Genomic DNA, 106,700 nt, shown 5'->3' with positions numbered 1-106,700 from the left:
GGGGTTACACTCCGGTCTTGGCGGGTTCGTCGGGGCTGGGTTGGGTATCGTTGCGCTGCGACTGGCGTTCCAGCGCCACCTTGAGCATGGCGACCAGCGGATCGGCCAGCAGCAGGCCAAGGATGCCGAACAGCGCACCCATGATGAGCTGCGCGCCCAGCACCAGCGCGGGGGCCAGGTCGGCGGTCTTCCTGGCGATCATCGGCACGATGATATTGCCGTCGACCGTTTGCACCACGACGTAGACGAAGATGCAGTACAGCCCCATTTCCCAGCCGCCCGAAAAGCCGACCATGATCATCAGCAGCCCGGAAATCGGGGCGCCGATATTGGGCAGGAAAGCCAGCAGGCCGGTCAGCAGGCCAAGCAGCCCGGCCATCGGCACGCCATAAAGCGCCAGCATGATCCAGGTCCCGATGCCTTCCACCGTCATGCCGACCAGACGGCCGAACATCAGCATGCGCAAGGTCTTGCCCATCTGCGCGGCGGTAACGTCGAAATTGTCGCGCTCGCCGCGCGGCAGCATCCAGGCGAAACCGCGCCGGTAAAGTTGCGGCTCGACCGCGAAATAGATTCCCAGCACCACGATCAGGAAAGCGGTGGTCAGTCCGCCGATCACCCCGCCGACCGCCGAGGTCAGCTGGGCCACGCCGCCCAGCGCCTGCTGGATCAGCCCCTGAACGTTGTCCATGTTGATCCGGAAGCCCTGGCCTTCAAGCCAGGCGGCGGACTTGAGCGCCTGGGTCTGGATGATCGCCGGCAGTTCGGATGCCTGGGCCGCGATCTGGCTGCCCGCGAACATGGCCACCCACCACAGGAAGGCGACCGTGCCCAGCAGCACCAGTGTGACCCGGATGCCGCGCCCAACCGGCAGGACCCGGCCCAGCAGCCGGGCGCCGCCATCGATCATCGCGGCAAAGACCATGCCGCCAAAGATCACCAGCAGTGGCTGGGCCAGCACGACGGCCAGGGCGACCAGCCCCGCCATGCCCAGCCAGACGAACGCGCGCTTGGCTTCGTGCCGCAGCAGCGGATCGGTAATATCGGTCGGGCCGATCGCCCGGCCCGACGGCTGCGCCGCGGCGGCGGTCTTGCGGCTGCGCCTGGGCTTTGCGCCGCTTGTACCGGTCGGTTCGTTCATATCAGCGCTGCTCCTGCGGCACATGGACCGGGCGCAGGCTGCGCCCGGCACGGTCGCCGCGCAAGGCCCCCCACCAGGTCAGCGGGTTCCAGCTCTCGCTGCCGTTGAGGCTGAAGGTGGTGAATTCGGCCCGGCCGCCGACATCGCTGAGCGGCACCGGGCCGCCCAGGCCGTTTTCCCAGAGCTCCGCGCGGCTGTCGGCCGAATGGTCGCGGTTGTCGCCCATCAAGAAGACATGATCGGCGGGCACGGTGATCTCGTCCATGTTGTCCAGCGACTGGCGGACATGATCGATGATCACATAGCTCGCTCCGTTGGGCATGGTTTCGCGATAGGCCGGCAGTTCATAGACCACCCGGCCGGAAGGCAGGCGGACGCGGTAATTGGCGAAGGCGGACAGGCAGTTCTCACCATCGCAGAGCAGGTCCTGTTCTTCGGGCAGTTGCACCGAAGGCTCGATGCTGCGGGGCACGGGCTTGCCGTTGAGGATGATCTCGCCGTCGCGCACCGCGATCCGGTCCCCGGGCCGGGCGACCACGCGCTTGATCAGGTCTTCCTCGCGGTTGCGCGGCACAGCGATCACGATATCGCCATAGTCGGGCGTGCCGCCGAATAGCCGCCAGGTGCCGCGCGGCAGCAGGTGGAAGCTGACCGAGGACCAGTTCCAGCCATAGGGGAACTTAGACACCACCAGCCGGTCGCCCACCAGCAGGTTGGGCATCATCGAGATCGACGGGATGTAGAACGGCTTGGCGATGGCGCTGTGGAACGCCAGGACGGCCAGCAGCATCAATGCCAGGCTGCGCACTTCGGCCAGCCAGTTGATCTTTTCGGGCGCGTCGACCGGAGTTTCCGGGGCTGGAGCAGGGGCGGGGTTCTGGGTCATTGCATCCGTCATTGCGTGTCCGTCAGGGGGCTTCAGGCAGCTTGCGCGCCTCGATCACGATGAAGGCCTGGGCCCATGGGTGATCGTCGGTGAGTGTCAGGTGAACCACGGCCTCGTGGCCAGGCGGGGTAATCGCGGCCAGGCGCTCGGCAGCACCCCCGGTCAGCGCCAGGGTCGGCGCGCCGGACCGGGCATTGACCACGCCGATGTCCTTCATGAAGACCCCGCGCTTGAACCCGGTGCCGACTGCCTTTGAGAAAGCCTCCTTGGCGGCGAAGCGTTTGGCCAGGGTGCCGGCCTTGGTGAAGGGTCGGCTATTGCCCTTGGCCTGCTCGATCTCGGTAAAGACGCGGCGCTCGAACTTCTCGCCGAAGCGATTGAGCGAATTCTGGATCCGCTCGATGTTGCACAGGTCGGAACCGATGGCGATGATCATGGCCCTGGCTTTACCGCGCCGCGTCCATCAGGTCGCGCATCCGCCGCACGCTGGCTTCGAGGCCGACGAAGACCGCCTCGCCGATCAGGTAGTGGCCGATGTTGAGTTCGGCGATCTGGGGGATCGCGGCGACCGGCTGGACATTGTCATAGGTCAGGCCGTGGCCGGCATGCGGCTCGATCCCGTTCTTGGCGGCCAGGGCGGCCATGTCGGCCAGCTTCTTCAGTTCCACCGCGCGCGCCTCGCACTCGGCATGGGCATAGTCGCCGGTGTGCAGTTCCACGACCGGCGCGCCGAGGTGCATGGCGGCCTCGATCTGGCGCTCGTCGGGGCCGATGAACAGGCTGACGCGGATGCCCGCATCGCGCAGGCGGCTGACGATCGGAACCAGGCGGTTGTGCTGCCCGGCAGCGTCAAGGCCGCCCTCGGTCGTGCGTTCCTCGCGCCGCTCGGGCACGATGCAGGCGGCATGGGGCTTGTGGCGCAGCGCGATCGCCAGCATCTCGTCGGTAGCGGCCATTTCGAGGTTGAGCGGCAGGCCAGTGGCCGCCTGGATCCGGGCGAGGTCCTCGTCGCGGATGTGGCGGCGATCTTCGCGCAGGTGCACGGTGATCCCATCCCCGCCACAGGCCGCCACGATTTCAGCTGCGCGCACCGGATCGGGATGATCCCCGCCGCGCGCGTTCCGGATGGTGGCGACGTGATCGATGTTCACGCCCAGTCGGAGGCGGGTTGGTATCACGGTTTTGCGCGGCTCCCGGGCTTTGTGGCTGGAGTCGCTGCCAGTTCGGGCGGCAGTTCGTCCGGCGCATAGGTTGGGAAATTGATGGCGATCAGCGGGAAGAACGGCACCCCCAGATCGACGGACCCCGCCGACCGGTCGACCAGCGCTGCGGCCGCGATCACTTCGCCGCCGGCTTCGCGCACGCAGTCCATCGCCTCGCGGCTGGACAGGCCGGTGGTCACCACATCCTCGACCAGCAGCACCTTTTCGCCCGGCTCGATGGTAAAGCCGCGCCGCAGCTCGAAAGTGCCGGTGGGGCGCTCGACGAAGATCGCATCGATCCCCAGCGCGCGGCCCATTTCGTGCCCGATTATCACGCCGCCCATCGCCGGGGAAACCACCTTGGCAATGTCCTTGCGCAGCTCGCGCGGGATTCGCTGGGCAATCGCCGCAGCGAGCCGCGAGGCCCGCATCGGGTCCATCAACACGCGCGCACATTGCAGGTAATGTGCACTGTGGCGGCCCGACGAGAGCAGGAAATGCCCCTCGAGCAGCGCCTTGCTGGCGCGGAATTCGGCCAGAACCTCTTCTTCCTGCATGGGAAACGCTTTCCTTCGATACTGCTTACAGCCCAAGGTCCGGGTTCCCGGCGGGCCGTGTCAAAAATATCCCCTAGAGGCGCTTGAGGTGCCCCGCAAGCGCGCGTATAGGCCCCAGCAAATCTGACTCCCAAGGGGGCGGGAGAAGGGCTTGGCCCTGCTCTTGCCGGCAAAGGAAAGCGAAAGCAGCGCAACAATGACACTGGCAGGAACCGCCCGCACTGCGGGACAAGCGATCAAGGCATTCGGTCTCTCCCTGGCCCTTCTGGCCCTGCCGCAGGCGGCGTTCGCTGCCCCGGCGGCAACCCCGGTCGCTGCCGCTCCGGCTGCTGCTGCACCCGCGCCCGCCGCGGAAGCTGCCGCGCCGGTGGCTGCGGCTCCGGCTGTCGCCGCTTCGGCTGAAGCGCCGGCCCCGGCCGCCCCGGCGGTCGATCCCAACGATCCCCGCTTCCAGGTGGCGCCGGGTGGCTACACCCCGATGGCTCCCACCCCGGGCAAGGGCATGCCGGTCGACAAGGGCATCGGCCTGCAGGACCAGTATTCGCCGGTCGGTGACTATGGCAGCTGGATGCACGATGCCTTCCTGATGCCGATCATCACGGTGATCTCGCTGTTCGTGCTGTTCCTGCTGCTGTGGGTGGTGGCTCGCTACAACAAGCGCGCCAACCCGGTGGCTTCGAAGACCAGCCACAATACCCTGCTCGAAGTGATCTGGACCGGCGTGCCGATCCTGATCCTCGTTGCCATCGCGGTGCCCTCGGTGACGCTGATCGCCAAGCAGTACAAGCCCGCTCCGGCCACGGCCGTGACGATCAAGGCCACCGGCAACCAGTGGTTCTGGACCTACAGCTACCCTGACAACGGCGGGTTCGAGGTCATTTCGAACATGCTGCCCGAGGAAGAAGCCAAGAAGCGCGGCGAACCCTACCAGCTGGCGGCTGACTATCGTATGGTCGTGCCGGCTGGCGAACCGATCCGCCTGCAGGTGACTGCGGCTGACGTGATCCACGCCTTCGCCGTGCCCTCGCTGTGGTCGAAGCTCGACGCCGTCCCTGGCCGCATCAACGAGAAGGTGCTCTTCATCAAGGAGCCCGGCGTTTATTACGGTCAGTGCTCGGAACTCTGCGGCGCCCGTCACGGCTATATGCCGATCGTGGTCGAAGCCCTGCCGCGGCCCCAGTACAACGCGTGGGTGATGACCCAGGCTGGTGGCAAGATCGATGGTCTGCCCGAAGCCCCGGCTGCTGCTCCCGCCGCCGCTCCGGCTGCTGCCGCCACCCCGGCTGCTGCTGTCGCTCCGGCCGCCGCCCCTGCCGCGCCGGCCACTGGCGCCTGAGCCCGTTTTAAAAGGATAAGGTTCGCATCATGGCTACCACCGCCGAACACTTCCAGGCCCACGACGACGCGGCCCACCACGATCATGACCACAAGCCGGCATTCTTTGCCCGCTGGTTCATGTCGACCAACCACAAGGACATCGGGACGCTTTACCTGATCTTCGCGATCTTCGCGGGGCTCATCGGCGGCGCCTTCTCGGGCATCATGCGCCTCGAACTGGCGGCTCCGGGCATCCAGTACCTGGGCTGGGCGGCCGAGCACCTGTTCATGATGAAGGACCCCAGCTTCGACCAGACGCTTCACGTCTGGAACGTGCTGATCACCGCGCACGGCCTGATCATGGTGTTCTTCATGGTCATGCCCGCGATCATCGGCGGCTTCGGCAACTGGTTCGTGCCGATCATGATCGGCGCGCCCGACATGGCCTTCCCGCGGATGAACAACATCTCGTTCTGGCTGACCGTGGCAGGCTTCATTTCGCTGATGCTGTCGGCCTTCGTGCCCGGCGGCACGGGTAACGGCGCCGGCATCGGCTGGACCGCCTATGCCCCGCTGTCGACCTATGGCGCGACCGGCCCAGCGGTCGACTTCGCGATCTTCTCGCTGCACCTTGCCGGTGCCGCCTCGATCATGGGCGCGATCAACTTCATCACCACCATCTTCAACATGCGCGCGCCGGGCATGACCCTGCACAAGATGCCGCTGTTCGTCTGGTCGGTGCTGGTTACCGCCTTCCTGCTGCTGCTGGCCCTGCCGGTGCTGGCCGCCGCGATCACCATGCTGATCACCGACCGCAACTTCGGCACGACCTTCTTCGATCCGGCCGGCGGTGGCGATCCGGTGCTCTACCAGCACCTGTTCTGGTTCTTCGGCCACCCCGAAGTGTACATCATGATCCTGCCGGGCTTCGGCATCATCAGCCAGATCGTCTCGACCTTCTCGAAGAAGCCGGTGTTCGGCTACCTCGGCATGGCCTATGCCATGGTCGCGATCGGCGTGGTCGGGTTCGTCGTCTGGGCGCACCACATGTACACCACCGGCATGAGCGTGAACACGAAGCTCTACTTTACCCTGGCCACCATGGTGATCGCGGTGCCGACCGGCATCAAGATCTTCAGCTGGATCGCCACGATGTGGGGCGGCAGCATCGAGTTCAAGTCGCCGCTGGTCTGGGCGATGGGCTTCATCTTCCTGTTCACCGTGGGCGGCGTGACCGGCGTGGTTCTGGCCAACGGCGGCGTGGACGATGTGCTGCACGACACCTACTACGTGGTGGCGCACTTCCACTATGTGCTGTCGCTGGGTGCGGTGACCGCGCTCTTCGCCGGGTTCTACTACTGGTTCCCGAAGATGAGCGGGAAGATGCACTCCGAATTCCTCGCCCATCTGCACTTCTGGGTGTTCTTCATCGGCGTGAACCTGATCTTCTTCCCGCAGCACTTCCTGGGTCTGCAGGGCATGCCGCGCCGCTATCCGGACTACACGGAGGCCTATGCCTACTGGAACGAGATCTCGTCGATCGGTTACCTGGTAATGGCCAGCTCGCTGGTGATCTGGTTCGTGAACATCATCTATGCCTACACCATGGGCAAGAAGGCCGAAGCGAACTACTGGGGCGAAGGTGCGACGACGCTGGAATGGACCCTGTCCAGCCCGCCGCCGTTCCACCAGTTCGAAACCCTGCCGGTGATCGACGACAAGGCCAAGCACTGAGGCCCGATCGTCCGAACCGACTGGACAGAATCCGCCCCGGCCCGCAAGGTCCGGGGCGTTTTCTTTGGAGTATGCCGATGCCCGAATTCCGGATGGTCGATTGCGGCGAAGTAACCCTGCGCTGCGCCATCGAAGGCCCTGAACCTGGCACCGCGCCGCTGGCGATCATGGTCCACGGCTTTCCGGAAAGCTGGTATTCGTGGCGGCACCAGATCGGCCCCGTGGCAGCCGCTGGCTTCACCGCCTGCGCCATCGACGTGCGCGGCTATGGCGGTTCGGACAAGCCGCAGCCGGTTGAAGCCTATACTTTGCAGGCGATCGCCGCCGACCTGATCGGCCTGGCCGATGCCCTTGCGCCGGACAGCCGCGTGGTGCTGATCGGGCATGACTGGGGCGCGCCGATCGTCTGGAACACGGCTTTCACCAATCCCGACCGGATCAGTGCGGTGGCGGGCTTGTCGGTGCCCTTTGCTGGTGCGCCGCTGCGCCCCTTTACCGAGGTGTTCCGCGAAGCCTTCACGGCCCAGGGCCGGTTCTTCTACCAGGAATTCTTTCAGGAACCGGGGGTGGCCGAGGCTGAGGCCGAAGCCGACCCGCGCGATTTCGTGGCGCGCATGATGTATTCGATTTCGGGCGACGTGCCGCCGGGCGATTACTGGTCCAAGCCGCTGGGCGCGACCTTCCTTGAAGGCCTGCCCGATCCGCAGCCGGTCCCCTGGCTGACCGAAGCGGACCTCGATTACTACGAGGGCGAGTTCAGGGCTTCGGGTTTTCGCGGCCCGCTCAACCGCTATCGCAACCACGAGCGGGACTATGAATGGCTCAAGCCCTGGCAGGGCAAGCAGCTGGAACAGCCCTGCCTGTTCATCGGCGGATCGCGCGATCCAGCCACCACTCTGTTCGGCGCGGTCGCAGACCCGGTCGCGATGATGCGGATGTTCGCGCCCAAGGTCGAAGGGTATGTGCTCGATGGCGTTGGGCACTGGACCCAGCAGGAGCGGCCACAAGAAGTGAACGCCTTGCTCATCGATTGGTTGAAGCGAATCTGAGCCGGGACTATAGGGCCCCCAACCATGACCTCCGTCAGCACCCCCGGAACCGCCCAATCGGCGCCTTTGCCCGCCGACTGGCGTGATTTCTTCGCGCTGACCAAGCCGCGCGTGATGAGCCTGGTGATCTTCACCGGCCTGTGCGGATTGCTGGCTGCGCCGGTATCGGTCAACCCGGTGCTGGGCTTTACCGCGATCCTGTGCATCGCGCTGGGGGCAGGTGGATCGGCCGCGCTCAACATGTGGTGGGAAGCCGATATCGACGCGCAGATGAAGCGCACTGCCGCCCGGCCCCTGCCGGCCGGCCGGATGCCGCGCGAATCTGCCCGCGATTTCGGGCTGATCCTGTCGTTGATCTCGGTGCTGATCATGGCGGTGGGCGTGGGCTATCTCGCCGCCGCGGTCCTCGCCTTCTCGATCTTCTACTACGCGGTGATCTACACCATGTGGCTCAAGCCGCGCACGCCGCAGAATATCGTGATCGGGGGCGGGGCCGGGGCCTTTCCGCCAATGATCGGCTGGATTGCCGCGACGGGCGAGATCACGCTGATGCCGATACTGCTTTTCGCGATCATCTTTTTCTGGACCCCGCCGCATTTCTGGGCGCTCGCGCTGTTCGTCGAGACCGACTATGCCAAGGCAGGGATTCCGATGATGCCGGTGGTGGCCGGCCAGCATTCGACCCGGCGCCAGATCCTGGTCTATGCTGTCCTGCTGCTGCCGCTTGCCATGCTGCCCTTCTGGATCGCCGGGGCGGGCGTGGTCTACGGGGCTTCGGCCCTGCTGCTTTCGGCGATCTTCCTGGTGCTGGCACTGCGTGTTGCGGTGTTCCGGCAAGGGGTGGGGGAAACCGACATGGGACCCGAAAAGCGGCTGTTCGCTTTTTCGGTGTTCTACCTCTTTGCCCTGTTCGCCGCGCTGGTGGCGGACCGCTGGATCATGGGATGAACCGAATGCCAAGCTTTCCCGACCCTGAAGCTGAACGCAAGCGCATCATCAAGCAACGCAACTGGATGCTGGGCGGCCTGCTCGTCGGCATGGTCGTGCTGTTCTATTACATCACCATCGCGCGGCTGGGAGGGTAAGGTCATGACCGTTCTGGCCCTGCCCAAGGATCCCAATGCCCGCACCGGTGTGCTGGCCCTGCTCGGCGCCGCGGCGATGCTCGCGCTCGGGTTCGCCTCGGTCCCGCTTTACCGCATCTTCTGCCAGGTCACCGGCTTTGGCGGCACCACCATGAAGGCGACCGAAGCCGAGGCGGCGGCAATCCGGGTGACTGACAAGCTGATCTCGGTGCGGTTCGATGCCAATGTCGACCGGCAATTGCCCTGGAAGTTCCAGATGGAACAGACCACGCAGGACCTGCGGATCGGCGCGCGCAAGATGGCTTACTATTCGGCCGAGAACCTTTCGGACCAGCCGATCACCGGAATCGCCTCGTACAACGTCGAACCGGAACTGGCTGGCAAGTACTTCCACAAGATCCAGTGCTTCTGCTTCAACGAGCAGACGCTGCAGCCGGGCCAGTCGATCAACATGCCGGTGATCTACTATGTCGATCCGAAGATCCTCGACGATCCGGAAACCAAGGACATCCAGCAGATCACGCTGAGCTACACCTTCCACAAGTCCGCGCAGCAGCCTGTCCAAAAATTGGCTGCAAACACTCTGGACCAGTCGCGGCCCGCACGATAAGGGCATCGTCAATTCTGCGCCGCAAGCCCGGCTTGCGGCGCCTCAACGGGATCAACGGGGACCACTCACATGGCCGGCACCACGAACCACGATTACCATATCCTTGAACCGGATATCCTGCCCTTCATCGGCTCGGTTTCGGCGCTGACCGCGACCACCGGCGGTGTGCTGACCATGCATGACATGGCGGCTGGCAAGTATGTGCTGCTGGTCGGCATGTTCGGGATCCTGTTCACCATGTGGCAGTGGTGGGCCAAGGTTATCCGCGAAGCCCATGAAGGCCATCACACCCCGGTCGTGCAGCTGCACCTGCGCTATGGCATGATTACCTTCATCGCCTCGGAAGTGATGTTCTTCGTCGGCTGGTTCTGGGCCTTCTTCAACTTTTCGCTGTTCCCCAGCGAGATTGCCGAAGTGGTTGGTGGCCAGTGGCCGCCCAAGGCCGTGGAAGAAGTGCTGAACGCCTTCGACCTGCCGCTGCTCAACACGCTGATCCTGCTCTGCTCGGGCACCACGATCACCTGGGCGCACCACGCGCTGATCCACGGGGACCGCGAAGGGCTGAAGAAGGGGCTGTGGGCCACCATCGCGCTGGGCGCGCTGTTCACCAGCATCCAGGCCTTCGAATACGCGGTCGCGCCGTTCCCGTTCGGCCAGAACACCTATGGCTCGGCCTTCTACATGGCCACGGGCTTCCACGGCTTCCACGTGCTGATCGGCACGATCTTCCTGATCGTCTGCCTGCGCCGCGCCTACAACGGCGATTTCACGCCCAAGCAGCACTTCGGCTTCGAAGCGGCTGCCTGGTACTGGCACTTCGTCGACGTGGTCTGGCTGTTCCTGTTCGTCGCGATCTATGTCTGGGGCGGTTGGGGCCACCCGGTCCACTGATGCCCGGCGGCGCAAGCCACAACGAAAAGGGGCAGCCCGGCCTGGCCGCGGCTGCCCTTTTCGCACTCTGCCCGAATTGCGGCGCCAAGGGCCTGTTCGATGGCGCCGCGCGCTTTGCGCCGCGTTGCCGGTCCTGCGGGCTCGATTACCAGCAGTTCAACGTGGGCGATGGCCCGGCCGCTTTCCTGACCATGATCATCGGCGCGCTGGTGGTGGGCCTGGCACTGTGGCTGGAGTTTGCCTGGCAGCCGCCGTTCTGGGTTCACATCGTCCTGTGGGTGCCGCTGGTCGCGGGGCTGACCCTGTGGGGCCTGCGCGTCAGCAAGGCCGCGCTGCTCGCGGCTGAGTACCAGCGCCACGCCCGCGAGGCGACCAGCGCCGACCTGCGGAAAGACTGATGCTCAAGCGACTGCCCCTGATCCCGACCGTAATCGTGCTCGCCGCCGTGGCGACGATGCTCGCGCTGGGCGTGTGGCAGCTTGGCCGGAGCGGGGAGAAGGCCGCGCTGCTGTCCAGCTATGCCGAGGCCGAGGGGCAGGGCGCGGAAGTGGCCTGGCCGGTCGATCCCGCCAGTCGGCAAGCCGCCCTGTTCCGCCGCAGCACGCTCGATTGCCGGATCGCCGGCAAGGACGCGCCGATCGCGGGCTATAACCGCCAGGGCACGCTTGGCTGGGCGCACAGCGTAACCTGCACCTTGCCAGAGGGAGCGCAGGCCGAAGTGGTCCTGGGCTGGTCGCGCGATCCGGCTGCGGTTGACTGGAATGGTGGCCGGGTGACCGGAATCGTTGCGCCGGGCGCGGGCGACGGCGTGCGTCTGATCACCGATCCGCCGCTGGCCGGGCTGCAGGCCAGCGCCCGTCCCGATCCGCGCGACATCCCCAACAACCATCTGTCCTACGCGATCCAGTGGTTCCTGTTCGCCGCCGTTGCCCTGCTGATCTATGGCCTGGCGCTCCGCAAGCGCCTTGCCGCGCGGGACGCTGAGGGCTAACGGCCCAGGTCGATGGACTACATTTCGACCCGCGGCAGCGCTCCGGCGCTCGATTTCGCCGGAGCCACCCTGGCCGGGCTGGCCAGCGATGGTGGCCTCTATGTGCCCCGCCACTGGCCCCGCTTTTCGGCTGACGAGATCGCGGCCATGGCCGGTCTGCCCTATGCCGAGCTGGCCGCGCGGATCATGCAGCCCTTCCTGGGCGATTGCCTGACGCCGGAACGTCTGCGCGAACTGACCGCCCAGGCCTATGGCCGCTTCGCGCACAAGGCCGTTACCCCGCTCAAGCAGCTGGACGAGCAGCAGTGGCTGCTCGAGCTGTTCCATGGACCGACCCTGGCCTTCAAGGATGTGGCGCTGCAATTGCTGGGCCTGCTGTTCGAGGAGTTCCTGGGCCGTGGTGGTGATCCACTGACCATTGTCGGGGCAACTTCGGGCGATACCGGTTCGGCCGCGATTGATGCCGTGGCGGGGCGCGCCCGGATCGAGATCTTCATGCTCCACCCCAAGGGGCGGGTCAGCGAAGTGCAGCGCCGGCAGATGACCACCGTGCTGGCCCCCAACGTCCACAACATCGCGATCGAGGGCACCTTCGACGATGCCCAGGCGATGGTGAAGCGGATGTTCAACGATACGGCGATGACCAGCCGCTTCGCGATCGGCGCGGTCAATTCGATCAACTGGGCGCGGCTGATGGCCCAGGTGGTCTATTACTTCGCCGCCGCGCTGCAACTGGGCGCACCGCACCGCAAGGTGGCCTTTGCCGTGCCGACCGGGAATTTCGGCGATGTCTTTGCCGGTTATGTCGCCGCGCAGATGGGCCTGCCGATCGAGCGGCTGATCGTGGCGACCAACGTCAACGACATCCTCCACCGCGCGCTGACCACCGGGGACTATTCGGCCGGCACGGTCACGCCCACTGCCGCGCCGTCGATGGATATCCAGGTCTCGTCCAACTTCGAACGGCTGCTGTTCGATCTCAATGGCCGTGACGGGGCCGCGCTGGCGGCGCAGATGGCCGGGTTCGAGGCCAGCAAGTCGATGCAGCTGACCAACGCCCAGCGCGAAGGGGCGGCGGCCCTGTTCACCAGCGCCCGCGCCGACGCCAATGATATGGCCCGCGCCCTGCGCTGGGGCTGGGACAATGCCGGCGAACTGCTTGACCCGCATACCGCCATCGGGCTGCATGCCGCCCGCACCGCGGGGGTCGATCCGGCCGTGCCGGTGGTGACCCTGGCCACGGCCCATCCGGCCAAGTTCGGTGATGCGGTGGAACGCGCCACTGGCCATCGCCCGGCGCTGCCCGCCCGGGTGGGGGACCTGTTCGAGCGCGAAGAGCGGCTGGCCGAACTGCCCGGTGACTATGCGGCCGTGGCTGACTACGTCGCCGCGCGCGCAGTGCCTCGTGGTTGAATTGCCAAATGGCTGAGCTGATCGAGGCGCCGGTCGTGATGGCCGGCGAAGGCTGGGCCGACTATGGCCTGGTCGACAGCGGGCATGGCCGCAAGCTGGAGCGTTATGGCCCGCGCCGGTTCATCCGCCCGGAACCTCAGGCAATGTGGCGCCCCCGGCTGGAACGCTGGGCTTCGGATGGCGAATTCGTGCCCGGATCGGACGAGGATGGCGGCGGGCGTTGGAACTATGCCAGTCCGGTGCCGCGCGAAGGCTGGCCGCTGGCACGCGGGGACGTGAAGTTCACCGCCCAGTGCACTCCTTTTCGTCATCTCGGCTTTTTCCCGGACATGGCCCCGGTGTGGGACTGGATGGGGGAGCAGCTGTCCGGGCGCAGCGACGCGCAGACGATGAACCTGTTCGGCTATACCGGGGTCGGCACGCTGTCGCTCTCCGAATACGGTCCGGTCACGCACGTTGATGCCAGCAAGAAGTCGGTTGCCCAGGCGCGCGAGAATGCGGCGCTGTCGGGCATGGCCGAGCGGCCGATCCGCTGGATTGTGGACGATGCCGCCAAGTTCACCGCGCGCGAGGTGCGCCGGGGCAAGCGCTATGACGGGATCATCCTCGATCCCCCCAAGTTCGGGCGCGGCCCGGAGGGTGAGGTCTGGCGGATCGAGGAGCACCTGGCTCCGCTGATCGGGGATTGCCGCCGCCTGCTCGATGCCGACAGTCGCTTCCTGTTCCTGACGGTCTATGCCGTGCGGATGAGCAGCTTGGCCTTGGCTGGCCTGCTGGATGAGGTCTTTGCCGATCTGCCCGGCCGGATCGAGCATGGCGACCTTGCCGTGCGCGAGGAAGCCCTTCGACAGGCTCAGGATGAGCGGAATGTTTGCCGCCTCCTGCCCACCGCGATCTTCGCGCGCTGGTCCAATAACGGCTAAAGCGCGCGCATGGCCGATTCGCTGATCCTCGAAGTTGCCGATTTCGAAAACGATGTCCTGACCGGCATCTATTCGGAGGAAACCGGCCGTCCCCAGCCGCTGCGCTTTACCATCCAGGTGAAGCTGAAGGTGGCCGAGCGTTATTCGCCCGACACTCCGCTGGCGGCCAGCAAGAACTACATGGACTTGAAGTTCGCCGCTTCGGAAGCCCTGCCCAGGGGTGTGCATTTCACCCTGATCGAGGCCGTGGCCGATCACATCTGCGACACGCTGTTCGTGCAGGACGAGCGGGTCGAGGCGGTGACGGTCAAGATCGTCAAGCTGGCGATCAGCGAGGCGGGCGAGAAGATCGGCATCACCCTCACGCGCGAGCGGCGCTGATGGAACTGGTGCGGATCACGGGCCTGCCGGACGATCCGCTGGATGCGGCGGCGGCGTTTCATGCAGACTGGACCAGCCGCCTGCGCGCGGCCGAGGCCGATCTGCTGCTGGCCTTTCCTGCTGCCAATCACACCCATCGTGGCTGGCGGCTGGCCGCCATGCAGATGCTGGCCCGCGCGCTGGCTCCGCGCCGGATCAATGCCGTGGTCGGTGATGACGCGGCCGCCCTGGCGGCAGCGCGGGATTACCTCGCCCATGCGCCGGGGCTGACCGGCCAGCTGATTTCGCTGGATGACGAAGGCGCGGGTGCGGTGCTACCACCGCCATCATGACGCTTGTCGACCAGTTCCAGCGCCGGATTTCCTATCTGCGCCTGTCGGTGACCGACCGCTGCGACCTGCGCTGCGCCTATTGCATGCCCGAACGCCAGACCTTCCTGCCGCGCAGCGAAGTGCTGAGCCTTGAGGAATTGCACCAGCTGGCACTGGGCTTCATCGCCCGCGGCGTTACCAAACTGCGACTGACCGGCGGCGAACCGCTGGTCCGGCGCGACATGATCGAACTGGTCCGGGCGCTGGGGCGCAAGCTGGGGGACGGCTTGGACGAGCTGACGCTGACCACCAACGGTACGCGCCTCGCCGAATTTGCCGATGACCTGTTTGCCGCCGGGGTGCGGCGGGTCAACGTCTCGCTCGATACGCTCGACCGGGCAACCTTTGCCCGGCTCGCCCGGCGCGACAGCCTGCCGCAGGTGCTGGAAGGGATCGCGGCGGCCCGGGCGGCGGGGCTGAAGGTCAAGCTCAATACCGTGGCGCTGAAGGATACCAATGCGGCCGAGATCCCGGCGCTGATCGAATGGGCCCACGGCCAGGGCCTGGAACTGACCCTGATCGAGGTCATGCCGCTGGGCGAGGTCGAGGAAGACCGGTTTGACCAGCACCTGCCGCTGAGCGAAGTGCGCGCCGCGCTGGAGGCGCGCTGGAACCTGACGCCTAGCGATCACCGCACTGGCGGTCCGGCCCGCTACTTCGATATTGCGGAGACAGGTGGCCGGATTGGCCTGATCACACCGCTGACCAACAATTTCTGCGAAGGCTGCAACCGGGTGCGGGTGACCGCCACCGGGCAGCTCTATCCCTGCCTCGGCGGGGGGGAGCGGGTCGACCTGCGCGCCGCGCTGCGCTCCGCCGATCCCGCTGCGGCCCTCGCCGAGGCGCTCGACGTGGCGATGAAGATCAAGCCGCTGCGCCACCACTTCCGGATCGACGCCCCCGGCGCGGCTCCGGCCCTGCCGCGCCACATGTCGATGACGGGAGGGTGAGCATGGCCCGGCTGGTCTTCCTGGGGCGGCTGGCGGACCTCGCTGGCGGAGCTGAGCTTACGGTGGCACCCGGCCCGCTTGAAACGACCCTTGCCACACTGCCGGTCGAACTGGCCGTGGCTCTGCTCGATGAGCGCGTGCGGATTGCGCTCAATGGCGAACTCCTGGCCGAGCCGGGCGGGATCGTGCTGGCCGAGGGGGACGAACTGGCCTTCCTGCCACCGGTCAGCGGGGGCTGACATGGCGCTCGACGTTCGCCTGCTGACCGAGCCGTTCGTTCCCGGCACCTTCATTGGCCCCTTTACCCAGGCCCATCCGGGGCTGGGCGGGGTCTGCACTTTCGTGGGCGAAGTGCGCGGGCAGGCGAAAGACGGCGGGCGGGTCGAGGCGCTGGAGCTGTCGCATTACGAACCGCTGACCCAGCCGGGGATGCGGGCGCTGGCCGAAGCGGCGGCGGCGCGATTCGGCCTGATGGGCCTGCTGATGCTCCACCGGGTGGGGAAGCTCTATCCCGGCGAGCCGATCGTCTGCGTTTCCGCCGCCGCCGAGCATCGCCGCGCCGCGATCGACGCGGTCGATTTCGCGATGGATCACCTCAAGAGCGATTCGTGGTTCTGGAAGCGCGAGCTGCGCGATGGGGCCTGGCACTGGATCGAACCGCGCGAGCAGGACCACGCGGACCTGGCGCGCTGGCGCTAGTTGGCGAGGCGGTCCCGCAGGTCGGCGATGACCCGATCCTGTTCCAGCACGATGGCCATGGCCGCCTCGCGGGTGGCCTTGGCTTCGGCCGCGGGTTCGCCTTCGATCCGGCCGGCGGCATAGATCGAATCGATCTCGGCCAGGGCGACCAGCGCCTCGCTGCGGACCGTCTGGAGGCCTGACAGCGTGACCGTGGCGACCGACCAGGCCTCGCTGGCCATGGTGGCGCCACTGGCGGCCTGTACCTGGCGGCGCACGCCGGGTTCGGCTGCGCGGAAGCGGCTATCGGCCTCGCGCACCCGCTCCAGCAGCGAATCAAGGCTGCGCAGCACGGCCGGATCGACCGGCACGGGCGGCGGCGGGGGTGGGGGCGGCTCCAGCGTTCCGCTCACCCGTTCGATCGGGCGCTTGGCCAGCGAGGGGTATTCCCCCGGAGTGGTCGAGCAGGCCCCCAGCAAAAGCGCGGGGATCAGGCAGGTGAGCGAGCGATTCATCGCCGCAGCCATAGCACGCCCGATTTCCTGCGCCAGCGCGCAAGATTCCTAAGGCCACTTGGTTGACAGCCCCGCCCCCTTGGACTAGGGGCGCTCCTTCTTGCGGCACCCCGCACACGCGGGGCGGCTGCTATGCTTTAAACACGGAATAGGTCACATGTTCGCTGTAGTGCGCACTGGCGGCAAGCAGTACCGGGTTGCCGCCGGAGACAAGATCGCGGTTGAGAAGCTGGCTGGTGAAGCTGGCGAAACCATCACGCTCGCAGATGTTCTGCTGGCTGGTGACGGTGGCGAAGTGAAGGATGCCAAGGGCGTCGTCGTTTCGGCCGAGATCATCGCCCAGGCGAAGAGCGAGAAGGTGGTGGTGTTCAAGAAGCGCCGCCGTCACAACTATCGTCGCAAGAACGGCCACCGCCAGCAGATGACCCTGCTGCGCATCGTCGCCGTCGGCGCGGGCGAAGCCCCGGCGAAGAAGGCTGCCAAGAAGGCCGCCCCCAAGGCCGAAGCGGCCGCTGAATAAGCATTCGGAGTAGATCGAGATGGCACACAAGAAAGCAGGCGGTTCGTCGCGTAACGGTCGTGATTCGGCCGGCCGTCGCCTTGGCGTGAAGAAGTTCGGCGGCCAGGAAGTGGTCGGCGGCAACATCATCATCCGTCAGCGCGGTACCCGCGTGTACCCGGGTGCCAACGTCGGCATGGGCAAGGATCACACCCTGTTCGCGCTGACCGAAGGCCGAGTCCGCTTCCATGATGGCAAGCTGGGCCGCAAGTACGTGTCGGTCGACATGGCAATTGCCGCCGAATAACCGGACAGTCGATAACGGGCTGTCCTTGATGGGCAGCCCCCGCCGGATCACCGATCCGGCCGAATGAGGGAGAGGGGCCCGCCCGTCTCCCTCTTTTCATTTCTCCCTCTGCCGCCCTGGACCAGCGCCGGGGTCGATGTAACCGAGGCGTCACGCAGCCGCTCTAGGGCGGGCCGCGCGGGGCCGCGAGGAGAGTGGAGAGTGACGATGTTCATGCGCAGCGAACGGCTGTTCCTGCGGCCTGCCTGGCCGGAGGACTGGCAGGAACTGTTGACCCGCGTGGCGGACGAGGCGGTGGTCAGGAACCTGGCCAAGGCGCCCTGGCCCTATACGGCGGAGGATGCTCGCTGGTTTGCCAGCCAGCCGCAGGATCAGCGCCTGCCCCATTTCTTCATCACCCTGCCGACCAGTGCCGAACCGGCGCGACTGATCGGCTGCATCGGCTTTGCCGCCGCTGGTGACGAGATCGAACTGGGGTACTGGCTGGCCCGTGAATACTGGGGCCAGGGCTATGCCAGCGAGGCGGCGCGGGCGGTGATCGGGCTGGCGCGGACGCTGGGTTACCGGCGCCTGGTTGCCGGGCACTTCATTGACAATCCGGCCTCGGGCCGGGTGCTGCGAAAGGTCGGCTTCCGGCCGACCGGGCAGATCCGCCAGCGCTTCAGCCTGGCCCGAGGGACGGAAGTGGCCTCGATCGAGCATGAGCTCGAGCTGGGTGAGACCTGCCGCGGCAATGATGACCCACCGCTGATGCGCGCGGCCTGACCAGCCAGCGGACAAGAAAAAACCTCCCCGGGCCAGGCCTGGGGAGGTTTCTTCGCTTGAGACTTTCAATCGGCTGGTCAGGCCAGCACCGCGTCCTTGAACTCGCTGTCGTGCTTGCTGATCAGGGCGCGGTCGTCATGGTTCCAGGGGTGGAAGCCCGGCAGGAAGTAGGAACACCAGGCCGGGAAGATCCGGCGCAGCACGCCCGGCGTGCCGACCAGGTACCAGGCCAGCTTGGCCTTCACCTTCCAGCCGGTCAGCCCGTCCTGCTTGAGCAGTTCAATGGTGTCCTGCCAGCGGTTGCGGATGAAGTTCGTGGTGACGATCAGCATCATCAGGCTCTTCACCTTCCAGCGCCGATAGCGGGTCCAATCCTTGGTGGCGTGGAGCCAGGTGTCATAGGCGACGCCCTTGTGCTCGATTTCCTCGACCGCGTGCCAGCGCCACATCGCGGCGGTTTCCGGCTCGGCCCCGGCAAAGTGCTGCGGGTTGGCGAGGAACTCCTGCGCCATCATCGCGGTGTAATGCTCCAGCGCCATCGTAACGGCGAGGTTGAGGATCGCCGGGCGGTCCTTGGTCAGTTCCAGGTTCGCGGCAACGCGCTGGTCGATCGCGTCCAGATCATAGCCGGCATCCACCGCCGCACGGTTGAAAGCGATGTGTTCGCGGGTGTGGTTGATTTCCTGCTTGATGAAGGCGCGAATCTCGGCCTCCAGCTTTGGCCCGGCGCCTTCACGGTGGGCCTTCACCGCTTCGATGAAGAAGGCTTCACCACGTGGGAAGGTGGCCGACAGGGCATTGTGCCAGGCCGTTGCCACCGGATCGTTGTTCAGCCACCAGCGGCCGGGCTTCTGGTCGCGCCCGAAGCGCTCATCACGCACGGTGATGGTCAGGTCAGCAGGGGTAGGACCGGCCTTGCCCAAGGCGGCGGCGGGTTCTACGTCAAGCGGGAACTTGGTGGGTGCGTTCATGCTGCCCGAATAGGATTAACTGACACTCATGTCAATAAGGAAAAGACTCAGCCAGGAAGAAAGCCGCACCGTCGCGCTGGAAGCCGCGCGGGCGCTGCTGATCGAACTCGGCCCGCAGGCGGTGACGCTGAAGGCCGTGGCTGCGCGAATCGGGCGGACCCATGCCAACCTGCTGCACCACTTCGGCTCGGCTGCCGGACTGCAGAAGGCGCTGGCGGAACACCTGGCCATCACCATTTGCGCCACGGTGGAAGAAGCCGTGCTGGCCAGCCGCAAGGGCGAGGGCAGCGCGCGCGAAGTGGTGGACCTGGCCTTCGATGCCTTTGACAAGGAGGGCGGCGGGGCGCTGGCGAGCTGGATGCTGATGAACGGCAACGAGGATGCGCTCGATCCGCTGGTCAGCGCGATCAACGACCTGGTCCAGGATCTCGACGAATTCGGCTCGGGCCAGATGCGCGGGGTGGCCCATGCGCTGTGCCTGATGGCGATGGGCGATGCCCTGCTGGGCGGGGCGCTGGCCCATTCGCTGAAGCTGCCGCGCACCACCGCGCGCGACATTGCCGAGGCCATGCTGGTTGATCAGGCGGTGAAGGCCGGGCTGGCGCCGGCCAGGTCGGAAGATGGTCAGCCCAGCTGAAGCCAGCCGGGCAGGGTGGCAGGGTCGAGATCCTCGACCCGCCGGTGATCGACTGCCAGGTCCAGGTCCGGATAGGCGGTGCGCTGCCTCGCCGGATCGCTTTCGCTCAGCGGCACGACTACCAGCCGCCGGTTGACCTTCTGCCGCCAGTTCATCCGTGCGGTGTTTTCCTGCCCGACATAGCAGCCCTTGGTGAAGGACACGCCGCTCAGTTCGGCGGCATTGCATTCCAGCCAGAGCAGGTCAGCCAGTTCCGCCGCCCCTTCGGTCACGCCCCGTGACAAGCGATGTTGCCGCCAGGCGGCTGCAGCATCGCCGCCAGCCGCCTCACCCAGCCAGCGCTGGCCCAGCGCGGGCAGGCGCGGATCGGGCGCGGGCCCATCGCCCGGCTGCCAGTGCACGCCCACGGCGGAATCGAGCGCAATCGCGATCTTGCGGCGCAACCGGTACATCGACAGGCGCTTGACCAGGGCCTCGGCCGCCGCCGCCTCGCAATCGAGCAGCAGGTCATCTCCATCGGCCCAGACCAGGAAATCGGCAATCACCTTGCCCTGCGGGGTCAGCAATGCCGCCCAGACCGGCAGCGCGCCCGAAACGTCATTGGTGACCAGCCCATTGAGGAACCCGCGCAGGTCTTCGCCCGGCTCGGTGGCGGACAGGCGGATCACGGCGCGGTCGGTCAGATTGGTTGCAGTCATGGATGACAGATAGGGTGGGTCATGCCTAAGGGAAAGGCATGACCGACGCACCGAATCGCCTGACCATCCGCCGCCCCGACGATTGGCACGTTCACCTGCGCGACGGGGCCGTACTGGAAGGTGTGGCCAGGCATACCGCGCGCCAGTTTGCCCGCGCGATCGTGATGCCCAACCTGTCGCCCCCGATCACCACGGTGGCGGCAGCAGCAGCCTATCGCGAGCGGATCGTGGCTGCGGCCGGGCCGGGCTTTACCCCGCTGATGACCGCGTACCTGACTGACACGATCGACGCGGACGAGATTGCGCGCGGCTTTGCCGAAGGCGTGTTTACCGCGGCCAAGCTCTATCCCGCCCATGCCACCACCGGTTCAGCCCATGGCGTGACCGATGTCGCCAATATCCGCCCCGTGCTGGAACGGATGGAAGCGATCGGCATGCCGCTGCTGATCCACGGCGAAGTGACCGACAGCCATGTCGACATCTTCGATCGCGAGGCCGTGTTCATCGAGCGCACGCTCTCGGGCCTGGTCCGTGACCTGCCCGGCCTGCGGATCGTGTTCGAGCACATCACCACCCGGGATGCGGTGGAATTTGTCGAGGGCGCCGGGCCGAACGTGGCTGCCACGATCACCCCGCAGCATCTCCACATCAACCGCAACGCGATGTTCGCCGGCGGCATCCGCCCGCACATGTACTGCCTGCCGGTGGCCAAGCGCGAAGTGCACCGTCTGGCGCTGCGCAAGGCGGCAACTTCGGGCAATGCCAAGTTCTTCCTGGGAACGGACAGCGCGCCGCACGCGGTGGGGGCGAAGGAATCGTCCTGCGGCTGCGCGGGCATCTATAACGCGCCCTATGCGCTGGAAAGCTACCTCGCCGTGTTCGAGGAAGAAGGCGCGATCGACAAGTTTGAGGGCTTTGCCAGCCTCAATGGCCCGGCCTTCTATCGCCTGCCGGTGAACGAGGACACGGTCGTGCTGGAGCGCAGCGGTGCCCAGGTACCCGAACTGATCGACGCCAATGGCACCCCGATCGTGCCATTCCATGCCGGCGAGACGCTGGCCTGGCGCTTCCTCGGCTGAACTGGCCGGTCAGGCCTGGCGGGATCGCGCCAGCAGGTCCCAGACGAACAGCGCAATCGCCGTCCAGATCAGGGCGAAGCTGACCAGCTGCGCCCCGTCGAGCGGCTTGTGGAAGAACACCAGTCCCAGCACGAAGACCATCGAGGGCGACATGAACTGGATCATCCCCATGGTCGAATAGGCTAGCCGCTGTGCCGCCATGGCGAACAGGACCAGCGGGACGGCTGTGACCACGTCCGAGAACAGCACCAGCGTGGCATCCTGCCAGCCGCCCAGCAGGGCGCTCCCGGCCGGGCCTTGCGCATAAAAACCGGCCACGGCCATGGCCGGCAGGGTCAGCACCATGACCTCGATCGACAGCCCGGTCAGCGCCGAAACCGGGGCGAGCTTGCGCACGAAGCCATAGGCGGTCCACGACAGGGCCAGCACCAGGCTGATCCACAGCGTCGCCAGGGCTTCCCAGGCCAGTATCAGCACACCAAGGGTGGAGATCGCCACGGCCAGCCATTGCCGCCGGGTCAGCCTCTCGCCGAGGAACAGGGTTCCGGCCAGCACGCTGAGCAACGGAGTGACATAATAGCCGACGCTCGCGGCATAGACCTGCTCGGTCTGGATCGCGGCGACATAGACCACCCAGTTGATCGCGATCAGCAGCGACGAGGCCAGCAGCATCAGCCGCGTGCGCGGATTGGCCAGGGCCGCGCCCAGCTCGCCCAGCTGGCCGCGCCAGGCCAGGATCAGCAGGCACAGCGGCAGCGACGAAATCACCCGCCAGCCGACGAATTCGAAGGCCGGCACGTGCGATACCAGCCACAGGTAAAGCGGCAGCAGGCCCCAGATCAGGTGGGCCCCCAAGGCCAGCGGCAGTCCGCCGGTGCGGGGCGAGGGGGTGGGCGCAGGCATGGGTAGGGCGGTAGTCTGCCGGGGCATGCGGGGCAAGCGGCGAGCCGGGACGAAAAAATTTCTTACCTGACAGTTCGGTTGCGCATCGTTCAGGTTCGAAGGCCTATAGCTGAACGCATCAGCTCACTCGGAGACCGAACATGCCCCAGACCTTCAAGACCGCCGCTCTCGCGCTGCTGGCTCCCGTCATGGTGTTGACCGCCAGCCCGGCGCTGGCCCAGCATGGTGATTGGGACCGTCGTGGGGACGATTACTACAGCCAGGACTATCGCGGCGATTATCGTGATGGCTATCGCGGCGAGTATCGCGGCGACTATCGCCAGCGCGGCTACTATGGCGAGCCGGTCTATGCCAACACCCGCACCTGGCGCGGCGACGATGGTCGCCACTACTGCCGCCGCAGCGATGGCACCACCGGCCTGATCGTGGGCGGCGTGGCCGGGGCGCTGATCGGGCGCGAAGTGGCCGGGCGGCGCGGCGATCGCACCCTCGGCGCGATCCTGGGTGCTGCTGGGGGCGCCCTGCTGGGTCGGGCGATCGACCGTTCGTCCAGCAACAACGGCTACCGTTGCCGCTAAACCGCCCTTAACCATCGCGCGGCTATGCCTGCCGCGCGATGGACCGGGCCTTCCTCCTACTTGCGCTGCCGCCGCTGCTGGCGGCTTGCGGTGAAACCGCGCCGCCACCGCCACCAGCCGAGCGCGATCCGGCGGTGGCTGCTGCCCTCGCCCTGCCGCTGCTCAGCGATCCTGACCTCGCCGGGTCCAACCCTGCCGGGGCCGCGCTGACCGGGGGCGGACCGCCGGTTGGCGCCATTCCGCTGATTGCCCCCGATCCCGCCAGTGCCGAAGCCGCAAGGTCGGCTGCCCGGCAATTGCTCGGCGGGTCGATCCCCGCCCTGCCGCGCCCAGTGGCCGAAGACCGCGTCTCGCCGATCGCGGTCGCACCAACGGCCGCAGCGATTGCGGCGGCGCTGCCGTTCAGCCGGACCTGCGCGGCCGAACTCGACTATTCCTTCAGCTGGGCCGCGCGCCTGCCGGCTGCCCTGCCGGTCTATCCGCTGGGCGAGGCGCAGGAGGCCGGGGGGAACGATCGTCCCGGTTGCCAGTTGCGTGTGGTGAACTTCAGGGTGCCGGTAAGTGCCGATGAAGTGATCGCCTTCTACCACGCCAGTGCCGTTCGGGCGGGTCTTGGCGCCACCTATCGTCGGGCTGGCGGTGATGCCGTGGTGACGGGGGGCAAAGGCGCGCTGGGCTATGCCGTTTTCGCCCGCCCGCTGCCCGATGGGCAGGCCGAGGTCGACCTGATCGTCAACGGCTGAGGCGGCGCTACTTCGCTTCGCGCAGGCCCACGCCGATCATCGCGCGCGGCTGTTCCATCTCGTTCGAGGCAACCGGATAGGCGCAGTAATCCGCGGCATAATAGGCACTCGGCCGATGGTTGCCCGACAGGCCCACACCGCCGAACGGCGCAGCCGAGCTGGCGCCGTTGGTCGGCCGATTCCAGTTGATTACCCCGGCGCGGACATTGGCCCAGAACCGGTTGTATTCCTGCGGCGTCCCCCCGATCAGCGAGGCAGACAGGCCGAAGCGGGTGTTGTTCGCCTCGGCAATCGCCTCGTCCAGGTCGCTGACCTGGCAGACCTGCAGCAGCGGGCCGAACAGCTCGACATCGGGCTTTTCGCGCACCCCGGTGACGTCGATGATCGCGGGCGAGAGGAACGGCAGGTCGTCACGCGGGCGGACCAGGTGCTTGATCGCCCGGCCGCCATTGCTCAGCAGATAGAGGAAGCTTTCGGTCAGCCCGTCGGCGGAGCGGTTGTCGATCACCGGGCCCATGAAGGGCTGCGGATCGTCAAACGGGGCGCCGACGATGATCCGGTCAGCCAGCCGCTTCACCTCGGCGATCAGCTGCTCGTACATCGTGCTCTTGACGATCAGCCGCCGCGCCGCGGTGCAGCGCTGGCCGGCGCTGGTGAAAGCCGACTGGACTACCAGGGCGGCGGCATCGGTCAGCTTGGGCGTGTCCCAGACCACGATCGGGTTGTTGCCGCCCATTTCCAGCGCCACGATCTTGTCTGGACGGGTCGCCAGCTTGCGGTTGATGGCAATGCCGGTGTGGGCCGATCCGGTGAACAGCACCCCGTCGATGCCTTCATGCGCGACCAGCGCCTGGCCTTCCTGCGGGCCGCCGATCAGCAGCTGGACGACTGCAGCCGAGATTCCGGCGCGGTGAAAGCATTGCACCAGCAGTTCGGCCGTGGCCGGGGTCTTTTCGCTGGGCTTGAAGACGATCACATTGCCCGCGATCAGCGCCGGGACGATATGGCCATTGGGCAGGTGCGCGGGGAAATTGTAGGGGCCCAGCACCGCCATTACCCCATGCGGCTTGTGGCGCAGCGCGGCCGTGCCCTGCAGCGCGTTGTCCAGCTTGCGCTGGCTGGTCCGTTCGGCATAGGCGCGGATCGAGATCTCGACCTTGTTGACGACGCTTTCGACCTCAGTCCGGGCTTCCCACATCGGCTTGCCGGTTTCACGCGCGATCATCGTCGCCAGCTTCTCGGCGTCCTTGCGCACTTCGTTGGCAAAGCGGCGGACCAGTTCCATCCGGGTCGACAGCGGCTGGGCGGCCCAGGCCGGCCAGGCTCGACGGGCGCGGCCCACGATCTCGTCGACGTCGCCATGCCGCCCGCGCCACAGTTCGGCTCCGGTGGCTGGCTCGTAGGAAATCAGTTCAGCTGTGCTCACAGTCCCGTCCCACCCCGGCTCTGGACTTGCCGGTGCAAAGCGGCCTTACCCGAGCCACCGCTATCTGAAAAGCTTTGCGTTTCGGGCTAAGGAACATCCCTAATGTCGCCTTCACAAGGCGGGCCCAGCGCCTCTCCCAGGCGGCGGATTGCAGTTACCGCCTCGGCCAGCGGCGACCAGTCATCGCGCTGGTCGATCGCGGCCCAGATCGCCTCGACCCGGTCGATCACCAGGCTGGGCGGCTCGGCCTCGTCCCACAGCGGATGGGCCTCGCCCGCCTGCGCATAACCGGCCAGCGCAGCGGCGAAATCGCCCTCGGCATGACGGCCGAAGCGATGGCGGTGGAAGAAGGCGTCGGGGCTCATCCCGCTCTCGCGCATGGCTTTTTCGGCTGCCGCGATCGCGGCATAGTCGGCGTCGAAGCCGCGCGAGGCAACACCCAGCCGCCACAGGAACTGCTGCGCCAGCGCCGCCTGATAGAGCGGCCCGAACCGCTCCAGCGCGGCGATCAGCGGCGGGGCCTCGGCCACCAGCCGCAGCGCCACGGCCAGCTGCCCGCAGTTCCAGTGCAGCGCCTCGGGCTGGCGGCCAAAGGCATAGAGCTCGCCGTGGTCGAAATAGGCGGCGGTGAAGCTGGGGTCCCACTTCGGCAGCCAGCGCCAGGGGCCATAGTCAAAGCTTTCGCCCGAAATGTTCATGTTGTCGGTGTTGAGCACGCCGTGGACAAAGCCCGCCGCCATCCATTCGGCCGCGAGGCGCGCCAGCCGCTCCACCACCTGGTGCAGCAGGATCGCCGCCGGCTCATCGCGGCCCGGCGCATCTGCGGGCGGGGGCGGGCCGGGGAACTGCTCAAGGCAATAGGCGATCAGTGCCTCCATTTCCTCGCGCCGTTCCAGATAGGCGAGCCGCTGGAAGGTGCCGATCCGGATATGGCCGTGGCTTAGGCGGACCAGCACGGCCGAGCGGGTCGGCGATGGCTCGTCCGACCGGTAAAGCTCTTCGCCCGTCTCGATCACCGAGAAGGTCTTGCTGGTGTTCACCCCCAGCGCCTCCAGCATTTCGGTGGCCAGAATCTCGCGCACCGCGCCTTTCAGCGTCAGTCGCCCGTCGCCATCGCGGCTCCACGGAGTTTGGCCGGAACCCTTGGTGCCAAGATCGAGCAGGCGGCCGGCTCCGTCGCGCAACTGGGCGAACAGGAAACCGCGCCCGTCGCCCAGGTCCGGGTTGTACACGCGGAACTGGTGGCCGTGGTACCGCAACGCGAGCGGCCGGGGCAGGTTGCCGGGCAGGGGTTCGAACCAGCCCATGTGGCGCACCCAGTCGGCATCGCTCAGTCCGTCCAGCCCGACCGCGCTGTCCCAGCGCCGGTTGCGCCAGCGCAAGGTGGTCTGCGGGAAGGGGGCCGGGGCCACCGGATCGCCCAGCCAGGGGGCCAGGGCGGCAATCGGAGTGTCGGCCTGATAGGGCGAAGCTTGCGGTTCGGCGCGCATCGGGCAATAGTGGGGGCAAGCGCGGCGCGGCACAAGCCGCAGTTCCAAAAGGGTCCGGTTCGAACATGGCAGACTATACCGACGGCTACTGGACCAGCCGCGACGGCCTGAAACTGCATTATCGCGACTATGCCGGGCCGGCCGATCGCCCGCCGGTGCTCTGCCTGCCGGGGCTGACCCGCAATGCCCGTGATTTCGAGGATGTGGCGGTGCGGCTGGCGGGCGAATGGCGCGTCATCTGCGTGGAACTGCGCGGGCGCGGGGACAGCGCCTATGCGAAGGATTCGGCCACCTACAACCCGCTGCAATATCTGGAGGACCTGGGCGAACTGTTCGAACAGGCCGGGCTTGAGCGTGTCGTTGCCCTGGGCACCTCGCTGGGCGGGCTGCTGACCATGATGATTGCCGCCACCGCGCCGCAGCGGCTGGCCGGGGCGCTGCTCAACGATATCGGCCCGGAAGTGAACCCGGAAGGGATCGAGCGGATTCGCGGATATGTGGGCCAGGCGCGCAATTTCCCGACCTGGATGCACGCTGCGCGCGCCCTGGCGGAATCGCAAGGGCCGGCCTTTCCCGATTTCGCAGTGGCGGACTGGCTGGCCATGGCCAAGCGCTGCATGGTCGTGGGCAGCAACGGGCGGATCCATTTCGATTACGACATGAAGATCGCCGAACCCTTTGCCACGGCTGACGGGGCCAGCAATGCCGACCTCTGGCCTGCCTTCGGCGCGCTGGCGGGGCGGCCGGTCACGCTGCTGCGTGGCGCCTTGTCCGATGTGCTGTTGCCGGAAACCTTTGCCCGCATGGGCCAGGAACTGGCCGGGGCCGACAGCGTGCTGGTTGGCGGCGTGGGCCATGCCCCGCTGCTGACCGAGCCGGAGGCCACCGCCGCGATCGATCGCCTGCTGGCGCGGGTGGCCGCCGGGGCTGCCTGATGGGTCAGCGTCGTCCGGCTCCCCAACTGCGGGTGCTGCACCTTCATTCCGGGTTCGATCCGGGCGGCAAGGAAATGCGTGCCGTCCAGCTGATGAACGCCTTTGGCCCGCGCCTGGCCCATTCGATCGTTTCGGCCGTGCCCGGCGCGCTCGGCGCGGCAGCGATGATCGATCCGGCGTTGACCGTCGACTTCCCGGACGATTTTCCCGCGCTGACCGGGCGGCCCTGGCCGCGCCGGTTGCAGGCGCTGGCCCGCGCGATGCAGGGCCATGACCTGGTCCTGACTTACAACTGGGGGGCGATGGACGCGGTGCTGGCCCATTCGGCCTTCCGCCAGGTGCTGAACCTGCCGCCGCTGGTCCATCACGAGGATGGCTTCAACCAGGACGAGGCGGACCGTCTGAAGCGGCGCCGGAACCTTTATCGCCGCCTCGCGCTGCACCGCGCCGATGCGCTGGTGGTTCCCTCGCAGCGGCTGGAAGAGATCGCGCGGACCGTCTGGCACCAGCCGGCGGCGCGGGTGAAGCGGATCCCCAACGGCATCCCGGTCTTCGCCTATGGCCGCAAGCCGCGCCGCGATGCCCTGCCGCGGGTGATCAAGCATCCGGGCGAACTGTGGCTGGGCACGCTCGCCGGGTTGCGGGCGGTCAAGAACCTGCCCCGGCTGGTCCGCGCCTTTGCCCCGCTGCCGGAACAGTGGCAGCTGGTGATCCTGGGCGAAGGGCCGGAACGCGACGCGATCCGGGCCGAGGCGATCCGGCTGAAAGTGGGGCACCGGGTTCACCTGCCGGGCCATGTCGCCCGTCCCGCTGACGTCATGGGGCTGTTCGACCTCTTCGCGCTCTCGTCCGATAGCGAGCAGTTCCCGATCTCGGTGGTGGAAGCCATGGCCACGCGCCTCGCGATTGCCGCGCCGCAGGTGGGCGATGTGGCGGCGATGGTCGCGGCCGAGAACCGCCCGCTGCTCTGCGCCCCCGGGGACGAGGCCGGACTGGCCGCGGCCCTGGCCCGGCTGGCGGGCGATCCGGCCCTGCGCCAGGCAATCGGCGCGGCCAACCGCGCCCGGGCCGAGGCCGAATATGACGAGGCGGCGATGGTTTCGGCCTATGCCCGGCTCTATGCCGGAGTGCTGGGGCGCACCAGCCTGCCCTGACTTGCCCGGCCTGGTCGGCCCCGATCGCCGTTCACCCGTGCTTCACCGGGGACAGCGCAGGAATGGGACGTTGAAAAGGTACGCCCTTCCGCTAAACAGCCCGCAACGATTGATCCTTTTGCAAGCGAGAGCCGAACCAAGTGGCCCTGCCTCCCACTGACAAGCCCAACCCTGCCGATGAACGCAACGCCGCCCAGCAGGACGTGTTCCTGCGCGAGGTGGACGATGCCCTGCGGGAAGACCAGCTCAAGACCATCCTGCAACGCTATGGCAAGCCGCTGGGTGCAGCGCTTGTCCTGGGCCTGGCCGGGCTGGCCGGGTACCTGTGGTGGGACTCAGCAACCAAGCAGGCCGCTGAGGAACGCAGTGAACAGGCGATCATCGCGCTCGACAAGCTGGAAGCCGGCAATGTCCCCGCCGCCCAGGCCGAGCTTGCCGCCCTGGCCAAGGACGGCAGCGATGGCAGCAAGACGGCTGCGGCGATGACGCTGGCCGCGATCCTCGTCCAGCAGGGCAAGACCGAGGAAGGGGCCAAGGCCTTTGCCGCGATCGCCGCCGATGAGGCTGCGCCCCAGGCCTATCGCGACCTCGCGACCATCCGCGAAGTGTCGCTCCGGTTTGAAACGCTGCCCCCGCAGCAGGTGATCGACCGGCTCAAGCCGCTGGCCGTGCCGGGCAATGCCTGGTTCGGATCGGCCGGCGAACTGGTCGGCATGGCTTACCTCAAGCAGGGCAAGCCGGACCAGGCCGGGCCGCTGTTTGCCGCCATCGGCAAGGACGAGGCCATGCCCGCTTCGCTGCGTTCGCGCATGCGCCAGCTGGCTGGCCAGCTGGGCTATGATGCCGGCACCGACATTCCCGATAGTCCCGCCCCGGCGGCGCGCTGAGCCTGACAGCCAAGGATAGAACCATGAAGACCAAGTCCATTTCCCGCCGCCTTACTGCACCGCTGGCGGTCGTGCTGGCGCTGGCTGTCGCCGGGTGCGGCGTATTCGGCGGCAGGGACAAGCCCAAGACCCCAACGCTGGGCAACCGCATCCCGATCCTGTCGCGCGTGGATACCGGCGCGCGGGTCGATCCGCTGCTGGCCAGCGTTTCGGTGATCGTGCCGCCCGCTGCCGCCAACCCCGATTGGCCGCAGGCCGGCGGCACGGCCAGCAAGTCCTATGGCAACCTGGTACTGGCTGCCAATCCGGGCAATGCCTGGCGCGCCCAGATCGCGGGGTCGAGCAAGAAGCAGCGCCTCGCCGCCTCGCCGGTGGTGGGCGGCGGCCAGCTGTTCGTCATGGATACCGAGGGCACGGTCCACGCCTTTGATGCCCAGACCGGCGCTTCGCGCTGGCGCACCACTTTCGCGGTCAAGGGCGATGGGCAGAACTCGGTCTATGGTGGCGGCGCCGCCTTTGCCGATGGCCGGGTCTATATCACCACCGGCATGGGCGAAGTCGCGGCGCTCGATGCGAAGGATGGCAGCATTGTCTGGAAGGTGAAGCCGGCCGGGCCGCTGCGCGGTTCGCCGACCATCGCCTTCAACCAGATCTTCGTCATGACGATGGACAACCAGGTCCACGCGCTCAATGCGGCCGATGGGGCGACGCTGTGGAACGAAACCGCGTCAAGCGGGCAGACCGGGGTGTTCGGCGTGGCTGCACCTGCGGCCGGGCAGGGCACGATCGTGGCGGGCTTCAGCACTGGCGAACTGGTCGCCTATCGCTATGAGAACGGTCGCCAGCTGTGGTCAGACGCGCTGGCGCGCACTTCGTTGTCGACCACGGTGGGCGTGCTGACCGATATCGACGCCGATCCGATCATCGATCGCGGCCGGATCTTCGCGCTGGGCCAGGGTGGGCGCATGGCCGCCTATGAACTGGTGACCGGCCAGCGCATCTGGGAACTCAACCTCGCGGGCATTTCCACCCCGGCGATCGCGGGTGACTGGATCTTCACCCTGACCGACGATGGCAAGCTGCTGTGCATCCAGCGCGCCACCGGCAAGGTCCGCTGGCTGACCCAGCTCGCCCGGTTCGAGAACGAGGAAAAGAAGAAGAACCCGATCTTCTGGACCGGCCCGGTGCTGGCCGGGGACCGGCTGTGGTTCGCCAATTCCAACGGTCAGGTCTATTCCGCCGGGGTGAACGATGGCGCGCCGGTGCTTTACACCGATCTCAAGCAGCCGATCACCCTCGCGCCGATCGTGGCGGGCGAGACGCTCTATATCCTCGACGACAGCGGCCGGATCAGCGCCTTCCGCTGATTGCCGCCGTTACCGCTGCCTTAACCCTTTGTGGCTAAGGCGGCGGGATGAGCGCAAGCCCGACCCTGGCCGAGCGGCCACCTGAAAGCGACGTTTCCGCGGCCGTTGGCCTGTGGGGCGTGGCGGGGCTGGGGCTGTGGATCTGTATCTGTCATTTCTGGCCTGAAATCACAGCTGCGCTCGGCTTTGCCGAGCCGCAGGGGCGCCTCTCTGGCCCCTATGCGGCGCTGACCGGGCTGGTTGCGGCCGCACTGCCGATGGTGGTGGTCTCGCTGGTGCGCGACAAGGTGCACCTGCGGGCCTCGACCGGGATTGACTGGACCAAGCCGCGGCCGGTTTCGGCAATCATCGACATCTCGATCACCAAGCTGGCCGGGCTGTGGGCGACCTGGGCAGTGATCGCCTTCCTCTTTTGCGTGGCGCGCTGGTACTGGGACGGGCCCTATCTCCTCTCGATGGAAGTGCTGGGCACGCTGGCCGTGCCGCTGTTCGTCGCCTCGATCCCCTATGTGATCTGGCTGGACCGGGTTCTGGTCGAGCCGCGCGACGGGGCCTGGCATTTCGGCGCCATGCTGATCGGGCGCGAACCGTTCGATCCCGCGCAGGTCTGGCACCATGCCCGCGCCTGGGCGGTGAAGGGCTTCTTCACCGCTTTCATGATCTCGATCGTGCCGGGCGGGTTCGGCCTGATCGTGGGCAATGACTGGGCCCCGGTGTTCGGCGATCCGGTGCTGCTGGCAGGCTTCCTGATCACCGCCATGTTCGTGCTCGACGCGCAGATCGGCACGGTCGGCTATATCATGACGCTCAAGCCGCTCGACGCCCAGATCCGCAGCGCCAATCCGTTCCTCGCTGGCTGGCTGGCGGCGCTGATCTGCTATCCGCCGTTCCAGTTGATGCAGGGCAACGGGCCGCTGTTCTACCAGGGCAATACCCGCGACTGGACCTATTGGTTTGCCGGGTACGAAGCCCTGCTGTGGGTCTGGGCGGCGATCCTGGTCTTCCTCGCCGCGGCCTATGCCTGGGCAACGGTGGCCTTTGGCCTGCGCTTCTCGAACCTGACTTATCGCGGTGTGCTCACCAATGGGCCATACCGCTTCACCAAGCACCCGGCCTATCTGGCCAAGAACACTTTCTGGTGGCTGGAAACGCTGCCCTTCCTGGTGGTCAGCCATTCGCTGACCGACATGGTCCGCAACACCTTCTTCCTCGCCTGTGTCAGCGCGATCTACTTCTGGCGCGCGAAGACCGAGGAAGCGCACCTCATGGCCGAGGATCCCAAGTACCGCGCCTATGCCGACTGGATGGCGCGCCACGGGCTGATCACCAGCCTGTTCCACCGCGCCGGACAGGCTCTGCGCGGGCGCCGCCAGGTGCTGCAACCGGCGGAATGATCAGAGCGGTTCGCCGCGCTCTGCCGTAAAGCCCGTCACCTGTCGGCCCGAGAGGCCAAGGCCCGCCCGCTCCTCGATCCAGCGTTGCATGTGGGCCGACTTGAAATGGGCGGCCAGATGCTCGCGGCTTTCCCAGACCTCGCTGACCCGGATCAGGCCGGGTTCGAGCAGGTCTTCGGCATAGTTGTATTCGATGCAGCCAGCCTCGGCCCGGCTGGCCTCCATCACCGCGATCATCAACGGGCGCGCCGCCGCCAGGTTTTCCGGCGGGATCCTGAACTGGCCGACGATCGCGATCGGCATCAGAAGCTCAGCTCGTAAACCCGGCTGATATCGCCGCCCCATTCGCCGTGGTAAAGGTCGAGCAGGCGCTGGGCCGGCACCTTGCCGCTCGCCACGATCTCGTCGAGCGGATTGAGGAAGCCGCTTTCGTTATCGCCCATCGAGTTGAGGCGATTGCGCGAATTGAGCCCGGCGCGGCTGATCGCCAGCACTTCGGCGGCAATGTCCTTGAGCTTGCCGCCACCCGGTAGGGGCGCGTCGAGGCCCAGCTTGGGCACTTCGGCCCGCAGCCGTTCGCGCCCTTCCGTGTCCCAGTCCTTGACCAGGTCCCAGGCGGCATCGAGCGCGCCCTGATCGTAGAGCAGGCCAACCCAGAAGGCGGGCAGGGCGCAGATCTTGTTCCACGGCCCGCCATCGGCCCCGCGCATTTCGAGGAACGACTTCAGCCGCACTTCGGGGAAGGCGGTGGAAAGGTGATCGGTCCAGTCGCTGGCACGCGGCCGCTCACCGGGCAGGACCGATAGCTTGCCTTCCAGGAAATCGCGGAACGAAAGCCCCGCCGCATCGATGTATTTCCCGTCACGGAAGACGAAGTACATCGGCACGTCGAGCATGTATTCGACATAGCGATCGTAACCGAAGCCGTCCTCGAACACGAAGCTGGCCATGCCGGTGCGGGCCGGATCGGTATCGGTCCAGATGTGGCTGCGGTACGAAAGGAAGCCGTTGGGCTTGCCTTCGGTGAAGGGCGAATTGGCGAACAGCGCGGTCGCCAGTGGTTGCAGGGCGAGCGAGGTGCGGAACTTCTGCACCATGTCCGCCTCGCTCGAATAGTCGAGGTTGACCTGGATCGTGCAGGTCCGCAGCATCATGTCGAGGCCGAGGTTGCCCACGCGCGGCATGTGCCGCAGCATGATCGCATAACGCCCCTTGGGCATGATCGGCAGTTCGGCGCGGGTCTTGTCCGGCCACATGCCCAGCCCCAGGAAGCCCTTGCCGGTCTTGCTGCCGATCGCCTTGACCTGATCGAGGTGGCGGCCGGTTTCGGCGCAGGTCTGGTGGATCGTTTCCAGCGGCGCTCCCGACAGTTCCAGCTGCCCCGCCGGTTCCAGGCTGACCGCGCCATCGCTGCCCGACAGCGCAATGATATTGCCTCCCTCGATCACCGGTTCCCAGCCATAGTCTTGCAGGGCGACCAGCAGATCGCGGATCCCGCCTGGTTCGTCATAGGACGGGGCGTGGTGATCCTTGGCGCAATAGACCAGCTTTTCGTGCTCGGTGCCGATCCGCCAGCGCTCGCGGGGCTTTTCGCCCTTGATCATCGGGGCGAGCAATTGCTCGCGGCTTTCGATCACAGGATCGTTGCGATCTGAAACCTGTCTGGTGCTCATTGCCGGGGAGTTAGTGCGAAGATTCGCCCCGCGCCAGCAAATTCATGTACTGGCCCGCCAATCGCCCATTGTGCCCATCCACAGCGCGGTGGCGGCAATTGCCGCCGTTTCCCCGCGCAGGATGCGGGGACCAAGGGTGATCGCGCGGCTCTGCGGCAGGGCGCGGATCGCCGTGCGTTCGGCCTCGTCGAACCCGCCTTCGGGGCCGGTCAGGAGCGCGGCCGGACCAGTTGTGGCACCAAACACGGCGGCGGCAGGCTCACCGCCGTTCTCATCGGCAAAGAACAGCGCGCGGTCCGCCTGCCAGTCCTTCAGCAGGGCATCGAGCTTCACCACCGGCAACAGTTCGGGCAGGGCGGTGCGGGCGCATTGCTCGGCCGCTTCGGTCAGGATCGCCAGCGCGCGCTCGGGGTTCAGCTTGTCAGCCACGCAGCGCCGGGTCAGCACCGGCTGGATCCGGGCAACCCCCAGTTCGGTGGCCTTTTCCAGCACCAGGTCGAACCGGTCCTTCTTTAGCAGCGCCGCGCAGAGCGTGAAATCGGGCACTGCCTCGCGCGGGCGGAGCAGGGTCTCGGCAGCCAGCACCACTTCGCGCTTGCCCGCTTCGATCACCCGCGCGGCCCATTCGCCGGTCACATTGTCGCACAGGATCACCGCGTCACCCGGCGCGACCCGCATGACCCGGCCGAGGTAATGCGCCTGCGGCCCGTCGAGCGAAACCTGCGCGCCTGCGCCCAGCACTTCGCTGACAAACAGGCGCGGCGCGCTCTTCGGGGGCCAGGCGGGGGTGGCGGGCATGGCCCTCACTTAACGCGATCCATTCGGTTTGGCTTTGCAAAAATGGTCGGGATCGCGGGCGGCCTTGCTTGGTCGCACTGTCCTACCGCGCGGCCGTGTGGCACAGATGGTGGCCATGACCATGCCCTCGCAGCCCCGTTCGATGCGTTTCCAGTCGGCCGCCGGACCACGGATCTTTTTTCGTCCTGAACAGTGGTCCATGTGGTCCATGGTCCGGACAATTGACGCGGGAACTGCCGCATGACCGCTGAAATCGTCCCCGATACCGAGCATCGCGGGCTGGTTGCCGCCCTGCCGCAGCCGTGGCGCGATTATGCGCAACTGGCCCGGTTCGACCGGCCGATCGGCTGGTGGCTGCTGTTCTGGCCCTGCGCCTGGGGGCTGCTGCTGGCGGGCGGGGAGGCGCGGTGGGACTTGCTGCTGTGGTTCCTGCTCGGCTCGATCGCGATGCGCGGGGCGGGCTGCGTCTACAACGACATCGTCGATGCCGACATCGATCGCCAGGTGACGCGCACCGCCAGCCGCCCGATCGCCGCGGGCCGGGTCAGCAAGCGTGCCGCCTGGGCCTGGCTGATTGGCTTGTGCCTCATTGGCCTGGTGGTGCTGCTGCAACTCCGGTGGGAAGCGCAGTTGGTGGCGCTCGGCAGTCTGGCGCTGGTCGCGGTCTATCCCTTCATGAAGCGGATCACCGGCTTCCCTCAGGCCTGGCTGGGGCTGGTCTTCACCTGGGGCGTGCCGGTCGGCTGGATCGCGGTAAGCGACTGGAACCTCGGCGCCATGGCCGCGCTCTATGCCGGGGCGGTGCTGTGGTGCGTGGGCTATGACACGATCTACGCCTGCCAGGACCGCGAGGACGATGCGCTGGTCGGCATCGGTTCCAGCGCGCTGACGCTGGGCCGCCATGTCCAGGCCGGGGTGGCGGCCTTCTATGCCGGGGCGCTGGCGCTCTGGGCGCTGGCGTTCTGGTTGTTGCGGCCGGACTGGCTGGCACTGCTTGCGCTGCTGCCCGCCGCGCTGCACCTTGGCTGGCAGATCTTGACGCTGGAGGATGGCAATGCCGACAATGCCCTCGCCCGGTTCCGCGCCAACCGAACCACCGGGCTCCTCGTCGCGCTCGCCTGCTGGGTGGTGGGCAATGCGTAGCGCGGTGCTGGCCGGGCTGGCGCTGCTGGCGGGGTGTGAGGGCGGCGCGGAAAAGGCGGCCCAATCTGACGAGAATCGGCGCGGTGCGGCAGCTCTTGTCGAGGCGATCAACGCCGCGCCCTCTACACCGGCGGCGACCGCCGAAGCCGCGTCCGCTTCCGGCCGGTCGCTGAGTACGATCGCCGCGCCAACCAAGCAGGCGCAGACATCGGCAAAGCGCTTTCAGGCTTTGGGCACAGAGCCGTTCTGGTCGCTCGAAGTGTTGGATGGAAAGCTGCTCTACACCAGTCCGGAACACCCAACCGCCGTTGCGATCGAGGCGCATATGACCGCCATCGGCAAGCACGGTGACGGCGGCCTGATGTGGGAAGGCCGGATGGACGGGACGGCCGTCACTCTAACGATCCGCGAAGGCCAGTGCAGCGACGGAATGAGCGACACGGTCTATCCCTACAAGTCCACGTTCGCCTGGGGCGATCGGACTGAACAGGGCTGCGCGCGGCTGAAGTAGGATGTGCAATCTCTACCGCATGACCAAGGGCACGCAGGAAGTGGCCAAGCTGTTCGAGGTGGAAGGCGATCTTGCCGCCAATTACGCGCACGAGGTCTATCCCGGCCTGCCCGGACTGGTGGTGGCGCAGGGGCGGGCGCGGGTGATGCACTGGGGCTTTCCGCTGGTCCTGACCGGCAGGCAGGGCCAGAAGCTGAAGCCCAAGCCCGTCACCAACGCGCGCGAAGACAAGCTGCTGACGGGCTTCTGGCGCGACAGCTTCGTCCATCGCCGCTGCCTTGTCCCCGTCAGCCAGTGGGCCGAGGCCGAGGGCGAGAAGGGGCGGATGACCCGCACCTGGTATGGCCTGCCCGATCAGGAGATCTTCGCCGTCGCCGGGCTGTGGCGGCCCAGCGCCGAATGGGGCGATGTCTACACGCTGGTCATGGTCGACGGGCACCCGCAGATGGCCGAAGTGCATGACCGGATGCCGCTGATCCTCAGCCATGCCGCCCAGCGCTACTGGCTGGAAGGCAGCCCGGACGAGGCGCTGGCGCTGTGCCGGACCTGGGAAGACGCGATCAGTGTCGAGCGGACCGATCAGCCCTGGGCGGCTGGCAAAGCGTCGCCACGCCAGGCGGGACTGCTCTAGGCCGGCGGTTTGACGGCGGGTCGGCCAACCTCAGGGGCAAAGGTTGCCGCCTCTCGCCACCTGCCCCCTGACAGCGCTTCGCCGAGTCTTTGCAGGAAGCTGGGCGCGGGTGCGGGGCTTGGGTAGCTGACGATCTCGAACTCGATCCCGTCCCAGTCGAAGAAGTAGAACCGGCGGCCGGGTTCGTAATCCATGTGGTTGAAGGGTACGAGCCCGGCCTCAGCCACCACCGCCTCGGCGGCGTCGAGATCGTCCACCACCAGCCCGATGTGGTTGAGCGGCGCACCCTTAGCGAAACGCTGTCCTACAGGTTCGTCCCTGGTGTAAACGGCGATGTAGTCACGCTCGTTACCCACATGAATGGTCCACCCACCCAGCTGCGATGCACCGCGCCAGCGCTCGTGCCAGCCGCACAGGCTTTGCAACAAGGCGGCGGAGCGATCAGGATCGCTGACGGTGATGTTGGCATGCTCAAGAAATCCGGCCGGCATGATTCGTAATACTCTCAGAGTGTTGTTGCCCGATCTGAAAATCGCGCTTTACCCTGATGCAACCTCAAGCTAACTTGAGGTCAAGCAAAATCGACCGATCGGAGCTGCAAATGGATAAGAATGACTTGCTGCCGATCGGCGAACTGGCCCGGCGCACTGGCCTCGCGGTTTCGGCTATCCGCTTCTACGAGGACAAGGGCCTGATCCAGGCCTTCCGCACCATGGGCAACCAGCGCCGCTTCCTGCGCAGCGACGTTCGTCGCCTGTCATTCATCCTGATCGCGCAGAAGCTGGGGCTGGGCCTCACCGAGATCGAGGCGGAACTGTCCAAGCTGCCGCAGGGGCGCACGCCATCGCTATCGGACTGGCAGCGGATCAGCCGCTCGATGCGCAGTGCCATCGACGAGAAGATCCGCCTGCTGACCCTGACCCGCACCAAGCTCGACGAATGCATCGGCTGCGGCTGCCTCAGCCTGCAGCGCTGTGCGCTCTACAACCGCGATGACCGGGCGGGAACCGCGGGAACGGGCCCGCGGTTCGTGCTGGATTAGACGGGCTTGTGTCCGCTTGCGATGGTGGCGCAGCCAAAAAACGCCTTGCCGAACCGTGCGTCGAGTCCTTCGCTGCGCAGCATCCCTACGAATTGCGACGCATCCCCGAAGGTAGTTGAATAGGTGCCGATCATCGAGAAGTCTTGGGCGCCACGCAGGAATATCCGCTCGATCATCGGCAGAACGAACTTCAGGTGGAAGAGGTAGAGCCAGCGCAGGATCCAGCCCTTGGGGTCCGACGCTTCGATGCAGGCAAAGCGGCCGCCGGGTTTCAGCACGCGCGCGGTGAGTGCCGCCAGCTGGGCATGTTGCGCGGCGTTGAAAGTCTTGAGGCCGAACGTCGAGATGACGAAGTCGGCGCTCGAGTCTGGCAGATTGCTGGCTAACACATCGTCTTCGATAAACTCGATGCGGTGGGCGCGCATAGTATGGAGACGTTCCATCGCCCGGCTATGCATTCCGCTTGAAATGTCGACCGCGACGATGCGTTCGATCGATGGATGACTCGCCATTAGGTGCGGCCAGGCCTCGCCTGTTCCGGCCATCAGATCATAGCCGACGCGCAGGTCTGCATCAGCTCCGAGTGCGGCCACGCATTGCTCTCGCCAGCGCTCAGTGAAGCCCATCGAGCAGATGTAGCTGAAGGCAATATACTTGTCCGAGCACTTGTCGAAGACCTGCTTCACGAACGCCGGATCGTAAATGTCTCGGCTGTCCGCCATCACTCCGCCGCCAGCAGCTCTTCCGCGCCCTCAAGGTCAACGCTGACCAGGCGCGAGACGCCGCGTTCGACCATGGTGACGCCGAACAGGCGGTGCATGCGGCTCATCGTCACGGCGTTGTGGGTGACGATCAGGTAGCGGGTGTTCGTTTCGGCGACCATCGCATCGAGCAGGTCGCAGAAGCGTTCGATGTTGGCATCGTCCAGCGGCGCGTCGACTTCGTCGAGCACGCAGATCGGCGCCGGGTTGGTGAGGAACAGGGCGAAGATCAGGGCGACGGCGGTCAGCGCCTGTTCGCCGCCGGAGAGCAGGGTTAGCGAGGTGAGGCGCTTGCCCGGCGGCTGGGCGTAGATCTCGAGGCCGGCTTCCAGCGGATCATCGCTGTCGACCAGCGCAAGGTGGGCCTGGCCGCCCTCGAACAGCTTGGTGAACAGTCGCTGGAAGTGCTCGTTGACTGCCTCGAAGGCCGCGCGCAGCCGTTCGCGGCCCTCGCGGTTGAGATTGCCGATCGATCCGCGCAGGCGATTGACCGCTTCGGTCAGCTCGGCCTGTTCGGCGAGGCTCGTGGCATGGCGGCCCTCGACCTCGGCCAGCTCCTCGGCCGCGACCAGGTTGACCGGACCCAGCCGCTCGCGGTCAGCCACCAGCTTGTCATGCTCGGCGCTCTCCTGGCCCGAGGGACCGACTTCGGCGGAAGCGAAGGCGAAGCGTTCGGGCAGCAGCGGCGGCGGGCACTGGAACCGTTCGCCCGAGATCCCGGCCATCTCGGCCCGGCGGGCTTCCTCGTTCTCCGCCCGGGCAGCAGCCCCGGCGCGGGCTTCGCGGGCCGAGGCGAGCGCTTCGTTGGCTTCGGCAAAACGGGCCTCGATCGCGCGCGCGGCATCGCCGAGTTCGCTGACCTTGGCCTCGGCGGCGGCAAGTTCGGCGGTCAGGCGGGCGCGCACCGCGTCCCCGGCCTCGATCTCGCGCATCAGGCTGGCGGGCTTGGCGGCGATGACGGCGCGTTCCTCGGCGATCTCGTCGGCGCGGCGGCTCATCTCGGCGAGGCGGCTGGCGGCGTCCCCGGCGCGGGCCTGCCAGCCCTTGATGTCGGCGCGCTGGGCATTGCAGCGCTCGCGCGCGACGGCGAGGCCCTGGTCATGGGCGGCAAGGCCAGCCGTGGCCGATTGCAGGCCCTGCCGCGCGGCATCGTGGCGGGCCTGGGCCGCGGCCAGCTGGGCCCGGCCGGTGGCGGGATCGGGCAGGGCGTTGCGCCGTGCTTCGGCGGCAGCGCGCTCAGCCTCGGCTGCCCCGCGCTGGTCGGCGAGGTCAGTCGCGGCTGCGGCCAGTTCGGCACGGCGCGCTTCGAGCCGGGCCTTGGCGGCTTCGGCCTGGTCGACTGCGCGCAGGGCGCTGCGCTCTGCGTCGGCGGCCTCGGCGACGCCGCGCTCGGAAGCGATCACGGCCAGTTGCAGTTCGGACAACTCGGCCTGGACCGCAGCGGCCGCCGCCTCGGCCTGCTCGACCAGGGCGCGCTTGCCGGGCAGTTCCGCTTCCAGTGCGGACAGACGGTTCTCCGCCTCCAGCCGCGCGGCTTCGGCCGCACCTTCGCCCTGGGCCACAAAGCCATCCCAGCGGCGGATCCGGCCAGCGCGGGTGACCAGCCATTCACCGGGGCCCAGCGCGCGGCCATCGTCATCCTCGGCCACGTGGACCAGAGCAAGGCGGGCCTTGAGCTCGTCCGGGCATTGGGTGACGTGAGCGGCCAGGCTTTCCGCCACCGGAGCGGGCGCGGCGGCACCGGTCCAGAACCGGCCATCCTCGCCCGCCGGGGCCGAACCCAACGGGGCCTTGGCATCGCGGCCGAGCACGGCGGCGAGTGCCCGTTCGTAACCCGGCGCGGCCCGCACCCGGTCGAGCGCGACGGGCAGGCCATGCTTGCCGCTGGCCTGCTTCGCCCGTGCATCGCGATCGCGGACCAGCGCCTGCCATTCACGCTCCACCCCGGCGAGTTCGGCCCTGGCCGAGGCGAGTGTGGAGCCAGCCGCATCGCGCGCGCCCTGCAGCTCGGCCTTGCGCGCCTGTTGCCCGGTCAGCGCCTCGCGCACGGCAGCCAGCCGCTCAGCCGCTGCCTCGCGCGCCGCTTCGGCCTCCGCCAGTGCGGCCAGTGGATCGCCTTCGCGGGCCAGCGCGGCCTTGAGGTCCTCCTGCCGCCGGGCTTCGGCATCGAGCCGGTCGAGCCGCTGGCGGGCGGCGGCGAGTTCCGCTTCGGCGACGCGCCATTCGGCCTCGACCCCGGCCTGGTCGGCGGTCGCCTTGGCCAGCGCCAGTTCCGCTGCGCGCAGGTTGCGGTCGGCATCGTCGAGCGCGGCAGCGATGACCGGGCGGCGCTTTTCATCCGCCGCCAGCCGTTCCTCGCCTTCGGCCAGCTCGCGTTCCAGCTTGGCCAGCGCTTCGGCGGCATCGCGGGTCAGCCGGTCGGCATCGCCCTTGTCCGCGTCGAGTCGGGCGGCCTGCCGGTCCAGGTCCTTGAGCCGGTCCTCGGCAGCTTCCAGCTGGCTGGTGAGCGAGGCCATGCGGTGGCCGTGGGCGGTGGCATCATCGCGCCGGTCGGCCAATTCATCGCGAGCTTCGGCCAGCGCCGAGGCGGCCTGGTGCTGCGCCTTCTGTGCCTCGGCCATGGCAAGCTGGGCGGCGCTGACCCGCGCTTCCGCGCCCTGGGCTTCGGCCCGGGCCGCATCGGCGGCCGCGGCGGCATCGCGCCAGCGGGCAAAGACCAGCCGCGCCTCGGCCAGCCGGATCTTGTCGGACAGGGCCTTGTAGCGTTCGGCGGCGCGGGCCTGGCGGCGCAGCGAGCCGATCTGGCTGTCGAGCTGGCCCATCAGGTCTTCCAGCCGCGCGAGGTTCGCCTCGGTCGCGCGCAGCTTTTGCTCGGCATCCTTGCGGCGCACGTGCAGCCCGGCGATCCCGGCCGCTTCTTCCAGCATCATCCGGCGTTCGGCCGGCTTGGCGGCGATGACCGCCGCGATCTTGCCCTGGCTGACAAGCGCGGGGGAATGCGCGCCGGTCGCCGCATCGGCAAAGACCAGCGCCACGTCCTTGGCTCGCACATCGCGACCGTTGACGCGATAGGCGCTGCCGGCCCCGCGCTCGATCCGGCGGACCACTTCAAGTTCTGAATCGTTGTCCCCGCCATTGATGCTGGGAGCATCGGCGAGCAGCACCACTTCGGCGAAATCGCGCGGCGGGCGCTGCGCGGTGCCGGCGAAGATCACGTCTTCCATGCCGCCGCCGCGCATCGACTTGGGCGAGCTTTCGCCCATGACCCAGCGGATCGCTTCGAGCAGGTTGGACTTGCCACAGCCGTTGGGGCCGACCACGCCGGTCAGCCCCGGCTCGATGTGCAACTCGGCCGGCTCAACGAAGCTCTTGAAGCCCGACAGTTTGAGCCGCTTGATCCGCATCGTGCTGGCCGGTCCCCCTTCCTGCCCAGGCGGGGCCTAGCGGGCCCCGGCCTTCTCGAGCGCGACCTTCACCGCCTCCCAGGTGTTCGCATCAAGCTTCGCACCGTTGAGCAGGAAGGTGGGGGTGCCGGTGATGTTGTACTGCTCACCGGCCTTGGTGGTGGCTTCGACCAACTGGGTGGCCTTGGCCGTATTGGCGAGGCACGCATTGCCCTGATCCGCCGCGACCCCGCGCGAGGCGAAGAAGGCGTCCATCCCGCCAGCCTTGGCGATCGCGCCAAAGCGCTGCTCGGGCGGCAGCTGGCTGGCCGACTGCAGCGCGGCTTCATTGGCTTGGAGGTTGGTGAACATCTCCCTCTGCCAGGCCCAGAACTGCTTGGCGAGCGGCAGGGTCGCCTCAGGCGCGCTGCAGGTGGCCAGCAGGGTGGCCGGCACATCCAGCGCATTCAGCATGAAGAAGCGCACTTCGAGGCTGACGCGGCCGGAGGAAACGAACTTCTCGCGCAGTTCGGTGGCGCTCTGTTCGGAGAAATCGGCACAGTGCGAGCACGACAACGCGGCGAATTCCACCAGCTTGATCGGCGCGTTGGGATTACCCATCAGGTAGCCGCCCTCAGCGGTGACCGAATAGGTATCGGCCCAGTTCTGGCCGGCCGGAGCCGGGATCGCAGCAATCGGTTCGCCGCTGGGTGCAGTTGCAGCCGTACCTTCTTCCTTGCCGCCGCAGGCGGCCAGGGCCAGGGCACAAGCCGTGGCAAGGGCGAAACGATAAGCGGAGCGGGTGGGGGCAGCAGTCATGATTCGCACAAATCCTCTGGAATCGAGCCGCCAAGGCTAGCCGAGCGGCAGTTGAGCGGGAAGGAGCGCCTGTACCACGCACAGGCTTCTCCACAGGAGTCTCAGACGAAACCTTTCATGGTTCCAGCCAGGCGCTGGCGCAAGGCCGGCCAGGTGTTTTCGGGTACCAGCTGGCCGTTCAGCTGGAAGGCCGGGGTGCCTTTCACACCTTCCTTGTAGAAGGCGTCCTCGGTCCCTTTCTGCAATTGCGCGGCCAGCGCCTCGTCGGCCAGGCACTTGTCGAGCTCGGCCCGTTTGTAGCCGCGCGCTTCCATCATGGCGTAGAGCCCCAGGTCCTCGGTCATGGCCTGGGCGCGCCGGTTCCAGTCCGGATCGGACCAGCGTTGGGCCTGGGCGCGGGTCGGGTTGCGCAGCCAGTCGTGCTGAAACTTCAGCAACTGGGTGGTGTTGCCGAAGAACTTCGCTGGAGGGCCGCAATAGGCCAGGAGCGAGACGGTCTTGTCGATCTCGTTGAGGAAGAACGGGCGCAGCTCATAGGCCACCGTGCCAGGCTTGATGAACCGTTCGCGCAGTTCATCGCCGCCTTCCATCTCGAAGATGCCGCAGTGCGGGCAGGAATAGCTGACATATTCGATCAGCCGGATCGCCGCCTGGGGATTGCCCTGGACATGATAGCCTTGCGGACTGATCGTGACGGTGCCCGTCCAGTCCTTCTCGCGCGGCTTGCCCTTGGGCGCGGCGGCGCCGGTCAGGATCAGGGCCGCCGCGAGGGCGATGGCGCTGGCTGCAAACCCGCGCCACAGCATTAGGCCGTAAACCCATGGTCGGCGCCATCGAGGCGCTGGAATGGCGAACAGATCGGGCGGAGCCGCCCGCCGGGAAGGCTGGTTGCCTTGCCAAGGGCGGGTTTGTCTGAGCTGGAAGCCATTCCGGCGTCCCGCAGGGATTCGGCCAAAATGGCCCATTGCTGCGTCGGGAAGCCTCGAAATATCGACATATTCCTTCGCCTTCCCTTCTTGCACCGAGCCATTTTGACTCGAACCTCGATGGCGCCGATCATGGGTTTACGGCCTACATCCGCGCCTGCAATTGCGGCTCGAGCAGGCTCCAGCCACTGGTGCCGAGCAACAGCTGGCCGTTGATCGCGAAGGACGGGGTGTGGTCGATCCCCAGCTTCTGGCCAGCCTCGGTCCCGTCGGCGAGGCGCTTGGCCATGCCAGCATCGGCGAGGCAGCGGTCAACCGTGGTCCGGTCGTAGCCGCGGGTGGCCATGATCTCGTAGAACTTCAGGTCGCTGGCGATCGCACGGCTGCGCGCCAGCAGGTCGCCGGTTGACCAGCGCTGCTGCTGCGCCGGGGTCGTCCGGGCCATGTTGCCCAGCCACACCGTCTGGCTGCGGATGAAGGCCGAATGATTGAGCGAGAACTTCTCCTTCGGCCCGCAATTGGTCAGCATCGCCACGGTCAGGTCGATCGGATCGCGCACGAAATGCCGCACTTCTAGCGAGAGCTGGCCGCTGCGGATATATTGCAGCTTCAGCGCCGCATCGGATTCCAGTTCGAACCGGGCGCAGGACGGGCAGGTATAGCTGATCCACTTGGTCAGCTTCACCTTGGCCGCCGGATTGCCGATCACGTGGCTGGGCAGGGCAGTGCGGTTGACCACGGCGTTCCAGTTAACGGGCGGGACGGCACCGATGGTCAGCGCAGCGACCGAAACGGCCAGGAGCGGGCGGAGCAGATGCTTCAAGACTTGGGTTCCTCTTCCTTCGTGCCCAGGCTGCGGGCGAGCGATTCGAGCACGGCGCGCAATTCCGGATCGCCGATATCGCGCAGGGAATCGCCCAGTTCCACCGGAATCGGCTTGAGCGAGGGCGGGGCGGTCGGCCGTCTTTCATCAGCCGGCGGCTGAACCGCGCCTTGCCGGATCTTGACCTTTGCCACTGCACTGTAACCGAAAAAGCGATTCACCCGCTCGATGATTTCGGGGATCACGTGGCTGATCATCGGTGCGTGGGCAGGCACCACGACCAGCTGCAGGATTCCGTCGCGCTTCTCGCCGGGGGGGAAGCGGATCGCTTCGGGCATGCAGATCCGGGCGTGGGTGGGGCCGACGATGTCGGGCCAGCGGGTCACCACGCTCGACTGGATGAAGCCGAACCGGCGGAACGCGGTGCGGCCCACTTCGGGCATCAGCTCCGCGATCGCGCGCGGCGCGCCGCCGCGCGGCCGTTCATAACGGCGCGGCTGCTTGCCGGGGTTCGCGGTCTTGCCCTTTTGGTCCCGTTCCATTGTCTGGCTGGCAATGCCATAGCGCGGCCATGGATGCCAGCGCCGACACGATCCAGACCGCCTTGCTGGGCTGGTACGATACCAATGCCCGGGTGCTGCCGTGGCGCAGCCCGCCGGGCAACCCCGCGCCGGATCCCTATCGCGTCTGGCTGTCCGAAGTGATGCTGCAGCAGACCACGGTCGCAGCGGTCGTTCCGTACTATGCAAAGTTCCTGGCGCGCTGGCCCACGGTTGAGGCGCTGGCGGCGGCCGACGATGCCGAGGTGATGGCCGCCTGGGCGGGGCTGGGCTACTATGCCCGGGCGCGCAACCTGCTGGCCTGCGCCCGCGCCGTGGCGGCGCGCGGCGGGGTCTTTCCCGGCACCGAGGCCGAACTGCGCGCCCTGCCGGGGCTGGGGGCCTATACGGCTGCCGCCGTGGCCGCGATCGCCTTTGGTGAAGCTGCAACCGTGGTCGATGCCAATGTCGAGCGAGTGATCGCCCGGCTTCACGCGATCGATGAACCGCTGCCCGCTGCGCGCAAGGCGATCCGCACGGCGGCCGAGGCGCTGACTCCCATGCAGCGACCCGGCGATTTCGCCCAGGCGATGATGGACCTGGGGGCAACGATCTGCACCGCTCGCTCCCCACGCTGCTTGCTCTGCCCTTTGGCCGAGCTTTGCGCTGGGCGGTGGGTCGGGGCGGAGCGGTTTCCGGTCAAGCCCCCCAAGGCTGCCAAGCCGCAGCGGCGCGGGCGGGCGTTCTGGATCGAGCGCGACGGCGCGGTCTGGCTGGTGCAGCGTCCTGACGCGGGCATGCTGGGCGGGATGCGGGCCCTGCCCGACGATGGCTGGAGCGCGAAGGGCGATGGCGCCGCCGAACTGGCGCTGACGGGGCCATGGCAGTCGGGCGGGGTGGTGCGGCATGGCTTCACCCATTTCGATCTCGATTTGCAATTGATGCTTTATTCGGGCCGCGATTGGGATAGGCTGGCGAGCGAAGACGGCGAATGGTGGCCGCTTGACCAGCTTGACCAGGCGGGCCTGCCGACACTGTTTGCCAAGGCCGCGCGGCTCGCGCTGGCGGTAAGAGAACACAAGGGAGAATGAACTTGCACCATCACGATGCGATTGCGCTGTCGCGCCGCAACCTGCTGCGCTCCACCGTGCTGCTGGGCGCCGGTGCGGCGCTGGGCGGCCTGCCCTGGGGCAGCGGCCGGGCCCATGCCGCTGCTGCGCTGGAAGCGCAATGGCCGCGCGTGACCGCCATGCTCGACAAGTTCGTGGGTGAGCGCAAGGTGGCCGGGATGGTCGCTGCGCTGGGCTGGGGAACGGCGGCTCCGGACTACATCGTGCGCGGGCGCGAGGCGTTTGACGATCCCGATGCGGTCGGCGCCAACAGCCTGTTCCGGGCCTATTCGCAGACCAAGCCCGTCACCGGCATGGCGGCGATGATGCTGATCGACGAGGGCAAGCTGAAGCTCGATCAGCCGATTGCCGATTTCGTGCCCGAATTTGCCAACATGAAGGTGGCGATCGATCCCAAGGTCAGCCTTGATGCGCGGCCCGCGAAAACGCAGATCACCGTGCGCCATCTCCTCACCCACACGGCTGGCCTGGGCTATGCCGGGGTGGGGCGCAACAAGGTCAACGACGAACTCCTCCGGCTGGGTGTGACCCCGGCGGTGCTTTCGCGCACGTCGATTCCCGGCATCAGCCCGCCGGTCAAGACCCTCCCGCCCAACGAGTTCCTGAAAGTGGCGGCCACCGTGCCGCTGGTGGCAGAACCGGGGACGGCCTGGCGCTATTCGATGTCGCTCGACGTGCTGGGACTGGTGATCGAACGGGCTTCAGGCGCGAAGAGCTTTGCCGAGTTCATGCAAGAGCGGATGTTCGATCCGATCGGCATGACCAGTTCCTATTTCCAGGTGCCGCAAAGCGAACAACACCGGCTGACTGGCAATTACGGCCTGCTCGCCGGACTGCCGCTGCCGATCGATCCTGCGGGGAATTCGGCCTATTTCGATCCGCCCGCCTTTGCCTTTGGCGGGGCCGGGCTGGTCTGCACCCCGGCGGACTATGACAAGTTCCTGATGATGATCGCCAATGGCGGCATGGCCGGGAACAAGCGGGTGATGAGCGCCGCCGCCGTCGCGCTGGGCTGCACCGACCTGATCCCGGCGGGGATCGACCTCAAGGGCACCTTCGTCGAAGGGGCGGGCCACGGGGCCGGTGGCCGGGTCGGCAAGGGCGCCGATGCCGGCACTTTCGGCTGGGCCGGGGCAGCCGGCACGGTTGGCTTCGTCAACACCCGGATCGGCCTGCGCGCCGGGGTCTATGTCCAGTACATGCCGTCCGAGGCGCTCTCGATCCAGAAGGACTTCCCGGGCGCCGTGCTGGGTGACCTGGCCTCGCGGCGGGGGGCGATGTGAGCCGTCCGCTCGCCTTCGCCGGTTCGCCGATCGACCGGGCCGACCACATCCGCGCCGATCCCGATCGCCTCGCCGCACTGATGGACTGGCGGGCCCGGCTCTTGAAGCTCGACGGGCTCGATCCGGTGCTCTCGCCCGAAGGCACGCTGGAATGGGGCACCCTGGCCGATGCCGCGCCGGACAGTGACCTGGTGTTCTTGGGCCTGGCTGCGGGCAAGGCCTGCTTTGCCGAGGTTCCGGCCCGGCAGGGCGGATCGACCGGCCCGGCCAATCCCCGGCTGTGGGCGGCGATGGCCGCGCTCGATCCGGGTGAGCTGGCGACCTATGGCGGGGCGCGCAGCCTGGTCGATTGGCACGCCCGCCACCGCTTCTGCGCCCAGTGCGGATCGCCGACCCGGCTGGCCAAGGGCGGCTGGCAGCGCACCTGCACGAATGACGATTGCAAGGCCGATCACTTCCCGCGGGTCGATCCGGTCACGATCATGCTGGTGGAGCATCAGGGCAACCTGCTGCTGGGCCGCCAGCCGCGCTTTCCCCCGCGCCGCTTTTCCGCGCTGGCCGGGTTCGTCGAGCCGGGCGAAAGCATCGAGGATGCCGTCGCGCGCGAGATAATGGAGGAAGCCGGGGTCGTCGTCCGCGATGTGACCTATGTCGCCAGCCAGCCCTGGCCGTTCCCGTCCAGCCTGATGATCGGCTGCCACAGTCATGCCGACAGCGCCGAACTGACCATCGACACGACCGAACTGGACGAGGCCCGCTGGTTCACCCGCGCCGAAGTGGAACTGGCCATGACCGGCAGCGAGGACGCCGCCTTCATCGCCCCGCCGCCCCACGCGGTGGCCCATCACCTCTTGAAATGGTGGCTTGAACAATGACCGCACCCGCCAAGATCTCGATCGACGTCTGGTCCGATGTGATGTGCCCCTGGTGCATCATCGGCTATTCCCAGCTGCAGAAGGGGCTGGACAGCCTGAGCGGCGAGATCGAGGCGGAGCTGCGCTGGCACGCCTTCCAGCTCAATCCCGACATGCCGGAGGAAGGCGAGGAGCAGCAGGCGCACCTTGCCCGCAAATATGGCCGCACGCCCGAGCAGGCGGCGGCCGCGCGCGGGCAGATGAAGGAAATTGCCGCGCGGGCGGGCTATTCGTTCGACTATACCGGGGCTGGCGAAGCGCCACAGGCGCGCCTGTGGAACACCCGCCGCGCGCACCAGCTGCTGCTCTGGACCCTGGCCCAGTATGGAGCCGAAAAGCAGACCGAGCTGAAACTGGCGCTGTTCGATGCCCATTTCCAGCAGCGCCGCAACATGTCCGATCCGCGCGTGCTGATCGAGATCGCCAGCGGCCTGGGGATCGATCCAGCGGCCGCCGAGGCCGCGCTCGATAATCCGGTGCTGGGCCAGCAGGTGCTGGAAGAACAGCGCATGGCCTATGACATGAACGTGACCGGCGTTCCGGCCATGCTGGTCAACGGCAAGTTCCTGATCCCCGGCGCGCAGGAGCCGGAAACCTATGCCAATGCCTTGCGCCGCGTCGTCGCCCGCGAGGCGGAACTGGCGGCGCGGCAGGCATGAGCGCGGATTTTTCCTGCCAGGTGGCAGTCATCACCGGCGGGGCCGGGGGGATCGGCGGGGCCCTGGGCGCGGCGCTGAAGGCGGCCGGGGCCCAGGTCCTGCTGGCCGACCTGCACGGTTCGGACGATGTGGTGGCCTGCGATGTCGCCGATCCCGCCGCAGTCGAGGCGCTGGCGGACCTCGCCTGGCAGCGGTTCGGGCGGGTCGATCTGCTGGTCAACAATGCCGGGATCTCCGGCGGGGGCGGCCGCTTGTGGAAGGCCGATCTCGCCGCCGCGCGCCAGGTGTTCGAGGTCAATTTCTGGGGCGTGTGGCACGGCTGCGCGGCCTTTGCGCCGCGCATGGCCGCGCAGGAACATCCTTCGGCGATCTTCAATGTCGCTTCGGAAAACGCGCTGTTCTGCGCCGTTCCGCGCGCGGCGGCCTATATCGCCTCGAAGCACGCGGTGCTGGGCCTGACCGAAAGCCTGCGTGAAGACCTGCCGCCGCATGTCCATGCCGGCACGATCATCCCCGGCTGGGTCCTGTCCGGGCTGACCAGCGAGGGCGGGCGCGACGTGGCCATGCCCGCCGAACGCTATGCCGAGATCATCCTGCCCCAGATCGCCGCGCGCGAGCGGTTCGTGGTCAGCCATGCTTATAACGTGGTGCCGATGGGCGAACGGACCGAAGCCCTGGAAGCGGCCTTTGCCCGCTCCGCGCCCCGTTATGACGGGGATATCGAATATGACGTGCGCGCCTATATCGCGCGGCTGCGGAGCGAGGGCTAGACCAGCCCCAGCCGGGCCAGATCGGCTGCGATGTGGCCGGGCAGGACTTCGCCGGCATCCTCGCCGCTGCCCAGATCGCGCGGGGCATCGGCGTCTTCCAGATAGCGCCAGCCCTGATGCGCACGCTTCGGCCGGGGCACCACGTCGATCAGCTTGGCCGCGATGACGATGTTGGTCCGCCCGCCGTCCGCCTCCTCGAAGCGCAGGATCGGGCTGCGCATCACCAGCTGGTGCTTGAAGATCCAGAACAGCGATCCGCCTGCCGAACCGTCCGTGGGCGCAATCTCCTCGTGCCGCTTGGGCAGATAGCGCGTGGTCAGCCGGGCTTCGGCGCCGCGCGTCGCGAACCAGCTGCGCAGTTCCTCGAGCGACTGGGCCCCATAGGCTACCTTGGTGAGGTGCAGCGGCATGATGTCAGCCCACCAGTCCCGAAGCCACGGCAAGGCCGAGGAAAGCGAAGAAGCCCATCGAATCGGTGATCATCGTCACGAATACCGAACTGGCCACGGCCGGGTCCTGGCCGAGCCGGTCGAGCGTGACCGGCACGAGTACCCCGGCGAGGCCCGCGGTGATGATATTCACCACCACCGCCGTGCCGATCACCGCGCCCAGCAAGGGGTTGGCAAAGACCAGCCCGGTTGCCGCGCCGATCAGCGTGGCGACAGTCACGCCGTTGAGCAGCGCTACCCGCAATTCGCGCCACAGGATGCGGCGGGTGTTGCTGCGGGTCAGCTGGTTGGTGGCGAGCGCGCGCACCGCGACGGCCATGGTCTGCGTGCCGGCATTGCCGCCGATCGAGGCGACCATCGGCGAGAGTGCCGCCAGCGCCACCAGTTTCTCGATCGCGCCGCCGAAATTGCTGATGATCGTGGCCCCCAGCAGCGCGGTCGCCAGGTTGGCTATCAGCCAGCGCACCCGGGCGACGTAGGAATCGCGGATCGGTTCGTTGATGTCGCCTTCGCCCGCGCCGGATAGCAGCAGGACGTCCTCGCCTGCTTCTTCCTGGATGATGTGGACCACGTCGTCGACGGTGATCTGGCCGACCAGCCGCCCGTCGGCATCGACCACCGCGGCCGAGATCAGCGCGTATTTCTGGAACCGCAGCGCCACCTCTTCCTGGTCCATCGTCACCGGGATCAGGGTCTGGTCGCGTTGCATCACGTCGGTCAGCGCGATGTGGCGTGGGGTGCGCAGGATCCAGCTGAGCGCGCAGGTGCCCAGCGGGTGGAACCGGGCATCGACGATGAACACTTCCCAGAACTCGTTGGCCAGATCGTGGCCTTCGCGCAGGAAATCGATCAGGTCGCCCACGGTCATGTGTTCGGGTACGGCCACGAAATCGCGGCTCATCAGGCGCCCGGCGGACTCCTCGGGATAGGACAGCGCCGCTTCGATGACCGCGCGGTCTTCCGGCTCCATCTCGGCCAGGACCGCCTGCTGGTCTTCCTCGTCGAGGTCTTCCAGCATGGCGACGGCATCGTCGGTATCGAGCTGTTCGGCGATGTCGGCGACGGTCTCGGCCGGCAGCTGCTCGACGATATCCTCGCGGACATAGTCGTTCAGTTCGGCATAGACCTCGCTGCCCATCAGGTCGCTGATCGCGGCGGCGAGGGCCGGGCGCTCATCGGCATCGAGCAGTTCGAACAGGTCGGCGATGTCGGCCGGGTGCAGGCCTTCGACCAGGCCGTAAACCGCGTCGTTTTCGCCCGCTTCCAGGCTGTCGCGGACCCGGCGGACGAATTCCGGCTTGAGCGTGTTCTCCGCGTCGAGGCTTTCGCTCTCAACCGCCGGCTCGGCCGCAAGCGCGGCGCTCTCCAGCAGGTCGGGATCGAGCTTGTCGACGGTCATTCCGGTCGGTCTAGGCTGGTCGACAACATTTGCAACCCGCCGCGTTTCCGGGGCGTGACTTTGTCTCGCCGCAGCCTATATCGGGCCCGAACTACAGGAGATTCCCATGGCTGATACCCTTACCCTGTCGCTCGATAGCGGCGATGTCGTGATCAAGCTGCGCCCGGACCTGGCCCCCGGCCACGTGGCCCGGATCGTCGAGCTGGCCAGCGAAGGCTTTTACGACGGGGTGAAGTTTCACCGCGTGATCCCCGGCTTCATGGCCCAGGGCGGCTGCCCCCAGGGCACCGGCATGGGCGGTTCGGACAAGCCCGACCTGCAGGCCGAATTCAACGACGAACCGCACGTGCGCGGCGTCTGCTCGATGGCCCGAACCTCTTATCCGCACTCGGCCAACAGCCAGTTCTTCATCTGCTTCGACGATGCGACCTTCCTCGATCGCCAGTACACCGTCTGGGGCCAGGTGATCGAAGGTATGGAACACATCGATGCCCTGCCCAAGGGCGAGCCGCCGCGCGAGCCCGGCGTGATCCGCAAGGCGACCGTGGCCTAAGGCACCGGTTTTGGCGCCGGCGGATCGGCGATCCGCCGCGCGCTGATAATCTTTACCGGCGGGTCCAGCATCTGGCCCTTGAGCGGCCCTTCGCCCAGCGTTGGCGATAGCGGCGCGTCCCAGATCTTGCGAACCACGTCCATCCCGGCCGAAACCCGGCCGAAAGCGGCAAAGCCGGCCTGCTGGTCGGGATCGGCGGCCTTCGGATCCGCATCAAGGCTCGGCTGGTCGGAGAGCATGATCGACCAGTCGGCCGTGGCTGTGCCGGGGGCATGGCGCGCCATCGAAATGGTCCCGGCCTTGTGCAGGATGCCGGTCTGGCTGGTCGGCTCATGTGCGATCGGCTTCAGCACTTTCAGCGGATGGCCCTGCAATCCCGCCTGGATCAGCCCGCTGGGCGGATCGCCCCAGGGCAGCCGCAGCGCCCGGTAAAAGGCGATCCCGTCAAACTTCTTCAGATCGACATAGCGCACGAAGTTTTGCGTGGTGATCGGTGCGCGCTTGTTGTCCAGCTCCAGCTCGATCGTGCCAAGAGCAGTGACCAGCGCCACGCGGACCGTATCGCCCAGCGGGGCGGGCGCAGGGGGTAGGGCCTGGCGGGAGGAGCCGGGCTTTGCTCCCTTGGGATAAGAGCTGAACTTGTCGCGCTCTGCGGCCTGGGCCGGCAGGGCAAGCGCAACTAGGGCGAGCAGGACGAATCGGCGGTTCATTCCGCGATTGTGCCGCTACAGCCCGGCCTGCACCACCCAATCGTGGAAGATCCGCACCGACCGCACATCCAGCGCGTGGGGTTTGCACACGAACCAGTAGGAATAGGGGCTCTTGACCTCGATGTCGTAAAGCCGCGCGATCCGGCCATCGTGGGCGCGGTCGAAGTGGGCATCGTGCATGATCGCGATGCCCAGCCCCTGTGCCGCCGCTTCGAGCAGCAGCTGGCCCGAATCGTAATGGTCGATCGCCATCGGATCGAGGTCCGGCATGCCCAGCGCCTGCTTCCAGGCAACGAAACTGTCCGGCAGTTCGTTGTGGATCAGGAAGGTCTGGCGCGACAGCACCTCGCGGTCGGGCTGGGGGCCGATCTCGTCCGCGAGCACGCGTGAAGTGATCGCGTAGACCTTGTTCTCATCCAGCCGCACCGCATGGAACGATGGATCGGGCTGGGGGGAGAGGATGAAGGCGGCATCCAGCGTATCGCCGACCCGGGTTTCGAGGTGCGGGCTGGTGTCGAAATCGATGTGCAGGCGCGGCTGGGCCTTGCGCAGTTCGGGCAGGCGCGGGAACAGCCGTTGGCTGCCGAACAGCGGCAGGACCCCCAGGTGCAGGCGCAGCACCCGGCTGTCCTCCACTTGGCCTTCGACGGCGGCGGCCAGTTCATCGAATTTTGGCGCGACCGCATTGTAAAAGGCGCTGCCATCGTCGGTCAGCTTCATCGCCTGGTGCTGGCGGGTGAACAGCCGCTTGCCGATGAACTCCTCCAGTGCGGAGACCCGGCGCGACAGGGCCGAGGGGCTGAGCCCCAGCTCGTCCGCTGCCGCCCGGGCGGAACCCAGACGGACGATGCGCACGAAGGCTTCGATCGCACGAAGCGGGGGAAGGCGGCGAATGGCCATTGCAGGTCAGTCTTCGGATTCGTCCTGGGGAGCGGGCGGATGCAGTCGCAGACGGGTAACATGCTTTTCGTTGCCCGCAATCACTTCCAGCTTCCAGCCGCTGGCATGGTCCAGCATGGCCCCGACCGGCGGCACGGCCTCGGCCAGCAGGAACGCGAGGCCGCCCAGCGTGTCGACGTCTTCTTCCACCTCGGCGAGGCGCGGATCGATCGCTTCGGCGACATCGTCCAGCTCGGCGCGGGCATCGGCTTCCCACATGCCGCCGTCCAGCGGCACCAGCAGTTCGGTCGGCGCGTCGTCGTGCTCGTCCTCGATCTCGCCGATGATTTCCTCGACCAGGTCCTCGATGGTGATGATCCCGTCGGTGCCGGAATACTCGTCGATCACCACGGCCAGGTGGACGCGTGATGCGCGCATGTCGTTGAGCACATCCAGCGCGCCGCGCGCCTGCGGGACGTAGAGCGGCTGGCGCAGCAGGCTGGTCCAGTCCTTCGGCGGCTTGCCGCTGGCCAGGTGCTTGAACACGTCCTTGATCAGCACCATGCCGACGATCTCGTCGAGGCTGTCGCGGTAGACCGGCATGCGCGAATGACCGTGCTCGGCAAAGGCGCTGACGACTTCGTCCCAGCTGGCGGTTTCGGGCACAGCGATGATCTCGCCGCGCGGGATGGCCACGTCGTCGGCGTCGTTCTCTGAAAAGTGCAGCAGGTTGCGCAGCATGTCGCGCTCAAGCGCGGACAGATCGCCCGCCTCGCTGCGGCCGTCATCGTCCTCATGCTCGTCGATTGCTTCTTCCAGCTGGGCGCGCAGCGATTGATCGCCGCCGTCGACCCGTTCGAAAAAGCGCTTGATGGCGCGCCAGGCGGAGCGCCTACTCTCCCCGTCTCCGGAATTGCCCTCGGGCATGGTCTTGGTCAGTTCCCTGTTGGCGATCCGGTCAGTGGATCGCGGTCCCCATATGGGTCGGCAATGCCCATCTGCGCAAGAGCCTTGATTTCCAGCGCTTCCATCGCGGCGGCTTCGGCGTCGGAATGTACGTGGTCGTGCCCGGCCAGGTGAAGCAGGCCATGGATGATGAGGTGCGCGGCGTGATGCTCCAGCGGCACGCCCTTGTCGGCCGCCTCAAGCGCGCAGGTTTCCAGAGCCAGGGCGATATCGCCGAGCAGTTCCGGCGGGCCATCCGGGGCAAGGGCAAGCAGATCCTCACGCTCCAGCATGGGGAATGACAGCACGTTGGTCGGCTTGTCCTTGCCGCGCCATTCGCGGTTCAGCTCGTGAACCTCGGCATCGTCGGAAAACAGCAGGCTGGCGGACAGGCGCGGGTTGGCGAGTTCTGGGGCGACCCCAGCCAGCGCGGCAGCGGCGCGTTCGGCCAGTGCCTCCCAATCGGCGGTGTCAGGCCACGGGGCCTCAATGGCGATTTCCAGTTCCACCGCGTCCCAATGCCTTCGGGCTGATAGCGAGTCGAGCGGTTTAGCCGTGCTTGCCCTCGTAAGCCTCGACGATCCGGCCAACGATCGGGTGGCGGACCACGTCGGCGCTGGTGAAGCGGGTGACGGCGATGCCGTCGATCCCCTCCAGCCGCCCCACCGCGTCGTTAAGCCCGCTCATCTGCGGGCCGCCGGGGATATCGACCTGGTTGGGGTCGCCGCAGATCACCATCCGGCTGTTCTGGCCGAAGCGGGTGAGGAACATCTTCATTTGGGCGGGCGTGGTATTCTGGGCCTCGTCGAGGATAATGAAGCTTTCCGCCAGGGTGCGGCCGCGCATGAAGGCGATCGGCGCGATCTCGATCTCGCCCGAGGCCAGCCGCCGCTCGACCTGTTCGGGCGGCATGCAGTCATACAGCGCATCGTAGAGCGGACGCAGATAGGGATCGACCTTGTCCTTCATGTCGCCGGGCAGGAAGCCCAGCCGCTCGCCGGCCTCGACCGCCGGGCGCGACAGGATCAGGCGTTGGACCGATCCGGTGATCAGCTGCGACACGGCCTGGGCCACGGCGACATAGGTCTTGCCGGTGCCGGCCGGGCCCAGCGCGAAGATCACGTCGCGGCTGGCCAACGCGCGCATGTATTCGATCTGCGTGGCGCTGCGCGGCACGATGGTTTTCTTGCGGGTACGGATCATGATCGGCGGGGTTTCGCCATCGCCCGATATGATCCCTTCCAGCGTCGGTTCGGCCGACATCGAGATCAGCGATTCGATCGCGCCGGCATCCAGTTCCTGCCCCTGCAGCAGCCGCTGGTGCATGCCTTTCAGCACGTCGCGGGCGCGGGCTACGGCATCTTCCGGCCCTTCGATCTGGGCCCGGTTGCCGCGCGCCGAAATGTACACCCCCAGCCGGTTCTCGATCTGCACCAGGTTGGCATCGAACTGCCCGAACAGTGCGCCAAGGATCGTGGCTTCCTCAAACTCCAGCTCGGTCCGCGCGCGGCGGGGCGTGTGGAGGCGGGTGGGCGCCAGATGATCGCGGCTATCGTCATGGGCGCGGGCGGGTTTGCGAGCCATAAAGGGGGCGGTGTGCTCCTTTCGTTGCGGGCCACTGGTTGGCCGAGTCGAAACGATAGGCCCAGCCTTGCCGCGCGCAAGCGACAAGGCGATGACAGGCGGTGGAAAACCGCTGCGGCAAGCGGGCCAGGGTGCCCCAGGGCGGCGATTGTACCGGTGTCTGGACGTGCCGATCCGCTGTGGTAGGTCTCTTCCGGCCTTCTCGGAGCAACCCAATGCTTTTTCGGTCTTTCCGCCTCGCCATGCGCCCGCTGCTGGTGGCTGCCTGTGCTGGCCTCACCAGCCCGGCATTGAGCCTGGAAAACGGCGGGACGGATAACAGCGGCGAAATCGTCGTCAGCGCCGAACGTGAGGTCCAGGCCAAGGCCGCCGCTGCCCAGGCCCACGCGATTACCCAGCCGGCCCCGCCCGGCAAGCCGCTCGCCCGCCATTACCTGCCGGTCTGCGTCAAGGTGTTCGGCCTGCCTGCCGCCTATGGTCAGGCGCTGGCCGAACGGGTGATGGACAACGTGCGCAGCCTGAACCTGCGGGTCGCCCCGGCGGGCTGCTCGCCGAATGTCTGGATCGGTTTCACCAATGACAGTCGCAAGCAGGTGGAGGCCCTGCGCAAGCGGGATCCGGCCATGTTCGTCTCGCTCAAGCAGCACGAGATCGACCGGATCTTCAAGGGCTCCAACGCCGTCCAGGTCTGGCATGCGACCGAGACAAAGGGCGTTGACGGGCGGGCGATACCGGTGGCCCGGATGCCGGACGGGAGCGAGTATGAGGTTAACCAGCAGTGGAAGGCCAGTCGCCTGGGATCGACCATCCGCGTGGACATGACCGGTTCGCTGGTGGTGTTCGACCGCAAACTGGTCGGCCGCCGCACCCTGGCGCAACTGGCTGACTATGCAACGATGCGCGTCCTCGCCTCGACATATGATCAGGCCGAATTCGATCCGGCGATGCCGACCATCCTGTCGCTGTTCGCCGCCGAGTCAGGAGCGCCAGAGGAACTGACAGACTTTGACCGGGCCTATCTTGGCGGGCTGTACCGGCTGGGCGAGGGCGCCGATCACACCAAGATGCCCGACGCCGTCCGCTCCGCCTATCTGCACCAGACTGCGGAGAAAAAGGATTAGCGGCTGGCCGGAAATCAGGCTGGTGCCGTGGCCACCAGCCGCGCGCCCAGCGAATTGGGACCGGCCTCGGTCAGTTCCACTTCCACCAGATCGCCGATTTCCGCCTCGCCGGTGAAGTGGACCGATTGCAGCCAGGGCGACTTGCCCAGCCACTGCCCGGGGTGCTTGCCCTTGCGTTCGACCAGTACGGTGCAGCGCTGGCCGACCGAGGCCTGGTTGAAGGCCAGCTGGCTGGCGTTAAGCACGGCCTGGAGCCGCTGCAGCCGCTCGTCCATCACTTCGACCGGGACCTGGCCGTCCATTGTCGCGGCCGGGGTGCCGGGGCGGGCCGAATACTTGAAGCTGAAGCACTGGGCATAGCCGACCTGCTCGGCGAGCCGCAGGGTATCCTCGAACTCGACGTCGGTCTCGCCCGGGAAGCCGACGATGAAATCGCCCGACAGGGCGATGTCGGGGCGCATGGCGCGCACCTCGTCGAGGATGCGCAGGTAGTTTTCCGCCGTGTGGCTGCGGTTCATCGCCTTGAGCACCCGGTCGTTCCCCGCTTGCACCGGCAAGTGCAGGAATGGCATCAGCTTGGGTACATCGCGGTGTGCCTCGAGTAACCCTGGTGTCATGTCGTTCGGGTGGCTGGTGGTATAGCGGATGCGCGCCAGCTGGGGGATCGCGGCCAGCGCCTCGATCAGCTTTTCCAGGCCCCGGTTGCTGTCGTCTCTCCATGCATTCACGTTCTGGCCCAGCAGGGTGATCTCGCGCGCGCCGGCCTCGACCAGCTTGTGCGCTTCGGTCACCAGATCACTGAACGGCCGCGATACTTCGGCACCGCGGGTATAAGGGACCACGCAATAGGTGCAGAACTTGTCGCAGCCTTCCTGCACGGTCAGGAAGGCGCTCGGCCCCACCTTGCGCCGGGCGGGGAGGACATCGAACTTGGTTTCGGCCGGCATGTCGGTATCGACTGCGCGGCGGCCTTCGACGGCCTCGGCAATCATCGCCGGAAGCCGGTGATAGGCCTGCGGGCCAACCACCATGCTGACGGCGGGCGCGCGCTTCATGATCTCGTCGCCCTCGGCCTGGGCCACGCAGCCAGCCACCGCGATCAAGGGCGATGTGCCATCCTCGCGCCGCAAGCGACCGATATCGGAATAGACCTTCTCAGCGGCCTTTTCCCGGATGTGGCAGGTGTTGAGCACCACGAGGTCGGCCTCCTCGCCTTCCGGCGCGGGCATGATGCCCTGTTCGCCCAGCAGCTCGGCCATGCGTTCGCCGTCATAGACGTTCATCTGGCAGCCGAAGCTCTTGACGCGATAGGTCCGGGGGGGCGGGGTGGGGCGCATGGTAACTCCGTCATCCCGGGCTTGTCCCGGGATCGCTGGCGGCGCTGGCTCTAGGGGGCCAGCGATCCCGGATCAAGTCCGGGACGACGCCACCAGGCGCCCCAGGATCGCCTCGCGCGATGCCTGGGCCATGGTCTTGCGGTTGGTCAGCTCGGCCCCGTGCAGGACCGGCAGGAAATGAACGGTCAGCGTGATCGGCCGTCGCCGGGCAAGCAGGCGCAGGAAATTGTCGAGGCCGTGCTCCTCGCCCACCCAGGCTATGTCGGCAGCTTCCGAGCCGAAATCGAGCAGCACTGGCTGTACGGCAACGCCCGGCGGGAGCGGTTCCAGCGCCGACAGCAACGAGGACTTGAACGGCAGCAGCCCGGTGCCATCGCTAGTGGTGCCTTCGGGAAAGATCGTCAGCGCTCCGGTATCGCGGATCGCGGTGCGCACATCCTCGACCTGGCGGGCGACGCTCTTGCGGTCATGCCGGGCGACGAAGACCGTGTCGTTCATCTGGCACAGCCATTTGAGCAGCGGCATCGAGGCGAGGCCATCATGCGCGATGAAGGCGCTGCCGGTGGTGGCGGCCAGGGCCGGGATATCGAGCCAGCTGACATGATTGGCCAGCAGGAAGGCGCCGCGATGGGCCTTTTCCCCCTGGCTGCGCAGCCGCATGCCCGCGATCCAGCCGATCCCCGCCAGGAACAGGCGCGGCACCGGGTTGTGGCGGGTCAGCAGGCCAACGGCGTAATAGGCTGGCAGGCAGGCCAGCAGGAGCAGCAGCATGGCGGAAAGGCGCAAGGTAACCCGCAGCCAGCCGAACACCGAAAGACGGCGTGGCTGGGTGAGCGCAAGCGCCATCGGCCTGGCCTAGACCTCGCGGCCGAGCCGCACCCCGTAAAGCTCCATCCGGTGATCGACCAGGCGATAGCCCAGCTTCTCGGCGATCTGGCGCTGGAGCGCTTCGAGTTCGGGATCGACGAATTCGATCACCTTGCCGGTTTCCACATCGATCAGGTGATCGTGGTGGGCCTCGGGCGCCGCCTCATAGCGGGCGCGGCCATCGCCGAAATCGTGCCGGTCAAGGATCCCGGCCTCTTCGAACAGGCGAACCGTGCGATAGACGGTCGCGATCGAAATGCGTGGATCGATCGCGACGGCGCGCTCGTGCAGCTTTTCCACGTCGGGATGGTCGTCGCTTTCGGACAGCACCTTGGCGATCACGCGGCGCTGGTCGGTGATGCGAAGCCCGCGTTCAGCGCAAAGCGCTTCGATGTCGATGATCTGGTGCACGCTCAATCCGCAATGGCCAACAAATGAAATGTCCCGCCGGGTATGGACCGGGCGGGACGATTCTTCAACCGCAAGCGGCCGATGACAGTAATCAGGCTGCCAATCAGGCCTTGGGCTTGCGGCCGCGCTTCTGGCCGGGCTTGCGGCCGAGGCCGATCTTCTTGGCCAGTTCGCGACGCTTTTCGGCATAGGCCGGGGCCACCATCGGATAGTCCGCGGGCAGGTTCCAGCGCGCGCGGTACTGGTCCGGGGTCATATTGTAATGCGTCATCAGGTGGCGCTTCAGCATCTTCAGCTTCATGCCGTCTTCAAGGCAGATGATGTATTCCGGCTTGACCGAGGCGCGGACCGAAACCGCCGGCTTGGGCGCTTCTTCCGCCACCGGGGCAGCCGCCTGGCCAAGACCCGCCAGCGCGCCATAGACCTTGCTGATCAGGGCGGTAACTTCATCGACCGAGACGTTGTTGTTGCTGACATGCGCGGCAACGATGTCCGAAGTCAGCGTGATAAGGGTTTCATTCATGTCGGACTGGGGCATCTCCATGTCCGCTTCCTTTCGAATAATTGCTGCGACCAGTTTATTGTTATTGACGTCTTTTGCAGGGACGCGAATCGGCGGTTACTTGCTCTGTGTCATAAAAACAAGTGCGGTACTGTACTGGTCTACAACTGCTTGGATAAGCGACCTATTTACAGGTCGCGCGCAAAGGTAATTGCATCAAGTCGATCACCCGATGGGGTGCGATAGTAGTTAAGTCGCTCGCCAATAGGGCCGAATCCGTTGCGGCGATAAAGTGCTTCGGCAGGGTTGTTGCGGCGCATTTCCAGCAACAGGCGCCGCGCTCCACGCAAGGCGGCCTGCTGGGCCAGATCGTCGAGCAATTGCTGACCAAAGCCGCGCCCACGAAAGCGCGGGTGCACCGCGATCAGCAGCAGTTCCTCTTCCTCGTAGCCATGGCGCGAGAGATAGAACCCGGCCGCCTCGCCCCCGCTCTGCGCCAGGCAATAGTGGCAATTGCCCACCACCAGCGCGTCTTCCACCTGGCGGCGGGTCCAGGCTTCGCCATAGGCGGGATCGAAGGCCGCCTGCATCACCCCCATGATCCGGTCGAGATCGTCCCGCATCGGCATTCGGGCGGCGATCAGGCAGCAGGCAGGCGCGCGTCCGGCGCACGACCGTAGAGCGGCTGGTCGGCGGCGCCGATCAGCGCCGGGGGGAGCAGGGCGAAGCGCCGGGCATCAGGCCACAGCGGCAGAGCGGTGCCGCTGCCCCGCGCGGCGACCAGCGCTTCGGCCTGACTGCCTGCAACAAGCGGGGCCGTGCTGGCGGCAACGGTTGCGGTGGGGGTAAGCGAGGCCAGGCTGGCCAGTGGCAGGCCATCGCTGCCGAAGTCCTGCGCGAACCATTCGCCATGCCCGCCGGTCATCGCGACCGTGCAGGCCTGCACGCCCGCTTCGGCCCGGGCCATGGCGGCAACCAGCGCCAGGGTGGGATAACCGACCAGTTCCGCCCGCCAGGCCAGCGCCAGCGCCCGCGCGGCGGCCAGGCCCACCCGCACCCCGGTGAAGCTGCCTGGGCCCAGCGCCACGGCGATCCGCCCGGCGCGGCCCTTGTCCGGCAGGGCGGCGATCATCGGCACCAGCGCCTCGGCATGGCCGCGGCCCAGCATCCGGCTTTCGCCCGCAATGAGGTCGCTGCCGTCCAGCAGGGCGACCGAGCAGGCCTCGGTCGCGCTATCGATTACGAGAGTACGCATCACGCGCCTGTTAGCGCGTCAGGCGATCCGATTGAAAGTGTCGAAATCGGGGCGCGGGCTGCGATCGAAGATCGTGGCCGGATCGCCATAGCCCAGGGTGGAGATGAAATTCGACTTCACCCGCGGCGTATCGGCGAAGAAGGCGGCGTCCACCGCATCGTTGGCGAAGCCCGACATCGGTCCCGTATCCAGCCCCAGCGCCCGCGCGGCGAGGATGAAATAGGCACCCTGCAGGCTTGAATTGCGCATCGCCGACACTTCGCGCAGCGGCTCGTTGCCATCGAACCAGGCCTTGGCATCGGTATGCGGGAACAGCCAGGGCAGCTGCTCGTGATAATCGATGTCCATGCCGATGATCACCGTCACCGGGGCCTTGAGCACCTTTTCGGCATTGGCGGGCATGCAGCAGGCGGCGAGCTTGGCCTTGGCCTCGTCCGTGGTGCACCAGACCATCCGGGCGGGCAGCATGTTGGCGCTGGTCGGCCCGAACTTCATCAGGTCCCAGATAGCGTGGAGTTGCTCGGTGCTGACCGGCTTGTCGAGATAGCCGTTATAGCTGCGCGCGGTGCGGAACAGCTGGTCAAGCGCGGCATCGGCAAGCGGCTGGGTCATCGGGAACTTCCTTGGCGGGATTGGTGCGTCGGGGCGGGCGGGATCAGGCCGCGCGGACTTCGGTCACTTCGGGGACATAGTGCTTGAGCAAGCCCTCGATCCCCTGCTTGAGCGTGGCGGTGGACGAAGGGCAGCCCGAACAGGCCCCCTGCATCGAAAGATAGACCACCCCTTCGCGGAACCCGCGATAGGCAATGTCGCCGCCGTCATTGGCCACGGCCGGGCGAATCCGCGTTTCGAGCAGTTCCTTGATCTGCGCGACGATGTCGGCATCGGCCGGATCGTCACCATGGTCGGCGTCCTCGGCCGGAACCGCGATGCCGTTGCCGGGCAGGGCATGGAACAGCGGGGCCTGGCTGACAAAGTGATCGAGCAGGATCGCCACGACCTGCGGCTTAAGGGCCGACCAGTCCGACCCTTCGCCCGCGGTGACCGAGACGAAATCGCGGCCGAAGAACACGCCGGTCACGTCGCCCAGGCTGAACAGCGCCTCGGCCAGGGGGGAAGCAGCGGCATCCTCCTCGTCGCGGAAATCGCGGGTGCCACCAGCCATCACTTCCTGCCCGGGCAGGAACTTCAGCGTGGCGGGGTTCGGAGTCGTTTCGGTTTCGATGAACATGGTGGCGATGTAGGCCTTAAAGAGGCGGGTTCAAGCAAAGAAATCTATAGCTCCCGCAGCGCCTGGGCTGGCTTGGCTCGCAGCAGCGGCAGCGATCCGGCGAGCGCAAAGGCCACCGTCATCGCCAGCCCCGCGCCAAGCACGGCCAGCACCTGGGGCCAGTTGGGCAGCCAGTCGAATTCGAACAGCTGGACGATCACTAGCCAGCCGATCGCGCTGCCCAGCACCAGCGCCACGCCCGCCAGCAGCAGCGCCAGCAGGCCATATTCGGCCACCTGCAGCAGCAGCAGTTGTCGGCGGCTGGCCCCCAGCACGCGCAGCACCACGTTGTCGTAAAGGCGGCTCGCCCGGGCGGCGGCAATCGCCCCCAGCAGGACGGCGATCCCGGCCAGCACCGCGACCGAGGCGGCGGCCAGGATCGCGGTCGAAACCTGGTTCAGCAGCGTGCGTGCCTGTTGCAGCACGCCGCCCACCTCGATCACCGAGCTGGAGGGGAAGGCGCGCAGCAATTGCGGCAGCAGGGCATTGCGGTCCGCGCCCGGCGGCAGGTCGATCGTCGCGGCCAGGTTGTGCGGCGCATCGGCCAGTGTGTTGGGGGAGAAGACCAGCACATAGTTGAAGCCCATGTTGTCCCAGTCGATCCGGCGGAACGAGGCGACCCGCGCGCTGCGTTCAACGCCCAGCACGCCTATCGTGATCATGTCCCCGATCTTGAGGTCGATCGCCTGGGCCAGTTCCTCATCCACTGAAACCAGCGGCTCGCCCTGGTAATCCTTGGGCCACCATTCCCCCGCCGTCAGTGAGTTCCCTTCGGGCAGGGTGGGCGAATAGGTCAGCCCGCGCTCGCCGCGCAGCGGCCAGGCGCCTTCGGGGATTTCCTTGAGATCGGCCACGCGAGTCATCGCGCCTTCCGGACCATAGGCCAGGATCGCCCCGCGCAGCGCGGGCACCTGGCGGACCTTGGCCCCCGGCGCGGCAGTCTGGACGATCTGCTCCATCTTGGCCGCGCCCTCGCGCGGCAGGTCGAGCATGAAATAGTCCGGCGCGCGCTGCGGTACCCGGCTGGCGATATTGGCTTCCAGGCTGGTCTGGATCACGGCGAGCAGGACGAAGGCCGACAGGCCAAAGCCCAGCGCGGTCACCAGCGCACCGGTCTGGGCGCCGGGGCGGTGCAGGTTGGACAGCGCCAGGCGCAGCAACGGCCGCTGCGGGCGCGGCAGCCGCGCGGCCAGGTTGCGCAAGGCCCAGCCCAGCAGGCCGAGCAGCCCCAGCACGACCAGCGCCCCGGCCAGGAACCCTGCAGTCACCGGCAATTGCGCCGCGCTGGCCAGTGTCAGCACGATGATCGCGGCAAAGCCCAGGCCGACCGGCCAGGCGGCTTCGCGCCATTGCCCGGTCAGCGGATTGACCTTGGCGCGCATCAGGGCGAGGGCGGGGAACCGCCGCGCGGCCAGCAGCGGCGGCGCGGCAAAGACCAGTCCGACCAGCAGGCCATAGGCGCTGGCACGAGCAAGAGCGGCCCAGTCGAACACCAGCCCCGGCGCGACCGGCAGCAGCGCGCCCAGCGCCTGGCCCAGCAGCGGCATGACCATGATCCCGGCGGCAAGGCCCGCAAGGCTGCCGGCGAGGGCGGCGGCCAGCAGTTGCAACAGGTAGATCCGGGTAATGTCGGTGCTGGTCGCGCCCAGTACCTTCAGCGTGGCAATGCCGTTGCGGCGCGCCTCAAGATAGGACGAAACCCCACCGCCGATCCCGATCCCGGCAATCGCCATGGCGGTCAGGCCCACAAGGACGAGGAATTCGCCCATCCGCGAGACGAACCGGTCCGCCCCCGGCGCGGCGCGATCGCGCTGGCGATAGGAAAAGCCCGAGGTCGGGAAGCGTTCCTTCAGCGTATCGATCGTGGCCACCGGATCGGTGCCGGGGGGCAGCAGCAAGCGGTACTTGCTGCGGAACATCGCCCCGGGCGTGGTCAGGCCCGCCTTGGCCGGAAAATCGGCGCTGACAATCACCGTCGGGCCCAGCGCAAAGCCTTCGCTGAGCCGGTCGGGCTCATCCGCGATCACCCCGGCGATCTGCAAGGTCTGTCCGGAAATGACGAAACTGCCGCCCGCCGCCAGTTCCAGCCGGGCCAGGGCATCGGGCGAAACCCAGGCCGTGCCGGGGGCGGGTGCCCCCACCTTGCGGCCATCGCTCAGCGTAAGGCGCCCAACCAGCGGCCAGGCGGCGTCGACCGCCTTCAGTTCCACCGGTACGGCCAGCTCGCCGTTGGCGGCCATGGCCTGCAGCCGGGTGCCGCCTGAAAGCTGGCCGAACTTCTCAAGCTCGGTGCGCTCGGCCGGGGTGGCGGCGCGCTGCCACACTTCCACCTGCACGTCGCCGCCCAGGATGGTCTGCCCGCGATCCTTCAGTTCGCGCTCGATCGCCCCGGTCAGGGTACCGATCGCGGCCAGCGCGCCAACGCCCAGGAACAGGCAGGCCAGCAGCAGCCGCAGGCCGCGAAAGCGGGCCGACAGATCGCGCCGGGCAATCGTCCAGGCAGTGGACCAGGGCAGAACCGAGCTCACGCGGCGGTATCGCTCGCAATGCGGCCATCGGCCAGGGTGACGACCCGCTCGCACTTGGCGGCAAGGCCCGCGTCATGGGTGATGATCACCAGCGTGGCCCCGGCTTCGGCCCGGCGGGCGAACAGCAGGTCGATGATCGCCGCCCCGGTCGCGGCATCGAGATTGCCGGTCGGCTCGTCGGCAAAGACCAGCGCGGGGCGGCCAGCCAGCGCGCGGGCAATCGCCACGCGCTGCTGTTCGCCGCCGGACAGCTGAGTGGGATAGTGGTGCAGGCGGTGGCCCAGGCCCACGGCGATCAGTTCCGCCTCGGCGCGCGGCCGGGCATCGGTCACACCGGCCAGTTCCAGCGGGGTCATCACGTTTTCGAGCGCGGTCATGGTCGGCAACAGGTGGAAGGCCTGGAGCACGATGCCGATCCGTCCGCGCCGCGCGGCGGCCAGGGCATCCTCGTCGAGCGCGGCAAAGTTCTCCCCCGCCACGTCAAGCGTGCCGCCGCTGGCCCGCTCAAGCCCGGACAGCACCGCCATCAGCGAGCTCTTGCCCGAACCCGACGGGCCGAGCAGGGCGAGGGTCTGCCCCAGCGGCACGGCCAGGTCGATCCCGCGCAGGATTTCGACCGCCGCCTCGCCATTGCCGAGCGTCAGGGTGAGGCTCCTGGCGGTAATCGCCGCCAGGGTTTCCGAATTGGGGCTTGTCACGTCAGCGAATGACCATAGCTAGGGGGGAGGGACAGACGAAGGAAAGTTGCAGCATGAAATGGAAATCCGCAGGGCGACTTGCAACCCCCCCCAAGCTGGTCCTGGCGCTGGTCTTTGTGCTGGGGGCTTGCGGATCGGAGCAGGCAGCCCCGCCGCCCGCCAAGACGGTTGAGGCTGCGCCGTCCGATCTGCCCCCCGATCTGCCCGTAGTGGGCGAGGAGCTGCGGATCGTCGCCCTGGGGGACAGTCTATTCACCGGCTATGGGCTGGAGCCCGGGCAAAGCTATCCCGCGCGGCTGGAAGCGGCACTGCGCGCCCGCGGGATCAACGCGCGGATTACCAATGCGGGGGTATCGGGCGATACCACGGGCGGCGGGGCCGGGCGGCTCGATTTCACCCTGAACAGCCTCCAGAAGCCGCCCGCGCTGGTAATCATCAGCCTGGGCGGGAACGACATGCTGCGTGGGCTTTCGCCCGACCAGACCCGCAAGAACCTGGACGAGATGCTGGGCAAGCTGAAGGCCCGCGGCATTCCCGTGGTGCTGCTGGGCATGCTGGCCGCACCCAACCTGGGGGCGGATTATCGCGGGGCTTTCGATCCGATCTATCCGGCGCTTGCCAAAAAGCATGGCGCCACGCTGGTGCCGTTCTTCCTGCAGCCGCTGATCGGCAAGCCCAAACTGATCCAGGCCGACCGGATCCATCCGACGCTGGACGGGATCGACCTGATGGTCGGCTCGACGGTGGACGCGGTGGCCGGGGCGCTGCCCAAGACGGCTAAGTCAGCCGCTCCACCGACCCGTCCCTGACGCGCCAGACCGCCGCTTCGGCCGCGATCGCCTCGAACGGCGGTAGCTCGGTGCCGGTGAGCCAGACCTGGGCGCGGCCCGCGCGCAACCGATCGAACAGCGCGGAGCGGCGCAGCGGATCGAGGTGAGCGGCCACTTCGTCGAGCAGCAGCAGGGCGGGGCGGCTGTCCTCCAGCAGGTCGGCATGGGCCAGGGTGATCGCGATCAGCAACGCCTTCTGCTCACCGGTGGAGCAGGCAGCGGCGGGCTGGCCCTTGCCGGCCATCACCACGCCCAGCTCGTCACGGTGGGGGCCGGTCAGGGTGCGTCCGGCACCGCGATCGCGGCGGCGGGTGGCGCGCAGTTCGGCGGCCAGGGCCTCGGCCTCCAGCGGTCCGCCGGGCTGATAGGCCAGCTCTGGCCGGGCAAAGGGCGCTTCGGGCAGCAGGGCCAGCCGCTCTGCCAGCGCGGTCACCAGCCGGGCGCGGGCCTGGGCGACCAGCGCCCCGGCTTCGGCCAGCTGGCTTTCCAGCGCATCGAGCCAGGCGGGATCGGGTTCAGCGGGTTCGGCCAGCAGCCGGTTGCGTTCGCGTAGCGCGCTTTCCATCCGCGCGGCGTGGCGGGCGTGGCCCGGCTCCAGCGCCAGCACCAGCCGATCGAGGAACCGCCGCCGCGCGCCCGCGCCTTCGCTGAACAGGCGGTCCATCGCCGGGGTCAGCCAGCCGATGCTGAGCCATTCGGACAGGCCCAGCGCGGCGATCTCGGCCCCATTGGCCCGTGCCACCCGGCGGCCGGGGCGGTCCGGGCGAATGCCGGTGCCCAGCGAGCCGCCGCCCGCCAGATCCGCGCTGACCGCGCAGCCACCATCGCCGGAATGGCCCGGCAGCTCGGTCAGGGCAGCCCGGCGCAGGCCGCGGCCGGGGGCGAGCAGCGAGAGCGCCTCCAGCACGTTGGTTTTTCCTGCGCCATTTTCGCCAACCAGCAGGTTGAACTGTGCGGTTTCCTCCAGCCGGGTGGCCGGATGATTGCGGAAATGGGTCAGGGTGATGCGGTCCAGCGCCATGCCCGACCGCGATAAGGCCGTCACCTGCCGCTGTCATCCCAAAGCGCGATCCCCAAATGTGGTGAAAAATCCCAACACTTCGTATTCAGGAATCGCGGAAATCGCCCCGCGCGAGGCGAAGGCACGGATTTCCGACATTTTTCGAAATTGGCACGGCCCCTGCAATCACTCTGGCATCCGCAGGAATGGTCCTGACGGATGGTTCAAATGGAAAGGGAAATTTCAAAATGTCCGTTCTCTCGCAGCTGCCCGCCCGCTTCACCGCCGCCGTTTCGGCCCTCGCGCTTTCGCTGGTTCTGATCAGCGGCACTGTCAGCATGCCGACCCAGGCCCAGGCCCAGACCACTGGCACCTATGTCGGGGTTGTCGCCTGATGGGCACGATCGACCGCTCGCGCAGCGATAGCGCACCCGTCAGCGGCGGCTTCCGCCTCAACAAGACCCAGGGCAAGTTCATGGGTGTGAGCGCCGGGATCGCCGACTACTTCGGCTGGGATGTCACCCTGGTCCGCCTGGGTTGGGTCGTTGGTACCCTGCTGGGCTTCGGATCGCTGATCCTGGTCTACCTAGCAATCGGCCTCATCGCCGATTGACGATCGCCGGTGAGGCCCCGTCTGCCATCAGGCGGGGCCGAACACCGGAGCAATTCAGACCGCCCCTCGGTTAAACAGAGGGCGCCTTGGCAAAGGGCGAGAAGTCGGTCCCCTTGTCGAACACTTCCACCCCCTCGCGGCGCTTGAGCCAGCCGACCACCGCATAGGTCACCGGGGTGAGCAGCACTTCCCACAGCACTTTCAGCAGCCAGTTGGTGACCATCACGGTCGCGATCTGGGCATTGGTCCAGATGCCGTAGAAGGCGATCGGGTAGAAGATCAGGCTGTCGACCGCCTGGCCGAAGAAGGTCGAGCCGATCGTGCGGCTCCACAGCGCCTTGCCCTGGGTCCAGATCTTCATCCGCGCCAGGACATAGCTGTTGACGAATTCCCCCGCCCAGAAGGCCAGGATCGAGGCGGCGACGATCCGCCAGGTGCTGCCGAACACGCTTTCATAGGCGGCCTGGCCCTCCCACCCGGCGGCCGGCGGCATGGCCACCACGACATAGCTCATGAAGGCCATGAACAGCATGGCGGCAAAGCCCATCCACACACAGCGGCGGGCATTGGCATAGCCATAGACCTCGGTCAGCACGTCGCCGATCACGTAGGAGACGGGGAAGAACAGGATCCCCGCGCCAAAGGTGAAGCCGCCCACCGTCGCCAGCTTGCTGGCCCCGATCAGGTTGGACAGCAACAGGATCGCGACAAAGGCCGCCATCACATAGTCGAAATAGCGGAAGTGGCGGCGCGCGCCGGCAGTTCCGTCGAGCTGGGCAAGGTCCTGGGTCATGGGTTGCAGCCTAACCCGGTTTGCATGGGCCGCAAAGCCCGCCTATGGACTGCCCCGGCGCGCGCCCGTAGCTCAGCTGGATAGAGCACGTGACTTCTAATCTCGAGGCCGGTGGTTCGAATCCACCCGGGCGCGCCAGTCCTGCCGGCGGCGGCGATGCACCAGTACAGTTGCTAAATGCAACTTAACAGTGTAAACATTGCACCATGCTGATGCCCCTGATCATTGTCGCGATCGTTGCGCTGCCCTGGTTGCTGGCCCACCTGCTGCGGCTGGCCGGGTTTGCGCTGATCCAGCCGCAAGCCGCCGGGCGCGCCGGACTGGTCCTCGCATTCCTGTTCTTCGCCCTGGGCCATTTCATCCAGACCGAGGAAATGGTTCGGCTGCTGCCCGAATTCGTGCCGCTGCGGCGCGAGCTGGTCTGGCTGACCGGAATTGTCGAGATCGCGATCGCGCTGGGGCTGGCCGTGCCGGCCACGCGCCGCCTTGCTGCCGGGGCGGCGCTGGCGGTGCTGGTGCTGTTCTTTCCGGCCAATGTCCATGGCGCGCTGACCGCCGCCGATTATGGCGGCCACGCCCTGGGGCCGATCTATCTGCTGGTGCGCGTACCGCTGCAGCTGTTCCTGCTGGGCTGGGCCTGGCGCTTTGGCTGGCGCGCGGCGTGACGGGGATCACGGTGGGGATCCGCGCGCGGGGTTAACCCGGGGCGCGACCCACCGGCGGCGATCCTTTCTCCGCCGGCAACTTACCCCCTGCGTCAGCCCACCAGGGCTCCGGCGCAGGGGTGCTTTTCGGGCCTGAGATCGGGGCCCGTCAGCCCCGGGCGGCGCTGTCCAGCACTTCGCCGGTAACCGGATAGCCTGCATCCTCGGGAATCCGCAGCCACTTGGCCCCGCCCTCGTCGGAGATGAAAGGGGTGATCATCCGGCTGGGATATTCCTGCACGTGGGCCACGGCATCGTCGAAGCTGCCGAACTGGGCCAGTCGTTCCAGGTTGCGGCGGGTCGGGAAGATCACGCTGATCCGCCCGGCATCGGCATGGTCCAGGGCTTCGGCCGCGCTGGTCCAGAACAGGCGGGTGTTTTCGGTGGCATCGACCAGCAGGTCGACCGCCCCGGTCCCCAGGTCGGCCAGGTAGAACCGGGTATCGTAGATCCGCATGTGCCGGTGCTTGGGCCGCCAGCGGGCAAAAGGCACCAGCGCATCGAGGTCGAGTTGCCAGTTCATCGCCGCCAGAGTCGGCCCCAGTGTGCCTTCGCCCAGCAGGATGTCGCGCGCGCGGCGGGCCTCGTCCAGCGTCGGGCGCTGGCGAATGCCCACGACCAGACCGGTTTCCTCCAGCGTTTCACGAACAGCGGCGATCCGGGCTGCCAGTTCGTGCACGGCCTCCTCGTCGCTGGCGCCAAGGGCTTCGGCCAGCGCGCGGTCGGCATCGTCAACCCGCCCACCCGGAAAGACGGCGGCGCCGCCCGCAAACTTCATCGCGGCCGAGCGTTCGACCATCAGGATCTGCGGCGGGCCACCGGTGGGATCGCGGCGGAAGATCACCAGCGTGGCGGCGTGGGTGGCGGGCGGATCTTCGCCGCTCTCGTCATATTCCTGTTCGATATCCATCCCGGCCATGCTGCCCGCCCGCGGCGGCTTTGCCAAGCCGCATTTCTGGCTTGGGCGGTCCAACTGTCGGCTGCACTGACCTGCCTGTCGAAACATTTTACACAAACGAACAGGGTTAACACCGCGCTAGCCATCGTCTTGCCCGGAAATCGGCCCCTGCGCAGAATTGGCACGGCCCCTGCAAAGATGTTTGCACCCAAGCAGTCTCGACAGAGGCGGGGCCGCACCCTGGTCTCCGCGGTCCCGCCTCCCCGAGAACGCTCTTCCCGAACACCACGCCGCACCGGTCCAAACGAAAACGGCCCGCCCGGATGGGCAGGCCGCTTGCTATTCCGGTGCCGGTCAGGCTCAGGCGGCGGGGGCGACCCCGCTGTCAGCCATCAGCTGGTGCAGTTCACCGGCTTCGTACATTTCCATCATGATGTCGCTGCCGCCCACGAATTCGCCCTTCACATAGAGCTGCGGGATCGTCGGCCAGTCCGAATAGGCCTTGATGCCCTGGCGCACTTCCATGTCCTGCAGCACGTCCACCCCTTCAAAGGCAACGCCCAGCCGCTCCAGGATCGCCACAGCGCGGCTGGAAAAGCCGCACTGCGGGAACAGCGGGGTTCCCTTCATGAACAGCACGACGTCGTTCGAATTGACGATCTCGGCGATGCGGGCATTGGTATCGGACATTACAGTATGGCTCCTCGCCGTCTTAGTTGGGGACAGCGGTGGTCAGTTGCAAGGCATGGAGTTCGCCGCCCAGCCGATCGCCAAAGGCGGCATAGACCAGCTTGTGCTGCTGGACGCGCGGCTTGCCGATGAACGCGGCGGACACGACATGCGCTGCCCAATGGTCGTCATCCCCGGCGAGATCCGTCAGGGTGATCTGCGCATCGGGCAGGGCGGCACGGATCAGCGCCTCGATCGTGGCGGCGGGCATCGGCATGGGTTTGCTTTCGCTTTGCCGGTCAGCCGAGCAGCGCCTGGCGCGCCTCGGCCGACTTGGCGTCCAGCGCGGCGCGGATATCGCCCTCGCTGATATCGACCCCGGCGCTGGTCAGATCGCCCAGCAGCTTGCGGATCACGTCCTCGTCGCCCGCTTCCTCGAAATCGGCCTGGACCACCGCCTTGGCATAGGCTTCGGCTTCGACGGCCGAGAGGCCCATCTTGTCGGCCGCCCACAGGCCCAGCAGGCGGTTGCGGCGGGCGGTGACCCGGAAGCGGGTGTCCTCGTCCATCGCATACTTGGCCTCTTCGGCGCGTTCGCGATCGTTGAAATTGGTCATTTCGGCTCCTGTCGGTTCGCGGGTCTGGCCGCGTCACCCGGCCTTGGTGGCGGGCGGCGGGGCCTGGAAATTGTCGTGGCAGCCCTTGCACGCGGCCCGGGCGTTTTCAAGCGCCGAGGTCAGCGCGGCGCTGTCATCGGCGCGGGCGGCAGCCAGCATCATGTCGGCGGCCAGGGCCATGTCGGTTGCCTTGTTGAGGAACTCTTGCCGGTTGCTCCACACTTCGGGCTTGGCCCGGGTGCCGGGGACAGCGCTGGTGCTGGGGGCAAACTGGCTCGGGATATGTTCGGCCCACTTGACCAGACCCGACAGCGGAAAGGCCACCGACTTTGCCGGGGCATTGGCTTTCAGCGCCCGGTCAACCGTGTTCAGCACATTGGCGGCCATGATCATGCTGCCCTGGCGCGCGCCGACGATCGCGCCGGGGGCGGGGCCCATCGGCGGCATCGGCGGCGCAGGCTTGGCGGCTTCGACACTGGCGGCGGCCAGCGCAGTGACGAGTGCCACAGCGGCAATCGTGCGGGTAATCAGCATCGGCAATCCCTTCCCCAAAGGTCCGGCCTTGGCCGGATCACGCCATCGTTACCACGACCTTGCCGATGGCTGCACGTGATTCCAGCAGGGCAATCGCCTCGCCCCCGCGTTCCAGCGGGAAGGTGGCGGAAACGCGCGGGTTGATCTTGCCAGCCTTGAGCAGCTCGAACAGTTCGGCCACGTGGGCGGCATTTTCCTTGGGGCTGCGCGCCACGAAGGCCCCCCAGAACACGCCGCAGATGTCGCAGCTCTTCAGCAGGGTCAGGTTGAGCGGCATCTTGGCGATCCCGGCCGGGAAGCCCACCACCAGGAAGCGGCCTTCCCAGGCAATCGCGCGCAGCGCCGGTTCGGAATAGTCCCCGCCGACGATATCGTAGACGATGTCCGCGCCGTTCGGGCCGCAGGCGGCCTTGAACTGTTCGGCCAGCGCCTTCGACTGGTCCTTGTCGAACGGGGCGCGGCCATAGATCACCACGTCGTCAGCGCCCATCTCGCGCGCGACCTGGGCCTTTTCCTCGCTCGAAACGGCGGCGATCACGCGCGCGCCATAGGCCTTGCCCAGTTCCACCGCCGACAGGCCGACGCCGCCCGCCGCGCCCAGCACCAGCATGGTGTCGCCCGGCTTGATGTGGCCGCGGTCCTTCAGGCCGTGGATCGTGGTGCCATAAGTCATCAGCAGCGAGGCGGCCTGCTGGAAGCTGACGCCATCGGGCACCGGGAACAGGCGCGCGGCATCGACCACCACCTTTTCCGCCATGCCGCCATTGCCGATGCCGGACAGTACCTTGTCACCCACCTTGTAGGCAGTCACGCCTTCGCCCACGGCCTCGATCACCCCGGCGATCTCGCCGCCCGGCGCATAGGGGCGCTGCGGCTTGAACTGGTAGAGATCGCGGATCATCAGCGTATCGGGGAAATTCACCGCGCAGGCTTTCACCGCCACCAGCACCTGGCCGGGGCCGGGGGTGGGCACGTCAACTTCATCAAGCGTCAGGGTGTCGGGGCCACCGACTGCGTGCGTCCTCAAGGCCTTCATGCTGCTACTCCCGTTCCCGTCGCCAGCCAGGGCAGCTCGGCGCGGTGTTTCTGTTCATAGGTACTGATCGCCGCATCGCGCGCCAGGGTCAGGCCTACCTCGTCGAGGCCGTTCAAGAGGCAGTGCTTGCGGAAAGGATCGATTTCGAAGTTGAAACGGTCCTGGAAAGGGGTGGTGACGGTCTGCGTTTCCAGATCGATCGCGATGGGATCGGTCTTTGCCACTTCCAGCAGCCGGTCGACCTGGTCCTGCGGCAAGACCACAGTCAGGATGCCGTTCTTGAAGGCATTGCCAGAAAAGATGTCCGAAAAGCTGGGGGCAATCACGCAGGTGATCCCCAGGTCCAGCAGGGCCCAGGCGGCGTGTTCGCGGCTGGAACCGCAACCGAAATTGTCCCCCGCAATCAGGATCGGAGAGCCCTTGAACTCGGCCGAATCGAACAGGTTGTCCGGGTCTGCGCGCAGCGCCTCGAACGCGCCCCGGCCCAGCCCGTCGCGGGTGATGGTCTTCAGCCATTTGGCTGGAACGATCACGTCGGTATCGACATTCTTGCGTCCGAACGGGATCGCGCGTCCTTCAACCTGCTTGATCGGTTCCATCAGTCGGTCTCCGGTGCGTCAATGGGGCTGGGCCTGGCCTTTTCGGCCCGCTCCTTGCGCCGCGAGGCATAGAGCAGGGCGGCGGCGATCGCGGCCGAGCCGATTGCGGCACCGGCCAGGGCGGCTTTCCCGGTCCAGCTGGAACCGGCCTTCTCGGACTTGTCGTTCTTGTCGCTCATGGCTTAACCCTATGTCCATCGCGGGCGGCGGGTTCAAGTCCGCGATGCAAAATTTGGCACGTTGCGCCAGTCCGCGCAGCGAATGGCAAAAGGTGGGAACGATGCGGATCACCAGGCGGCAGGCGGCAATCGGCATGGTGGCATCTGGGCTGGCGGCGGGGCCAGCGCGGGCGGAGCAGGCCTTTGCCGAGGGGGACTGGGTGGTCAGCAAGGAAACCACGGTTGACCTCGTCGTGGTCGGCGCGGGGGTATTCGGGGCCTGGACCGCCTGGCACGCCCGCCGCGCTGGCCTAAACGTGCGGCTGCTCGATGCGCACGGTGCGGGGCACGCCCGCGCCTCGTCCGGCGGGGAAAGCCGGGTGATCCGCGTCTCTTATGGCGGTGACCCGCTCTATTCGCGGATGGCGGCAGATTCGCTGGCCCAGTGGGATGTGCTGTCGCAGCGGCAATCACAGCCGATCCTCAACCGCTGCGGGGTGCTCTGGTTCTCGCCCGCTGGCGATCCCTACATGGCCAAGAGCCTGGCCTGGCTGCGCGCGCAGCGCATTGCCCATAGCGAGGGCGATTCCGCATGGCTGCGCCAGTCCCTGCCGCAGATTGCCTTCAATGACGGTGAAAGCGGCTTTATCGAACGGGACAGCGGCGCGCTGATCGCCAGCCGTGCGGTCCAGGCCGTGGTGGCGGATGCGCGGCTGGTGGCCGCGCGTTATGAAGCAAAGCCGCCGGTGCGCTTGTCGAACGGGGCCTTTGGCGTGGGCCCCTTCGTGGCGCGCAACGTGGTCTATGCCTGCGGGCCCTGGTTGCCGAAGCTGTTTCCGGACCTGCTGAAGGGCCGAATCGTCGCTACCCGTCAGGAAGTCTACCACTTCGCCCCGCCCGCCGGGGCCGATGGTCAGCGTTATGCTCCATTGGCTCTGCCGGTCTGGGCCGATTTCAACGGCGGGGACATCGTCTATGGCTTTCCCGAGCTGGAGGGGCAGGGTTTCAAACTGGCCTTCGATCGCCATGGCCCCGAAGTCGATCCCGATACCCAGGACCGGCGTGTCTCAGCAGAAGGGATCGCCGCGGCCCGGGCCTATCTCGCCCAGCGCTTTCCGGGGCTGGCCGATGCCCCGTTCATCCATGGCCGGGTCTGCCAGTACGAGAACAGCTCGAACGGCGATTTCCTGATCGACAGACTGCCCGGGCACGACCGGGTCTGGCTGGTCGGCGGCGGGTCGGGCCATGGCTTCAAGCACGGCCCGGCCGTCGGCGCGCGGGTGGCGCGGCACGTGGCGGATAGCGCCTTGCCGGTCGAACCGCGCTTCAGCCTGGCCAGCAAGGCGGCCGTGCAGAAGCGGACGGTCTACTAGCCGACCAGCTTGCGCACGTCGGTCAGCCGACCGGTCACGGCGGCAGCAGCGGCCATGGCGGGCGAAACCAGATGCGTGCGCGCACCCGGACCCTGGCGGCCGACGAAGTTGCGGTTGGAAGTAGAAGCGCAGCGTTCGCCCGGCGGAACCTTGTCGGGATTCATGCCAAGGCAGGCCGAACAGCCCGGTTCGCGCCATTCCAGACCGGCGGCGATGAAGATCTGGTCCAGCCCCTCTTCCTCGGCCTGGCGCTTGACCAGGCCGGAGCCGGGGACGACGATTGCCCAGTGCACATTGGGTGCCTTGGTGTGCCCCTTGAGTACCGCTGCAGCGGCCCGCAAGTCCTCGATGCGGCTGTTCGTGCAGCTGCCGATGAACACGTTCTGGACCTCGACCTCGTCCATCCGCTGGCCGGGGGTCAGGCCCATGTATTCCAGGCTCGCCCGCGCCGCCTCCTGCTTGGAAGGATCGGCAAAACTGGCCGGATCGGGCACTACCCCGCCGATCGCCACGGTATCTTCCGGGCTGGTCCCCCAGGTCACGGTCGGCTGAACATCGGCGGCGTTGATCACGACCGACTTGTCGAACGGGGCCCCCGGGTCGGTCGTCAGGCTCTTCCACCAGGCCACCGCCGCATCCCATTGTTCGCCCTTCGGCGCATAGGGGCGGCCCTTGAGGAAGGCGAAAGTCTTGTCATCCGGCGCGATCAGCCCGGCCCGGGCCCCCGCCTCGATGCTCATGTTGCAGACGGTCAGGCGGCCCTCGATGCTCATCTCCTCGAACACCTTGCCGCGGTATTCGATCACGTGCCCCGTGCCACCAGCGGTGCCGACCACCCCGATGATGTGCAGGATCAGGTCCTTCGGGCTGACCCCGGCAGGCAGATCGCCTTCGACCCGCACTTCCATGGTCTTCGACTGCTTGAGCAGCAGGGTTTGCGTGGCCAGCACATGCTCGACCTCGCTGGTGCCAATGCCAAAGGCCAGCGCGCCAAGGCCACCGTGGCAGGCGGTGTGGCTATCGCCGCAGACAATGGTCGCGCCGGGCAGCGAAAAGCCTTGTTCCGGACCGACCACGTGGACGATCCCCTGTTCGGCGTCGGCATCGCCGATATAGCGGATGCCGAAGGCCGGGGCGTTGCGCTCCAGCGCGTCAAGCTGCGCGGCGCTTTCCGGATCGGCAATCGGCACGCGCGCCCCGCTCGCGGTGCGCCGCGCGGTGGTGGGCAGGTTGTGATCGGGCACGGCCAGGGTCAGGTCGGGCCGACGAACGTTGCGGCCCGATACCCGCAGCGCCTCGAACGCCTGCGGGCTGGTCACTTCGTGAACCAGGTGGCGGTCGATGAAGATCAGCGCAGTGCCATCGTCGCGGGTTTCGACAACGTGGGCGTCCCAGATCTTCTGGTAAAGCGTGCGAGGCTCAGTCTGGCGGTCGGTCATACCGCTGCCGATAGGCAAATGAGCCCGCGCTTGGCAAGCAAGCTTATTTCTGGCGGCGTATGGCAATCGTAACATTCGATCGCTATGTTCGCCCTATGAACACTCTCGCGTTGCGCTTTCCGATCCAGATCCTGCCTGCCGACATCGATTTCATGGGGCATGTCAACAATGCCCGCTATCTCAATTGGGTGCAGGATGCGGTGCTGGCGCACTGGCGCGGACTGGCCCCGCCGCAGGCCGTGGCCGAGCGGGCCTGGGTGGCCCTGAAGCACGAGATTTCCTATCGCCGTCCGGCTTTCCTCGATGATGATGTAGTCGCTAATGTCCTGCTCGAAAGCATCCAGGGCGCCCGCGCCTTCTACCACACCGTGATCCAGCGCGGCGAGGAAGTGCTGGCCGAGGTCAAGTCCAGCTGGTGCTGCATTGATGCCGCCACCCTGCGCCCCGCCCGGATCGGCGCGGACATCGCCGCCTATTTCTTCCCCAAGGCGGAATAGGGCGCTATAGGGCGGGCCATGTCGCTGCCCGCCATCATCCTGACCGTCATTGCCACCTTCCTCGCGATGGAATGGATCGCCTGGGCGAGCCACAAGTACATCATGCATGGCTGGGGCTGGGGCTGGCATCGCGATCATCACGAGCCGCATGACAAGGTGTTCGAGAAGAACGACCTTTACGGCCTGGTCGGCGCCGCGATGAGCATTTCGATGTTCGCCGTGGGCTCGCCGCTGATCATGGGCGCGGCGGCGTGGGAGCCGGGGACCTGGATCGGCCTCGGCATCCTGTTCTACGGCATCGTCTATACCCTGGTGCACGATGGCCTCGTCCATCAGCGCTATTTCCGCTGGGTGCCCAAGCGCGGCTATGCCAAGCGGCTGGTCCAGGCGCACAAGCTGCATCACGCGACAATCGGCAAGGAAGGCGGGGTCAGCTTCGGCTTCGTGATTGCCCGCGATCCGGCCGTGCTGAAGCAGGAACTGAAGGCCCAGCGCGCGGCGGGCATCGCCGTGGTGCGCGAGGCGATCCAGGACTGAGCCTTACTCCGCCCGCGTCCAGATCCAGCTGCCAGCAACGGCAAGTACCGCGATGGAAATCCACACCCACGGGAAACCGACCGACAGCCAGGTAAAGCCGACCCCGGCGCTCATCGCCAGCAGCGCCGAAACCTTCGCCCGGCGGCTGATCGCGCGGCGATCGCGCCAGTCCCGCAGGCCCGGACCATATGTGGGGTGATCGTACAGCCGCTGTGCCCATTCCGGATGGCTGCGGGCAAAGCAGAAGGCGGCCAGCAGCAGGAACGGCACGGTGGGCACGATTGGCAGGAAGGCGCCGACCAGCCCCAGGCCAAGTGCGGCAAGACCACCAGTCAGATAGAGCGGACGGGCCAGCAAATCAGCCCTCCACGTAGCGTTTGGCGGTATCCTGGATCAGCGCGATCATGTTCGGAACCCCTTGGGTGCGGTTCGAACTGAGCTGGTTCCTGAGGTCGAAGGGTTCAAGGGCCTGGGCCACGTCCATCGCTGCCACTGCGGCGGGTGGTTGGTCCTGTACGGCGGACAGCACCAGGGCGATGATTCCCTTGGTAATCGCGGCGTTACTGTCAGCCAGGAAATGCAGCCGGCCATCGTCCAGCCGGGTGGGATAGACCCAGACCGAGGCCGAGCAGCCGCGCACCAGCGTGGCATCGGTCTTCAGCGGATCGGGCATCGGCTCAAGCTCGCGGCCAAGCTCGATCAGCAGGCGATAGCGCTCATCGCCTTCGAGGAATTCGTACTCTTCGAGGATGTCGGACAGGGATCGCATGGTGGCGGCCCCTAGCGCAGGGCAGGCGCAGCGTCCACCGCACCCAAAGCCCTAACCGCTTAGCCCGCCGGGCCGGGTGAAGGCGTGGTAGATCACATAGAACCAGCCGAAGAAACCGTGCAGGATCGCCCACAGGATCGACTTGTTGACACTCCACGAAATGGCGACGGCAATCGCGCTGCCAAGGCCGATCCCGGCGTTGGTGGCCTTTTCGACATGGCTTGAACTCACAGGTCAACTCCCGCGGCAATGGCTTCCAGCTTGCGGATCCGCTCCTTCAGGTCGGCGATCTCGATCCGGGCCATGCCCGACGGGTTGCCGATCTCGCCGTCGGGCTTGCGGCTTTCCAGCTCGCGGGCCTTGAGCGCCAGCCACCCCTGCCAGGCCTTGAGCGTGGCGGCGGTGATCATGGCGATTGCCACCATGGCGCAGGCGGCAATCAGGAGGCTTTCGCTGTACATGGCGGTTCTCCCTTCGGTTCCTTAGGCGGTCTAGCGGTCCCGCAGGCTTTCGATCTCGTCGGCCAGCGCGGCGGTCTTGCGGCCATCGGTGGCGATGCGTTCCAGCACCTTGATCCGCTCGCGCAGGTCACTGACTTCGCGCTGCAGTTCTTCCTCGCGCGGGCTGGGCAGTGCCGGGTTCGGCAAGGGCGAACCATCGGGCATCATGCCGTACTTGCGCATCTTGCGGGCATCGCGCCACGTATTGCGATCCAGCCCGTGCTTGGAGCGATAGATGCCCGCAAGCGTGACAATCAGCACGATCAGCACGATCATGATTTGGCTGCCACTCATCGAATTTCCCCTTCCTGTTTGACGGACGCTCCGTCAGTTCTTCGTGCCTTCGGGCAGTTGTCGCAGCGCCTCGATTTGGTGGGTCAGGCTGTAACCGCTGTCGGTCACGATCCGCTCCACATTGGCGAGGCGGTCCTTTATCGAGCCGAGTTCGGCGCGCAGCTGGGCATTTTCCTGGCTCAGCAGCTTCACGCGCTCCATCGCCTCGTCATTCCGCTTGGGATAGACCGCCTGGCCCCAGGCGCCATCCAGCGGATAGCCGTGCTTCACCCGCATCCAGGTATTAACCACCCAGCCGATCGTGCCCGCCACGCCGACGACGGCAATCATCGGCGCAAAGGCGGCGATTGCCTGAAACTTGTCCGGATCCATCACACGATCTCCTTGGCGAGAGCGGCCTGCACCGGCGCGGCGCGTTCGTCGCGCAGGGCTTCGATCTGGGCGGCAACCGCCTCGCTCTTGTCGGTGGCGATCCGCTCCAGCACCCGGACGCGGTCTTCCAGCCGGGCAATGGTGTCAGCACTCGCGCTGCCCTCGCTGCCGCTGCGGTGCTGCAACTGCAGCTCGATCTCGCGTTCGCGCAATGCAAGCTTGCGCTTGTAGACCTCGGCCATGGTGCGGACGATGGCGATCGTTCCGCCGACGACGACCGCAAAGGCCATGAATTCGCCGAATTCCATTACTTCGCTTCCTTCTCGCGGGCGGTTGAACCCAGCGTCTTGATTTCGTTCTCGTCGCGCAGCGCCTCGATCTAGGTGGCGACATTGATGCTCTTGTCGGTGACGATCCGCTCCAGCACCTTCACCCGGTCGGCAAAGTGGGCGAGCTGTTCGCGCAGTTCGGCATTCTCGGCCTTGAGCGCGTCATTGGCCTTGCTGTCGGCCACCGGCCTGGCGGTCTTGCCGCCCCACTCGTCTTCGAGCGGATAGCCGTGCCGCGCGCGGATCCAGTTGTTCACCAGCCAGCCGCCAATCGACAGGGCGATGATGGCGATGACGAAAGTCGGTCCACCAAAGTCCATCACGAAAGATCCTTTTCGCGCTTGTCGAGCAGCGCCTCCACCTTGCGGGCATCGCGCAGCGCTTCGATCTGGCTGGCCACGTCATAGCCCTTGTCGGTGACGATCCGTTCCAACACGCGGACGCGCTCTTCCAGCTCGGAGTTGTCAGTGGCGTATTGCGCGGCCTTTTCGGCAGCTGCGGTAGCGTTGATTTCGGCCACTTTTTGCTGGTGCTTGGTCCAGATCGCGATCAGCGGGATGCACAACGCCAAGATCGGGATCAACAGCGCCATTTGTGCAGGATCCATGGTAATTCCCCCTTTTGGTATGCTTTAGCGCAGGCGCTCGATCTCGTCGGACAGGCGCGCGTTCGATGAAACGTAGTGCAGTTCGATGTCAGCCAGGCGACGGTCCAGCTCGCGGAACTGGGCACGCACTTCGCGGGCGGTTCGGGCCGGGCTCTGCCGAACGCCCTGCCAGAAGCGCTGCTCCTGCCGGTCGTTGTAATAGAGGTGGGCGGGCTTGCGCGAGGTGAACATGCCAAGGCCGAGATAGAGCAGCGGGATGATGCCGATGCCCATCAGCGTCAGCGCTACGGCACCCAAGCGGACCCACAGCACGTCGACCCCGGTATAGTCGGCGATCCCGGCGCAGACCCCCATAATCTTGCCATTGATCTTGTCGCGATAGAACTTCGTACGCGGCGTGTTCATTGGCCGATCCTTCCCTTGTTCGAGACCATCTGGTCAAAATCGCGGGTCGAGCGGTTCTCGATCTGGCGATCATGGCTAAGTTCATGGGCCAGGCGGTTCGGGCGGAAGTCCGGATGGTCGGACGCGACCAGCCGCTCGACCGTTTCGACGCGGTCTTCCAGCCGCCGGGCCAGGTTGTAGAGTTCCTCCAGCATGGCCTCGTCATCGGTGGTCAGCGTGGCGGCGGTCTTCCACTTGGTGACATAGTGAAGGATCAGCCAGGGCAAGCCGACGAAGATCGAAACGATCGCGATCAGCGGAATGAGATCGTCCATCGGTTCAGCCCTCCTGCTTCGCGCCATCCGGGCCGCCCAGCGCCCGCTTCATGGCTTCCAGTTCTTCATCGATCTTGTCCTGCCCGGCGAGCGCGGCAATCTCGTCCGCCAGGCTCGGCTTGGCGGTGCCATCGGCCAGGCTCAGCGCATCGGCGCGGCCTTCGGCGTAATCGACCCGGCGTTCCAGCTGGTCGAAGCGGGCCATCGCCTCGTCCACCCGCTCGCTAGCCAAGAGCGTGCGCAGCTTGACGCGGTTCTCGGCGCTTTCGAGGCGGGCGGCGATCGCGGTCTGGCGGCTGCGGGCTTCACGCAGGCGGTTCTGCAGCTTTTCGATGTCCAGTTCATAGGCGCGCAGGGCATCGTCCAGCACGGCGATTTCCGCCTTCAGCTGGTCGGCCATGTCCGCGGCCTTTTTCTTTTCGACCAGGGCGGCGCGGGCCAGGTCCTCGCGGTCCTTTGACAGGGCCAGCTGGGCCTTTTCCGCCCAGTCGGCCTGCAGCCGGTCAAGCTTCACGGTGTGGCGGTGCATTTCCTTCTGGTCGGCAATCGTGCGCGCCGCACTGGCCCGCACTTCGACCAGGGTTTCCTCCATCTCGAAGATGATCATGCGGATCATCTTTTCGGGATCGTCCGCCTTGTCGAGCAGGTCGGTGAAATTCGCGGCAATGATGTCACGGGTGCGGCTGAAAATGCCCATCCAGGGAACTCCGGTAGCAGGAGAAGAGGAATTGGTGGCGTTGGGGGTGCGGCGCATGCGCTCGACTTCGCTGTCGAAGCGGCTGGCGCGGTGCGCTGCGCCGAACAGGGTTTGGGCCGGACCTTCCTGGCGGCGGGGGGACTGGGAACCGCCGGCGGGGGGTTCGGAAGTGTCCGGCCCAAGGGGGGAAAGAGGATCCTTCACGGCGCTGGCGCCGATCAGGCCAGCTGCGCCGAAGCCGACTGGTCGGCCTGGGCGAAAGCGGGGGTGGTGTGCAGCTGCTGGGCGAGCACGAAGACGTTCATCGCCAGCATGGCCGCGACCGAGGCGAAGATCGCCTTGTCGAGAAGCGAACGCTGCGAGAGGGGCTTGCCAAACATTGTATCGATCCTTCGATTGGTGTTGGCCACCACTCCGCAAAGCCCGTGCCAATTGGACCAAGTGGCTGATTTCCGCCAAACCACTTTGCAATCGACGAGCGACATGTAGTGCCCATTGCGCCGTATTGGGAAATTTCGCTATAAGTTGGGAATGGAGCGGGATGTCCAGTTCATTGGCCAGTCGGGGGCCTTTCTCGACGCGGTGGAACGCACCAGTCGCGCTGCCCCGCTGCGCCGCCCCGTGCTGGTGATCGGCGAACGCGGAACCGGCAAGGAACTGATCGCGGAGCGCCTGCATCAGCTCAGCAAACGCTGGGCCGAGCCGCTGGTCACGCTGAACTGCGCGGCCTTGCCGGAGACGTTGATCGAGGCGGAGCTGTTTGGTCATGAAGCAGGGGCCTTCACCGGCGCTACCAGAGCGCGGGCCGGACGGTTCGAGGAAGCCGACCAAGGCACGCTGTTTCTCGACGAACTGGCAACACTGAGCATGGGCGCCCAGGAACGCCTGCTGCGCGCGGTCGAATATGGCGAGGTGACACGGATCGGGGCTTCCAAACCGATCCGGGTCGATGTCCGCATTGTCGCCGCGACCAACGAGGACCTGCCGCGCCTGGCCGACGAGGGCAAGTTCCGTTCCGACCTGCTCGATCGGCTGAGCTTCGAGGTGATCACCCTGCCGCCGCTCCGCGTTCGCGAGGGGGATATCCGTGTGCTGGCGGAATACTTCGGCCGCCGCATGGCCAGCGAGCTGCGCTGGGAGGAGTGGCCCGGCTTTTCCGAAAGCGCGATGCGCCAGCTGGAGGATTATCAGTGGCCCGGCAACGTGCGCGAACTGCGCAACGTGATCGAGCGCGCGGTCTACCGCTGGGACGATTGGGGCAGGCCGGTGGCGCATATCGTCTTCGACCCGTTCGACAGTCCGTGGAAGCCATCGCCAATGTTCGCGGCGGACAGCGGGCGGGCGCCGGGTTCGCCTGCACCGGTCCCTTCAACGCCAGGGCCTTCGGGCCAGCTTGATGCAGTGACCGACCTTCGGGCGGCGGTCGACGCCCATGAAAAGGCCATTTTGGAACAGGCGCTCGCGCGCCATCGCTACAACCAGCGCCAGACCGCCAAGGCGCTGAACCTGAGCTATGACCAGCTGCGCCATGCGATGAAGAAGCATGGCTTGATGGAGCGCGGATAGCGCTTGCATTTCCGGCGGCGCGAGCCTATTTGGCCGCCATCCCGACATTGTGAAGCAACGGAGGGGCTGGCGCCGCAAGGGGCCGGCACCAAACGGCTTTGCGGCATGGTCGGCCACACGGAGAAGCATTTTTGGCGGATATTGCGCGCCTGATCGAGATCATCGAGCCCGAGGCCCAGGCCCTGGGCTTCGATCTCGTGCGCGTGATCGTGTTCGGCAAGAGCGAGGTGGGCGACGAGGAAGTGACTTTGCAGGTCATGGCCGAGCGTCCCGACACCGGTCAGCTGGTGATCGAGGATTGCGCCGCCCTGTCGCACCGCATCTCCGACCAGCTTGACGCGCTGGAAGAAGCCGGGGAAGTGCTGATCGAAGAGGCCTATCGCCTCGAAGTCAGTTCGCCGGGGATCGACCGCCCGCTGACCCGCGCGAAGGACTTCGCCAACTGGGCCGGGCACGAAGCCCGCGTTGCGTTGACCAACCCCGTGGAAGGCAACCGCAAGAGCCTCCAGGGCGAATTGATCGGCATCGAAAACGATGTCGTCACGCTCGATGACAAGAAATCGGGCCGGGTGTCCTTCCCGCGCGCCGACATTCATTCCGCCAAGCTGGTCCTGACGGACAAGCTGATTGCCGCCACTCGCCCGCTGGACACCAGCGGCGCCGATGAAATCGTTGAAGAACAGGAAGACTGATTATGGCCAGTCCGATTTCCGCCAACCGCGCCGAACTGCTGGCGATCGCCACCTCGGTCGCTAACGAGAAGCTGATCGACAAGGCGATCGTCATCGAGGCGATGGAAGAGGCGATCCAGAAGAGCGCCCGCAACCGCTATGGCGCTGAAAACGACATTCGCGCCAAGCTCGATCCGCGCACCGGTGACCTGCGCCTGTGGCGCGTGGTCGAAGTGGTCGAAGTGGTCGAAGACTATTTCAAGCAGGTCGACCTGAAGCAGGCCCAGAAGCTCGATCCCAATGCCAAGATCGGCGATTTCATCGTCGATCCGCTGCCGCCGGTGGACCTGGGCCGCATCGATGCCCAGTCGGCCAAGCAGGTGATCTTCCAGAAGGTTCGTGATGCCGAGCGCGAGCGCCAATACGAGGAATTCAAGGACCGCGCCGGCGAACTGGTGACGGGCGTGATCAAGTCGGTCGAATTCGGCCACGTGATCGTCAACCTGGGCCGCGCCGAAGGCGTGATCCGCCGCGATCAGCAGATCCCGCGCGAAGTGGCCCGTGTGGGTGAGCGCGTCCGCGCCTGGATCATGAAGGTGGAACGCCAGAACCGCGGTCCGCAGATCTTCCTCAGCCGCGCGCACCCCGAATTCATGAAGAAGCTGTTTGCGCAGGAAGTGCCCGAAATCTACGACGGCATCATCAGCATCCAGGCTGCCGCCCGCGATCCGGGCAGCCGCGCCAAGATCGGCGTGATCAGCCGCGATTCCAGCATTGACCCGGTCGGCGCCTGCGTCGGCATGAAGGGCAGCCGCGTCCAGGCGGTGGTCCAGGAAATGCAGGGCGAAAAGATCGACATCATCCCCTGGAGCGAAGACACCGCGACCTTCGTGGTCAACGCGCTGCAGCCGGCCACCGTCAGCCGCGTGGTTATCGACGAGGAAGAAGGCCGCATCGAAGTGGTCGTGCCTGATGACCAGCTGTCGCTTGCCATTGGCCGCCGCGGCCAGAACGTGCGCCTCGCCAGCCAACTGACCGGTCGCCAGATCGACATCATGACTGAGGCCGAGGCTTCGGAAAAGCGCCAGAAGGAATTCGCCGAGCGCTCGAAGATGTTCGAGGAAGAGCTCGACGTCGATGAAACCCTTTCGCAGCTGCTGGTCGCCGAAGGCTTCAGCGAGCTTGAGGAAGTGGCCTATATCGACATGACCGAACTGGCTGCGATCGAAGGCTTCGATGAGGAGCTGGCCGAAGAGCTGCAGAGCCGCGCCAACGAAGCGCTGGAGCGCCGCGAGGAAGCTGCCCGCGAAGCCCGCCGCGCGCTAGGCGTCGAGGACGATCTGGCCGAACTGCCGCATCTGACCGAAGCCATGCTCGTCACCCTGGGCAAGGCCGGGATCAAGACGCTGGACGACCTGGCCGATCTCGCCACCGACGAGTTGATCGCCAAGAAGCGTGCCGAACAGCGCCGCCGCGATGGATCGGCCCCGCGCCGCTCCGCGCGCGACGAGGACAAGGGCGGCGTGCTGGGCGAATATGGCCTGACCGAAGAGCAGGGCAACGAGATCATCATGGCTGCCCGCGCCCACTGGTTCACTGATGAGGAGGCCGCCGATGCGGATTCCTCACAATGAGCCGCTAGGTTCCGACATCTCTGGCGATGGCCCGGAAAGGAAGTGCATCCTTTCCGGGGTCGTGGCTCCGCGTGAGGAGCTGATCCGGCTGGCGATCTCGCCGGACGGCCTGGTCCTGCCCGATGCCCTGGCCCGCGCGCCCGGGCGGGGGGCCTGGATCGGCGTGAGCCGCGCCGAGCTGACCGCCGCTTTGCACAAGGGCAAGCTAAAGGGCGCGCTGGCGCGGGCTTTCAAGGGGGCGGAACTGACCATCCCCGAAGGCCTTCCGGAACGGATCGAGGCGGCCCTGACGCGTGCCTTTGCAGACCGTCTGGGGCTGGAAAAGAAGTCCGGCCGGCTGCTGACGGGGTCCGACCGGATCGCCGAGAACGCCCGGATGGGCAATGTGGCTTGGCTGGCCCATGCCGCCGATGCCAGCGAGGATGGTTCGCGCAAGCTGGACCAGGCCTGGCGAGTCGGCATGGAAGCCGAAGGGTCCGGCATGGCAGGGATAACCTTGCCACTGGACCGGGCGGCGCTGTCTGTGGCATTGGGCCGCGACAATGTCGTCCACCTGGCGCTGACCGACTCCGGTTCGGCGGCAAGGATCGAAGTCCCGCTGCGGCGCCTGCTGCGCTTTCTGGGGCAGGGTGATGCGAATGAACCGGGTAACGCTTCAGGTACGGCCGCCGCGGCTGGGCCTGACGCGTTGACGACAGATTGAGTTTTGAAGGGCTGGTATCAGAATGAGCGATAGCGACAACAAACCGACTCTCGGCCGCAAGCCGCTGGGGCTGAAGAAGTCGGTGGAAGCGGGCGAGGTCAAGCAGACCTTCAGCCACGGCCGCACCAACAAGGTGGTGGTCGAGGTGAAGAGCCGCAAGCTCATCCGCAAGCCGGGTGAAGCGCCGGTCGCCGCGCCCCCGCCGCCCCCGCCGCCGGCTCCGGTCGCTGCCCCGGCACCCGCACCTGCGCCGAAGAAGCCGGCCGCTCCGGCGGGCGAGACCCCGCAGGAGCGCGTCGCCCGCCTGCAGCGCGAGGCCGAGGAAGCCCGTCTGGCCATGCTCGAAGAGCAGACCCGCCGTGAGCAGGAAGAGCGCCAGCGCGCGCTCGACGAAGAACGCCGTCGTGCCGAGCAGAACCGCAAGGCCGAGGCCGAGGCTGAGGCTGCCGCCACTCTGCAGCCCGAACCCGAAGCGGCCACCGAAGCCCCGCCTGCCGACGAGGCCGGTGACGATGAAGAAGCCCAGCGCCCGGCTGGCACTGCCGCACCTGCGCCGCGCCGCTTCACTCCGGTCGCTGCGCCCAAGCGCCCCGAACCCGCCGCCAAGAAGCCGGCCCATCCGACCCGCGACCGCAAGGGCGGGGACGAGCGCCGCAGTGGCAAGCTGACCGTCACCCGCGCGCTCAACGAGGACGAGGGTGCCCGCGCCCGTTCGCTGGCCGCGCTCAAGCGCGCCCGTGAAAAGGAAAAGCGCGCCCACTTCGCCGGGCAGTCGGCCCCGCGAGAAAAGCAGGTCCGCGATGTCGTTGTGCCCGAAGCGATCACGGTCCAGGAACTGGCCAACCGCATGGCGGAAAAGGGCGCAGACCTGGTCAAGGCGCTATTCAAGATGGGCATGATGGTCACCGTCAACCAGACGATCGACCAGGATACGGCCGAACTGCTGGTTGAGGAATTCGGCCACAACATCCAGCGTGTGTCGGAAAGCGATGTCGATATCGACACGACTGGCGATGTCGATGCGCCCGAAACGCTCAAGCCCCGGCCGCCGGTGGTTACCATCATGGGCCACGTCGACCACGGCAAGACCAGCCTGCTCGATGCGCTGCGCGGGACTGATGTGGTGCGCGGCGAAGCAGGCGGGATCACCCAGCATATCGGCGCTTACCAGATCAAGACCAAGGGCGGCGACCTCGTCACCTTCCTCGATACGCCGGGCCACGAAGCCTTCACCGAAATGCGCATGCGCGGGGCCAACGTGACCGATATCGTCGTGCTGGTCGTGGCTGGTGATGACGGGATCATGCCGCAGACGATCGAGGCGATCAATCACACCAAGGCGGCCGGCGTGCCGATGATCGTGGCGATCACCAAGGCTGACCGCAGCGAGTACAGCGCCCAGAAGATCCGCGAACGCCTGCTTGAGCACGAGATCGTGGTCGAAGCGATGTCGGGCGACGTTCAGGACGTGGAAGTCTCGGCCAAGACCGGGGCCGGGCTGGATACCCTGATCGAGAAGATCCTGCTCCAGGCCGAATTGCTCGAACTGAAGGCCAACCCCGAACGGTCGGCCGAAGCCACCGTGGTCGAAGCCAAGCTCGACAAGGGCAAGGGTCCGCTCGCCACCGTGCTGATCACCCGCGGCACGCTGAAGGTGGGCGACATCTTCGTGGTCGGCACCCATTCGGGCCGCGTCCGCGCCATGCTGGATGACAAGGGGCGCCAGATCAAGGAAGCCCCGCCGGCCCTGCCGGTCGAGGTGCTGGGCCTGGGCGGTGTGCCGATGGCCGGTGACGTGCTGACCGTGGTCGAAAGCGAGGCCCGCGCCCGCGAAGTGGCCGCCTTCCGCCAGGAAAAGGCCACGGCCAAGCGCACCACGACTGCGCCTTCGAGCCTCGAGAACATGTTCTCGGCGCTGTCGGCCAAGCAGACCGTGATCGAATACCCGGTCGTGGTGAAGGCCGACGTCCAGGGTTCGGTCGAAGCGATCGTCAATGCGCTGAACAAGATCTCGAACGACGAGATCAAGGTGAAGATCCTGCAGTCCGGGGTCGGCGCGATTACCGAAAGCGATGTGAACCTGGCCGCAGCCTCCAACGCGCCGGTGATCGGCTTCAACGTGCGCCCCAATGCCAAGGCGCGCGAACTGGTCGATCGCAACAAGACGCGGATGAAGTACTTCGACGTGATCTATCACCTGACCGACGATATCGCCAAGGAAATGGCGGGAATCTGGGGTCCGGAGCGGATCGAGCACGTGGTTGGCCGCGCCGAGGTCAAGGAAGTGTTCCCGGCTGGCAAGCGCGACAAGGCGGCAGGTCTGCTGGTGCTGGAAGGCGGGATCAAGAAGGGGCTGTTCGCCCGCCTTACCCGTCAGGACGTCATCGTTTCGAAGACCGTCATCGCTTCGCTGCGCCGCTTCAAGGACGACGTGCCGGAAGTCCGCGCGGGTCTGGAATGCGGCGTGGTCCTGCAGGACACCAACGACATCAAGCCGGGCGACATGCTCGAAGTGTTTGAGGTCGAGGAGCGCGAACGGACGCTGTGATGGGTTTCCTGGGAACCAGCGGTGCCCATGTCGAGCTGATGGGGGCGGAGTTCATCGACTTCGACCCCGCCAGCGAGACGATCACGATGCGCTTCGTGGCGCCGCCCAGCTTCATCACACCGCGCGGCGGGGTGCAGGGCGGGCTGGTGGCCGGTTTCCTGGACGAAGCGATGGGCTGGGCCCATGTCCAGGCGACCGGCGGCACCGAAGCGCCGCTCAACCTTGAAATCGCGATGAGCCTGCTGAAGCTGATCCCGCCCGGCCCGCTGATGGGCAAGGGGCGGGTGATCCGCCGCGGGCGCAAGGCGATCTTCCTGGAAGGCGAGCTGTGGGATGAAAGCTGGACCACGCTTTATGCCCGCGCCACCTCAACCGCCATTCCCACCCCGGTCCCGGGGCGCGCAGGCTGATGGCTCGCCAGCCCGCCACGCCTGAAACCCGCTCGGTCCGCCTGCTCAAGGTGGGCGAACAGGTGCGCCACGTGATCAGCGAACTGCTGACCCGGCAGATGGTGCATGACGAGGTGCTGACCGCTCATTCGGTCTCGGTCACCGAAGTCCGCATGTCGCCCGACCTGCGCCATGCCACGGTCTTCGTGAAGCCGCTGCTCGGCGCGGACGAGGAACCGGTGCTGAAGGCGCTGCGCACCCACACGGCCTTTTTCCAGAAGGAAGTGGCCGGCAAGCTGCGGCTGAAATACGCCGCCAAGATCCGCTTCCTGGCCGACGAGAGTTTTGATGTCGCCAGCAAGATCGACGCCCTGCTGGCCGATCCGAAGGTCAAGCGCGACCTCGAGGACTAGTTCGGCACCAGCCTGGACCTGCATGGCCGACCGCATTGGGTGGTTTTCTGCCATGCCTCATGCTATCCAACAGTATGCTTTGGCTACGGTCTTTCGCTATCGCCGTCGCATCCTTGGCGGCTTTCGGGTGGTCAACATCTGCTACCTCGTCATCTCAGCAACAGACACGAGAGTGCTTCGATGCCTTGGTTGTGGCCAAGGTCGTTGGCCAAGTCCCGAGCGATTTTGTGAATTCAGACGATGACTATTTCATCATCTCTTGGCCCTACTTCATTGACCTCGACATAGTGCGGGTTGTTAAGGGACAAGTAGAGGGGAAGAAGATCACAGCACTTTCTGTTCAGCACACCTATTGGCGCAGAGATCTTGGCGCACGAAAATGGTGGCTGCGACGCAACACCGCGAGTGGCTACAACATCTTGCGGATCGAAAACGGTGCCAGACCGCCTAAGTGCCCTCAGGGGGTAGCACCCGACCGCGCATACTTAGAGCCAGCACCCGGTCAAACACTAGACGAGATGCGGAAGGCGGGAGAGCGGCGGTATGGAAGCCGACCGTAATCCGATCGGATGATCTCACCGCATTTGCTCACGGTAACTACAGGATCGTATCCGAACAGGCAGCCCCTGTCGCCCCTAGCACGAAATCGGAAGAGCTTCAGGCCGTTCCGACGTGCCCGCGTCGCCTAGTTCGGCACCATCCGCGCCCGGATCGTGATCGTCACTTTCTTGCCCACGATCGCGCTATAGGCGGTCATCCCGAATTCGCGCCGGTCGATCACGGTCCGGGCGGTCAGCTCGACCGGATCGCGGCCGGTCGCGCGGGCGGGCGGATCGCGAAAGGTTACTGCCAGGGTGGCCGGCCGGGTTATCCCGCGCGCGGTCACTTCGCCCGCGACTGTCGCCGTGACCGGGCCGGTCATCTGCATCCGGCGGCCGGAAAAGCGCACTGTCGGATGGCGCTCGACATCGAAGAAGTCCTTGCCCTTGAGCCGGCCCAGCGTGACCTTGTCCCCGGCGGTGAGCTGCCGCGCGTCCAGTTCCACGTCGAGATCGATCGTGTCGAGCCGATCGGGCGACAGGGCGATGCGGCCGTTCATTTGCGGAAAGTGCGCGGTCTTGCTGGCAATGCCCAGGAAACCGACCTTGGCGCTGACCGCGCTGCGCGGAGCATCGATGTGATAGCGCAGCGGCGGCGTGGTGGCCGCCAGCAGCAGGGGTGCCAGCAGGCACAGGGTGATTTTCACGCGCGACATCGTTGCTGTTCTCTGGGTGGGACGCTGGGCCTTGTGGGCCATCCTGTCAATCGCACTGGCCTTTGCGGGGAAACGCCTTATCTCAAGCGCGATGGCCAAGCTCTATTTCTACTATGCCAGCATGAATGCAGGGAAATCGACCACCCTGCTGCAGGCGGACTTCAATTACCGCGAGCGCGGGATGACCACCATGCTTTGGACCGCCGCGCTGGATGACCGCGGCGGGGAAAAGGCGATCGAAAGCCGGATCGGCCTGCACGCCCATGCCCATCGCTATGCTGCGGATACCGACCTGTGGGACCGGGTCATGGCCGCGCACCGGGTTGAGCCGCTGGCCTGCGTGCTGGTGGACGAGGCGCAGTTCCTGACGAAGGACCAGGTCTGGCAATTGGCGCGGCTGGCGGACGAGGGCGGGATCCCGGTGGTCTGTTATGGTCTGCGCACGGATTTCCAGGGTGAACTGTTTCCCGGATCGGCCGCCCTGCTGGGCATTGCCGACGCGCTGATCGAGCTGAAGGGCGTGTGCCATTGCGGGCGCAAGGCCACCATGAACCTGCGGGTCGATGCCAGCGGTGCCGCCGTCAGGCAGGGCGCGCAGACCGAGATTGGCGGGAACGATCGCTATGTGGCGCTGTGCCGCAGGCATTTTACCGAGGCGCTGCGGGCATGAAGCCGGATCCACTGGGGCTCTGGGCACCGCTGGGCGAGGGCGATCTGCGCCTGGTACCCTTGGCCGAGCTGCACCGCGAGGATTTGCGGGCCGCCTGTGCCGAGGATCCTGATATCTGGTCGATCTACGCGGTGTCCTATGCACCCGCGCAGTTCGACGCCAGTTTTGACCAGCTGCTGGGTAATCCGGCCCGGCTGCCCTTCGCGATCTTCGCCGGGGAAACCCTGGCCGGGATGACGGCCTGGATCGATCCCGATCCGAAGCGGCTGTCAGCGGAAATCGGTAATACCTATCTGCGCCCCGGCTTTAGCGGTGGGGACATCAACGGGCGGATGAAGCGGCTGCTGTTTGCCCACGGCTTTGCTTGTGGGCTCAAGCGAATTCAGCTGACGGTCGATGTGCGCAACGGCCGGTCGCAGGCCGCTTGCCGCAAGGTGGGCGCCACTTTCGAGGGCGTGCTGCGCAACCACATGATCACCTGGACCGGGTTCGAGCGCGACAGCGCAGTCTTCTCGGTGGTTGAGCGTGACAGGGAAAGGCTGGGATTGTGAACGAAACCCTGTTCCAGATTGCCGCGCTGGTCATTCCGCTGGTGCTGGCGATCGTCTTTCACGAAGTGGCCCACGGTTGGACCGCGCGCGCGCTGGGCGATCCCACCGCTGCCCAACTGAAGCGGCTGAGCCTCAACCCCTTTCGCCATGTCGATCCGGTCGGGACGATCCTGGTGCCGGGCGCGCTTGCCCTGGCCAAGGGGCCGGTGTTCGGCTGGGCCAAGCCGGTCCCGGTGGTCAAGTCGCGGCTGCGCAACCCGCGCTTCGGGATGATGGCGGTGGCGGCCGCCGGGCCGGGGAGCAACCTGGTCCTCGCCGCGATCGGCGCCATGCTGCTGGGCCTGCTGCTGGGCGGTTACCAGGCGGTGGAGGAGCCATCGGGCATGGCGCGCTTCGCGGCGCTGAACCTGATGAACTTCATCACCATCAACGTCTTCCTGGCGCTGTTCAACCTGCTCCCGATCCCGCCGTTCGATGGCTCGCATATCGTCGAAGGGCTGCTGCCGGAACGGGCCGCGCGCGAATACGAGCGACTGCGGCCGCTCGGCTTTCCGCTGGTCCTGCTGCTGATTGTGGTGCTGCCCTGGGCGATCGAGGGCTTCGATCCGGTGGGCGAACTGGTGGTGCCGCCAGTCCGCTGGCTGACCGGCCAATACCTGCAACTGGCGACCTGGTTCGCCGGGGGCTGACATGTCGCCCAATGGCTGGATCATCCTCGACAAGCCGCTGGGGCTTGGCTCGACCCAGGCGGTTGGCGCGGTCAAACGCGTCTGCCGCGAGGCCGGGCTGGGCAAGGTCAAGGTCGGCCACGGCGGCACGCTCGATCCGCTGGCGACCGGTGTGCTGCCGATCGCGCTGGGCGAGGCCACCAAGCTGTGCGGGCGGATGCTTGGTTCAGTCAAGACCTATGCCTTCACGATCCGCTTCGGGGCCGAGACCGATACGCTCGATCTGGAAGGCCGGGTCATTGCGGAAAGCCCGGTGCGACCGATGCTGCCCGAGGTCGAGGCAGTGCTGCCGCGTTTCACCGGGTCGATCGAACAGGTACCGCCGGCCTATTCGGCGCTCAAGGTCGATGGCGAACGTGCCTATGATCTGGCCCGCAAGGGCGTGGCGGTGGACCTTGCCACCCGCCTTGTGACCATTCATGCTCTGTCTGTGTGCAGCCTGAGTGACAGCGAAGTCACCCTGGTCGCCACTGTTTCGAAGGGTACGTACATCCGTTCCCTGGCCCGCGATATCGCGCTGGCTCTCGGCACGGTCGGTCATGTCACCATGCTGCAGCGGCTGAAGGCCGGGCCGTTCGGGATCGAACAGGCGATTTCGCTGGACAAATTGAACGAAGTGGGTAAGGGCGCGCCACTTGAGAACGTACTCTTGCCGCTGGAGGCAGGGCTGGTCGACATCCCGGCTCTGAACCTCGGCCCGGAACAGGCAAGGGCGATCCGTCAGGGTCGGGTTCTGGCCGGGCTGCCCCATACCGACGGGCTTTACTGGGCGAGGGCGGGAACGGTTCCCGTTGCGCTGGTCGAGCTTTTCGGAGGCACCGCCACGGTGGTGCGGGGGTTCAACCTTCCCGATGTCGCGGAGTAAGAAACATGTCGGTTACCGCCGAAAAGAAAGCTGAAATCATCTCGGACAACGCCCGCGCCAAGGGTGATACCGGTTCGCCGGAAGTCCAGGTCGCGATCCTGACCAGCCGCATCAACACGCTGCAGGCCCACTTCAAGGATCACCACAAGGACAACCACTCGCGCCGGGGCCTGCTGATGATGGTGAACAAGCGCCGTTCGCTGCTTGACTACCTCAAGCGCAAGGATGTGGACCGCTATAACGCGCTCATCGCGAAGCTCGGTCTGCGCAAGTAATCAAGCGAAGCGGCCCCCAGCGGGCCGCTTTTGCTATGGGGCTTCCGCACAATTCGGTGCGGGAACGCCAGGGGGCCGCAAGTGCCCCACACCGGACCGGGACGGTACTCCCCGGCAGCAAAACCCGCACGCAATAGGGCCTGCGGGCTGAAGGAATGAAAATGTTCGACGTCAAAACCGTAAGCATGGAGTGGGGCGGAAAGACCCTCACCCTGGAAACCGGCCGCATTGCCCGTCAGGCTGACGGCGCGGTCCTCGCCACCTATGGCGAAACTGTCGTGCTCTGCGCCGTCACGGCCGCCAAGAGCGTCAAGGAAGGGCAGGACTTCTTCCCGCTCACCGTCCACTACCAGGAAAAGTATTTCGCGGCCGGCCGGATCCCGGGCGGCTTCTTCAAGCGCGAACGCGGCGCGACGGAAAAGGAAACGCTGGTTTCCCGCCTGATCGACCGTCCGGTCCGTCCGCTGTTCCCCGAAGGCTTTTACAACGAAATCAACGTGATCGCCCAGGTGCTGTCCTATGACGGCGAGTGCGAGTCCGACGTGCTGGCGATGATCGCCGCCTCGGCTGCGCTGACCATCTCGGGCGTGCCCTTCATGGGTCCGATCGGCGCGGTCCGCGTCGGTTATGCCGATGGCGAATACCTGCTCAACCCGAAGCAGGACGCCGCTGCCGCCGGCGATCTCGACCTGGTTGTCGCCGCCACCGGCAATGCTGTGATGATGGTGGAATCGCAGGCCCGCGAGCTGTCTGAAGAAGTCATGCTCGGCGCGGTCCTCTTCGCGCACGACGAGTGCAAGAAGGTCTGCAAGCTGATCATCGATCTGGCTGAAAAGGCCGCCAAGGATCCTTGGGAAGTCCCGGTTTCGGACAATTCGGCGATCAAGGACAAGCTCAAGAAGCTGATTGGTGCCGATATCGCCGTGGCCTACAAGCTGACCGACAAGTCGGCCCGTTCGAACGCGCTCAACGCGGCGCGCGAAAAGGCCAAGGAAGCTTTCGCCAGCGAAGATGCCCAGACCCAGATGGTCGCGATCAAGTCGGTCAAGAAGGTCGAGGCCGACATCGTGCGCGGCGCGATCCTGAAGGACGGCACCCGCATCGACGGGCGCAAGGTCAACCAGGTTCGCCCGATCGAATCGATCGTCGGCTTCCTCCCGCGTACCCATGGTTCGGCGCTGTTCACCCGCGGCGAAACCCAGGCGATCTGCACCACCACCCTTGGCACCAAGGACGCGGAGCAGATGATCGACGGGCTGGAAGGCCTGAGCTATTCGAACTTCATGCTGCACTACAACTTCCCGCCCTATTCGGTCGGCGAAGTCGGCCGCTTCGGGGCGCCTTCGCGCCGCGACACCGGCCACGGCAAGCTGGCCTGGCGCGCCCTGCAGGCGGTCCTGCCGAGCAAGGAAGAGTTCCCCTACACGATCCGCGTGGTCTCGGACATCACCGAGTCCAACGGTTCCTCGTCGATGGCCACCGTCTGCGGCGGCGCCCTGTCGATGATGGACGCCGGCGTGCCGATCAAGCGCCCGGTTTCGGGCATCGCGATGGGCCTGATCCTGGAAGGCGACGCGTTCACCGTGCTGTCCGACATCCTGGGTGACGAAGATCACCTGGGCGACATGGACTTCAAGGTGGCCGGCACTTCCGAAGGCATCACCACGATGCAGATGGACATCAAGGTGGCCGGGATCACGAAGGAAATCTTCGAAGCCGCGCTGCATCAGGCCAAGGAAGGCCGTGCGCACATCCTGGGTGAAATGACCAAGGCCCTGGGTTCGGCCCGGACCGAGCTTTCGGCTCACGCGCCGCGCATCGAGACGATCCAGATCGACAAGTCGAAGATCCGCGAAGTGATCGGGACCGGCGGCAAGGTGATCCGCGAGATCGTCGCCGAAACCGGTGCCAAGGTCGACATCGACGATGAAGGTCTGATCAAGATCTCGTCGAGCGATCCGGCCCAGATCGAAGCCGCCAAGAACTGGATCCTCGGCATCGTCGAGGAACCGGAAGTCGGCAAAATCTATGACGGCAAGGTCGTCACGATCGTCGATTTCGGCGCTTTCGTGAACTTCATGGGCGGCAAGGACGGTCTCGTCCACGTCTCGGAAATGCGCAACGAGCGCGTCGAGAAGCCGACCGACGTCGTGTCCGAAGGCCAGGCCGTGAAGGTCAAGGTGCTCGAGATCGACCAGCGCGGCAAGGTCCGCCTGTCAATGCGCGTCGTCGATCAGGAAACCGGCGCCGAGCTGGAAGACACCCGCCCGCCGCGCGAACCGCGCGGTGACCGGGGCGATCGCGGCGACCGTGGCGATCGTCGCCCGCGTCGCGATGGCGATCGCGGTGGTCGCGGTGGTGACCGTGGTCCGCGCCGCGATGGCGATCGTGGTCCCAGGAGTGATCGGGGCCGCGAGCGCGACGAGGGCGGCAGCCCGGATCATCTCCCCGCCTTCCTCAAGGGCGACGATTGATCCCGGCCACCGTACCGGTACGAAAAACAGGAAAGGGGGTCGCGCTTGCGGCCCCCTTTTTTCTTGCCCATCCCCCGGCCGGTCTGGAATCCTGCGCGGATCGGGATGGGAGCATGCGCAATGCGGATTGTTCGCGGCAAGGGGATCGTGGCGCTGGCGCTCGCCGGGATGTCGACCGTCGCCTGGGCCTGTGCCGACAGCAGCTGCACGCCGACCTGATCGTTGCAGGGCTATGCGCCGGACTGCGCCAATCGCGGCATGCTCACCCCCAGCAACGACAGCCGGGTGAACCTGTTGTTCCTGCTGCGCAGCAAGGCCGGGCTGGGTAGCGCCGGGTTGGCCTATCCAGCCAGCGATTATGAGACGGCCGGGTTCGGCCAGACCTTCCTCGACTGGCATCTGGCCCGCGCGGCGTTCTATCCACAGCTCACGGCCGAACCGGGCAGCCCGGACTTTGCCGGATCACGCTGCATCAGCCTGGCCAGCGGAAGCGGTGCATTTGCAACCGCGCTTGCCGCCGCCAAAGGCCTGCCCGCGGCCGAGCGGGAGCAATTGCTGGCGGCCCGGCCCCAGCTGGCGGCCAGCTGCAATGGCGCGGCCGATCGCGCCGGTTCGGCCTGGCCGCAGGGGATCGCCAGCAAACCGGGGCGGGAGTTCCTCAGCTATCTGCAAGCCGCCGATGATTTCTACGCCGAGCGTTGGGCGCCGGCGCGCGATGGCTTTGCCCGGCTGGCCGGGGCGGGCGATCCCTGGGTCAGGGAGACGGCTGGCTACATGTTGGCGCGGGTCGAACTCAACGCGGCCCAGGCCAATGCCTTTGACGAATATGGCTGGTACCGGCCCGGCAAGGTCAGCCAGGTCGAGGTGCAGCGGGCCGAAGCGGAGCTGGCGGGCTATCTCAACGCCTGGCCCGGCGGGCGCTATGCGGCGTCAGCCAGTGGCCTGCAACGCCGCGCCCTGTGGCTGAAGGGGGACAGCGCGGCATTGGCCGCCAGTTACGCCCGCCTGCTCACCGCCACCCCGGCCAGCCAGCCGGCCGCCGCCGACCTGGTCCAGGAAATCGACAACAAGCTGCTGTTCACCGGCGAACGCGATCGCGCGGTCGTGGCCAATGGGCCGCTGCTGCTGGCAGCGCTCAACCTCGTGCGGATGCCGGGCGATGGGCTGGAAAGTGGGTTGCAGCTGCTCAGCGCCGCCGAACTGGAGGCCCAGGCCCCGGTCTTCGCGCAAGAGCCCGAACTGTTCGGCCTGCTGCAGGCAACGCACGCCTTTTATGTGCAGAAGGATTACCGGGCCGTCCTCCAGTTGATCCCCGACGATGCCCGCCAGCCGCGCTATGGCGAAGTGGCCTTCAGCCGCCAGGTGCTGCGTGGCATGGCCCTGGCGGCGCTGGGTGACCGCAACGAGGGCGGGTTCTGGCGCGAGCTGCTGGGTGGGGCGACCGGCTTGTGGCAGCGCTCCACCGTCGAGCTGGGGCTGGCGCTGAACCTTGAGCGCAAGGGGCAGGTGGCCGCCGTTTTCGCCAAGGATTCGCGAATCCGCGAAACGATGATCAGGCGTGAGCTGATCGCCCATTCGGCTGGACCGGCGCTGTTGAAGCTGGCCGCGCAGGATCGCGATCGTCCCCGGACCGAGCGCGACATGGCCTTGTTCGTGCTGCTCTACAAGCAGCTCAGCCGGGGTGACTATGCCGGTTTTGCCGCCAGCCAGGCGCTGGTCCCGCGCGATGCCGACCGGGACGGTGGGCTGTGGAGCTTCGTTACGGCCGACAAGGTGCCGGTGGCGCTGTTTACTGCCGGACAGGCCAGCGATGGCTTCCCCTGTCCCGCGATTGGCGCCACGGCGCGCGCCCTTGCGGCCAATCCGCGCGATCACCGGGCGCGGCTGTGCCTCGGCGATTTCTGGCGCCTCAACGGCTTCGACGGGTTCGAGGCGCTGGACGAGCGTCCCGATGCCGCCGAACTCGGCGGCACGGCCAACGATTTTCCGGGTACGCCCATCCGGCGCGGCGATTTCTATGCCGCGACCATCGCCGATCCGCGCGCCCCGGCCGATCTCAAGGCCTATGCGCTCTACCGCTCGGTGATGTGCTACGCGCCTTCGGCCTACAATTCCTGCGGCGGCCAGGCGGTAGAGGTCGGGCAGCGCAAGGCTTGGTTCGAACAGCTGAAGCGGCAATACCCGCAAAGTCGCTGGGCCCGGAAACTGCGCTACTACTGGTGAGGCTGCGCCCGTTCCTGGGGCTGGTCCTGGCGCTGCTGGCCGGGTGCGGCGATGCCGCGGGGCGGGTCGATCCGGCCGCTCACGATGCCTTTTACCTATGGGCCGGGGTAGAGCCTGGGCCGGAACTGCGTCAGGCCCGCACACTCTACCTGCTGGCTGGTGAGGTGCGGCGTGACGATCCGGACAGCTTCGTCCTGCTGCGCCCGGCCGCGCCGCGCCTGCCCGATCAGGATGTGTGGCTGGTGGTCCGCGCGGCGCGGCTCGACTGGGGCGAGGACGTACACCGCGCGGTGGAGCGGGCGATGCGGCAATGGCGCGGGCGGGGCACTCGGCTGGTCGGGCTGCAGGTCGATTTCGATGCGGCAACGCCTGAGCTGGGCAACTATGCCACCTTCCTCGCGGCGCTGCGTGCGCGGCTGCCGCGCGAATATCAGCTGTCGGTCACCGGGCTGATGGACTGGAACGCCCATGCCGATCCGGCCCATCTGGCCGCGCTGCGGGGCACGGTCGATGAAGTGGTGGTGCAAAGCTATCAGGCGCGCACCACGATCCCCGGCTATGCCGCTTACCTCGACAAGCTGGCGCGGGTGCCGGTGCCGCACAAGGTTGCGCTGGTGGAGGGCGGTGAGTGGCGCGAGCCGGCCGGGTTGCAGCAGGACCGCCTGTTCCGGGGCTATGTGGTGTTCCTGCTGCCCGATTGATCAGGCGACCAGCCGCACCACCTTGCGTTCGCCAGGTTCGGCCAGGGCGATGCGGTTGCGCCCGTCCTGCTTGGCCCGGTAAAGCGCCGCGTCCGCCGCCTTCAGCGCCGCCCGTGGGTCGCCGCAAGCAAAGACATCGGCAATCCCGGCTGAAAAGGTGATCTGGCCGAAGGGCACGTCCGTCGCGCGGTTGACCAGGCGCCGTTCGGCCAGCTGGGCGCGCAGGGCGTCGAGCTTGTCATGCGCAGCGGCCAGGGTGGTATCACGCAGCAGGATGACGAATTCTTCGCCGCCATGGCGCGCCACGTGGCAGCGGTCGTCGGAGATATGGGCCAGGCTCTCCGCAACCAGTTTCAGCACCCGGTCACCGGCGTCGTGGCCGTGGGTATCGTTGACCCGCTTGAAATGGTCGATATCGCAGAAGGCCACGCACAACGGTTCGGCGGCGCCCCGCGCGGCGCGGTATTCGGCATCGAACCGGGCATCGAAGGCGCGGCGGTTGGGCAGGCCGGTCAGGTGATCCTCTTCGGCGCTGCGGCGGGTTTCTTCGAGCTTGTGGCGCAGGCTGCGGGTCTGCTCCTCGCTGCGCTGCATTGCTTTCTCGATCTCCTGCGTGCGCCGCAGCATGGCCTTGGTCAGGCTGGCCAGCTGCCCGATCATTGCGCCGGTCGCGCTGGCTCCGTTCAGCTCGTCGGCCTGTTCGCGCAAGGCACTGCGATAGTCGCTGGTCGCCTTGCGGGCGGCGCTGCTGGTGCGGCCGAATTCGTCCAACCCGGCTTCCAGCCGTTCCATGAGCCGGTCGAGCGCAGTGAAATCCTCCTCTTCTTCGCTCGCTGCCAGCGCATCTTCCAGCCATTCGGCCGTCACCGGTTCGCGCGCCAGAATCCGCCGGTCGATCAGCCGGACGATGTCTGGATCGCTGCCACTGAGATAGGCATGGGCGACTTGCAGGGTCTGCGCCGAAAGCGGCAACTGGTGATAGGCCAGGAACGCGCCGATCTCGTCCAATTGGCGGTTGCGGGCGTTTTCGCGGCGTTCGAGGATTGGCGGCGACGCCGGCTGCACGGGCTCGCGCCGGGCACCCAGGCCAAGCCAGCCAAGCAGGCCTGCCTTGCGAGGCGGGAATGAAGGATCATGGGCGGTCATGCCCATGGTTAACGTCAGTCTTTTCCAAAACTTAAGGGCGGGCGGGGCAGCTGGCCGATGATCCCTTGGCCTGGGTGACCGCCTGGGCCAGGGTATCGGCGATGCGATAGCCGCCGGTTGCCACCCGGCGCCCCGACAGCGCCAGGGCATAGGCATTCTCCGCCGGGGTCACCACAGGTGCCGTCTGGCCCGCCGGAACCGCGGCAAGGAAGGTGCCGCGATAACCGACCATCCGGGCCAGTTCGCGGGTTTCTTCCACCTGGCTGGCGAAGACCCGCACCGCGCTGCCCGCACGATCCAGTCCGGTGATCTTCTGACGCGGCCAGACGGTCATCAGGGCCGCGGCCCAGTCACCTCCGGGGGCATTGACGCGCGACTGCTGGAAGATCTTGTCCCAGTACTGGTGAAGGTTGACCGGCGGGCTGTCGGCAAACCGGCGGACGAAGGCCAGCTCCCCCGCGCGGTCGGTGGCGGGGAAATCGGCGCTCATCTGGTGGCCGGCATGCAGCGGCTGCTGGATATCGCCGACGATGTGGATCAGCCAGCCGATCGCCCGCGCGCGGTCGGCCGCCGGTGCGCAAGGGCTGGCAAGCTGCGCGTAATTGAAGGCAAAGCCTTCCTTGGCCGTGCCATTGCGCAGCGGCCACAACCAGCTTCGCCCTGAAACAACCCGCAGGGCATAGTGCCACTTCGGATGGTCTTCCGGCCCGCCGCGAATATCATCGGGCCAGCGGGCCAGCCATTCGAACAGGGCGCGCTGGCGGACCGGTTCGGGCAGGGCAGCGGCCCGCGCAGCGAACAGGGGATAGTCCTGGTGGTTGCGGGCGATCACCAGCAGTTCAGCCAGCGCGGCGGGGTTGCGCTTTGCCAGGTCAGCCCAGGCGATGGCCCCGGTGGTCTGGTGGGTTTCCTCGGACCAGGCCCAGGCCGGGCTAGCCAGCGGCGTCAGCGCCAGTGCGGCGGCCAATCCTGCCAGCGGCGCCTTTGCCATTGGGCTTAGCGGACCCGCGGACCACCAAAGGGCAAAGGCGGGGGCGGACGGCGATGGCCGCGCGGCAGCTGCGCCTGATAGGCCCGGCCGCAATGCTCGACGCAATAGGGGAAACCGGGGTTCACCTTTTCCCCGCAAAAGTGGAAATCGGGCTCACCCGGATGGCCCATCGGCCAGCGGCAGATCCGGTCATTCAGGTCGAGCAGGCTGGTCTTGTCGGCCACTTCCGGGCTGGGCTTGGCCGGAACCAGACGGCGCGGCGGCGCGGGCGGGATCGGGGCCTGCTGGTCACCCGGACCCTGGCGCAGGAAGCCGCCGGGGCCGACCGAGACGATGCGCGGCGCGGGCGGCGCATCGCTGGCGGGCTGGGCAGCCGGCGCGGCGGCGGGAGCCGGACGGGATGGCGCGGCAGCGGCCGGGGCCGGGCGCGGGGCCGGGGCCGGACGCGGCGCGGCTTCCGCCTTGGGCGGGCGCGGCGTGGGGGCGGGCGCGGCTTCCTTTTCGTTGGCCTTGACCGGGCTGGGGCGGGCCTTCAGCCCGAGGCGGTGCGCCTTGCCGATCACGGCGTTGCGGCTGACGCCGCCCAGCTCTTCCGCGATCTGGCTGGCGGTGGCGCCGCCTTCCCACATTTTGGTCAGCTTTTCGATCCGCTCTTCGGTCCAGCTCATGCCTGTATCACTTTCCTGTCGGGGGATGGTGTCCCCCAAAGAACCTGCCCGCCGGGGGATGACGATCCCCCAACAACTTGCCAACTTCGCGACCTGCCGATAGTCGCCAAACCATGGCCGATCAACCGCAATCCCCGCCCACGAACGCTGCCGCTCCGCTGCCCGGTGAGGGCATCGGGCTGAGTGCATTTCCGGCCCAGGGAGTGCCCGTGTTCCACCGGTTCAACCGGCTGGGGCTGTGGACCCTTTATATGAAGGAAGTCCGCCGGTTTTTCAAGGTCCAGACCCAGACGATCTGGGCCCCGGCGATTACCACGCTGCTGTTCCTTGTCATCTTCACGGTCGCGCTCGGGCGCGAAGGGCGGATGGTGCTGGGTGTCAATTTCGCCACCTTCATCGCGCCAGGCCTGATTGTGATGGGCATGATGCAGAACGCCTTTGCCAATTCCAGCTTTAGTTTCCTGGCCGGCAAGATCCAGGGCACGATCATCGATTACCTGATGCCGCCGCTGTCCAATGCCGAACTGATGATCGCACTGGTCGGCGCGGCGGTGACCCGGGCCGTGCTGGTGGGCTTCGCGCTGTACGGCGCGATGCTGCTGTGGCCGGGCGTGCACCTGACCTTTGCCCATCCCTGGGCAATCGTGTGGTTCGGGCTGATGGGTTCGATCATGCTGGCCCTGATCGGCCTCGCCACTTCGCTCTGGGCCGAGAAATTCGATCACAACGCGGCCGTCACCAACTTCGTGATTGCCCCGCTGTCGCTGCTCTCCGGCACCTTCTACGTGATCGATAACCTGGCCCCGGTGTTCCAGATGGTCAGCCGCCTCAACCCGTTTTTCTACGTCATCTCGGGCTTCCGCTTCGGCTTCCTGGGGCAGAGCGATATCGGCGATACCAACATGGCCGTGATGCATGGCGCGTTTGGCCTGGGCGTGCTTAACTTGGCGCTGGCGCTGGGGCTCTATGCCGTGCTGCGCAGCGGCTGGAAGCTGAAGGGCTGAGCGGGGAATGGGCCGCGATGGCCTGGCGCGGCTGACGGCGGCGCTGATCGCGGCAGCGGCGCTGCTGGCAATGGTCCCGCCGCTGGCCAATGGCATCGAGCGGCATGGCGGCATCCTCGCCGCAGCCTGGGCGCTGGGACGGTTCTTCACGATCCTGACCAACCTGGCGATTGGCATCGCCTTCGCCACGATCGCCTGGCGCGGGCGTAACGCGGTGGCTCCAGTAATCCAGGGCGGGCTGATGCTGGCGATCGTGCTGGTCGGGCTGGTCTTCAACCTGCTGCTACCGCCGCTCGATCACGCCAGCTTCATCGATGCGCTGGGCGACAACGCCCATCATGTGATGATCCCGCTTGCAGTGCCGCTATGGTGGCTGGCCTTTGCCCCACACGGCCAATTGGGCTGGCGCGCGCCGCTGGCCTGGGCGCTCTATCTGCTGGCCTATTCCGGCTATGTACTGGCGCGGGCCCAGCTGGAGCCGGCCGGCACGCCGCTGCGCTATCCCTATTTCTTCATGGACGTGGAGCGGCTCGGCTGGACCACAGCGCTCGGCAACATGGCAGCAATCGCGCTGGGTTTCGTGCTGGCGGGCTGGCTTGCCGTGTGGATCGACCGGCGGCTGGCTCCGCGCGACTGACCGGATCAGTGCGTCATCGAACGGCGCAGGCGATAGCGGCCGTTAAGGAAATCCTCGAACAGTTCATCGACCGAAGGGTGATCGACCGGCCCGGCCTCACCATCGGCCAGCAGGTTCTGCTGGCTCACATAGGCGACATAGCTGGAATCCCCGTTTTCGGCGAGCAGGTGATAGAATGGCTGTTCGCGGTGCGGGCGCACTTCCTTGGGGATCGATTCGTACCATTCCTCGCTGTTGGCGAAGACCGGATCGATATCGAACACCACGCCGCGGAAATCATAGACCCGGTGCCGCACGACATCGCCGATACCGAACCGCGCCTGGGCGCGGCGCGGGGCATCGACGTGCTTGCCAGCCTGGGGGGAAAAGAAGCTCGCGCGGTCCATTGGTCACGATATAGGCATTGTGCGCCTGCGAAACAACGCCCGGCTTTATCCCGTCCCCCGATTTCAGGGTGCAGGGGGCTTGGCAAGCCGGGCATCATCGGCTAACCGCGCGCTTCCCGACCGGGCCAGGCGCCAGCCGCCTGCCACGATCACTTCTGCGGAGAGGTGGCAGAGAGGTCGAATGCGCCGCACTCGAAATGCGGTTTACGGGTAACCGTAACGTGGGTTCGAATCCCACCCTCTCCGCCAACGCACCGAGTTGCGAAACAAACTGTCTCCCCCAAACCATCGTCAGTAGGCATGGCCTCTTGAAAACCGTTGAATTTCTGTCGTTTTTTGGCGGAATAGCTCTCCACTGCCGCATAGCCGCTTACGGACCGTGAGTTGGAAAACCGCCCGCCTACCGAGAGCGTCACGAACTCTATCATTTGTCCGACAGCCTAAAACCCCAGAAATCTGCCTTTTTCACCGACCGAACCCCTGCTTTCGAGGTTCGGTCGACATGATGTTCTCGCTGTCTGCGACGACCTACGCCACTGGCGTAGTTCGGATCAAAAATGGCAGGCAGCGATGAAGCACTAGAAAAAGCCCAGAAAAGAGCTGAATATCACAGTCACCTTCCTGGAGGCAGACAACATGACCGGCCCCCACCGAGTGGTCCGTGTTATTTGTTAGTGTAAAACTGCCTCCGGCGCCATGGCTGGCCGCAGGTGAAGCGAAGCGGAACCGGAGGGCAGCCATGGCGGTGTTGCCGTTTCCGGGGCCGGAGGCCGATAGC

130 protein-coding genes, 2 tRNA genes and 1 pseudogene are annotated in these 106,700 nt (G+C 66.6%); 65 read left to right on the top strand and 68 right to left on the bottom strand.

Going from position 1 to position 106,700, the window contains the following annotated elements; all coding sequences use genetic code 11:
• Positions 1–4: 4 nt before the first annotated feature.
• The 5 genes from O9281_RS12640 to pyrE are packed head-to-tail and all read right to left on the bottom strand — an operon-like array spanning position 5 to position 3,786.
• Positions 5–1,141 (bottom strand): AI-2E family transporter, encoded by a 1,137-nt coding sequence (locus O9281_RS12640; protein ID WP_298186428.1) that lies wholly within the window; start codon positions 1,139–1,141, stop codon positions 5–7.
• A 1-nt stretch (position 1,142) separates the two neighbouring features.
• Complete coding sequence (gene lepB, locus O9281_RS12635; protein WP_298186426.1) at positions 1,143–2,027, bottom strand: signal peptidase I; 885 nt, start codon at positions 2,025–2,027, stop codon at positions 1,143–1,145.
• Between the two features lie 22 nt (positions 2,028–2,049).
• On the bottom strand, positions 2,050–2,463 hold the full coding sequence (gene acpS, locus O9281_RS12630; protein WP_298186424.1) for a holo-ACP synthase: 414 nt from the start codon (positions 2,461–2,463) through the stop codon (positions 2,050–2,052).
• Between the two features lie 10 nt (positions 2,464–2,473).
• A complete protein-coding gene (locus O9281_RS12625; protein ID WP_298186422.1) occupies positions 2,474–3,205 on the bottom strand; it encodes a pyridoxine 5'-phosphate synthase in 732 nt (243 codons plus the stop codon).
• On the bottom strand, positions 3,202–3,786 hold the full coding sequence (pyrE, locus tag O9281_RS12620) for an orotate phosphoribosyltransferase (RefSeq protein WP_298186420.1): 585 nt from the start codon (positions 3,784–3,786) through the stop codon (positions 3,202–3,204). The genes O9281_RS12625 and pyrE overlap by 4 nt, the downstream gene beginning before the upstream one ends.
• Before the next feature lie 196 nt (positions 3,787–3,982).
• Between pyrE and coxB the strand changes: the two genes are divergently transcribed.
• The 16 genes from coxB to O9281_RS12540 all read left to right on the top strand — a co-directional run bounded on the left by coxB (position 3,983) and on the right by O9281_RS12540 (position 16,200).
• Entirely contained in the window at positions 3,983–5,122 is a 1,140-nt protein-coding gene (coxB, locus tag O9281_RS12615; RefSeq protein WP_298186418.1) for a cytochrome c oxidase subunit II, read from the top strand.
• Positions 5,123–5,151: 29 nt separating this feature from the next.
• Positions 5,152–6,837 carry a cytochrome c oxidase subunit I gene (ctaD, locus tag O9281_RS12610; protein WP_298186415.1) on the top strand — a complete coding sequence of 562 codons (1,686 nt, stop codon included), beginning with the start codon at positions 5,152–5,154 and terminating at the stop codon, positions 6,835–6,837.
• A 77-nt stretch (positions 6,838–6,914) separates the two neighbouring features.
• On the top strand, positions 6,915–7,886 hold the full coding sequence (locus O9281_RS12605) for an alpha/beta fold hydrolase (RefSeq protein WP_298186413.1): 972 nt from the start codon (positions 6,915–6,917) through the stop codon (positions 7,884–7,886).
• A 24-nt stretch (positions 7,887–7,910) separates the two neighbouring features.
• Positions 7,911–8,834, top strand: coding sequence for a heme o synthase (locus O9281_RS12600; protein WP_298186410.1), 924 nt, complete (start codon positions 7,911–7,913; stop codon positions 8,832–8,834).
• A 5-nt stretch (positions 8,835–8,839) separates the two neighbouring features.
• Positions 8,840–8,971, top strand: a complete 132-nt coding sequence (locus O9281_RS12595; RefSeq protein WP_298186407.1) for a hypothetical protein — start codon at positions 8,840–8,842, stop codon at positions 8,969–8,971.
• Positions 8,972–8,975: 4 nt separating this feature from the next.
• On the top strand, positions 8,976–9,581 hold the full coding sequence (locus tag O9281_RS12590; protein ID WP_298186404.1) for a cytochrome c oxidase assembly protein: 606 nt from the start codon (positions 8,976–8,978) through the stop codon (positions 9,579–9,581).
• A gap of 69 nt (positions 9,582–9,650) precedes the next feature.
• On the top strand, positions 9,651–10,472 hold the full coding sequence (locus tag O9281_RS12585; protein WP_298186401.1) for a cytochrome c oxidase subunit 3: 822 nt from the start codon (positions 9,651–9,653) through the stop codon (positions 10,470–10,472).
• Positions 10,472–10,870 carry a DUF983 domain-containing protein gene (locus O9281_RS12580; RefSeq protein WP_298186399.1) on the top strand — a complete coding sequence of 133 codons (399 nt, stop codon included), beginning with the start codon at positions 10,472–10,474 and terminating at the stop codon, positions 10,868–10,870. Before O9281_RS12585 ends, O9281_RS12580 begins: the two co-directional genes overlap by 1 nt.
• Entirely contained in the window at positions 10,870–11,463 is a 594-nt protein-coding gene (locus tag O9281_RS12575) for an SURF1 family cytochrome oxidase biogenesis protein (protein WP_298186396.1), read from the top strand. Before O9281_RS12580 ends, O9281_RS12575 begins: the two co-directional genes overlap by 1 nt.
• A 12-nt stretch (positions 11,464–11,475) precedes the next feature.
• Positions 11,476–12,876 (top strand): threonine synthase, encoded by a 1,401-nt coding sequence (thrC, locus tag O9281_RS12570; protein WP_298186394.1) that lies wholly within the window; start codon positions 11,476–11,478, stop codon positions 12,874–12,876.
• An 8-nt stretch (positions 12,877–12,884) separates the two neighbouring features.
• Positions 12,885–13,799: a class I SAM-dependent methyltransferase gene (locus tag O9281_RS12565; RefSeq protein WP_298186392.1), complete on the top strand. Its 915-nt coding sequence runs from the start codon at positions 12,885–12,887 to the stop codon at positions 13,797–13,799.
• 9 nt (positions 13,800–13,808) lie between these two features.
• Positions 13,809–14,180, top strand: coding sequence for a dihydroneopterin aldolase (locus tag O9281_RS12560; RefSeq protein WP_298186390.1), 372 nt, complete (start codon positions 13,809–13,811; stop codon positions 14,178–14,180).
• Positions 14,180–14,512 carry a Rossmann fold domain-containing protein gene (locus tag O9281_RS12555; RefSeq protein ID WP_298186388.1) on the top strand — a complete coding sequence of 111 codons (333 nt, stop codon included), beginning with the start codon at positions 14,180–14,182 and terminating at the stop codon, positions 14,510–14,512. The genes O9281_RS12560 and O9281_RS12555 overlap by 1 nt, the downstream gene beginning before the upstream one ends.
• Positions 14,509–15,501, top strand: coding sequence for a GTP 3',8-cyclase MoaA (gene moaA / locus O9281_RS12550; protein WP_298186386.1), 993 nt, complete (start codon positions 14,509–14,511; stop codon positions 15,499–15,501). The genes O9281_RS12555 and moaA overlap by 4 nt, the downstream gene beginning before the upstream one ends.
• A gap of 2 nt (positions 15,502–15,503) precedes the next feature.
• Positions 15,504–15,740 carry a MoaD/ThiS family protein gene (locus tag O9281_RS12545; RefSeq protein ID WP_298186384.1) on the top strand — a complete coding sequence of 79 codons (237 nt, stop codon included), beginning with the start codon at positions 15,504–15,506 and terminating at the stop codon, positions 15,738–15,740.
• Position 15,741: 1 nt separating this feature from the next.
• The gene (locus O9281_RS12540; protein WP_298186382.1) at positions 15,742–16,200 is read left to right on the top strand and encodes a molybdenum cofactor biosynthesis protein MoaE; all 459 of its coding nucleotides are present in this window, start codon (positions 15,742–15,744) and stop codon (positions 16,198–16,200) included.
• Here the strand turns inward: O9281_RS12540 and O9281_RS12535 are convergent.
• Entirely contained in the window at positions 16,197–16,694 is a 498-nt protein-coding gene (locus O9281_RS12535) for a hypothetical protein (protein WP_298186380.1), read from the bottom strand. The genes O9281_RS12540 and O9281_RS12535 overlap by 4 nt on opposite strands.
• 157 nt (positions 16,695–16,851) lie before the next feature.
• On the opposite strand from O9281_RS12535, the gene rplU reads away from it, so the two are divergent.
• From rplU to O9281_RS12520, 3 genes are all read left to right on the top strand, one after another.
• Positions 16,852–17,214: a 50S ribosomal protein L21 gene (gene rplU, locus O9281_RS12530; protein ID WP_298186378.1), complete on the top strand. Its 363-nt coding sequence runs from the start codon at positions 16,852–16,854 to the stop codon at positions 17,212–17,214.
• A gap of 19 nt (positions 17,215–17,233) precedes the next feature.
• A complete protein-coding gene (gene rpmA, locus O9281_RS12525) occupies positions 17,234–17,500 on the top strand; it encodes a 50S ribosomal protein L27 (protein ID WP_298186376.1) in 267 nt (88 codons plus the stop codon).
• 207 nt (positions 17,501–17,707) lie between these two features.
• The gene (locus O9281_RS12520) at positions 17,708–18,265 is read left to right on the top strand and encodes a GNAT family N-acetyltransferase (RefSeq protein ID WP_298186466.1); all 558 of its coding nucleotides are present in this window, start codon (positions 17,708–17,710) and stop codon (positions 18,263–18,265) included.
• A gap of 77 nt (positions 18,266–18,342) precedes the next feature.
• Here the strand turns inward: O9281_RS12520 and O9281_RS12515 are convergent, their stop codons facing one another.
• On the bottom strand, positions 18,343–19,236 hold the full coding sequence (locus O9281_RS12515; protein ID WP_298186374.1) for a metal-dependent hydrolase: 894 nt from the start codon (positions 19,234–19,236) through the stop codon (positions 18,343–18,345).
• 28 nt (positions 19,237–19,264) lie between these two features.
• On the opposite strand from O9281_RS12515, the gene O9281_RS12510 reads away from it, so the two are divergent.
• Positions 19,265–19,873 carry a TetR/AcrR family transcriptional regulator gene (locus O9281_RS12510; RefSeq protein WP_298186372.1) on the top strand — a complete coding sequence of 203 codons (609 nt, stop codon included), beginning with the start codon at positions 19,265–19,267 and terminating at the stop codon, positions 19,871–19,873.
• Here O9281_RS12510 and O9281_RS12505 read toward each other — a convergent pair.
• Complete coding sequence (locus tag O9281_RS12505) at positions 19,861–20,571, bottom strand: folate-binding protein (protein ID WP_298186370.1); 711 nt, start codon at positions 20,569–20,571, stop codon at positions 19,861–19,863. The two genes, O9281_RS12510 and O9281_RS12505, sit on opposite strands and share 13 nt — an antisense overlap.
• A 38-nt stretch (positions 20,572–20,609) precedes the next feature.
• On the opposite strand from O9281_RS12505, the gene pyrC reads away from it, so the two are divergent.
• The gene (gene pyrC, locus O9281_RS12500) at positions 20,610–21,650 is read left to right on the top strand and encodes a dihydroorotase (protein WP_298186367.1); all 1,041 of its coding nucleotides are present in this window, start codon (positions 20,610–20,612) and stop codon (positions 21,648–21,650) included.
• A 9-nt stretch (positions 21,651–21,659) separates the two neighbouring features.
• Here the strand turns inward: pyrC and rarD are convergent, their stop codons facing one another.
• Positions 21,660–22,553 carry an EamA family transporter RarD gene (gene rarD, locus O9281_RS12495; protein ID WP_298186365.1) on the bottom strand — a complete coding sequence of 298 codons (894 nt, stop codon included), beginning with the start codon at positions 22,551–22,553 and terminating at the stop codon, positions 21,660–21,662.
• 140 nt (positions 22,554–22,693) lie between these two features.
• Here rarD and O9281_RS12490 point away from each other — a divergent pair, with 140 nt between their 5' ends.
• Together O9281_RS12490 and O9281_RS12485 are read left to right on the top strand one after the other, a co-directional pair.
• Positions 22,694–23,131 carry a glycine zipper 2TM domain-containing protein gene (locus tag O9281_RS12490; protein ID WP_298186363.1) on the top strand — a complete coding sequence of 146 codons (438 nt, stop codon included), beginning with the start codon at positions 22,694–22,696 and terminating at the stop codon, positions 23,129–23,131.
• A 38-nt stretch (positions 23,132–23,169) separates the two neighbouring features.
• Positions 23,170–23,874 (top strand): hypothetical protein, encoded by a 705-nt coding sequence (locus O9281_RS12485; protein ID WP_298186360.1) that lies wholly within the window; start codon positions 23,170–23,172, stop codon positions 23,872–23,874.
• Positions 23,875–23,881: 7 nt separating this feature from the next.
• Here O9281_RS12485 and astD read toward each other — a convergent pair whose 3' ends face one another.
• Positions 23,882–25,300, bottom strand: a complete 1,419-nt coding sequence (gene astD, locus O9281_RS12480; RefSeq protein WP_298186358.1) for a succinylglutamate-semialdehyde dehydrogenase — start codon at positions 25,298–25,300, stop codon at positions 23,882–23,884.
• Positions 25,301–25,386: 86 nt separating this feature from the next.
• The gene (locus O9281_RS12475; protein ID WP_298186355.1) at positions 25,387–26,790 is read right to left on the bottom strand and encodes a protein adenylyltransferase SelO family protein; all 1,404 of its coding nucleotides are present in this window, start codon (positions 26,788–26,790) and stop codon (positions 25,387–25,389) included.
• A 65-nt stretch (positions 26,791–26,855) separates the two neighbouring features.
• Between O9281_RS12475 and O9281_RS12470 the strand changes: the two genes are divergently transcribed.
• The 5 genes from O9281_RS12470 to O9281_RS12450 all read left to right on the top strand — a co-directional run bounded on the left by O9281_RS12470 (position 26,856) and on the right by O9281_RS12450 (position 32,527).
• Positions 26,856–27,725 carry an alpha/beta hydrolase gene (locus O9281_RS12470; protein WP_298186353.1) on the top strand — a complete coding sequence of 290 codons (870 nt, stop codon included), beginning with the start codon at positions 26,856–26,858 and terminating at the stop codon, positions 27,723–27,725.
• Entirely contained in the window at positions 27,725–28,879 is a 1,155-nt protein-coding gene (locus tag O9281_RS12465) for a glycosyltransferase family 4 protein (RefSeq protein ID WP_298186351.1), read from the top strand. Before O9281_RS12470 ends, O9281_RS12465 begins: the two co-directional genes overlap by 1 nt.
• Positions 28,880–29,019: 140 nt before the next feature.
• The gene (locus tag O9281_RS12460) at positions 29,020–29,766 is read left to right on the top strand and encodes a tetratricopeptide repeat protein (RefSeq protein ID WP_298186349.1); all 747 of its coding nucleotides are present in this window, start codon (positions 29,020–29,022) and stop codon (positions 29,764–29,766) included.
• Positions 29,767–29,789: 23 nt separating this feature from the next.
• Positions 29,790–31,133, top strand: a complete 1,344-nt coding sequence (locus O9281_RS12455; RefSeq protein WP_298186347.1) for a PQQ-binding-like beta-propeller repeat protein — start codon at positions 29,790–29,792, stop codon at positions 31,131–31,133.
• A 47-nt stretch (positions 31,134–31,180) separates the two neighbouring features.
• Positions 31,181–32,527 carry an isoprenylcysteine carboxylmethyltransferase family protein gene (locus O9281_RS12450; RefSeq protein WP_298186344.1) on the top strand — a complete coding sequence of 449 codons (1,347 nt, stop codon included), beginning with the start codon at positions 31,181–31,183 and terminating at the stop codon, positions 32,525–32,527.
• On the opposite strand, the gene O9281_RS12445 is transcribed toward O9281_RS12450, so the two are convergent.
• The 3 genes from O9281_RS12445 to O9281_RS12435 are packed head-to-tail and all read right to left on the bottom strand — an operon-like array spanning position 32,528 to position 34,998.
• A complete protein-coding gene (locus O9281_RS12445) occupies positions 32,528–32,830 on the bottom strand; it encodes a putative quinol monooxygenase (protein WP_298186342.1) in 303 nt (100 codons plus the stop codon). It abuts the gene before it with no gap.
• Positions 32,830–34,200: a glutamate--cysteine ligase gene (locus O9281_RS12440; protein ID WP_298186340.1), complete on the bottom strand. Its 1,371-nt coding sequence runs from the start codon at positions 34,198–34,200 to the stop codon at positions 32,830–32,832. Before O9281_RS12440 ends, O9281_RS12445 begins: the two co-directional genes overlap by 1 nt.
• 42 nt (positions 34,201–34,242) lie before the next feature.
• Positions 34,243–34,998 carry a 16S rRNA (uracil(1498)-N(3))-methyltransferase gene (locus O9281_RS12435; protein WP_298186338.1) on the bottom strand — a complete coding sequence of 252 codons (756 nt, stop codon included), beginning with the start codon at positions 34,996–34,998 and terminating at the stop codon, positions 34,243–34,245.
• A 240-nt stretch (positions 34,999–35,238) separates the two neighbouring features.
• Here O9281_RS12435 and ubiA point away from each other — a divergent pair, with 240 nt between their 5' ends.
• The 3 genes from ubiA to O9281_RS12420 are packed head-to-tail and all read left to right on the top strand — an operon-like array spanning position 35,239 to position 37,283.
• Complete coding sequence (gene ubiA / locus O9281_RS12430) at positions 35,239–36,141, top strand: 4-hydroxybenzoate octaprenyltransferase (RefSeq protein ID WP_298186335.1); 903 nt, start codon at positions 35,239–35,241, stop codon at positions 36,139–36,141.
• Entirely contained in the window at positions 36,134–36,652 is a 519-nt protein-coding gene (locus tag O9281_RS12425) for a hypothetical protein (RefSeq protein WP_298186333.1), read from the top strand. Before ubiA ends, O9281_RS12425 begins: the two co-directional genes overlap by 8 nt.
• Position 36,653: 1 nt before the next feature.
• Positions 36,654–37,283, top strand: a complete 630-nt coding sequence (locus tag O9281_RS12420; RefSeq protein ID WP_298186330.1) for an SOS response-associated peptidase — start codon at positions 36,654–36,656, stop codon at positions 37,281–37,283.
• A gap of 122 nt (positions 37,284–37,405) precedes the next feature.
• On the opposite strand, the pseudogene O9281_RS12415 reads toward O9281_RS12420, so the two are convergent.
• Positions 37,406–37,774 (bottom strand): annotated as a pseudogene (locus O9281_RS12415) (VOC family protein); the annotation flags it as partial.
• Positions 37,775–37,884: 110 nt separating this feature from the next.
• Between O9281_RS12415 and soxR the strand changes: the two are divergent.
• Positions 37,885–38,325: a redox-sensitive transcriptional activator SoxR gene (soxR, locus tag O9281_RS12410; RefSeq protein WP_298186328.1), complete on the top strand. Its 441-nt coding sequence runs from the start codon at positions 37,885–37,887 to the stop codon at positions 38,323–38,325.
• Here soxR and O9281_RS12405 read toward each other — a convergent pair.
• The 6 genes from O9281_RS12405 to O9281_RS12380 all read right to left on the bottom strand — a co-directional run bounded on the left by O9281_RS12405 (position 38,322) and on the right by O9281_RS12380 (position 45,579).
• Positions 38,322–39,011 carry a class I SAM-dependent methyltransferase gene (locus O9281_RS12405; protein WP_298186327.1) on the bottom strand — a complete coding sequence of 230 codons (690 nt, stop codon included), beginning with the start codon at positions 39,009–39,011 and terminating at the stop codon, positions 38,322–38,324. The two genes, soxR and O9281_RS12405, sit on opposite strands and share 4 nt — an antisense overlap.
• Before the next feature lie 35 nt (positions 39,012–39,046).
• Complete coding sequence (smc, locus tag O9281_RS12400) at positions 39,047–42,490, bottom strand: chromosome segregation protein SMC (RefSeq protein ID WP_298186325.1); 3,444 nt, start codon at positions 42,488–42,490, stop codon at positions 39,047–39,049.
• Between the two features lie 36 nt (positions 42,491–42,526).
• The gene (locus O9281_RS12395) at positions 42,527–43,288 is read right to left on the bottom strand and encodes a thioredoxin domain-containing protein (RefSeq protein ID WP_298186323.1); all 762 of its coding nucleotides are present in this window, start codon (positions 43,286–43,288) and stop codon (positions 42,527–42,529) included.
• A gap of 101 nt (positions 43,289–43,389) precedes the next feature.
• The gene (locus tag O9281_RS12390) at positions 43,390–44,094 is read right to left on the bottom strand and encodes a thioredoxin domain-containing protein (protein ID WP_298186321.1); all 705 of its coding nucleotides are present in this window, start codon (positions 44,092–44,094) and stop codon (positions 43,390–43,392) included.
• Between the two features lie 265 nt (positions 44,095–44,359).
• Positions 44,360–45,037, bottom strand: coding sequence for a thioredoxin domain-containing protein (locus O9281_RS12385; RefSeq protein ID WP_298186319.1), 678 nt, complete (start codon positions 45,035–45,037; stop codon positions 44,360–44,362).
• Positions 45,034–45,579 (bottom strand): DUF721 domain-containing protein, encoded by a 546-nt coding sequence (locus O9281_RS12380; RefSeq protein WP_298186317.1) that lies wholly within the window; start codon positions 45,577–45,579, stop codon positions 45,034–45,036. Before O9281_RS12380 ends, O9281_RS12385 begins: the two co-directional genes overlap by 4 nt.
• A gap of 29 nt (positions 45,580–45,608) precedes the next feature.
• Here O9281_RS12380 and mutY point away from each other — a divergent pair, with 29 nt between their 5' ends.
• From mutY to O9281_RS12355, 5 genes are read left to right on the top strand one after another with little or no spacing between them, the layout of a single operon-like run.
• Entirely contained in the window at positions 45,609–46,667 is a 1,059-nt protein-coding gene (gene mutY / locus O9281_RS12375) for an A/G-specific adenine glycosylase (protein WP_298186314.1), read from the top strand.
• Positions 46,664–47,989 (top strand): serine hydrolase, encoded by a 1,326-nt coding sequence (locus tag O9281_RS12370; RefSeq protein ID WP_298186311.1) that lies wholly within the window; start codon positions 46,664–46,666, stop codon positions 47,987–47,989. Before mutY ends, O9281_RS12370 begins: the two co-directional genes overlap by 4 nt.
• Positions 47,986–48,864 (top strand): NAD(+) diphosphatase, encoded by an 879-nt coding sequence (gene nudC, locus O9281_RS12365; RefSeq protein ID WP_298186308.1) that lies wholly within the window; start codon positions 47,986–47,988, stop codon positions 48,862–48,864. Before O9281_RS12370 ends, nudC begins: the two co-directional genes overlap by 4 nt.
• Complete coding sequence (locus tag O9281_RS12360) at positions 48,861–49,562, top strand: DsbA family oxidoreductase (protein ID WP_298186307.1); 702 nt, start codon at positions 48,861–48,863, stop codon at positions 49,560–49,562. The genes nudC and O9281_RS12360 overlap by 4 nt, the downstream gene beginning before the upstream one ends.
• On the top strand, positions 49,559–50,332 hold the full coding sequence (locus tag O9281_RS12355; protein ID WP_298186304.1) for an SDR family oxidoreductase: 774 nt from the start codon (positions 49,559–49,561) through the stop codon (positions 50,330–50,332). The genes O9281_RS12360 and O9281_RS12355 overlap by 4 nt, the downstream gene beginning before the upstream one ends.
• On the opposite strand, the gene O9281_RS12350 is transcribed toward O9281_RS12355, so the two are convergent.
• Both O9281_RS12350 and mgtE read right to left on the bottom strand, forming a co-directional pair.
• Positions 50,329–50,742: a DUF1489 domain-containing protein gene (locus O9281_RS12350; RefSeq protein ID WP_298186302.1), complete on the bottom strand. Its 414-nt coding sequence runs from the start codon at positions 50,740–50,742 to the stop codon at positions 50,329–50,331. The genes O9281_RS12355 and O9281_RS12350 overlap by 4 nt on opposite strands.
• 4 nt (positions 50,743–50,746) lie before the next feature.
• Positions 50,747–52,180 (bottom strand): magnesium transporter, encoded by a 1,434-nt coding sequence (mgtE, locus tag O9281_RS12345; RefSeq protein ID WP_298186300.1) that lies wholly within the window; start codon positions 52,178–52,180, stop codon positions 50,747–50,749.
• Between the two features lie 106 nt (positions 52,181–52,286).
• On the opposite strand from mgtE, the gene O9281_RS12340 reads away from it, so the two are divergent.
• The gene (locus O9281_RS12340) at positions 52,287–52,733 is read left to right on the top strand and encodes a peptidylprolyl isomerase (RefSeq protein WP_298186298.1); all 447 of its coding nucleotides are present in this window, start codon (positions 52,287–52,289) and stop codon (positions 52,731–52,733) included.
• Here the strand turns inward: O9281_RS12340 and O9281_RS12335 are convergent.
• The 5 genes from O9281_RS12335 to O9281_RS12315 are packed head-to-tail and all read right to left on the bottom strand — an operon-like array spanning position 52,730 to position 56,851.
• Positions 52,730–53,443, bottom strand: a complete 714-nt coding sequence (locus O9281_RS12335; protein WP_298186295.1) for a peptidylprolyl isomerase — start codon at positions 53,441–53,443, stop codon at positions 52,730–52,732. The two genes, O9281_RS12340 and O9281_RS12335, sit on opposite strands and share 4 nt — an antisense overlap.
• Before the next feature lie 15 nt (positions 53,444–53,458).
• Positions 53,459–54,343 (bottom strand): LysR substrate-binding domain-containing protein, encoded by an 885-nt coding sequence (locus tag O9281_RS12330; RefSeq protein ID WP_298186293.1) that lies wholly within the window; start codon positions 54,341–54,343, stop codon positions 53,459–53,461.
• A gap of 6 nt (positions 54,344–54,349) precedes the next feature.
• The gene (locus O9281_RS12325; protein WP_298186291.1) at positions 54,350–55,249 is read right to left on the bottom strand and encodes a CBS domain-containing protein; all 900 of its coding nucleotides are present in this window, start codon (positions 55,247–55,249) and stop codon (positions 54,350–54,352) included.
• A gap of 8 nt (positions 55,250–55,257) precedes the next feature.
• The gene (gene ybeY, locus O9281_RS12320; RefSeq protein ID WP_298186288.1) at positions 55,258–55,776 is read right to left on the bottom strand and encodes an rRNA maturation RNase YbeY; all 519 of its coding nucleotides are present in this window, start codon (positions 55,774–55,776) and stop codon (positions 55,258–55,260) included.
• Between the two features lie 40 nt (positions 55,777–55,816).
• Positions 55,817–56,851, bottom strand: coding sequence for a PhoH family protein (locus tag O9281_RS12315; protein WP_298186286.1), 1,035 nt, complete (start codon positions 56,849–56,851; stop codon positions 55,817–55,819).
• Between the two features lie 215 nt (positions 56,852–57,066).
• Here O9281_RS12315 and O9281_RS12310 point away from each other — a divergent pair, with 215 nt between their 5' ends.
• Positions 57,067–57,972, top strand: a complete 906-nt coding sequence (locus tag O9281_RS12310; protein ID WP_298186284.1) for a hypothetical protein — start codon at positions 57,067–57,069, stop codon at positions 57,970–57,972.
• A 14-nt stretch (positions 57,973–57,986) separates the two neighbouring features.
• On the opposite strand, the gene miaB is transcribed toward O9281_RS12310, so the two are convergent.
• From miaB to O9281_RS12260, 10 genes are all read right to left on the bottom strand, one after another.
• Positions 57,987–59,309, bottom strand: coding sequence for a tRNA (N6-isopentenyl adenosine(37)-C2)-methylthiotransferase MiaB (miaB, locus tag O9281_RS12305; protein WP_298186282.1), 1,323 nt, complete (start codon positions 59,307–59,309; stop codon positions 57,987–57,989).
• 72 nt (positions 59,310–59,381) lie between these two features.
• A complete protein-coding gene (locus tag O9281_RS12300; RefSeq protein WP_298186279.1) occupies positions 59,382–60,155 on the bottom strand; it encodes a 1-acyl-sn-glycerol-3-phosphate acyltransferase in 774 nt (257 codons plus the stop codon).
• A 9-nt stretch (positions 60,156–60,164) separates the two neighbouring features.
• On the bottom strand, positions 60,165–60,587 hold the full coding sequence (locus O9281_RS12295; protein WP_298186276.1) for a Fur family transcriptional regulator: 423 nt from the start codon (positions 60,585–60,587) through the stop codon (positions 60,165–60,167).
• Positions 60,588–60,690: 103 nt separating this feature from the next.
• Positions 60,691–61,131: a MucR family transcriptional regulator gene (locus O9281_RS12290; protein WP_298186275.1), complete on the bottom strand. Its 441-nt coding sequence runs from the start codon at positions 61,129–61,131 to the stop codon at positions 60,691–60,693.
• Positions 61,132–61,277: 146 nt separating this feature from the next.
• Positions 61,278–61,712 (bottom strand): ribosomal protein S18-alanine N-acetyltransferase, encoded by a 435-nt coding sequence (gene rimI, locus O9281_RS12285; protein WP_298186464.1) that lies wholly within the window; start codon positions 61,710–61,712, stop codon positions 61,278–61,280.
• Between the two features lie 17 nt (positions 61,713–61,729).
• Positions 61,730–62,344, bottom strand: a complete 615-nt coding sequence (gene tsaB / locus O9281_RS12280; protein WP_298186272.1) for a tRNA (adenosine(37)-N6)-threonylcarbamoyltransferase complex dimerization subunit type 1 TsaB — start codon at positions 62,342–62,344, stop codon at positions 61,730–61,732.
• A gap of 18 nt (positions 62,345–62,362) precedes the next feature.
• Positions 62,363–62,956: a malonic semialdehyde reductase gene (locus O9281_RS12275; RefSeq protein ID WP_298186270.1), complete on the bottom strand. Its 594-nt coding sequence runs from the start codon at positions 62,954–62,956 to the stop codon at positions 62,363–62,365.
• A gap of 43 nt (positions 62,957–62,999) precedes the next feature.
• A complete protein-coding gene (locus O9281_RS12270; RefSeq protein WP_298186267.1) occupies positions 63,000–63,575 on the bottom strand; it encodes a NifU family protein in 576 nt (191 codons plus the stop codon).
• Between the two features lie 44 nt (positions 63,576–63,619).
• On the bottom strand, positions 63,620–66,142 hold the full coding sequence (locus O9281_RS12265) for an FtsX-like permease family protein (protein ID WP_298186265.1): 2,523 nt from the start codon (positions 66,140–66,142) through the stop codon (positions 63,620–63,622).
• Positions 66,139–66,840, bottom strand: a complete 702-nt coding sequence (locus O9281_RS12260) for an ABC transporter ATP-binding protein (protein ID WP_298186263.1) — start codon at positions 66,838–66,840, stop codon at positions 66,139–66,141. Before O9281_RS12260 ends, O9281_RS12265 begins: the two co-directional genes overlap by 4 nt.
• Positions 66,841–66,893: 53 nt before the next feature.
• Between O9281_RS12260 and O9281_RS12255 the strand changes: the two genes are divergently transcribed.
• Positions 66,894–67,649: an arylesterase gene (locus O9281_RS12255; RefSeq protein ID WP_298186260.1), complete on the top strand. Its 756-nt coding sequence runs from the start codon at positions 66,894–66,896 to the stop codon at positions 67,647–67,649.
• Here the strand turns inward: O9281_RS12255 and recF are convergent.
• Positions 67,618–68,691 (bottom strand): DNA replication/repair protein RecF, encoded by a 1,074-nt coding sequence (recF, locus tag O9281_RS12250; RefSeq protein WP_298186256.1) that lies wholly within the window; start codon positions 68,689–68,691, stop codon positions 67,618–67,620. The two genes, O9281_RS12255 and recF, sit on opposite strands and share 32 nt — an antisense overlap.
• A gap of 227 nt (positions 68,692–68,918) precedes the next feature.
• Between recF and O9281_RS12245 the strand changes: the two genes are divergently transcribed.
• Together O9281_RS12245 and O9281_RS12240 are read left to right on the top strand one after the other, a co-directional pair.
• Entirely contained in the window at positions 68,919–69,065 is a 147-nt protein-coding gene (locus O9281_RS12245) for a hypothetical protein (protein WP_298186255.1), read from the top strand.
• Complete coding sequence (locus O9281_RS12240) at positions 69,065–69,283, top strand: PspC domain-containing protein (protein WP_298186252.1); 219 nt, start codon at positions 69,065–69,067, stop codon at positions 69,281–69,283. The genes O9281_RS12245 and O9281_RS12240 overlap by 1 nt, the downstream gene beginning before the upstream one ends.
• Positions 69,284–69,353: 70 nt before the next feature.
• Here the strand turns inward: O9281_RS12240 and O9281_RS12235 are convergent, their stop codons facing one another.
• Positions 69,354–70,076, bottom strand: a complete 723-nt coding sequence (locus O9281_RS12235) for a queuosine precursor transporter (protein ID WP_298186250.1) — start codon at positions 70,074–70,076, stop codon at positions 69,354–69,356.
• 61 nt (positions 70,077–70,137) lie between these two features.
• Here O9281_RS12235 and O9281_RS12230 point away from each other — a divergent pair.
• Together O9281_RS12230 and O9281_RS12225 are read left to right on the top strand one after the other, a co-directional pair.
• Positions 70,138–70,214 (top strand) — tRNA-Arg (locus O9281_RS12230).
• A 68-nt stretch (positions 70,215–70,282) separates the two neighbouring features.
• A complete protein-coding gene (locus O9281_RS12225; RefSeq protein WP_298186247.1) occupies positions 70,283–70,741 on the top strand; it encodes a hypothetical protein in 459 nt (152 codons plus the stop codon).
• A gap of 148 nt (positions 70,742–70,889) precedes the next feature.
• Here O9281_RS12225 and O9281_RS12220 read toward each other — a convergent pair whose 3' ends face one another.
• From O9281_RS12220 to O9281_RS12185, 8 genes are all read right to left on the bottom strand, one after another.
• Positions 70,890–71,726: an NUDIX domain-containing protein gene (locus tag O9281_RS12220; RefSeq protein ID WP_298186245.1), complete on the bottom strand. Its 837-nt coding sequence runs from the start codon at positions 71,724–71,726 to the stop codon at positions 70,890–70,892.
• Positions 71,727–72,038: 312 nt separating this feature from the next.
• Entirely contained in the window at positions 72,039–72,368 is a 330-nt protein-coding gene (gene grxD, locus O9281_RS12215; RefSeq protein WP_298186242.1) for a Grx4 family monothiol glutaredoxin, read from the bottom strand.
• A 22-nt stretch (positions 72,369–72,390) separates the two neighbouring features.
• Entirely contained in the window at positions 72,391–72,624 is a 234-nt protein-coding gene (locus O9281_RS12210) for a BolA family transcriptional regulator (RefSeq protein ID WP_298186239.1), read from the bottom strand.
• A gap of 22 nt (positions 72,625–72,646) precedes the next feature.
• The gene (locus O9281_RS12205; RefSeq protein ID WP_298186237.1) at positions 72,647–72,964 is read right to left on the bottom strand and encodes a DUF1476 domain-containing protein; all 318 of its coding nucleotides are present in this window, start codon (positions 72,962–72,964) and stop codon (positions 72,647–72,649) included.
• Between the two features lie 33 nt (positions 72,965–72,997).
• Positions 72,998–73,498: a cytochrome c gene (locus O9281_RS12200; RefSeq protein ID WP_298186235.1), complete on the bottom strand. Its 501-nt coding sequence runs from the start codon at positions 73,496–73,498 to the stop codon at positions 72,998–73,000.
• 37 nt (positions 73,499–73,535) lie between these two features.
• Positions 73,536–74,534, bottom strand: coding sequence for an NADPH:quinone oxidoreductase family protein (locus tag O9281_RS12195; protein ID WP_298186233.1), 999 nt, complete (start codon positions 74,532–74,534; stop codon positions 73,536–73,538).
• Entirely contained in the window at positions 74,531–75,133 is a 603-nt protein-coding gene (gene leuD, locus O9281_RS12190; protein ID WP_298186231.1) for a 3-isopropylmalate dehydratase small subunit, read from the bottom strand. The genes O9281_RS12195 and leuD overlap by 4 nt, the downstream gene beginning before the upstream one ends.
• Entirely contained in the window at positions 75,133–75,312 is a 180-nt protein-coding gene (locus O9281_RS12185; protein ID WP_298186228.1) for a hypothetical protein, read from the bottom strand. The genes leuD and O9281_RS12185 overlap by 1 nt, the downstream gene beginning before the upstream one ends.
• Positions 75,313–75,413: 101 nt before the next feature.
• On the opposite strand from O9281_RS12185, the gene O9281_RS12180 reads away from it, so the two are divergent.
• Positions 75,414–76,664 (top strand): FAD-dependent oxidoreductase, encoded by a 1,251-nt coding sequence (locus O9281_RS12180; protein ID WP_298186226.1) that lies wholly within the window; start codon positions 75,414–75,416, stop codon positions 76,662–76,664.
• Here O9281_RS12180 and leuC read toward each other — a convergent pair.
• Complete coding sequence (gene leuC / locus O9281_RS12175) at positions 76,661–78,103, bottom strand: 3-isopropylmalate dehydratase large subunit (protein WP_298186223.1); 1,443 nt, start codon at positions 78,101–78,103, stop codon at positions 76,661–76,663. The two genes, O9281_RS12180 and leuC, sit on opposite strands and share 4 nt — an antisense overlap.
• A gap of 95 nt (positions 78,104–78,198) precedes the next feature.
• On the opposite strand from leuC, the gene O9281_RS12170 reads away from it, so the two are divergent.
• Complete coding sequence (locus O9281_RS12170) at positions 78,199–78,600, top strand: thioesterase family protein (protein WP_298186221.1); 402 nt, start codon at positions 78,199–78,201, stop codon at positions 78,598–78,600.
• An 18-nt stretch (positions 78,601–78,618) separates the two neighbouring features.
• Positions 78,619–79,137 (top strand): sterol desaturase family protein, encoded by a 519-nt coding sequence (locus O9281_RS12165; RefSeq protein ID WP_298186218.1) that lies wholly within the window; start codon positions 78,619–78,621, stop codon positions 79,135–79,137.
• Positions 79,138–79,140: 3 nt separating this feature from the next.
• On the opposite strand, the gene O9281_RS12160 is transcribed toward O9281_RS12165, so the two are convergent.
• From O9281_RS12160 to O9281_RS12100, 13 genes are all read right to left on the bottom strand, one after another.
• The gene (locus O9281_RS12160) at positions 79,141–79,491 is read right to left on the bottom strand and encodes a YbaN family protein (protein WP_298186461.1); all 351 of its coding nucleotides are present in this window, start codon (positions 79,489–79,491) and stop codon (positions 79,141–79,143) included.
• A gap of 4 nt (positions 79,492–79,495) precedes the next feature.
• Entirely contained in the window at positions 79,496–79,906 is a 411-nt protein-coding gene (locus O9281_RS12155; RefSeq protein WP_298186215.1) for a SufE family protein, read from the bottom strand.
• A gap of 51 nt (positions 79,907–79,957) precedes the next feature.
• A complete protein-coding gene (locus tag O9281_RS12150; protein ID WP_298186213.1) occupies positions 79,958–80,137 on the bottom strand; it encodes a hypothetical protein in 180 nt (59 codons plus the stop codon).
• Positions 80,134–80,367, bottom strand: a complete 234-nt coding sequence (locus O9281_RS12145) for a hypothetical protein (protein WP_298186210.1) — start codon at positions 80,365–80,367, stop codon at positions 80,134–80,136. Before O9281_RS12145 ends, O9281_RS12150 begins: the two co-directional genes overlap by 4 nt.
• Positions 80,368–80,397: 30 nt before the next feature.
• Positions 80,398–80,700 carry a hypothetical protein gene (locus tag O9281_RS12140; protein WP_298186207.1) on the bottom strand — a complete coding sequence of 101 codons (303 nt, stop codon included), beginning with the start codon at positions 80,698–80,700 and terminating at the stop codon, positions 80,398–80,400.
• 33 nt (positions 80,701–80,733) lie between these two features.
• Entirely contained in the window at positions 80,734–81,030 is a 297-nt protein-coding gene (locus O9281_RS12135; RefSeq protein WP_298186460.1) for a hypothetical protein, read from the bottom strand.
• A 41-nt stretch (positions 81,031–81,071) separates the two neighbouring features.
• A complete protein-coding gene (locus tag O9281_RS12130) occupies positions 81,072–81,380 on the bottom strand; it encodes a hypothetical protein (protein WP_298186204.1) in 309 nt (102 codons plus the stop codon).
• A gap of 71 nt (positions 81,381–81,451) precedes the next feature.
• Positions 81,452–81,721 (bottom strand): hypothetical protein, encoded by a 270-nt coding sequence (locus O9281_RS12125; RefSeq protein ID WP_298186202.1) that lies wholly within the window; start codon positions 81,719–81,721, stop codon positions 81,452–81,454.
• Positions 81,721–81,993, bottom strand: a complete 273-nt coding sequence (locus O9281_RS12120) for a hypothetical protein (RefSeq protein WP_298186200.1) — start codon at positions 81,991–81,993, stop codon at positions 81,721–81,723. Before O9281_RS12120 ends, O9281_RS12125 begins: the two co-directional genes overlap by 1 nt.
• Before the next feature lie 39 nt (positions 81,994–82,032).
• Positions 82,033–82,413 carry an envelope stress response membrane protein PspC gene (gene pspC / locus O9281_RS12115; RefSeq protein WP_298186197.1) on the bottom strand — a complete coding sequence of 127 codons (381 nt, stop codon included), beginning with the start codon at positions 82,411–82,413 and terminating at the stop codon, positions 82,033–82,035.
• Positions 82,410–82,727, bottom strand: coding sequence for an envelope stress response membrane protein PspB (pspB, locus tag O9281_RS12110; protein ID WP_298186195.1), 318 nt, complete (start codon positions 82,725–82,727; stop codon positions 82,410–82,412). Before pspB ends, pspC begins: the two co-directional genes overlap by 4 nt.
• A 4-nt stretch (positions 82,728–82,731) precedes the next feature.
• Entirely contained in the window at positions 82,732–83,424 is a 693-nt protein-coding gene (gene pspA, locus O9281_RS12105) for a phage shock protein PspA (RefSeq protein ID WP_298186193.1), read from the bottom strand.
• Positions 83,425–83,642: 218 nt separating this feature from the next.
• Complete coding sequence (locus O9281_RS12100; RefSeq protein ID WP_298186190.1) at positions 83,643–83,804, bottom strand: hypothetical protein; 162 nt, start codon at positions 83,802–83,804, stop codon at positions 83,643–83,645.
• Between the two features lie 151 nt (positions 83,805–83,955).
• On the opposite strand from O9281_RS12100, the gene pspF reads away from it, so the two are divergent.
• The 7 genes from pspF (at position 83,956) to rbfA (ending at position 91,348) form a co-directional block, all read left to right on the top strand.
• Positions 83,956–84,990: a phage shock protein operon transcriptional activator gene (pspF, locus tag O9281_RS12095; protein ID WP_298186187.1), complete on the top strand. Its 1,035-nt coding sequence runs from the start codon at positions 83,956–83,958 to the stop codon at positions 84,988–84,990.
• Between the two features lie 131 nt (positions 84,991–85,121).
• Positions 85,122–85,682, top strand: coding sequence for a ribosome maturation protein RimP (gene rimP / locus O9281_RS12090; protein ID WP_298186185.1), 561 nt, complete (start codon positions 85,122–85,124; stop codon positions 85,680–85,682).
• Between the two features lie 2 nt (positions 85,683–85,684).
• Entirely contained in the window at positions 85,685–87,295 is a 1,611-nt protein-coding gene (gene nusA, locus O9281_RS12085; RefSeq protein WP_298186183.1) for a transcription termination factor NusA, read from the top strand.
• Positions 87,276–87,998: a DUF448 domain-containing protein gene (locus tag O9281_RS12080; RefSeq protein WP_298186181.1), complete on the top strand. Its 723-nt coding sequence runs from the start codon at positions 87,276–87,278 to the stop codon at positions 87,996–87,998. The genes nusA and O9281_RS12080 overlap by 20 nt, the downstream gene beginning before the upstream one ends.
• Positions 87,999–88,020: 22 nt before the next feature.
• The gene (gene infB / locus O9281_RS12075) at positions 88,021–90,546 is read left to right on the top strand and encodes a translation initiation factor IF-2 (protein ID WP_298186179.1); all 2,526 of its coding nucleotides are present in this window, start codon (positions 88,021–88,023) and stop codon (positions 90,544–90,546) included.
• A complete protein-coding gene (locus tag O9281_RS12070) occupies positions 90,546–90,956 on the top strand; it encodes a PaaI family thioesterase (protein WP_298186176.1) in 411 nt (136 codons plus the stop codon). The genes infB and O9281_RS12070 overlap by 1 nt, the downstream gene beginning before the upstream one ends.
• A complete protein-coding gene (gene rbfA / locus O9281_RS12065; RefSeq protein ID WP_298186174.1) occupies positions 90,956–91,348 on the top strand; it encodes a 30S ribosome-binding factor RbfA in 393 nt (130 codons plus the stop codon). The genes O9281_RS12070 and rbfA overlap by 1 nt, the downstream gene beginning before the upstream one ends.
• A 685-nt stretch (positions 91,349–92,033) precedes the next feature.
• Here rbfA and O9281_RS12060 read toward each other — a convergent pair.
• A complete protein-coding gene (locus O9281_RS12060) occupies positions 92,034–92,603 on the bottom strand; it encodes a YceI family protein (RefSeq protein ID WP_298186172.1) in 570 nt (189 codons plus the stop codon).
• Between the two features lie 91 nt (positions 92,604–92,694).
• Between O9281_RS12060 and O9281_RS12055 the strand changes: the two genes are divergently transcribed.
• The 8 genes from O9281_RS12055 to O9281_RS12020 all read left to right on the top strand — a co-directional run bounded on the left by O9281_RS12055 (position 92,695) and on the right by O9281_RS12020 (position 101,090).
• Positions 92,695–93,273 (top strand): thymidine kinase, encoded by a 579-nt coding sequence (locus tag O9281_RS12055; protein WP_298186169.1) that lies wholly within the window; start codon positions 92,695–92,697, stop codon positions 93,271–93,273.
• Positions 93,270–93,824 carry a GNAT family protein gene (locus O9281_RS12050; RefSeq protein WP_298186167.1) on the top strand — a complete coding sequence of 185 codons (555 nt, stop codon included), beginning with the start codon at positions 93,270–93,272 and terminating at the stop codon, positions 93,822–93,824. Before O9281_RS12055 ends, O9281_RS12050 begins: the two co-directional genes overlap by 4 nt.
• Entirely contained in the window at positions 93,821–94,513 is a 693-nt protein-coding gene (locus O9281_RS12045) for a site-2 protease family protein (RefSeq protein WP_298186165.1), read from the top strand. The genes O9281_RS12050 and O9281_RS12045 overlap by 4 nt, the downstream gene beginning before the upstream one ends.
• A gap of 1 nt (position 94,514) precedes the next feature.
• The gene (gene truB, locus O9281_RS12040; RefSeq protein ID WP_298186162.1) at positions 94,515–95,417 is read left to right on the top strand and encodes a tRNA pseudouridine(55) synthase TruB; all 903 of its coding nucleotides are present in this window, start codon (positions 94,515–94,517) and stop codon (positions 95,415–95,417) included.
• A 5-nt stretch (positions 95,418–95,422) separates the two neighbouring features.
• On the top strand, positions 95,423–95,692 hold the full coding sequence (gene rpsO / locus O9281_RS12035) for a 30S ribosomal protein S15 (protein ID WP_298186160.1): 270 nt from the start codon (positions 95,423–95,425) through the stop codon (positions 95,690–95,692).
• A 161-nt stretch (positions 95,693–95,853) separates the two neighbouring features.
• Positions 95,854–98,166 carry a polyribonucleotide nucleotidyltransferase gene (pnp, locus tag O9281_RS12030; RefSeq protein WP_298186157.1) on the top strand — a complete coding sequence of 771 codons (2,313 nt, stop codon included), beginning with the start codon at positions 95,854–95,856 and terminating at the stop codon, positions 98,164–98,166.
• Positions 98,167–98,424: 258 nt separating this feature from the next.
• Positions 98,425–100,389 carry a hypothetical protein gene (locus tag O9281_RS12025; RefSeq protein WP_298186154.1) on the top strand — a complete coding sequence of 655 codons (1,965 nt, stop codon included), beginning with the start codon at positions 98,425–98,427 and terminating at the stop codon, positions 100,387–100,389.
• On the top strand, positions 100,386–101,090 hold the full coding sequence (locus tag O9281_RS12020; RefSeq protein ID WP_298186153.1) for a DUF3142 domain-containing protein: 705 nt from the start codon (positions 100,386–100,388) through the stop codon (positions 101,088–101,090). The genes O9281_RS12025 and O9281_RS12020 overlap by 4 nt, the downstream gene beginning before the upstream one ends.
• On the opposite strand, the gene O9281_RS12015 is transcribed toward O9281_RS12020, so the two are convergent.
• From O9281_RS12015 to O9281_RS12005, 3 genes are all read right to left on the bottom strand, one after another.
• The gene (locus O9281_RS12015; RefSeq protein WP_298186150.1) at positions 101,091–102,155 is read right to left on the bottom strand and encodes a GGDEF domain-containing protein; all 1,065 of its coding nucleotides are present in this window, start codon (positions 102,153–102,155) and stop codon (positions 101,091–101,093) included.
• Between the two features lie 112 nt (positions 102,156–102,267).
• Complete coding sequence (locus O9281_RS12010) at positions 102,268–103,227, bottom strand: S1/P1 nuclease (protein ID WP_298186147.1); 960 nt, start codon at positions 103,225–103,227, stop codon at positions 102,268–102,270.
• Positions 103,228–103,232: 5 nt separating this feature from the next.
• Positions 103,233–103,895, bottom strand: coding sequence for a GcrA family cell cycle regulator (locus tag O9281_RS12005; RefSeq protein ID WP_298186144.1), 663 nt, complete (start codon positions 103,893–103,895; stop codon positions 103,233–103,235).
• Positions 103,896–104,008: 113 nt separating this feature from the next.
• Between O9281_RS12005 and O9281_RS12000 the strand changes: the two genes are divergently transcribed.
• Together O9281_RS12000 and O9281_RS11995 are read left to right on the top strand one after the other, a co-directional pair.
• Complete coding sequence (locus tag O9281_RS12000; protein WP_298186141.1) at positions 104,009–104,899, top strand: ABC transporter permease; 891 nt, start codon at positions 104,009–104,011, stop codon at positions 104,897–104,899.
• 7 nt (positions 104,900–104,906) lie between these two features.
• Positions 104,907–105,536 carry a Pr6Pr family membrane protein gene (locus tag O9281_RS11995; protein ID WP_298186137.1) on the top strand — a complete coding sequence of 210 codons (630 nt, stop codon included), beginning with the start codon at positions 104,907–104,909 and terminating at the stop codon, positions 105,534–105,536.
• Positions 105,537–105,541: 5 nt separating this feature from the next.
• On the opposite strand, the gene hspQ is transcribed toward O9281_RS11995, so the two are convergent.
• Positions 105,542–105,922, bottom strand: coding sequence for a heat shock protein HspQ (gene hspQ, locus O9281_RS11990; protein ID WP_298186134.1), 381 nt, complete (start codon positions 105,920–105,922; stop codon positions 105,542–105,544).
• Between the two features lie 159 nt (positions 105,923–106,081).
• Between hspQ and O9281_RS11985 the strand changes: the two genes are divergently transcribed.
• A tRNA-Ser gene (locus O9281_RS11985) sits at positions 106,082–106,171 on the top strand.
• Positions 106,172–106,593: 422 nt separating this feature from the next.
• Here O9281_RS11985 and O9281_RS11980 read toward each other — a convergent pair.
• Positions 106,594–106,700 (bottom strand): integrase catalytic subunit (locus O9281_RS11980; RefSeq protein WP_298182603.1); only part of this gene is annotated, 107 nt, incomplete at its 5' end.

The sequence above is a fragment of the Novosphingobium sp. genome (genome assembly GCF_027531025.1).
Classification (GTDB): Bacteria; Pseudomonadota; Alphaproteobacteria; order Sphingomonadales; family Sphingomonadaceae; genus Novosphingobium.
Note: the sequence above shows the minus strand (reverse complement) of the source record. Positions and strands in the feature narration are given on the sequence as shown.

Coding starts and splice junctions, on each gene's coding strand:
- moaA (WP_298186386.1), top strand. CDS start 14,509: ATGACGCTTGTCGACCAGTTCCAGCGCCGGATTTCCTATCTGCGCCTG.
- O9281_RS12060 (WP_298186172.1), bottom strand. CDS start 92,603: ATGTCGCGCGTGAAAATCACCCTGTGCCTGCTGGCACCCCTGCTGCTG.
- O9281_RS12590 (WP_298186404.1), top strand. CDS start 8,976: ATGACCGTTCTGGCCCTGCCCAAGGATCCCAATGCCCGCACCGGTGTG.
- O9281_RS12335 (WP_298186295.1), bottom strand. CDS start 53,443: ATGAACCGCCGATTCGTCCTGCTCGCCCTAGTTGCGCTTGCCCTGCCG.
- O9281_RS12425 (WP_298186333.1), top strand. CDS start 36,134: ATGCGTAGCGCGGTGCTGGCCGGGCTGGCGCTGCTGGCGGGGTGTGAG.
- O9281_RS12300 (WP_298186279.1), bottom strand. CDS start 60,155: ATGGCGCTTGCGCTCACCCAGCCACGCCGTCTTTCGGTGTTCGGCTGG.
- O9281_RS11995 (WP_298186137.1), top strand. CDS start 104,907: ATGGGCCGCGATGGCCTGGCGCGGCTGACGGCGGCGCTGATCGCGGCA.
- O9281_RS12535 (WP_298186380.1), bottom strand. CDS start 16,694: ATGAATCGCTCGCTCACCTGCCTGATCCCCGCGCTTTTGCTGGGGGCC.
- O9281_RS12355 (WP_298186304.1), top strand. CDS start 49,559: ATGAGCGCGGATTTTTCCTGCCAGGTGGCAGTCATCACCGGCGGGGCC.
- leuD (WP_298186231.1), bottom strand. CDS start 75,133: ATGGAACCGATCAAGCAGGTTGAAGGACGCGCGATCCCGTTCGGACGC.
- leuC (WP_298186223.1), bottom strand. CDS start 78,103: ATGACCGACCGCCAGACTGAGCCTCGCACGCTTTACCAGAAGATCTGG.
- grxD (WP_298186242.1), bottom strand. CDS start 72,368: ATGTCCGATACCAATGCCCGCATCGCCGAGATCGTCAATTCGAACGAC.
- O9281_RS12545 (WP_298186384.1), top strand. CDS start 15,504: ATGGCCCGGCTGGTCTTCCTGGGGCGGCTGGCGGACCTCGCTGGCGGA.
- O9281_RS12255 (WP_298186260.1), top strand. CDS start 66,894: ATGAAATGGAAATCCGCAGGGCGACTTGCAACCCCCCCCAAGCTGGTC.
- O9281_RS12595 (WP_298186407.1), top strand. CDS start 8,840: ATGCCAAGCTTTCCCGACCCTGAAGCTGAACGCAAGCGCATCATCAAG.
- rpmA (WP_298186376.1), top strand. CDS start 17,234: ATGGCACACAAGAAAGCAGGCGGTTCGTCGCGTAACGGTCGTGATTCG.
- O9281_RS12330 (WP_298186293.1), bottom strand. CDS start 54,343: ATGGCCATTCGCCGCCTTCCCCCGCTTCGTGCGATCGAAGCCTTCGTG.
- O9281_RS12470 (WP_298186353.1), top strand. CDS start 26,856: ATGGCAGACTATACCGACGGCTACTGGACCAGCCGCGACGGCCTGAAA.
- O9281_RS12270 (WP_298186267.1), bottom strand. CDS start 63,575: ATGTTCATCGAAACCGAAACGACTCCGAACCCCGCCACGCTGAAGTTC.
- rbfA (WP_298186174.1), top strand. CDS start 90,956: ATGGCTCGCCAGCCCGCCACGCCTGAAACCCGCTCGGTCCGCCTGCTC.
- O9281_RS12455 (WP_298186347.1), top strand. CDS start 29,790: ATGAAGACCAAGTCCATTTCCCGCCGCCTTACTGCACCGCTGGCGGTC.
- mgtE (WP_298186300.1), bottom strand. CDS start 52,180: ATGACCGTCGACAAGCTCGATCCCGACCTGCTGGAGAGCGCCGCGCTT.
- O9281_RS12445 (WP_298186342.1), bottom strand. CDS start 32,830: ATGCCGATCGCGATCGTCGGCCAGTTCAGGATCCCGCCGGAAAACCTG.
- O9281_RS12340 (WP_298186298.1), top strand. CDS start 52,287: ATGGCTGATACCCTTACCCTGTCGCTCGATAGCGGCGATGTCGTGATC.
- O9281_RS12440 (WP_298186340.1), bottom strand. CDS start 34,200: ATGAGCACCAGACAGGTTTCAGATCGCAACGATCCTGTGATCGAAAGC.
- O9281_RS12145 (WP_298186210.1), bottom strand. CDS start 80,367: ATGTACAGCGAAAGCCTCCTGATTGCCGCCTGCGCCATGGTGGCAATC.
- O9281_RS12605 (WP_298186413.1), top strand. CDS start 6,915: ATGCCCGAATTCCGGATGGTCGATTGCGGCGAAGTAACCCTGCGCTGC.
- O9281_RS12350 (WP_298186302.1), bottom strand. CDS start 50,742: ATGCCGCTGCACCTCACCAAGGTAGCCTATGGGGCCCAGTCGCTCGAG.
- miaB (WP_298186282.1), bottom strand. CDS start 59,309: ATGCGCCCCACCCCGCCCCCCCGGACCTATCGCGTCAAGAGCTTCGGC.
- O9281_RS12240 (WP_298186252.1), top strand. CDS start 69,065: ATGGGCACGATCGACCGCTCGCGCAGCGATAGCGCACCCGTCAGCGGC.
- pyrC (WP_298186367.1), top strand. CDS start 20,610: ATGACCGACGCACCGAATCGCCTGACCATCCGCCGCCCCGACGATTGG.
- infB (WP_298186179.1), top strand. CDS start 88,021: ATGAGCGATAGCGACAACAAACCGACTCTCGGCCGCAAGCCGCTGGGG.
- pspB (WP_298186195.1), bottom strand. CDS start 82,727: ATGGACGATCTCATTCCGCTGATCGCGATCGTTTCGATCTTCGTCGGC.
- O9281_RS12100 (WP_298186190.1), bottom strand. CDS start 83,804: ATGTTTGGCAAGCCCCTCTCGCAGCGTTCGCTTCTCGACAAGGCGATC.
- O9281_RS12120 (WP_298186200.1), bottom strand. CDS start 81,993: ATGGCGCTGTTGATCCCGATCTTGGCGTTGTGCATCCCGCTGATCGCG.
- O9281_RS12520 (WP_298186466.1), top strand. CDS start 17,708: ATGTTCATGCGCAGCGAACGGCTGTTCCTGCGGCCTGCCTGGCCGGAG.
- O9281_RS12000 (WP_298186141.1), top strand. CDS start 104,009: ATGGCCGATCAACCGCAATCCCCGCCCACGAACGCTGCCGCTCCGCTG.
- O9281_RS12395 (WP_298186323.1), bottom strand. CDS start 43,288: ATGACTGCTGCCCCCACCCGCTCCGCTTATCGTTTCGCCCTTGCCACG.
- O9281_RS12490 (WP_298186363.1), top strand. CDS start 22,694: ATGCCCCAGACCTTCAAGACCGCCGCTCTCGCGCTGCTGGCTCCCGTC.
- O9281_RS12565 (WP_298186392.1), top strand. CDS start 12,885: ATGGCTGAGCTGATCGAGGCGCCGGTCGTGATGGCCGGCGAAGGCTGG.
- O9281_RS12475 (WP_298186355.1), bottom strand. CDS start 26,790: ATGCGCGCCGAACCGCAAGCTTCGCCCTATCAGGCCGACACTCCGATT.
- pspA (WP_298186193.1), bottom strand. CDS start 83,424: ATGGGCATTTTCAGCCGCACCCGTGACATCATTGCCGCGAATTTCACC.
- O9281_RS12195 (WP_298186233.1), bottom strand. CDS start 74,534: ATGAAGGCCTTGAGGACGCACGCAGTCGGTGGCCCCGACACCCTGACG.
- O9281_RS12005 (WP_298186144.1), bottom strand. CDS start 103,895: ATGAGCTGGACCGAAGAGCGGATCGAAAAGCTGACCAAAATGTGGGAA.
- O9281_RS12640 (WP_298186428.1), bottom strand. CDS start 1,141: ATGAACGAACCGACCGGTACAAGCGGCGCAAAGCCCAGGCGCAGCCGC.
- coxB (WP_298186418.1), top strand. CDS start 3,983: ATGACACTGGCAGGAACCGCCCGCACTGCGGGACAAGCGATCAAGGCA.
- O9281_RS12130 (WP_298186204.1), bottom strand. CDS start 81,380: ATGGAATTCGGCGAATTCATGGCCTTTGCGGTCGTCGTCGGCGGAACG.
- pspF (WP_298186187.1), top strand. CDS start 83,956: ATGGAGCGGGATGTCCAGTTCATTGGCCAGTCGGGGGCCTTTCTCGAC.
- mutY (WP_298186314.1), top strand. CDS start 45,609: ATGGATGCCAGCGCCGACACGATCCAGACCGCCTTGCTGGGCTGGTAC.
- pyrE (WP_298186420.1), bottom strand. CDS start 3,786: ATGCAGGAAGAAGAGGTTCTGGCCGAATTCCGCGCCAGCAAGGCGCTG.
- smc (WP_298186325.1), bottom strand. CDS start 42,490: ATGCGGATCAAGCGGCTCAAACTGTCGGGCTTCAAGAGCTTCGTTGAG.
- ctaD (WP_298186415.1), top strand. CDS start 5,152: ATGGCTACCACCGCCGAACACTTCCAGGCCCACGACGACGCGGCCCAC.
- rplU (WP_298186378.1), top strand. CDS start 16,852: ATGTTCGCTGTAGTGCGCACTGGCGGCAAGCAGTACCGGGTTGCCGCC.
- rpsO (WP_298186160.1), top strand. CDS start 95,423: ATGTCGGTTACCGCCGAAAAGAAAGCTGAAATCATCTCGGACAACGCC.
- O9281_RS12275 (WP_298186270.1), bottom strand. CDS start 62,956: ATGACCCAGCCGCTTGCCGATGCCGCGCTTGACCAGCTGTTCCGCACC.
- O9281_RS12325 (WP_298186291.1), bottom strand. CDS start 55,249: ATGCCCGAGGGCAATTCCGGAGACGGGGAGAGTAGGCGCTCCGCCTGG.
- O9281_RS12225 (WP_298186247.1), top strand. CDS start 70,283: ATGCTGATGCCCCTGATCATTGTCGCGATCGTTGCGCTGCCCTGGTTG.
- rimI (WP_298186464.1), bottom strand. CDS start 61,712: ATGCGGGACGATCTCGACCGGATCATGGGGGTGATGCAGGCGGCCTTC.
- O9281_RS12125 (WP_298186202.1), bottom strand. CDS start 81,721: ATGGACTTTGGTGGACCGACTTTCGTCATCGCCATCATCGCCCTGTCG.
- O9281_RS12360 (WP_298186307.1), top strand. CDS start 48,861: ATGACCGCACCCGCCAAGATCTCGATCGACGTCTGGTCCGATGTGATG.
- O9281_RS12580 (WP_298186399.1), top strand. CDS start 10,472: ATGCCCGGCGGCGCAAGCCACAACGAAAAGGGGCAGCCCGGCCTGGCC.
- O9281_RS12165 (WP_298186218.1), top strand. CDS start 78,619: ATGTCGCTGCCCGCCATCATCCTGACCGTCATTGCCACCTTCCTCGCG.
- O9281_RS12310 (WP_298186284.1), top strand. CDS start 57,067: ATGCTTTTTCGGTCTTTCCGCCTCGCCATGCGCCCGCTGCTGGTGGCT.
- O9281_RS12290 (WP_298186275.1), bottom strand. CDS start 61,131: ATGGAGATGCCCCAGTCCGACATGAATGAAACCCTTATCACGCTGACT.
- O9281_RS12505 (WP_298186370.1), bottom strand. CDS start 20,571: ATGACTGCAACCAATCTGACCGACCGCGCCGTGATCCGCCTGTCCGCC.
- O9281_RS12235 (WP_298186250.1), bottom strand. CDS start 70,076: ATGACCCAGGACCTTGCCCAGCTCGACGGAACTGCCGGCGCGCGCCGC.
- O9281_RS12140 (WP_298186207.1), bottom strand. CDS start 80,700: ATGAGTGGCAGCCAAATCATGATCGTGCTGATCGTGCTGATTGTCACG.
- O9281_RS12070 (WP_298186176.1), top strand. CDS start 90,546: ATGGGTTTCCTGGGAACCAGCGGTGCCCATGTCGAGCTGATGGGGGCG.
- O9281_RS12600 (WP_298186410.1), top strand. CDS start 7,911: ATGACCTCCGTCAGCACCCCCGGAACCGCCCAATCGGCGCCTTTGCCC.
- pspC (WP_298186197.1), bottom strand. CDS start 82,413: ATGAACACGCCGCGTACGAAGTTCTATCGCGACAAGATCAATGGCAAG.
- O9281_RS12155 (WP_298186215.1), bottom strand. CDS start 79,906: ATGCGATCCCTGTCCGACATCCTCGAAGAGTACGAATTCCTCGAAGGC.
- O9281_RS12380 (WP_298186317.1), bottom strand. CDS start 45,579: ATGGAACGGGACCAAAAGGGCAAGACCGCGAACCCCGGCAAGCAGCCG.
- hspQ (WP_298186134.1), bottom strand. CDS start 105,922: ATGGACCGCGCGAGCTTCTTTTCCCCCCAGGCTGGCAAGCACGTCGAT.
- O9281_RS12370 (WP_298186311.1), top strand. CDS start 46,664: ATGAACTTGCACCATCACGATGCGATTGCGCTGTCGCGCCGCAACCTG.
- O9281_RS12465 (WP_298186351.1), top strand. CDS start 27,725: ATGGGTCAGCGTCGTCCGGCTCCCCAACTGCGGGTGCTGCACCTTCAT.
- tsaB (WP_298186272.1), bottom strand. CDS start 62,344: ATGCGTACTCTCGTAATCGATAGCGCGACCGAGGCCTGCTCGGTCGCC.
- O9281_RS12555 (WP_298186388.1), top strand. CDS start 14,180: ATGGAACTGGTGCGGATCACGGGCCTGCCGGACGATCCGCTGGATGCG.
- recF (WP_298186256.1), bottom strand. CDS start 68,691: ATGGCGCTGGACCGCATCACCCTGACCCATTTCCGCAATCATCCGGCC.
- O9281_RS12585 (WP_298186401.1), top strand. CDS start 9,651: ATGGCCGGCACCACGAACCACGATTACCATATCCTTGAACCGGATATC.
- O9281_RS12510 (WP_298186372.1), top strand. CDS start 19,265: ATGTCAATAAGGAAAAGACTCAGCCAGGAAGAAAGCCGCACCGTCGCG.
- O9281_RS12180 (WP_298186226.1), top strand. CDS start 75,414: ATGCGGATCACCAGGCGGCAGGCGGCAATCGGCATGGTGGCATCTGGG.
- O9281_RS12485 (WP_298186360.1), top strand. CDS start 23,170: ATGGACCGGGCCTTCCTCCTACTTGCGCTGCCGCCGCTGCTGGCGGCT.
- O9281_RS12135 (WP_298186460.1), bottom strand. CDS start 81,030: ATGATTGCCGTCGTCGGCGTGGCGGGCACGATCGGCTGGGTGGTTAAT.
- lepB (WP_298186426.1), bottom strand. CDS start 2,027: ATGACCCAGAACCCCGCCCCTGCTCCAGCCCCGGAAACTCCGGTCGAC.
- O9281_RS12010 (WP_298186147.1), bottom strand. CDS start 103,227: ATGGCAAAGGCGCCGCTGGCAGGATTGGCCGCCGCACTGGCGCTGACG.
- O9281_RS12170 (WP_298186221.1), top strand. CDS start 78,199: ATGAACACTCTCGCGTTGCGCTTTCCGATCCAGATCCTGCCTGCCGAC.
- O9281_RS12210 (WP_298186239.1), bottom strand. CDS start 72,624: ATGCCGATGCCCGCCGCCACGATCGAGGCGCTGATCCGTGCCGCCCTG.
- O9281_RS12315 (WP_298186286.1), bottom strand. CDS start 56,851: ATGGCTCGCAAACCCGCCCGCGCCCATGACGATAGCCGCGATCATCTG.
- O9281_RS12080 (WP_298186181.1), top strand. CDS start 87,276: ATGCGGATTCCTCACAATGAGCCGCTAGGTTCCGACATCTCTGGCGAT.
- O9281_RS12560 (WP_298186390.1), top strand. CDS start 13,809: ATGGCCGATTCGCTGATCCTCGAAGTTGCCGATTTCGAAAACGATGTC.
- O9281_RS12390 (WP_298186321.1), bottom strand. CDS start 44,094: ATGCTGTGGCGCGGGTTTGCAGCCAGCGCCATCGCCCTCGCGGCGGCC.
- soxR (WP_298186328.1), top strand. CDS start 37,885: ATGGATAAGAATGACTTGCTGCCGATCGGCGAACTGGCCCGGCGCACT.
- O9281_RS12450 (WP_298186344.1), top strand. CDS start 31,181: ATGAGCGCAAGCCCGACCCTGGCCGAGCGGCCACCTGAAAGCGACGTT.
- rarD (WP_298186365.1), bottom strand. CDS start 22,553: ATGCCTGCGCCCACCCCCTCGCCCCGCACCGGCGGACTGCCGCTGGCC.
- acpS (WP_298186424.1), bottom strand. CDS start 2,463: ATGATCATCGCCATCGGTTCCGACCTGTGCAACATCGAGCGGATCCAG.
- nusA (WP_298186183.1), top strand. CDS start 85,685: ATGGCCAGTCCGATTTCCGCCAACCGCGCCGAACTGCTGGCGATCGCC.
- ubiA (WP_298186335.1), top strand. CDS start 35,239: ATGACCGCTGAAATCGTCCCCGATACCGAGCATCGCGGGCTGGTTGCC.
- O9281_RS12025 (WP_298186154.1), top strand. CDS start 98,425: ATGCTCACCCCCAGCAACGACAGCCGGGTGAACCTGTTGTTCCTGCTG.
- pnp (WP_298186157.1), top strand. CDS start 95,854: ATGTTCGACGTCAAAACCGTAAGCATGGAGTGGGGCGGAAAGACCCTC.
- O9281_RS12515 (WP_298186374.1), bottom strand. CDS start 19,236: ATGAACGCACCCACCAAGTTCCCGCTTGACGTAGAACCCGCCGCCGCC.
- O9281_RS12185 (WP_298186228.1), bottom strand. CDS start 75,312: ATGAGCGACAAGAACGACAAGTCCGAGAAGGCCGGTTCCAGCTGGACC.
- O9281_RS12435 (WP_298186338.1), bottom strand. CDS start 34,998: ATGCCCGCCACCCCCGCCTGGCCCCCGAAGAGCGCGCCGCGCCTGTTT.
- O9281_RS12200 (WP_298186235.1), bottom strand. CDS start 73,498: ATGCTGATTACCCGCACGATTGCCGCTGTGGCACTCGTCACTGCGCTG.
- O9281_RS12205 (WP_298186237.1), bottom strand. CDS start 72,964: ATGACCAATTTCAACGATCGCGAACGCGCCGAAGAGGCCAAGTATGCG.
- truB (WP_298186162.1), top strand. CDS start 94,515: ATGTCGCCCAATGGCTGGATCATCCTCGACAAGCCGCTGGGGCTTGGC.
- O9281_RS12420 (WP_298186330.1), top strand. CDS start 36,654: ATGTGCAATCTCTACCGCATGACCAAGGGCACGCAGGAAGTGGCCAAG.
- O9281_RS12245 (WP_298186255.1), top strand. CDS start 68,919: ATGTCCGTTCTCTCGCAGCTGCCCGCCCGCTTCACCGCCGCCGTTTCG.
- O9281_RS12540 (WP_298186382.1), top strand. CDS start 15,742: ATGGCGCTCGACGTTCGCCTGCTGACCGAGCCGTTCGTTCCCGGCACC.
- O9281_RS12050 (WP_298186167.1), top strand. CDS start 93,270: ATGAAGCCGGATCCACTGGGGCTCTGGGCACCGCTGGGCGAGGGCGAT.
- O9281_RS12055 (WP_298186169.1), top strand. CDS start 92,695: ATGGCCAAGCTCTATTTCTACTATGCCAGCATGAATGCAGGGAAATCG.
- thrC (WP_298186394.1), top strand. CDS start 11,476: ATGGACTACATTTCGACCCGCGGCAGCGCTCCGGCGCTCGATTTCGCC.
- O9281_RS12575 (WP_298186396.1), top strand. CDS start 10,870: ATGCTCAAGCGACTGCCCCTGATCCCGACCGTAATCGTGCTCGCCGCC.